We start from the raw sequence: 115,343 nt of genomic DNA on the forward strand, positions 1-115,343 counted from the left end.
GCAATCCCTCATTATCCGAAATGAAAAGCCGGCGACGCTCCAACCGTCTCCCTGGTGAAATTAGCGCTGTGGAACCACCCGATCCCATCCCGAACTCGGAAGTGAAACGCAGCTGCGCCGATGGTAGTGCCGCCTAAGCGGTGCGAGAGTAGGTCATCGCCAGGGTCTTTACCCCGAAAACCCCGCTGATAACTCAGCGGGGTTTTCTTTTTATGCAAGCCCCGCAATCGCTTTGATTGCAGTGGCATCCAGATTCGCTGTCCTGTGCGCCTTGCGCCGGCAGACACCGTTTTCTGGCGATCACAGCGTTGTGGAACCACCCGATCCCATCCCGAACTCGACAAGTGAAACGCAGCCGCGCCGATGGTAGTGCCGCCTAAGCGGTGCGAGAGTAGGTCATCGCCAGTTCCTCAATCAAAACCCCCGGCCAAGGCCGGGGGTTTTGTCTTGGGGGCTTCAAAACCTGCTGACAGTCCGGTCCACGGCCGAATTTTTCTTTGGCGCAGGGGGCATCGGTTGGCTGGACGTTACGGTCACATGGTTCGCCCCGCTCTGATGCGGCTTGGCTGTGTGCAGATCTGGCCGGTTGTGCTTCTTGCTCTGCCGGCTGGTTACAATCGCCAGTCGCGCCTTGCTGCTGAGTGGATACAGTGCCGCTGTCGTCAATGCCCAGGTTTTTCTCCACGCATCGTGCCAGCCTTGTGCTGGTAGTGCTGCTGATGTGGGCAGGCATTGGCAGTGCATGGGCACAGAATGCGGCCAATACCGAGCGTCGGTTACAGCAGACGCGCGAGCAACTGCGACAGACGGCGGCCGAACGGCGCGATGCGGAGCAAGCGTTGCAGGCAGCCAATGCCCAGCTGCGGCAAGCCGATGCCAACGTGGCGCGTTCCAGCCGTCAACTGGCCGAAGTTGAGCAGGCATTGAGCAAGCAGGAGGAGCAGTTGGCGCAGGCACGGCAGCAGGGCGCCAGCTTGCAGGCTGCCATTCAAGCCCAACGAGGCAAGTTGGCCAGCCTGCTGCGTGATAGCCAGCGCCAAGGCAACCATTCGGCATTGAAGCTGCTGCTGTCGCAGGATCAGCTGGCAGACAGCCAACGGGTTCTGGCCTATCAGCGCTATCTGCAGCAGCAGCGTATTGAATTGCTGGACAAGATCAATGCCGACCTGGCCCAGGTCAAGGCGCTTGAGCTGCAGGCCGGGCAGCTGCAGGCCCGTCTGCTTGAACAGCGGGAACAACACCGCCTGCTCACCAGCCAGCTTGCCAGGGAGCGTCAAAGCCAACGACAGGCCGTAGCACGCCTCAATGCGCAGCACGCGGAAAAGAAAAGCCGCGAGACCGCGCTGGCACGGGATGTGCGCTCGCTGGAAACGGTGCTTGCCAACCTGCGCAGCCAGGCTGCCCGTGCGGCATCGGCTCAACGGCAGCAGGCCAGCCGCAACAGTGCCAGTGCTGCTACCCGCAGCAGCGGCAGTCGAGCGCAGTCTGCACGCGCCTCCCAGCCCGCGGCCAGCAGCGTTCGTGTAGGCGGTGGTGCTTGGCCGTTGTCGGGCACCCTGGTGACCCGTTTTGGTGCACGCCAGTCTGATGGAAGGCCTGCCTCGGGCATCCTGATCGAGGCGGCAGCCGGGGCGCCGGTGACCGCTGTGGCTGCAGGCAAGGTGGTTTACTCAGACTGGATGACCGGCTACGGAATGATCCTGATCATCGACCATGGCGATGGCTACATGAGTCTGTACGCCCATAACGAAAGCCTGTTGCGTGATGTCGGCAGCCGCGTTGCGCGTGGTGAGCAGATTGCGCGCGTGGGCAACTCCGGTGGGCAAGGGCGCAATGCGCTGTATTTCGAGCTGCGGCGCAATGGACGACCGGTTGATCCGACGACGTGGCTGCGGCGCTGAGCCGCAGTGATGCCAGGCATGGCGCATAATCGTCGCTTGAGCTGATGTCGCCTGGTTGATCAAGGAGTGGTACATGCGTTTGGATCATCGAATCTTGGTGTCCTGTCTGTTGCTGGCTGGAATCAGCCCGGCATTTGCGCAACAGACGGCAGCTCCGGATCCGGTGGTGGTTTCACAGCAGGTACCGCTGGATGAAATCCGTCGTTATGTCACCGTGTTCAATGCAGTGCGCGCTGCCTATGTCGAGCCGGTGGCCGATGCGCAATTGATGCAGTCGGCCATCCGCGGCCTGCTGCTTGAGCTTGACCCGCACAGCAGTTACCTGGATGCCGAGCAGGCACAGCTGTTCGAGGAACAATCCCGCGGCGCCTATGAAGGTATTGGGGTGGAAGTGCAGACCCTGAAAGACAAGGTGCTGCGGGTGATCGCCCCGATTGATGGCAGCCCGGCGGCACTGGCAGGGATTCAGCCGGGCGATCTGATCATTGCCGTGGAAGGCAAGCCGATGGCAGCCATTACCGATCCCGAACCGCTGCGCGGCCCGGCGGGTTCCAGCGTCACCTTGAGTGTGCGTCGCGAGGGCCAGAGCAAGCCGTTGGAAATTGTCGTGCAGCGGCAGACCATCCGCCTCAGCAGTGTGCGCAGCCGGATGCTCGAACCCGGCTACGGCTATATCCGCATCAGCACCTTCCAGGCCGACACCGCCACCGATTTTGCCCAGCACGCCAGGGCGTTGGCCGCACAGGCGGAAAGCCAGCCGCTGCACGGCCTGGTGCTGGACCTGCGCAGCAATCCGGGCGGCCTGTTGACTGCCGCTGTCCAGGTGGCCGACGAGCTGCTTGAGCAGGGGACGATTGTCAGTACGCGCGGTCGCCTGAGCAGCAGCGATTCGCAGTTCCAGGCTACCCCGGGCCAGTTGCTGGAGAACACCGCAGTGATGGTTCTGGTCGATGCCGGTTCGGCCAGCGCCTCGGAGGTGTTGGCCGCCGCACTGGCCGATAACCAGCGCGCCAAGGTGATTGGCAGCCGTACCTTCGGCAAGGGCTCGGTGCAGAGTGTGCTGCCGCTGGACAATGGCGATTCGATCAAGCTGACCACTGCCCGTTACTACACCCCCAGTGGTCGTTCCATCCAGGCCGTGGGAATTGCGCCGGACATCGTGCTCAAGCCCGAAGGCGAGCCGATTGCTGCCGGCGAGTATCGCGAAGCGGGATTGGCGGGGCACCTGCTGGGCGAGGAAGAGCTGGCCCAGGTGCAGAGTGGTGACTTCCTGCCCGGTGATGAGCCTGTCCAGCAGGCGCTGGCGGCGCTCAAGTCGTCGGTTCCCGGCACGGATGGCGAGTGAATCCACCCGCCCTCGCTGGAATGACCCGGTGATCCCGTTCGCGGCGCGCCAGCGCTTGTGCGGGAGCGGGTTTTTAGCGTCCTGGCAATCGGTCCAAAGGCCTCTGGCCGCCCGGATGAGGCGTGTCTAAAATGTTGCAGTGCCGTTAGTGTCAAGTTAAACACTGTGGTTATACTGCATACGGCGTCGTATGTCCGGGAGGGGTCTCCGGCGCCTGTCAGGGTTACCTGGCAGGCAGACGCACCAACGCTATATCCACCGAATTTCCGGAGAACAACGCAAAATGTCCACTGCTTCTACTCTTGCTCGTTACACCGCACTGGCCGTTGGCATCGTCGGCGCACTGGCCGTTGGCCAGGCCCAGGCTGCAGCCTTCCAGCTCAAGGAAAACAGTGCCAAGGGCCTGGGCCGCGCTTTTGCCGGTTCCACCAGTGCCTGGGGTGATGCTTCGGTGGTCGGTACCAACCCGGCTTCGATGCGCCTGCTCGATGGCCGCCAGTTCCAGGCCGATCTGAGCGTGATCAGCTTCTCGGCTGATTTTGAAAAGTTCCGTGGCACCCAGCCGAGCGGTGCGCCGATCAGCGGCGGCAACGGTGGCGATGCGGGCATGATTGCGCCGGTTCCGGCTGCTTATTTCTACACCCCGATCAACGATGACATGCATTTCGGCATGTCGCTGTCGGTGCCGTTCGGCTTCAAGACCGAATACGAGCGTGACTGGGTCGGCCGCTACCACGGCGTGACCACCGACCTGAAGGCGATCGACCTCGGCGCTGCTTTCTCCTACGACGTCAACCCGTACGTGTCTTTCGGCGCCTCGGTGTTCGTCGAGCACCTGACCATCGAAATCAGCAACGCGGTTGATTTCGGCACCATCGCCTATGCTGCCAGCAATGGCGCCAGCGCCCAGCTGGGCCTGTTCCCGGGCAGCGCTGATGGTTTTGCCACCGTGGAAGGCGACAACAACGCTTTCGGTTACACCCTGGGCACCACCCTGAGCCCGAGCGAAGACACCAACATTGCCTTCAGCTACCGCTCCAAGGTCGAGCACAAGATCACCGGCGGCAAGGCCACCTTTGATGTCCCGGCACTGGCGGCTGCGGCGCTGCAGACCGATGCCCGTGGCATCTTTGTTGCTTCCAGTGGCAAGGCCACGGTGACCCTGCCGGCTTCGGCCACGGTCAGTGTCACCCACCGCGTCAACGACCGCTGGACGGTGATGGGTGACCTGAGCCGCACCGCATGGAAGAGCGCGTTCGACTCGGTCACCGTCGACTTCGCCTCCAACCAGCCGGACAACGTGCTGAACTTCAGCTACGACGACACTGTTTTTGGTTCGATCGGCGCTGAGTACAAGTACAGCGACAGCGTGACCCTGCGCGGTGGCGTTGCCTATGACGAAAGCCCGACCAGCTACGAGCACCGTGACGTGCGCGTGCCGGACGTGACCCGCAAGTGGCTGTCGCTGGGCGTGGGCTGGAAGCCGTCGGAGAACATGGAGTTCAACGTCGGCTACACCCACCTGTTCACCAACGAACCGGCAATCAACGTCACCGCTGCCACCGGCAACGTGCTGCAGGGCAAGTACGATGTCGGCGGCGACATCCTGGCTGCCTCGATCAACTACAAGTTCTGATCCCGCTTCGGGCTGATGCTTGTGACAAGGCCCCGCGATTGCGGGGCCTTGCTTTTGAGGATGGGCGGCATGCTCTCCAGCGCGTGCGTCGCTACGCTTGAACGGATCGTTTTGCACGGAGCCTGTGCCTGATGTCCCTTGCGTTTGTTGGCGAGATTTTCGACAACCCTGCCTTTCAGCTCGAGCTGGCAGCCAACCTCACCGTGGCCGCTTCCATCCTGTTGGCCGGGCGTAACAACATCCATACCTGGTGGCTGGGGATGGTGGGCTGCAGCCTGTTTGGCCTGCTGTTCCATCGCAACCAGTTGTATGCGGACGTGGTGCTGCAGCTGTTCTTCATCGTGATCAGTGGCTTTGGCTGGTGGCAGTGGCGGCGGGGGGATCACGGCGCGCCGTTGCCGATCACCCGGCTGGACCGTCGCCTGCTGTGGGCGCTGCCGCCGCTGGCGCTGCTGGGCAGCCTGGGCTACGGGGCGATGCTGCATCGGTTGACCGATGCCTGGCTGCCGTATGTCGATTCGGCGGTGCTCGTTTTCAGCGTCGTGGCACAGTTGTTGATGATGCGGCGCAAGCTGGAATCGTGGGCATTCTGGCTGTTGGTCAACACCATCGCGGTGCCGTTGTACGCCAGCCGCGGCCTGCACCTGACCGCCGTGCTGTATGCCATCTTCTGGATCAACGCCTGGGTGGCGCTGTGGCACTGGCGCCGCTTGATGCAGGCCGATGCCCGGCCGGCAGCGGCAGGTGGCGGAGGTGGATGACAGGCCGCGTTTCCGCCTGGGCCTGGTGGTTGGCAAGTTCAGCCCATTGCATCATGGCCATGAATATCTGATTGAACACGCCCGCCAGCAGTGCCGGCAGGTGCTGCTGCTGAGCTGGAGCGTTCCCGAACTTGCCGGCTGTTATGCCCGTCGCCGGCAGCGCTGGCTGCGCCAGCGTTTTCCCGGGTTGCTGAGCGTGGTGCTGGATGAGCGCCGGCTGGAACGGCTGTGCCGGCAGCGCGGGCAAGCGCCACGCCGGCTGCCCGCCAACACTGCCAGTGATCAGGAGCAACAGGCATTCACGGCCTGGCTGTGCGCGGACCTGCTCGGGCTTGCGCTGGATGCGGTGTTCTCCAGCGAAGCCTATGGCGCGCCGCTGGCCGCCCGCCTGGCGGCGCATACCGGCAAGGCCGTCACCGCGGTGGAGGTTGACCGTCAGCGACGGCGCTACCCGATCAGTGCCAGTGCCATCCGCGCCGACCCGACGCTGGCACCGCATTGGCTGGCGCCGGAGGTGCGGGCTGATCTTGTCTGCCGGGTCGCGGTCCTGGGCGGTGAGTCCAGCGGCAAGACCACGCTGGCGGCGGCCCTGGCCCAACGCCTGGGCTGCAGCTGGGTCCCCGAGTACGGACGGGAGCTCTGGGAGCAACGCGGTGGCCGCCTGGACATGGCCGATCTGCAGCAGATTGCCCGCGTACAGCAGCAGCGTGAGGACACCCTGGCCGCAGACGGTGGGCGCTGGCTGGTGTGCGACACCACGGCGCTGACCACCCTGGGGTATGCCGGCTGGCTGTTTGCGGCCAGCACATCGGGGCTGCGGCGGCGAGCGGCGCAGCGCCGCTATGCGCATCTGTTGCTGTGTGCGCCGGATTTTGTCTTCGTCCAGGACGGTACCCGGCAGGACGCGGGTTTCCGTGCCCGTCAGCACGCCTGGTACGTGCAGGAGCTGACCCGGCGGCGGTTGCCGTGGACCCTGCTGGAAGGCCCGCTGGCGCAACGGCTGGCCCGTGCCTGTAGCGTGCTGGGGGCTTGAGGGCAAAAAAGACGCCCCGCACAGGGCGGGGCGTTGGGCAAACGCATGGGCGGGGGAATCAGTCGCCCAGGGTCATCAGCGAGGCGTTGCCGCCGGCCGCGGTGGTGTTGACGGTGACGGTCTTCTCGGTGGCAAAGCGCAGCAGGTAGTGCGGGCCGCCGGCCTTGGGGCCGGTGCCGGACAGGCCCTGGCCACCGAATGGCTGCACGCCGACCACCGCACCGATCTGGTTGCGGTTGACGTAGACGTTACCGACGTTGATGCCGTTGGTGATCTGGGCAATGGTCGAATCCACGCGCGAATGCACGCCCAGGGTCAGGCCGTAGCCGGTGGCGTTGATCTGCTCGATCACGTCCTGCAGTTCGGATCCCTTGAAGCGGATCAGGTGCAGGACCGGGCCGAAGACCTCGCGCTGCAGCTGGTCCAGCGTCCGCAGCTCGTAGGCCCGCGGGGCGAAGAAGCAGCCGTTGGCGGCGGTGTCGGCATCCAGCGGCGCGGCGGCGATCAGCCGGGCCTCGGCATCCATGCGCTTGGCATGCGCCTCCAGCACGGCCAGTGCCTCGGCATCGATCACCGGGCCGACATCGGTGGACAGCAGGGCCGGATTGCCGACCTGCAGTTCGGCCATCGCACCGGCGAGCATGGTCATCACCTTGTCGGCGATGTCCTCCTGCACGAACAGCACGCGGGCGGCCGAGCAGCGCTGGCCGGCCGAGGTGAAGGCCGAACCGATGGCGTCCTTGACCAGCTGCTCCGGCAGCGCCGAGGAGTCGGCGATCAGCGCGTTCTGGCCACCGGTCTCGGCGATCAGCACGCCGATGGCGGCATCGCGCGCGGCCATGGCGCGGTTGATCGCCCGCGCGGTTTCGGTCGAGCCGGTGAAGGCCACCCCGGCCACGCGCGGATCGGCAGTGAGCGCGGCACCGACGGTGGCGCCGTCACCGGGCAGGTACTGCAGCACCGCAGCCGGGATGCCGGCCTCGTGCAGCAGCTTGACCGCTTCAAAGCCGATCAGGGTGGTCTGCTCGGCCGGCTTGGCGATCACGCTGTTGCCGGCCGCCAGCGCGGCAGCGACCTGGCCCAGGAAGATGGCCAGCGGGAAGTTCCACGGGCTGATGCAGACGAACACGCCGCGGCCGTGCAGCTGCAGCACGTTGGATTCACCGGTCGGGCCGGGCAGGGTGACATCGGCGAACTTCTCGCGTGCCTGCATCGCGTAATAGCGCAGGAAGTCCACCGCCTCGCGCACTTCGGCAATGCCGTCGGCCAGGCTCTTGCCGGCTTCGGCGGTGCACAGGGCCATGTACTTGGCGGTCTGCGCCTCCAGCAGCCCGGCGGCCTTTTCCAGGATCGCGGCGCGATCGGCGGCCGGGGTGGCATTCCAGCCCGGCTGGGCAGCGACGGCATTGGCCAGGGCGCGCTCGACGGTGGCCGCATCGGCCGGGGTCCAGCTGCCGACCTTCTGGCGACGGTCGGCCGGGTTGGTCACCGTCACCGCGGTGCCGGTGGGCTGTGCGCCCGGGACCAGCGCGGTGGCCTGCCACGGGCCGGTGTGCTGGTCCAGTTCGGCAGCCAGCGCCTTCAGTGCATTGTCATCGGCAAGGTTGATGCCCATCGAATTGGTCCTGTCATGGTTCTGGCTGCGCAGCAGCTCGCGCGGCAGCGGGATACGGGGATGGCGGATGCTGTCGAAGGACTCGACCGCAGCGACCGGGTCGCGGATCAGCTCGTCAATGGCCACCGACTCATCGGTGACGCGGTTGACGAAGCTGGAATTGGCGCCGTTCTCGAGCAGGCGGCGCACCAGGTAAGGCAGCAGGTCCTCGTGCGAGCCGACCGGGGCGTAGACGCGGCAGGGCACGTCCAGACGATCGGCCGGAATCACCTCGGCATACAGGTCATCGCCCATGCCGTGCAGCTTCTGGTGCTCGTAGGTACGCCCCTGCGCAATCACCTTGATCGCGGCGATGGTGTGCGCGTTGTGGGTGGCGAACATCGGGTAGATCGCGTCCGCATGGCCGAACAGGCGCCTGGCGCAGGCCAGGTAGGACACGTCGGTGTTCTGCTTGCGGGTGAATACCGGGTAGTCGGCCAGGCCTTCGACCTGGGCGCGTTTGATCTCCGCATCCCAGTAGGCGCCCTTGACCAGGCGCACCTGCAGCTTGTGGCCGATGCGGCGGGCCAGGTCGGCCAGGTAGTCGATCGTGTACGGGGTGCGCTTCTGGTAGGCCTGCACCACGATGCCGAAGCCTTCCCAGCCCGCCAGCGACGGATCGCTGACCACGGCCTCGATGATGTCCAGCGACAGCTCCAGGCGGTCGCATTCCTCGGCATCGACGGTGCAGCCGATGCCGTAGCTCCTGGCCAGCTGGGCCAGTTCCAGCACCGCCGGGACCAGGTCGCGCAGCACGCGCTCGCGCTTGGCGTGCTCATAGCGCGGGTACAGCGCCGAGAGCTTGATCGAGATGCCGTGGGCGGTGGTGACATCGCCGCCTTCGCCGCCGCCATGGGCCTGGTTGTCGCGGCCGATGGTGTGGATGGCGCGCTTGTAGTCTTCCAGGTAGCGCTGCGCATCACGCATGGTCAGCGCACCTTCGCCAAGCATGTCGAAGGAATAGCGGTAGTTGGCGTTGTCGCCCTTGTGCGAACGCGCCAGCGCCTCGTCAATGGTGCGCCCCATCACGAACTGGTGGCCCATGATCTTCATCGCCTGGCGGGTGGCCAGGCGGATCACCGGCTCGCCCATGCGCGCGACCAGGCGCTTGAACGCGCCCGGCGGGTCGGCACGGGTGGCATCGTTGATCGACACCAGCTTGCCGGTCAGCATCAGGCCCCAGGTGGAGGCATTGACCAGCAGCGAATCGCTGCCGCCGAGGTGGCGGGCCCAGTCGGCATCGCCGAGCTTGTCGCGGATCAGCTTGTCGGCGGTTTCCTGGTCGGGGATGCGCAGCAGGGCTTCGGCCACGCACATCAGCAGCACGCCCTCCTCGCTGCCGAGGTCGTACTGGCGCATGAAGGCCTCGATCGCGCCCTGGTCCTTGGCGCGCGCACGCACACGGCCGACGAGATCGGCAGCGATGAGCTGCACCTGTTGTTGCTGGTCATCGGGCAGGCGGGCCTGTCCGAGCAGGCTCTTGACGCAGCTGGTTTCGTCACGCAGCCAGCCATCGGTGATGGTCTGGCGCAGTGCCGGGCGGCTGCCGGGCAAGGGGGAAGTAAGCGTCGACTGGCTCATGCGTAGTCTCTGTGTTTTGTCTGTATGCCCTTGCCGCAGGCGCTATCGACGGCGCCAGACGGTGCCGGGGCATGCGTGCTGGCTGGCAAATATAGGCGTTGCCACAACGCTGGGAAGAGGGGGATTTGATTTGTGCTGATTCCGGCACGCAGCTGGCTGGAGCCGGCGCACTCCAGCGCCTTTCCTGCGGTGCGCTGCAACATCGAAAGTGCCGTTTGCGCGGTTGCCGCGCTGTGAGGGCGCAGCTACCATCGGGACGCTGTCCGCGGCATGAATGCGGCTGTAGCGTGATCGATGGCCCGGGTGATCCGGGCGCGGCGTGCGGCAGTTGCCATGCGGCGTCCCCCCCACGGACGCAGGCTGTTGCTGGATGCGTTGACGCTGCAAGTTCCACAGGTTGGCTCCGGCGGTTGCCGGACTGGCCTGCCGCAATGATTGTGTGGCAACCGGTAGTGGTGTCAGGTCGATGTCCTGGCCACCATCGCTTCCGGCGCTTGATCGCTTGCTCGCAGCCTGCGTTGGCTGCAACCGATGACGTCAAGGGTCCAGGCATGAAACCAAGCAGCAGGTGGGTGGCAGTACCGCGTTGGGGGAGTGGCGCAATGGCGCTGTTGGCAACGGCCGCGGCACAGGCGCAGTCGGCCGATCCGGTGCGTTGGCAGCTCAACATGGGCAAGGGCGTTACCCAGACCGCGCGGCTTGCGTGGGAGGCGCACATGGTGGCGCTGTGGGTGTGCGTGGTGATCGGCTTTTTGGTGTTTGCCGCGATGGCCTACGCGATCTTTGCCTTCCGCAAGTCCAAGGGTGCGGTCGCGGCGACGTTCAGCCACAACACCACGGCTGAAATCCTGTGGACCGTGATCCCGGTGATCATCCTGGTGGTGATGGCCATTCCGGCCACCAGCAAGCTGATTGCGATGTATGACACCCGCAATGCCGAGATGACGGTCAAGGTCACCGGTTACCAGTGGATGTGGGAATACGATTACCTGGGCCAGGACGTGCGTTTCTTCAGCCGTCTGGACCGCGAGTCGGACCGCCTGCGCCAGAGCGGCCAGCGCCCGGACCCGGCGACCCATCCGCACTACCTGCTGGAGGTGGACAACCGTCTGGTGCTGCCGGTGGATACCAAGGTCCGCTTTGTCATCACCTCCGATGATGTGATCCATTCCTGGTGGGTGCCGGCGCTGGGCTGGAAGCAGGATGCGATCCCGGGAATCATCAATGAAGGTTGGACCCTGATCGAAAAGCCCGGCATCTACCGCGGCCAGTGTGCCGAGCTGTGTGGCAAGGACCATGGCTTCATGCCGATCGTGGTCGAGGCATTGCCCAAGGCCGAGTTCGCCGCCTGGCTGGCGCAACGCAAGGCCGAGGCCAGCCCGCCGGCTGACGCTCCGGCGGCAGCTGAGCCGGTGCCGGCAGAGGCCGGGGCGCCGGTGGAAGCGCAGCCGGTAGCGCAGCAGCCGGGACAGGCAGCAAACGCACAGGTGTGATCCCTCGCGGCCGCACTGCGGCCGCCGACAACCGTTTGAATCGAGGTGCAGTTGCATGGCCCATTCGGCAGCCGGACACGCGGAACACCACCACCAGCCCGGTTTCATCGAGCGCTGGTTCTTTTCCACCAACCACAAGGACATCGGCACGCTCTACCTGCTGTTCTCCTTTGTGATGTTCATCATCGGCGCGGCAATGAGCGTGGTGATGCGGCTGGAGCTGATGCAGCCGGGGCTGCAGCATGTCAGCCCGGAATTCTTCAACCAGATGACCACCGTGCACGCGCTGGTGATGATCTTCGGCGGGGTGATGCCGGCCTTCGTCGGCCTGGCCAACTGGATGATCCCGCTGCAGATCGGCGCGCCGGACATGGCCCTGCCGCGGATGAACAACTGGTCGTTCTGGCTGCTGCCGGTGGCCTTTTCGATGCTGCTGCTGACCCTGTTCCTGCCCGGCGGTGCACCGGCCGGTGGCTGGACGCTGTACCCGCCGCTGTCGCTGCAGGGTGGCTACAACGTGGCCTTCACCATCTTCGCCATCCACGTGGCCGGCATCAGCTCGATCATGGGCGCGATCAACATCATCGCCACCGTGCTCAACATGCGCGCGCCGGGCATCGACCTGTTGAAGATGCCGATCTTCTGCTGGACCTGGCTGATCACCGCCTTCCTGCTGATCGCGGTGATGCCGGTGCTGGCCGGTGCGGTGACCATGCTGCTGACCGACAAGTTCTTCGGCACCGCCTTCTTCAACGCGGCCGGTGGCGGCGACCCGGTGATGTACCAGCACATCTTCTGGTTCTTCGGCCACCCGGAGGTGTACATCATGATCCTGCCGGCCTTCGGCGTGGTGTCGGAGATCATCCCCACCTTCAGCCGCAAACCGCTGTTCGGCTACCAGGCGATGGTCTACGCGACCGCGGCGATCGCCTTTCTGAGCTTCATCGTCTGGGCCCACCACATGTTCACCGTGGGCATGCCGCTGGGTGGCGAGATCTACTTCATGTTCGCCACCATGCTGATCTCCATCCCCACCGGGGTGAAGGTGTTCAACTGGGTGTCGACGATGTGGCGCGGTTCGCTGACCTTCGAAGCACCGATGCTGTGGTCGATCGCCTTCGTCATCCTGTTCACCATTGGTGGTTTCTCCGGCCTGATGCTGGCCATCGTGCCGGCCGACTTCCAGTACCACGACACCTATTTCGTTGTTGCGCACTTCCACTATGTGCTGGTCACCGGTGCGCTGTTCGCGCTGATCGGCGCGATCTATTACTGGTGGCCCAAGTTCACCGGCCGCATGTACCACGAGGGCTGGGCCAAGTTCCATTTCTGGTGGTCGGTGGTGTTCGTCAACCTGCTGTTCTTCCCGCAGCACTTCCTCGGCCTGGCCGGCATGCCGCGCCGCATCCCGGACTACAACGTGGTGTTTGCCGACTGGAACCTGATCAGCTCGATTGGCGCCTTCGGCATGTTCGCCACCCCGTTCCTGATGGCCGCGATCCTGCTGCATTCGCTGCGCTTTGGTGCCAAGGCCGAAGCACGCGCATGGGAAGGGGCCAAGGGACTGGAGTGGACGCTGCCCTCGCCGGCACCGGCACATACCTTCACCACACCCCCTGTGATCAAGCCGGGAGATCTGGCCCATGACGATGTCACCCATTGAATCTGGCTCCGCCGGCGCGCGCCAGCGGCGTGTCCGGCGTACCGCCTGGACGGTGGCCGCGATCGCGCTGCTGGTGTACCTGCTGTTCATCGGCTCGGGCGTGTTTGCCTGGCGGGGGCTGTGATGGAACGCCCTTCTGTGCCCCCGCAGGCCGATGCCGGGCAGGCCGGCAACGTGGCGCGCCCGGCGCCCACTGCCGGGCTGGGGCGCCTGGCGGCGGTAGCCATCGGCGTGTTCGTGCTGACCTTTTCGCTGGTCCCGGCCTACCGGATTGCCTGTGAAAAAATCTTCGGCATCCGTCTGGAACGCGGTGCAGCGGCCGCTACCACGCAGGCGGCTGCAGGCCAGCGCACGGTACGCATCGAGTTTGATGGCGGGGTCAATTCACGCCTGCCCTGGGTTTTCACCCCGGAACAGCTGACCATGGAGGTGGTACCCGGGCAGCTGTACGAGGCCAGTTACATGGCCATGAACACCAGTGACCGTACCGTGGTCGGCAGTGCGGTGCCCTCGGTGGCGCCAGCGCGGGCCTCGGGGTATTTCAGCAAGACCGAGTGCTTCTGCTTCACCGCCCAGACCCTGGAGCCGGGGCAGACCCGGCAGATGCCGGTGCGCTTCATTGTCGACCCGGACCTGCCTGCGGGCATCAACACCCTGACCCTGTCCTACACCTTCTTCCGCAATGATGCGTTGTCCGATCAGCTTGCTGCCGGCACGACCACCAACACGGCACATGCTGCCCCTTGAGCACGGCGAACAGGACTGCTGACCATGGCCAACACCACCCCTGATGCATCTGTGTACTACGTGCCGGCCAAGAGCCGCTGGCCGTTCTTTGGCTCCATCGCGATGTTTGTGCTGATGATCGGGGTGGCCAGCTGGCTCAACGGACTGTCCTGGGGGCAGCCGACCTTCTATGCCGGCATCGCCCTGTTGATCCTGGTGCTGTTCCTGTGGTTTTCCGATGTGGTGCGTGAATCCCAGGCCGGGCATTACAACCGCCAGGTGGATGGCTCGTTCCGGATGGGCATGGTCTGGTTCATCTTTTCCGAGGTGATGTTCTTTGCCGCCTTCTTCGGCGCCCTGTTCTACACCCGTTCGCTGAGCCTGCCCTGGCTGTCCGGTGCCGGCGACGGGGTGATGACCAACGAATTGCTGTGGCAGGGCTACTCGGCCGGCTGGCCGAGCAATGGCCCGGCCGCGCTGGGCGGGGAGTTCGGCACGATTCCGGCCTGGGGGCTGCCGCTGTTCAACACGCTGTTGCTGCTGGCCTCGGGGGTGACGCTGACCATCGCCCACCATGCGCTGAAGGCGGCCCGGCGTGGCCAACTGCTGTTCTGGCTCGGCGCCACCATCGTGCTGGGCAGCGTGTTTTTGTTCTTCCAGGCCGAGGAGTACGTCCACGCCTACCGCGACTTGAACCTGACCATGGGCTCGGGCATCTATGGCTCGACCTTCTTCATGCTGACCGGTTTCCATGGCGCGCATGTGCTGCTGGGCACGATCATGCTGATCGTGATGTGGCTGCGCGCCGCACGCGGCCACTTCACTGCCGATAATCATTTCGGCTTTGAAGCGGCCGCCTGGTACTGGCACTTCGTCGATGTGGTCTGGTTGATGCTGTTTTTGTTCGTCTACGTGCTCTGAGCGAGGCCGGGCCGGCTCAGCCACCCACACCATGGGGCTGGATCAGGCCGGTGGCGATGCCGACCATCAGCAGCGCCACCAGGGCCACCGACACGCCCACGCGCCAGCTCAACGCACGCACCGTGCGCTTGCTCTGGCCACGGTCCACCAACAGGTAATACAGGCCGGCTCCGAGATTGAAAACAATGACGGCCAGAAAGGCGATGACCAGCAGGGTCTTGAGCGATTCGTTCATTTCACGGGCCAGTTCGGGTGGGTGGCTGCCATCTGAGCGCGTTTTGTGCGCGCTGTCATGACGCGCCAGCACATCGGCCCGGTTGCCGGCTGGCTGCTGGCGCTGGTCGTGGCGGCGGCAATGACCGCGCTGGGCTTGTGGCAGCTGGAACGCCGCGTGCACAAACAGGCCCTGCTCGATGCCTACCAGCAGGCCATGCACGCCGATGCGCAACCGCTGGCAGCGGCGCTGGCCAGCGGCGCGGTGGCTGCCGCAGTCAGTGATTGTGGTCAGTGGCTGGCGCCGGTACTGGTGCTGGACAACCAGCAGCATGGCGGCCGCGCCGGCCATCGCAGTTTCCAGCCCTGGCGCAGCGACAGCGGGGCGGTGGTGCTGGTCGAACAGGGCTGGCGCAGCTGGAACGGCAACCGGCATTTGCCGCAGGCACACCCGCTTGCCGGCCAGCACTGCCTGCGCGGGGTGCTGCTGCCGGCGCCCCCGGCCGGCCTGCGCGCGGGCCAGTCCGCGGCGCAGCCGCTGCCCGGACAGGGCTGGTTGATCACGCGGCTGGAGGAGGCCAGCCTGCAGCCGCTGCTGCCATCGCTGCCGGCAGACCTGGGCCGGCAGATCCTGCGCCCGCATGCGGTGCTGGATCCGGGCTACCAGCTGCCCGAAGCCGTGCTGCCCAATACCCTGCCGCCGGACAAGCATCTGGGCTATGCGGTGCAGTGGTTCGCGCTGGCTGCCAGTGTGTTGCTGTTGGCACTGGTGCTGACGCTGCGTCGCCTTGCCGGCCGGGCGGGCCGGCGTTCCTTGTGGAGACCGTAGTCGATGGTTGCTGATGTCCGGTTGGATCGATCACGCCGGCGGGGCCGGCTGGCCTTGCTGCTGCTGTTCGGGCTGTTCTTTGGTTCGGCGGCACTGGCCCTGTTGTTGCGCAGTACTGGCTGGCAGCCGGCGGCCAGCCGCCAGCATGGCCAGCTGTACAGCCCGGCCATTGATGTCCGCGCCAAGCCCCCGCTGCACCGGGATGGACGCGCCTATGCCTGGGAGCCGGAACGCCGGCTGTGGCGGGTGGTGATCCCGGTACCGGCCGGGTGCGACCGCGCCTGCGTCGATTTGTCGCACAATCTGCACAAGGTCTGGCAGCTGCTGGGGCATACGGCCGATAATGTGCAGTTCCTATGGCTTGGAACCATGCCCGATACGTTGGCCGCCTCGGCAACGCATGTGGCGATGGGCCGCTCCGAAGGGCTGCGTTCGGCGTTGCCGGGCCTGCCTGACCCGGCCGGCATCCCGGTTTATGTAATTGATCCCAATGGCTTTGTCGTACTCCGGTATGCACCGGGGTTTGATCCGGCAGGGTTGCGTGCCGACCTTGCCAAGCTGTTGAAACTGAAGTGAGTCCGTTGCAATGACTGCCCTCGCACGCCCGGCGCTGCACCGCAATTTCCATCGTCTGGCGTGGTTTGCGCTGATCATGACCGCCTCGACCATCCTGTTCGGGGCCTTTGTCCGCCTGTCCGATGCCGGCCTGAGCTGCCCGGACTGGCCGACCTGCTATGGCAAGGTGACCTGGCCGCAGACCCATGCCGAGGCCGCCGAGCATCCGGCCATCGCGATCCGCCCGCTGGAAACGCACAAGGCCTGGCTGGAACAGGTACACCGTTTCCTGGCCGCGGCGCTGGGCATCGAGGTGCTGATCCTGGCGCTGCTGGCGGCCCGTCGGCGTGCCCGCGGCGCGGCGCAGATCCTCGGCGCATGTGCGCTGGTGGCGGTGGCCATCGGGCTGTACATGAGCGGCCAGCACGTGCTGGCCAGCGTGCTGGCGCTGGCCGGCGAGGCCATCCTGCTGCTGGCGGCCTGGCGCTGGTCCAACACCGACCTGGCGCGTGCCGCGGTACTGACCCTGGCGGTGATCGTGTTCCAGGCGGTGCTGGGCATGTGGACGGTGACCTGGCTGCTCAAGCCGATCGTGGTCATGGGCCACCTGCTGGGCGGGATGACCCTGTTCTCCTGCCTGTTGTGGATGGCCTGGAAATCACTGCACCTGCCCATCATCCTGGCCCAGGCCGCTGCGCTCAAGCGCTGGCTGGGGGTTGGCCTGGCGCTGCTGGTGGCGCAGATCGCACTGGGTGGCTGGGTCAGTGCCAACTACGCCGCGCTGGCCTGTGGCGGCAGTTCGATGAGCGTGGACAACTTCCCCAAGTGTGTCGGCCAGTGGTGGCCGATGCAGGACTATGCCGAAGGCTTCACCCTGTGGCGTGGCATCGGCGTGGATTACGAAGGCGGCATCCTCGATGGCGCCTCACGGATTGCGATCCAGATGGCCCATCGCATCGTGGCGGTGGTGCTGGCGGTCTACCTGTGGGTGCTGTCCTGGCGCCTGCTCCAGGTGCCGGGCCTGCGCGGCTGGGGCAGCGCACTGGCATTGCTGGTGGCCGTGCAGGTCACGCTGGGCATCCTCAACGTCAAGCTGGCCGTGCCGTTGGCCGTGGCCGTGGCCCATGTCGGTGGCGCGGTGGCGCTGCTGTTCGTGCTGCTCTCGCTGCTGGCGCGTCTGCGCCCGGCGGAGTAAGGCGATGGCTGCCGGAATCAAGGATTACTGGGACCTGACCAAGCCGCGGGTGGTCGCGCTGATCGTGTTCACCGCCTTTGTCGGCATGTTCCTGGCCATTCCCGGGCTGCCGAGCGCGGCCCAGTTGCTGACCGGCGTGGTGGCCTTTGTCGGCATCTGGCTGTCGGCGGCGGCGGCAGCGGCGATCAACCAGCTGCTCGATGCCCGCATCGATGCGCAGATGGCGCGCACCTCGTGGCGGCCGCTGGTGGTGGGCAAGGTCACCCCGCGCCAGGTGCTGGTGTTTGCCGGCATCCTCACCGCGGTCTCGATGCTGCTGCTGGTGGTCTGGGTCAATGTGATCACCGCCGTGCTCACGTTCGCCTCGTTGATCGGCTATGCGGTGATCTACACCGTGTACCTGAAGCGCGCGACCTCGCAGAACATCGTCATCGGTGGCCTGGCCGGGGCGACCCCGCCACTGCTGGGCTGGGCTGCGATCACCGGCATGACCGGGCCCGATGACTGGCTGCATGCCAGCCTGCTGGTGGCGATCATCTTCATCTGGACCCCGCCGCACTTCTGGGCGCTGGCGATCTTCCGCCGCGCCGACTATGCCAAGGCCGAAGTACCGATGCTGCCGGTGACCCATGGCGTGGTGCATACCCGCAAGCAGATTTTCATCTACACCGTGCTGCTGGTGATCGTGTCCACCCTGCCGGCGGTGGTGGGCATGAGCGGGCTGTTCTACCTGGGTGGCGCGATCGTGCTCAACAGCGTTTTCCTGTGGTACGCATGGAAGATGCTCAACCCGCCGGATGAGCAGTTCAACATGAAGACCTTCGGCTATTCGATCCTGTACCTGATGGCGCTGTTCGCCTTCCTGCTGGTCGACCACTGGCTGCTGCCCTGGCAGTAAGCCGGTACGCCGACGCGGATCTGACAACGGGACCGCCAGGTCCCGTTGTTGTTTGTTCCCATCGCCGAAACAGTTGAAAGCCGGCCGGACGGTGCCCAGATCAAGCGCATCAATTCCAGACAAGGACGTGGCATGAAGCGATTGGCACTGCTGTTGTTGCTGTTGCTGGTGGGGATGACGGGCCGGGCGCAGGGAGCCTCGGCATTGGCGGGCGTGGATGACCCGCAACTGGCCGTGGCTGCGGGGCAGATTGCGGCCCATGCCGGCCAGCAACGCCTGATCGTGCTCGGCGAACTGCATGGCACGCGCGAAATTCCGGCACTGACCGCCACGCTGCTGGAGCATTACGCAGGGCTGGGGCCAGTGACGCTGGCGCTGGAGGTGCCGCATACCGAACAGGCGGCGCTGGATGCCTATCTGGCTTCGGCAGGCACGCAGCAGGACTGGCAGGCATTGGCCGCTACGCCGTTCTGGCAGGTAAGCAATGACCAGCATGATGGCCGTCGCAGCGTGCAGATGCGCCAGTTGGTCGAGGCGGTGCGCGCGCTGCGCACCGAAGGTGCGACCGTGGCGGTGCTGGCCTATGACGTGGGCAAGGATGAATCCGATGCGCATGACCACCACTGGCGCGATGCACGCATGGCCGCCAACCTGCGTGCGGCGGCGGCACAGCGGCCCGGGGTGATGCTGGTGCTCACCGGCAATGTGCATGCCATGCGCACGCGCCCGTCCTGGGCACCGGCCGAGCTGCAGCTGGCACCAATGACCAGCTTGCTGCTGGATCTGGAGCCCTTTGCGGTAAACATCACTGCGGCCAGTGGCCAGTTCTGGGGCTGCATGCAAAGCCGCTGCCAGGCACTGCCGGCACGCACGCAGATGCCACAGCCGTTGATGCGTTCATCCGGGCCGGACCGGGTATATGACCTGGTGCTGCAATTGCCGCAGCTGAGCATTGCCACGCTCTACCAGACGCCTTGAGCACCGCGCCGTTGGTGGTCGTTGTCACTCCTGCAGGAGTCGTTGTGCATCTGCAAGAGCTTCTGCGCACGATCGTCGTGGCCGGGGACGCTCCTGCAAAGCCGGGCTCGTCCACCTGCAGGTGCCTCAAGGCGCGATGTACTGCCTGGATGTTGCGCCGGTTCAAGCGCTGGTGGTGGTCTTCCCCATCCGGGTGGCAACCACGGCGCAGACCATCAGCTGCAGCTGGTGGTACAGCATCACCGGCAGCACGATGGCGCCGAGCGGGCCGCCGGCAAACAGCACCTTGGCGATCGGCACGCCGGTGGCCAGGCTCTTCTTGGTACCGCAGAACAGCACCGCGATCTGGTCGGCGCGCGCAAACCCGCTGCGTCGGGCGATCAGCCAGACCAGCGGCATGGCGATGGCCAGCAGCAGCGCGCAGGCCGCGGCAGTAAGCAGCAGCGCCGGCAGTGGCGTGGCCGTCCACAGGCCTTCGAGTACGGCCGCACCGAAGGCGGCATAGACCACCAGCAGGATGGTGCTCTGGTCGGTGTAGCGCAGCAGCGGTTTGAGCGCATCCACGCGCGCGCCGATCCATGGCCGCAGCAGGTGACCGGCCACGAACGGCGCCAGCAACAGCAACATGATCTTGGCGATGGCAGACAGTGGATCGGCCATCGCGCCGCTGCTGCCGGCCAGCAGGGTCATCAGCCAAGGAGTGAGGAACACGCCCAGCAGCGAGGACAGCGAGGCGCTGCAGACGGCGGCGGCGACATTGCCGCCGGCCATCGAGGTGAAGGCGATCGAGGACTGCACGGTGGAGGGCAGGGCGCACAGGAACAGCAGGCCCAGTGCCAGCTCGGGCGTGAGCGCCGCGCTGGCCAGCGGGCGGGCGAGTACTCCCAGTAGCGGGTAGAGCACGAAGGTGCAGGCCAGGATCAGCAGGTGCAGCCGCCAGTGCAGCAGGCCGGCGACGATGGCCTGGCGTGGCAGGCGCGCGCCATGCAGGAAGAACAGCACGGCGATGGCGATGTCGGTACCGCTATCCAGCCATTGCGCGGCAATGCCGCGGGCCGGCAGCAGCGAGGCCAGCAACACGGTGCCGAGCAGGGCAAGGGTGAAGTTGTCCGGACGCAGCCGGGCCAGTGCGCTCATGGTGTGGGCGCGGTCCTGGCTTCGGCCGCGGGCAGGCCCAGCTGCTGCTGTACCCGCGGTGCCAGCGAACCCAGCCCGGCGGCCTTGCCTTGCGCCAGCGCCTCGGTTGCGGTGACACCTTCGTGGTTGGCTGCCGCCAGTGCCAGCAGGCCACCGGCGCGGTTGGCCGAGGCGCAGTGCAGCAGCACCGGGCCATCGCTTTGCTGCAGGATCCGGTGCAGGGCGCGGGCATTGTCGGCGTTCAGGGCCTGGCCGTCGGCGATCGGCAGGCGCACATAGCGCAGGCCCAGGCGCTCGGCCGTGGCCAGCTCATCAAAGCCGCGATCCTCACCGGCCGCACGCAGGTCGATCAGCGTGGTGATGCCGGCAGCGGCGGCCTGCTGCAGCTGCGCCGTGCTCGGTTGGCCATGGGTATACAGGCCGGCACGCGGTTGCTTGAAGGGCAGGCCGCTGGCACTGGCGTTGACCGCCTGGCCAAGCAGCAGGGCGCACAGCAGGGCTCGCAGGAGGGCGGCAGTCATCGGCAGTGTTCCTCAACGCAGGGTGGCGCGGACCTTGAGCAGCTCGCGCAATTCGTATTTGTCGGTGTCATCCAGGCCTTGTCCGCGCGCCTTGGCCTGCAGTTCCTCCAGACGCTGCAGCAGCAGCTGTTTTTCCAGCTGGGCGACGGCATCCTGCAGCTCCTGGCGCCAGCTGTCCACATCGCCGGGCAGGGTCTGGGTGGCCAGGGTGTTGAGCCATTGCTGTTCCTGGCGGCCTTCAAAGTGGGCAATCAGCGCGCCGGTGGAAATGTCCGGGCGGGCATCGATGATGCCCAGCATTTCGATCAGCAGTTCCACCCCGGGTTGGCGCAGGCCGGCAAAATGATGGCCATCCAGCGCCTGGGCCAGTGCCGGCTGCTGCAGCAGCAGCGCCACCGCCGCGCGCACCAGCGAGCGCTTCTGTGCACCGTCGCCCTGGGCGGGCGGGCGTGCCGGCGTGCGCGGCGGTGCCGGCACGAAGTTGGCGTTGGCACTGCTGGTGCCGCCCACCCCGGTGAGCTGGCCCAGCTGCTGGCGCATCAGATCACCAAAGGCGCCGTCCGGGATCTGCGCCAGCAGCGGTTTGGCGCGCTCGGCCAGGCGTGCGCGGCCATCGAGGGTGGCCAGGTTGATATCGCTGCTGAGCTGGTCAAAGAAGAATTGCGACAGCGGCGTGGCCTGGGCCAGCCGGGCATTGAAGGCATCGGCGCCTTCCTTGCGCACGATGGTGTCCGGGTCCTCGCCATCGGGGAGGAACAGGAAGAAGGCCTGGCGGCCGTCCTTCATCCGCGGGATCACCGATTCCAGCGCCTTCCAGGCGGCCTTGCGTCCGGCGGCGTCGCCGTCAAAGCAGAAATACACATCCGGCGCGTTGCGGAACAACAGCTCGGCATGGTCCGGGGTGGTGGCCGTGCCCAGCGTGGCCACCGCCTGCGGTACCCCGTACTGGAACAGGCTGAGCACATCCATATAGCCTTCCACCACCACCAGCCGCTCGATCTTCTGGTTGGCCTGGCGCACCTGCCACAGCCCGTACAGCTCGCGGCCCTTGTGGAACAGCGGCGTTTCCGGCGAGTTGAGGTACTTGGGGCCGTCGTCCTTGGCCATCACCCGGCCGCCGAAGGCAATCACCCGGCCGCGACGGTCGAAGATCGGAAACATCACCCGGTCGCGGAACTTGTCGTAGACGTGGCCGCGTTCATTCCTGGAGAACAGCCCGGCGCGTTCGAGCAGCTTCATCCGCCGCTCGTCCTTGCCCAGCGCATCCTTCAGTGCGCTGTAGCCATCGGGCGCATAGCCGATCTGGAACTGCGCCCGTACGCTGGCATCGACACCACGGCCGTCCAGATAGGTGCGGGCCTTGTCGCTGCCTTCCAGCTGCTTGATGAAGAAACGGTTGGCCGCTTCCACCGCGGCATACAGGTCACGGCTGTCATCGGCCTGCTGGGCACTGCGCGGGTTCGGGTCACGCGGCACCTCCATGCCGGCACGCTTGGCCAGTTCGTCCACCGCATCGAGGAACTCGAGGCGGTCGTAATTCATCAAGAAGCTGATCGCGGTGCCGTGGGCCCCGCAACCAAAACAGTGGTAGAACTGCTTGGTCGGGGAGACATAGAAGCTGGGCGAGCGTTCATCGTGGAACGGGCAACGCGCCTCGTATTCCTTGCCTTTGCGCTTGAGTGGCACGCGTGATCCAACCACCTCGACGATGTCCGAGCGGGCGAGCAGTTCGTCGATGAAGGCATCGGGGAGGCGGGCCATGGGCACTCGTCATCAGGCAGGCCGCCCAGTTTACTCCGGCAGGGCAGTCCCGGCCCGACGCGCACTGGCGCGTTCGTCGATCACCGCGGTGACCATGGCCCCGGCAAAGAACACCAGGCAGGCGTAGTAGATCCAGACCAGCAGCAAGACCAGGGCACCCATCGAGCCATAGGCGCTGCCGGGCGCGGCATTGGCCAGGTACAGGCCGATGGCATGGCGGCCGATGGTGAACAGGATGGCGGTGATCACCCCGCCCAGCCAGGCCTGCTTCCACGGCACCTGACGGTCGGGCACCCAGTGGTAGAGGCAGGCAAAGGCGGCCGCATACACGGCCAGGGTGGTCAGGCTGGCGATGGCCGGCAGCAGCGATGGCAGCTGGGCGAAGGCCACCTGCACCGCAGTGCTGGCCACCATCGCCACGATCAGCAAAAAGCCCAGGGCCAGCACCACCCCGGCAGAGAACATGCGCTGCTTGATCCAGCCCAGGGCGCCATCGAAACGGGCCTGCTCACTGTGGAAAATGCGGTTCAGTGCGCCCTGCAGCTGGGCAAACACCAGGGTGGCGCCAAACAGCAGGCCGCCGGTGCTGATCACCCCGGCCAGCGAGCCGATATCCGGCTGGGCTTGGGCATTAGCCAGCACGGTGCGGGCGACCTCGGCGGCGGCCGGGCCGGCCAGGTCGCCGATCTGTGCCACCAGGCTGGCCTGGGCGGGTGGGTACAGCGAAGCGGTCAGCCACAGCAGCAGTACCAGCAGCGGAGCCAGCGAGAGCAGGGTGTAGAAGGCCAGTGCAGCGGCCAGATCGGGCACCCCGGCCTGCAGGAAACGCTGGATGACGGCAGCGGGCAGGCTGTTGCGCAGGCGCTCCAGGAAGGGGGTAAATGGGGGCATGGCAGTCCTTGATGGATGACAGGCGGGCTGGCCACCGGGTCCACATTGCAGCAATTGGCGTGGCCATACACAGTGAAGCCGGCCCGCAGGCCGGCTTGCACGAGGGGGCGCTTGCGGGCTGGCGATCAGCCGTTCAGCGCGGCCTTGACCAGCCTGGAAACCAGGCCCATGTCGGCCTGGCCGGCCAGCATCGGCTTGAGCATGCCCATCAGCTTGCCGATATCGGCCGGGCTGGTGGCGCCGGTCTGGGCCTTGGCGGCCTCGATCGCGGCAACGATCGCTGCCTCGTCCATCTTGGCCGGCAGGTAGGTTTCGATCACCGCCATTTCGGCGCGCTCGATATCGGCCAGATCGCCGCGGTTGGCCGCGTCATACTGGGAGATCGAGTCCTTGCGCTGCTTGACCATCTTGTCCAGCACGGCGATCACGGCCGCATCGTCCAGCTCGATGCGTTCGTCCACTTCCTTCTGCTTGATCGCGGCATTGATCAGGCGGATCACGGCCAGGGTTTCTTTCTGGCCCGCCTTCATGGCGGCCTTCATGTCATCAATCAGCTTCTGCTTCAGGCTCATGCTGCACCTCGTTGCGTGCGGCCGTCAGCGACGGACCGCGGGTTCAGGTTGGAATTCGGCAAACGCAAAAAGCCGGCAACGCTTGCGCGCGGCCGGCTTTTACTCCCTTCCTGGCCCTGCGCAAGCGCGTGGCCCGGGGGGAGTTGCGTGACTCAGTACAGACGCTGACGCTTGGTGACGTCGCGGGAAGAGCGACGCATCTGACGCTTTACAGCGGCAGCGGCCTTGCGCTTACGTTCCTGGGTCGGCTTTTCATAGAATTCGCGCTTGCGGGTCTCGGCCAGCACGCCGGCCTTTTCGCAGGTGCGCTTGAAGCGGCGAAGAGCAAACTCAAAGGGTTCGTTCTCGCGGACTTTGACGCTGGGCATGGGATCGGGATCTCCGGGCTTAATTAGACCGGGCCAAACCCGGTGAGCCGCCCATTATAGGGGCCTTGGCCGCTCATGCAAGCCCGGCGATGTTTGGCTTGTCTGCCAAGGCGGTTCACAATGACGGGCATGAAAGTCCTAGGTATTGAATCGTCTTGCGACGAAACCGGTGTGGCGGTGTATGACACCGCCCTGAATGGCCCCGCTGCGCTGCGCGCGCATGCGGTCTACAGCCAGATTGCGCTGCATGCCCAGTACGGTGGTGTGGTGCCTGAACTGGCCAGCCGCGACCATGTGCGCAAGACCCTGCCGTTGATCCGGCAGACACTGGAAGAAGCCGGCATCGGCGTGGACCAGATCGACGCGGTGGCCTATACCGCCGGTCCCGGTCTGGTCGGTGCTTTGCTGGTCGGCGCCGGGGTGGCGCGTTCGCTGGCCTGGGCACTGGAGGTGCCGGCCATCGGTGTGCACCACATGGAAGGCCACCTGCTGGCGCCGTTGATGGATGCCGACCCGCCGCAGCCGCCGTTCGTGGCCTTGCTGGTCTCCGGCGGGCATACCCAGCTGGTGGCGGTGGAGCGCATCGGCCAGTACCGCCTGCTCGGCGAAACCCTGGATGACGCGGCCGGCGAGGCCTTTGACAAGACCGCCAAGCTGATGGGCCTGCCGTATCCGGGCGGGCCGCAGCTGGCCGCACTGGCCGAGGCGGGTACGCCGGGCACGTACCGGTTTGCCCGCCCGATGACCGACCGCCCGGGGCTGGATTTCAGCTTCTCCGGGCTGAAGACCCAGGTGCTGCTGGCCTGGCGCGACAGCGACCAGAGCGCACAGACCCGTGCCGACATCGCCCGTGGTTTTGAAGACGCGGTGGTCGATACCCTGGTCATCAAGTGCGCGCGCGCGCTGGACGCAGCCGGCTGCGACACCCTGATCGTTGCCGGCGGGGTCGGGGCCAACAAGCGTCTGCGTGAAAAATTGCAGGCCATGGCGCAACAACGCGGTGGCCGGGTCTGTTTTCCGCCGCCGGCGCTGTGCACCGACAACGGCGCGATGATCGCCTTCGCCGGCGCGCTGCGGCTGCAGGCCGGCCAGCACAATGCCGACGAAGCCATCGCGGTCACCCCGCGCTGGGACATGGGCACCCTGCCGGCGGTCTGAACCGCTCTTTGAACCAAGGATTTTCAAATGACCGCATTGGCTATGGACAAGGTATTCATCGAAGGGCTGGAAATCCCGGCGCTGATCGGCATCTACGACTGGGAACGGCGGATTCGCCAGACCCTGGTGTTCGATCTGGAAATGGGCTTTGACAACCGCCGTCCGGCGGCCAGCGACAACATCGAACACACCCTCAACTACAAGGCGGTCAGCAAGCGCCTGATCGAGTTTGTCGGCAGCAGCGATTTTGGCCTGGTGGAAACCCTGGCCGAGCGTTGCGCGGCGATCGTGCTGGACGAGTTCGGCGTGCAGTGGCTGCGCCTGAAACTGTCCAAGCCCGGCGCGGTGCGTGGCGCGCGCGCGGTCGGGGTGATCATCGAACGCAGCCGCCAGCCGGCCTGACCCGCATCAACGCAAGCAACAAGGAACACCATGACCACACCACCGCCCATGCTCAGCCTGCCTTGGCTTGATTCTCTCCAGCAGACCCTGCAGCCATGGCCGATGGCCTGGCCGGCCAGCGTGCTGCTGGCCCTGATTGCCGTGGCCTGGCTGGCCAATTTCATCACCAAGCGGATCCTGTTGCGTGGCTTGCGCAAGATGATCGAGCGTTTCTCCGGCCCTGGCCACAACGGCAAGCAGCCACTGCGGGTGATTGCACGGCTGGCCAACATCGTGCCGTCGGTGGTGATCGCCGCCGGGCTTGCGGTGGTGCCGGAGTTGCCGCCAGGCCTGGTCAAGGGGCTGCAGGCACTGTGCCATGCCTGGACCGTGCTGACCATCGCCCTGGCGGTGGCGCATGCGCTGGATGTGTTCAACACGTTCTACGAGCGGCGGCCGGATGCGCGCAACAAGCCGATCAAGGGTTACCTGCAGGTGGCCAAGATCGTGGTCTATGTACTGGCCGGGCTGTCGATTGTGGCCACCCTGGCCGGGGTCAAACTGCTGCACGTGCTCACCGGCCTGGGCGCGGCCACCGCCGTGTTCATGCTGATCTTCCAGGACACCATCCTGTCGCTGGTGGCCAGTGTGCAGATCAGTGGCGATGGCCGCGTGCGCATCGGTGACTGGATCGAGATGCCCAGCCAGAACGCCGATGGTGATGTGATCGACATCGCCCTGCATACGGTCACCGTGCAGAACTGGGACAAGACCGTCACCACGATCCCGACCAAAAAACTGGTCACCGATTCGTTCAAGAACTGGCGCGGCATGCAGGAGTCCGGTGGCCGCCGGATCAAGCGTTCGCTGTACCTGGACCAGCACAGCGTGCGTTTCCTGGATGATGAACTGCGCCCGCGCATCTACCAGTTCGCGTTGCTCGATGACTACCTGGCCAGCAAGCGCGAAGAGCTGACGCAGTGGAATACGCAGATGGCCCAGCAGCATCCGGAGCCGGTCAATGCCCGCCGGTTGACCAACCTGGGTACCTTCCGCGCCTATGTCGAGCGCTATCTGCGCAGCCATCCGCGGATCAACCAGGACATGACCCTGTTGGTGCGCCAGCTGGCACCGACCGAACATGGCCTGCCGCTGGAGATCTACTGCTTCACCGCCTCCACCGCCTGGGGCGAGTACGAGGCCACCCAGTCGGACATCTTCGACCACCTGCTGGCGATCCTGCCCGAGTTCGGCCTGCGCGTGTTCCAGCAATCCTCCGATGCGATGTTCATGCACGAGCGAGAAAAGAGGGGAGAGGAGTGAGCAGAGAGAGATGGCAAAGGCGGCGTCCTGTCGGCTGAGGCTTTTCACTTCTGGATAAACAACAGGCCGGGCAATGCCCGGCCTGTTGTGTTGTGGAAATCCGCTTAAGGCAAGACGGTCACGGCTAACCGCTTGCCCTCTCGTTCCTCACTCCTCTTCCCTCGTTTCTCGTTTCTCACTTGGGGCTGAGCTTGAGCAGGCGGCCGGCGTCGCCGTCCTGCAGCAGCCAGATCGCGCCGTCCGGGCCCTGTTCGACCTCGCGGATGCGCTCGCCCATCGCAAAGCGCTCGGCCTCGCGCGCGGTTTGGCCGTCAAAGGCCACCCGTACCAGTGACTTGGACGACAGCCCGCCGATGAAGCCCGAGCCCTGCCACTGCGGGAAGGCGCTGCCGTTGTAGATGATGAAGCCGGCCGGACTGATCACCGAACGCCAGGTCACGGTGGGGGCGATGAATTCCGGGCGGGTGTCGTGGTCGGGGATCACCCGGCCGTCGTAGTGGTCGCCGTTGGAGACCAGCGGATAGCCGTAGTTGCCGCCCTTGACGATGCGATTGAGCTCGTCGCCGCCCTTCGGGCCCATCTCGTGTTCCCACAGCTGGCCGTTGCCATCAAAGGCGATGCCCAGTACCGAACGGTGGCCCAGCGACCAGATCTGGTTGGTGGGGCTGGGCTGGTCGGCGAACGGGTTGTCGGCCGGCACCGAGCCGTCGTCATTGAGGCGGATGATCTTGCCCAGGTTGGAGGCCATGTCCTGGGCCGGGTCGAACTTCTGACGCTCGGAGGAGCTGATCCACAGTTTGCCGTCCGGACCGAAGGCCAGGCGGTGGCCGTAGTGGCCGCGGCCGGTGGTGTAGGGCACCTGACGCCAGATCACCTCCAGCCCTTCCAGTGCCGGGCCGTTGCCACCCTCGACCAGGCGTGCGCGGGCCACCGCCGCGCCGCGGGTGTCATCGGCCCCTTCCTCGGCATAGCTCAGGTAGACCAGCCGGTTGCCGGCAAAGTCCGGGTGGGTGATCACATCGCCCAGGCCGCCCTGGCCGCCAAAGGCCACCGCCGGCACGCCGGCCACATCAAGGGACTGCCCGCTGGCCACATCGGTGAGCTTGAGCACGCCGGCCTTTTCGGTGACCAGGGCACGGCCATCGGGCAGGAAGGTCATCGCCCAGGGGGCGGCAAAACGCGCCACCTCGGTGGCCGTGAACGGCCAGTTGTCGGCCTGCACCGCCGCGTCGGCGGCCGGATCCGGGGTTTGCGCGCAGGCGCCCAGCGGCAGCAGTGCCAGGGCGATGGAAAGGGCGAGGGTGCGGGTCATGACGTTTCCCTTCAGGCAATCGTAGTGGGGTTTTTTTACAGCATAAGCAGGCGGTTTCCCAAGCCGTGCAGGCTTGGGCGGCACTCGGGCGCGCAGGCGGTTGCCTGCGCCGCTGTGGCGCACCCACGCCTGGCGCCGCTGCGGCCAGCACGGCAGCGCTGGGTGGGGCGGGTCTCAGGCCGGGTTGTCGCTCTGCCCGTTGCCGCCTTCGTGGCGGGCGATGACGGCGGTGGCGGTCATGTGCCCGGTGACATTGCCCACGGTGCAGAACACATCCGGGATGGTGTCCATGGCCAGCAGTACGCCCAGCGGCTCCACCGGCAGGCCCAGGCTCTGGGTCACCGGCAGGTTGTTGGTCAGGAAGTTGGCCTGGCCGGGCAGGCCGGTGGAACCCATGCTGATCGCCGCGGCCAGCAGCACGGCCACCGCGTATTGCGAAAAGCCCAGGTCGATGCCGTACAGCCAGGCGATGAAGCTGGCCACGGCGATGTACTGCGCCGGGCTGGTGACCCGGAACAGCGATACCGCCATCGGCAGCATCAGCGAGGTCAGTGCTGCCGGGTAACCCAGGCGGTTGCGCGCGCTGTCGATCATCGACGGCAGCGAGGCCAGCGAGGACTGGGTGCTGCCGGCAATCAGCTGTACCGGCAACAGCGCACTGGCAAAACGGCGCAGGTTCTCGCGCGCCACCAGGCTGGCGACCAGGTACAGCAGCAGGGTCACCAGGATGTACACCGTGCACATCACCAGGATGTACCAGCCAAACACCCCCAGCACGCTGATGCCGACTTCGGCGCAGACCACCAGCACCAGCGCGAACACGCCCAGCGGGGCGGCCCACAACACCCAGCGGATGATGGTGATCATGGTGTCGGCGATGATGCTGATCAGGCCGAGCAGGCGCTCACGGCGCTCGGCCTCCTGGCGGCTCAGGGCAAAGCCGAAGAACAGCGCAAACACCACCAGCGGCAGCATCGCGCTGGAGGCGGCCGCGGCCAGCGCATTGCTCGGGATCACCGTGGCGATCCACTGGGTCGGGGTGGCGGCCACCGCGTTGCTGGCATGCCCGCCCAGCGCGCTGCGGAAGGTTTCCAGGGTCTGCTGGTCGTTGGGGATCAGTGACAGCAGCGCCGGAGTGGCCACGGCGGCAAAACTGGCCGCCGCCACCAGCAGCACGCCGAACACGATGATCGCATTGCGCGCCGCACGGCCGGAGGAGGCCGCATTGCTGGCGTTGTTCACGCCCATGATCACCAGTGCGGTGACCAGCGGCACCACGGTCATCTGCAGGGCATTGAGCCACAGCCGGCCGACCGGGCGGGCCCATTCGGCCACCTGCAGGGCCAGCGGCTGGTCCCAGGAGGACAGACTCAAGCCGACCAGCGCACCGAAGATCAAGCCAAGCAGGACCTTTACCGGGGCGGAAAGGCGGAAGCGGCGGGCGGTGCGGGCTGCGGGCATGGTGGGCGGTCGGGCTGGGCTACAGGGAGGAAAAGGGCGGTTGCCGGCGGTCCTGCTCAGGCATCGATCAGCTGCGCCACGCGCTCCAGGTTCACTGCCAACTGACGCTGGCGTTCGGGGTTGGTGTGACACAGCAGCACGAACAGGCTGTCCAGCAGGAACTGCAGCGATGAACGGTACAACAGTTGTGCCATGTGCGGGGCGTCGGCATTGGCACACACGGCCAGCGCGGTGGCGGTGCTGGCGCGCAGCGGGTTGGCGGTATGCCGGGTGATGGAAATGACCTGGCCGCCCAAGGCCTGGAATTGCCGGCTGATATGCACCAGCGGCTGCATCTTGCCGAATTCACTGAGCACGATCAGCACATCCCCGCTGCGCACGGTGGACAGGTCGGCCAGCATCAGGATTGCATCGGCATGGTGGATGGCCAGGATCCCCTGCAGCGACAGCCGCATGGCCAGGTCGCGGGCATAGATGCCGTCATCGCCCAGCCCGTGCACATAGACCCGCGGCGCCTGGTCGAGCAGGCGCACCACCTGCTGCAGGGTCGACAACGGGTTGGTCAGCTGGGTCTGCTGCTGTGCGGCCTGGCGCAGCTGGACCAGCTCCAGCAGTGCTGCCTGCGCGGCATCTGTGGGCGCGGCCATGGATGCGTCCTCATCCAGTGGCGGGCTGTCGCCACTGTGGCGGGCTACCGCCATGCCGATGGAAAACTTCAGGTCCGGATAGCCGCGATAGCCGAATTTCTGGCTGAACTTGACCACCGAGGACTGGCTGATGCCCAGTGCATTGGCCAGCTGCTGGGAGGAGTAGTCGCGCAGCAGGTGGGCGTTGTCGCAGATGAAGTCCGCGATCCGCCGTTCGATGGCGGACATGCGTTCGCGTTCGGCGGCAATGCGGGTCAGTGGGGCCATGCTGCAACTCCTTTCGCAGAACCAGAAACGGCGACCTTCAGGCCGCCGTTGGGAGGGGGTTTACGCAGACAGCATCTCCAGCGCATCCACCTGCACGATGCCCAGGCCCGGCGCATCGGAAATGGTGATTTCCGACTCGTTGAAGTTGACCCCGCCGGTGACCGGGTTGAAGGCGCACAGCGAGGGGCCGTCGAGGTCAACCTTGCTGATCACATCGCTCTTGGCCACCGCCAGGTGCACCGCGGCAGCCACCGAGATCGAGGACTCGAGCATGCAGCCGATCATGCACGGTACCCCGTGCAGCGCGGCGATGTCGGCCACCTTGATCGCGTTGGACAGGCCGCCGGTCTTCATCAGCTTGATGTTGATGATGTCGGCGGCGCGCTGCTGGATCAGGTCGATCGCCTGCAGCGGGCTGAAGGCGCTTTCATCGGCCATCACCGGGGTGTTGACGCGGTCGGTGACGTACTTCAGCCCGGCGATGTCATCGGCCTTGACCGGCTGTTCGAGCAGCTCCAGCTCGACCCCGGCATTTTCCAGCGCGGTCATCGCAAATACCGCCTGCTTGGCGGTCCAGCCCTGGTTGGCGTCCAGGCGCAGCAGGGCGCGGCCATCGACCGCAGCATGGATCGCCTTGACCCGCTCGATGTCCAGGCCGATGTCCTTGCCGACCTTGATCTTCAGCGATTCAAAGCCGCGCTCCAGCGCCGAGAGCGAATCGGCCACCATCTTGTCGATGTGGTCCACGCTGATGGTGATGTCGGAGGTGATCACCGGTTCGCCGCCGCCCAGCATCTGGTAGAGCGGGGCGTTGTGCAGCTGTGCCCACAGGTCATACAGAGCGATCTCCACCGCGGCCTTGGCACTGGTGTTGTGGATCATCGCGCCCTGCACCAGGGTGCAGTTGCGGTTGAGGTCGGCGACCTCGCGACCGATCAGGCGCGGGCCGATGCAGGTGGCGATGGCCTCGATGATCGAGCCATGGGTGTCACCGGTGATCACCGCGGTGGCCGGGGCCTCGCCCCAGCCGATGTGGCCGCTGTCGGTGTGGATCTGCACGACCACGTCGTGCACGGTGTCCACCGTGCGCAGGGCGGTCTTGAACGGGGTCTTCAGCGGCACGCGCAGCATGCCCAGGCGGATCTCGGTGATTTTCATTGTTTGCCGGTGTTGCGGATGCGTTGGATGTTGGTCATGCGGTCGACGTAGGTGGCGGTGTCGCTGGCCAGCATCGGCTCCAGCGGGGTCACCGAAACGCCATTGAGCTGGGCCGACACGCGCTTGCCGTCCAGGCCCAGGAAACTGCCGCCGTTGGTGTCGTGGATCATCCAGGTCAGGCCGTCGGCGGTGCCGATGGTCATCATCACGTGGCCCGGGATGTAGACCAGGTCGCCCGGCTGCAGGCCGGCGACGGCCGCCTGGCGCTGGGCGGTGGTGCTGCCGGCGTCAAAGGCAATCCGGTCCAGCGCCGGGCTGATGCCCTGGCTGGAGGTGTTGCGCGGCAGCACGATGCCGAAGCTGCGGTAGATCTCCGAGACAAAGCCCGAGCAGTCACGGGTGTCGTAGCTGTGGCCCCAGCCGTAGCGCTCGCCGAGGAACTTGAAGGCCTGGGTGAGCAGGTTGCGTCCGGTCAGTGGCAGGTAGTCGGCGGATGTATCGGCCGAACGCGGCAGCAGTGCCGGCACCAGCGCCAGCGAGCCATCGTCATTGCGTACCGGCAGCTGGATCACCCAGTGGGCATGGGACTGCTGGCCGTTGATGTTCTGCGCGGCCGGCCAGTTGGCCAGCACCGGCACCTTCACCCCCATGTCCAGTTGCAGGTTGGACACGCGCGGTTCTTCGGGGGTGTGCACGGTGCGGGCGGTGGCGCCGGTGACAACACGGTAATCATCGCCCTGGCCGTAGCCGAACACGGTAGCCGCATCGCCGATGCCGATGTGCTTTTTCTCCACCCAGGCCTGGTAGCGCTCGCTGGCCACGAAATACCACTGGCCATCGGCGCTCTCATGCAGCACCACCACCGCATCGCCGGGGAACAGTGCCGATTCCTGCCAGCGGTCAATATCGGTATCGCCGGCGCTGTTGAACACCCGCAGGGTGGTCGGGAAGGTGCGCAGGTCGGCGCGGTGCACGACCAGGCCATGACGGGCCGGGGCGCTGGCGGCAATGCCGTCCAGGTTACGGCTGGCCAGGGTGGAGGCGATCACCCCGGCGCTGACCGGCTGGCCGTCCTGCCCGTACAGGGTGCGGGTCGGCGCGCCGGCCAGGCCCTCGATCTGCTGGCGCACCCAGTCGCGCTTGAGGGTGGCCGGGATCGCGCGCAGGTCATGGATGGACGGGTCCAGCGCACGCATCTTCGCGTTCTGCGCGGCGATCTCGGCGCGGTCCAGGATCAGCGCATCCGGCTGCGCCAGGCGATCGATCCAGTAGCTGGCCGCCAGGTAGTCCTCGCGCAGCCCGACCACGGCGGCATGGTCCTGCGCGGCCAGCGCGCGCGGGGCGCTGACGGCGGGCAGGCTGCTGCCCAGCAGCAGCGCGGTTGCCAGCAGCAGCGGCAGCCGGCGCAGGGCGGCGGCAGGCAAAACGGGGAGGCGGACGGACATCAGGAATCCTCGGCAATACGACGGGCTGGCTTGGAATAGTTATTCCTTTGGCCCAGAAGTGCAAGAATAAATTATTGACCTGGTCCGGGGCGCGTGGTACATAGCGACTGCTGGTCATTATGAATGTTTCATGACGGGCCAGCGGCGGAACACCATGGTCATGCCACCGGCAGCCAGTGCGACAACCGCGCGCTGCCGAGGCCAACGGTGTCCTGCATTGGCCCAGGGACGGGTTGGGCAATGACAGCAACACCCACCACCGGCAAGGGGCGCGGCGCGGCATGCTCGCTCATTCCAGCTGATCGGTGGCGATGCGTGGACATCGCCTACTGGGCAGATCACCAATCGTGACAAATCACTGCAGGAGAGAGCAGGGAATGAACCGCAAGATTTTCAAGCGCGCCGCGTTGTGCGTGGCACTGGGCGCCTGTCTGGGCTCGATGGCACCGACCGCCTTTGCCCAGAGCGCCACCGGCGCGGTGGCAGGCCGTGCCAATGCCGGTGACCAGATCACCATCATCAACACCGCCACTGGCCTGACTCGTACCGTTACCGCGGGTGCCGATGGCAGCTACCGCCTGGCCCAGCTGCCGGTCGGTGAGTACAGCGTCAAGCTGGCCAACGAGGAAATGGCCCGTGTCTCGGTGCCGCTCGGTGGTACCACCACCGTCAACCTGGTCAACAGCGCCGACAGCAGCGCGCAGACCCTGGATGCGGTGCAGGTCACCGGCGCCCGCGTGATCAACCGCGTCGACGTCTACTCCACCGAGTCCTCCTTCAACGTCAACCGTGAAGAACTGGCCCGCATGCCGGTGGCCCAGGACATGTCTTCGGTGGCCCTGCTGGCGCCGGGCGTGGTGTCGGGCAATGCCTCCTTCGGTGGCATTTCCTTCGGCGGTTCGTCGGTGGCCGAGAACTCGGTCTTCATCAACGGCCTGAACGTCACCGACTTCTACAAGCGCCAGAGCTTCTCGGCTGCGCCGTTTGCCTTCTTCAAGGAATTCCAGGTCAAGACCGGTGGTTACTCCTCCGAGTTCGGCCGTTCCACCGGCGGTGTGATCAACGCGGTCAGCCGTTCGGGCACCAACGAACTGGAAGGCGGCGTTGAAGTCACCTTCACCCCGGAGGCCGGCCGCGCCAGCGCCGAGGATCATTACTACGCTGATGGCCGCGTCAACGTGCGCAGCAGCCAGAACCGCAGCTCGGCACTGAAGACCAACGTCTGGGCAGCCGGCCCGCTGGTCAAGGACAAGCTGTTCCTGTTCGCCATGTACGAGCAGCGTGACAACAACGGCGGCTCCACCAACAATGCCGGTGACCGCTGGACCGGCAGTGGTTCGGACAACGGCTTCTGGGGCGCCAAGCTGGACTGGAACATCAACAACAACCACATGCTGGAGTTGATGGCCTTCTCTGACGAAGGTGAGACCGATTACGAGACCTACACCTACGACTTTGCCGAGCGCAAGCGTGGCAAGGACCTGCTGAGCACCTCCACCGCCTCCAGCGGCGGCACCAGCGGCTCGCTGACCTACACCGCCCACCTGACCGACACCTTCTCGGCCAAGGCGATGTACGGCATCAACCGTTCCAGCAGCTACAACAGCTCGCCGCAGGACGCGCTGTGTGACTATGTCACCTACAACAACGCCAGCTGGGGCAACACCTACCGCGCCATGGGCAGCCCGACCCTGGGTTGCCACCCGGGCGGCACCGTGGTCGCCCACGAGGACGAGCGCGTTGCCAAGCGCCTGGACTTCGAGTGGGTGCTGGGTGACCACCAGCTGCGTTTCGGCTGGGACCACGAGCTGATGACCACCGACCGCACCACCTTCTATCCGGGTGCCAGCCGCAAGTACCACACCATCTACGGTGTGACCCCGGGCGACCTGCTGGACAACGGCAGCGTGGTGCCGGCCGGTGTGACCGAAATGGTCTACCTGCGCGAGCGTGCCGACGGCGGCAAGTTCGACATCAAGGCCAGCGCCTGGTACCTGGAAGACAACTGGAGCGTCACCCCGAACCTCATGCTCAACCTGGGCGTCCGCATGGACACCTTCGAGAACATGACCACCGTGGGCACCACCTTCACCAAGCAGGACAACCTGTTCTCGCCGCGTCTGGGCTTCTCCTGGGACATGAAGGGCGACGGCACCACCAAGCTGTTCGGCAACCTCGGTCGTTACTACATGCCGATCCCGAGCATCCTGAGCTACAACTTTGCCGGCGGCCTGAAGGACGAGCGCAGCTACTACGCCCTCAATGGCTGGACCCCGCAGACCAACCCGGTGACCGGTGCGGCCTACCTGGCGCCGGTGCTGGGCGACCAGCTCGGCCCGGTGGACACCTCCTACAACATCTCCGTGGCCGACCTGCGCCAGAGCATCGACCGCGACCTGGATGCGGTGTACCAGGATGAAGCGATCCTGGGCTTCCAGGCGATGATCAACGAGGCCTGGTCGTGGGGTGTCACGGCGACCTACCGCGAGATGGAAAACGCCCTGGATGACATGCGCATCAACGCCCTGTGTGGTGTGCGCCATGGCAACCTTTGGCCGATCGCCAACCCGGGTGACAAGCTGACCCTGTGGGGCACCCAGGCCATGGGCTGCGCCCAGGATGGCTGGGTGACGATTGATACCTCCAAGGAGGGTTACATCACCACCGGCAGCGAGCGCAACATCGGCTACTTCAAGCCCAAGCGCACCTACAAGGCGCTGGAGTTCCAGATCGACCGCGCATGGGATGACAAGTGGGCCTTCAACGCCTCCTACATCTGGTCCAAGAACGAAGGCAACCACGAAGGCCCGGTCAACTCCGACACCAACTACGCTGACACCGGCATGGTCCAGCACTGGGATCACCCGGCCAACAACCAGCGTTACGGTTCGCTGTTCAACGATCGCGAGCACCAGATCAAGCTGCGCGCCAGCTACAAGTTCAACGAGATGTGGAGCGTTGGCGGCACCCTGACCGCCATGTCCGGTGGCCCGATCACCGCCTTCGGTGTGACCTGGCCGGACGAGAACCTGGCTGTGGCCAGCTACACCAGCACCGGCAGCGGCGGTGGTACCGGCTGGCTGTGCGTGGCCAACTGCGCCGGCCCGTGGCAGAACCGTGAGTACGAGTACTCCGCACGTGGTGCCTTCGGCAACCTGCCGTGGACCTACAACCTGGGTGCCACCATCACCTGGACCCTGCCGGTGGAGCACATCGACCTGAAGGCCCGCCTGTCGGTCTACAACCTGCTCAACGACCAGGAAGTGACCAACATCGCGGCGCGTTATGAAGGCCAGCCGGGCGTCATGCGTGACACCTTCGGCACCGCCACCAACTGGCAGGCCCCGCGCTACACCCAGCTGGTGGTGACCTGGAACTTCTGATCACCCCGCTGTGACCTCAACGGCCCGCACCTGCGGGCCGTTGTCTTTTGTGGAATCGTGAAAGGATGAAAAAGCACATGCAGCGCACGCTCCTTGGCCTGGCCTTGCTGGCCTGTATCCCGGCGGCCTTTGCCACTCCCGCGCCGGGCGATGACATCGACCGTCTGGTCGACCAGGCCATGGCCCGCTATGACCTGCCGGGCATGGCTGTCGGCGTGATCCAGGATGGCCGGGTGGTGCACATCGCCACCCGCGGTCAGCTGGCGGTGGATGCGCCGGACACGGTCGATGCCGACACGCTGTTCAAGATCGCCTCCAACACCAAGGCAATGACCGCCGCGGTGCTGGCGCGGCTGGTGCAGGCCGGCAAGCTGCGCTGGGATGACCCGGTGATCAAGCACCTGCCGCAATTTGCCATGCACGATCCCTGGGTCACGCAGAACATGCAGGTGCGTGACCTGCTGATCCACAACTCCGGTCTGGGCCTGGGCGCCGGCGACCTGATGCTGTGGCCCGAGCCCAATCAGTTTGACCGCGCCGACATCATTGCCGGCCTGGCGCATCTGAAGCCGGTGACCAGCTTCCGCGCCGGTTATGCCTACGACAACCTGCTCTATGTGGTGGCCGGTGAAGTGGCCGCCGCGGCGGCTGGCAAGCCCTTCAACCAGCTGCTGCGGCAGGAGGTCTTCGCCCCGCTGGGCATGGACGGCTGCCAGGCCGGTGACTGGTCGCCGACGCAGGTGGGCAATGTGGCCCAGCCGCATTACCGCACGGCGCGTGGCAATGTGCTGGGGCGCGTGGATGGCGAGTGGGAGGCCGATTTTCCCTCCATGGCCGCCGGCGGCGTGCGTTGCAGCGTCAATGACATGCTGCGCTGGAGCCAGGCTTTGCTGGATGCCGGCAACGCGCCGGGCTGGCTGGACGCCCGCCAGCGCCGTGCGCTGTGGACCGCGCACATGCCGATGCCGATCAGTCAGCGTCTGCGTGACTGGGACAACACCCATTTCCTGGCCTATGGCTATGGCTGGCGGCTGTCGGACATGGACGGGCAGTGGAAGGTGGCCCACACCGGCACGCTGTCGGGCATGTATTCGTCGCTGGCGCTGCTGCCGGACCGCCGCAACGGCGCGGTGATCCTGATCAATGGCGAGGGCGAGGCCGCGCGCACCACCCTGATGCAGGCCCTGCTCAAGCGCTGGACCGCACCGGCCGCCGGGCTGGACGTGAACCATTACGCCGACCGCCTCGATGCCGAGCGCGGGGCGCAGGTTGCGGCCGGGCGGGTGCGCCCGGATACCTCGGCCGCACGCCCGGTCCCGCCGGCGCAGGTCGCCGCGCAGGGCCTGTACCGCGACCCGTGGTTCGGCCAGGTGAGCCTGTGCCCGGCCGGCGACACCCTGCAGTGGGCCGCGGCCAGGTCGCCGCGGATGCTGGCCACGGTCAAGCAGCTGGGTGGGCGCCTGCTGCTGGACTGGCACCACCTCGGAGAGGATGCCGATGCCTGGCTGCAGCTGGACGGGCAGGGCGGGGCCGCGACGATGCAGCTGTCGGCGATCGATCCGGACATCGACTTCAGTTACGACTATCCGGACCTGCGCTTTGAACGGGTGGCCGACTGCCCGTCCGTGCGCTGAGCCGCCCGTGCCGACGCCGCGGATCACTGCCACGGCGTTGGCTGTCAGGTGTCAAGCCAAAGTCACTGCGTTGACGATTTTGTGAACTGCGTGTTAAACATTGGTTCATCTTCTGTGGCTGCAGGCGCCAGCGGGCCGACGCAAAGGCTCGCCGGCCGTGGTGGGGCAGGAGTGCAGTGCCAGGGGGTAGGTAGTTTGCAAGTCCAGACAATGGGGGGCGCTGCATAGCCGGGCCGGTCATCGTGACTGCCGCTGTGCCGGTGGCCCTGGTGCCGATCAGGAGAGAACGATGACGTTGAACAAGCTGGGCATGGCCATCGCGGTGGCCTGCATGATGACCCCGACGCTCGCCTTGGCCCAGGCGGGGGGCGAGCCGCAGACGCTGGACAAGGTGCGGGTGACCGGCAGCGCGATCAAGCGGACCGATGTCGAGGCCGCCTTGCCGATCACGGTGATCCAGAAAGCCCAGATCGAGGCCCAGGGCATCAACTCGGCCGAGCAGCTGATGATGTACCTGAACATCGCCGGCAACGGCTCGGACAACCTGGCTTCCAACGGCGGCATCGTCTCCGAAGAGCAGCGCGGCAACAACGGTGTCTCCGGTGCCAACCTGCGTGGCCAGGGCGCCGACGCCACCCTGGTGCTGCTCAATGGCCGGCGCGTGGCCACCCATGGCCTGAAGGGCCGCGCGGTGGACCTCAATTCCATTCCGTTTGCCGCGATCGAGCGGGTCGAAGTGCTGCGTGACGGCGCCTCGGCGATGTACGGCACCGATGCCATCGGCGGCGTGATCAACTTCATCACCCGCAGTGACTACCGCGGTGCCCAGCTCAGCCTGCACACCGACACCACCGAGGCCGGTGGCGGCAACATCTACTCCACCAACCTGCTGGCCGGTACCGGCGACCTGGCCAGCGATGGCTGGAACGTGTTCGGCTCGCTGACCTGGAAGTCCAACGAGATCCTGCGCGGCACCGACCGCGATTTCTCCAACACCTTCCAGCCCGCGCGCGGCCTCTCGCCCGATACCCGCGGCACCCCGTTTGCCACCGTGTTCAACCAGGCCGGTGGCCTGATCGGTGCCGGCCTGATCGATCCGCTGGACGGCTCGCGGCAGACCGCGATCAACCCGCTGGACCTGCCCGGCGCGGCCGGCTGCGAAAGCGGCGGCGAGCTGATGGGCCCGTATGACCACCAGCTCTGGGGTTCGGCCGCCTCGCGCTACGCCTGTGCCTGGGATTACCCGGCCGCGGCGATCATCCAGCAGCCGCAGAAGAACCTGGACTTCATCGGCCGCGCCAGTTTTGCCTTTGCCGACAACCACACCGCCTTTGTCGAGTTCACCGGTTCCAAGGTGGAGGTGCGCAAGTCCTTCGAGCCCAACCAGATCTCCTCGTCCACCTCGACCGCGGCCACCGCGTTCGGCCGCGACAGCTGGTACCCGGCTACCGGCGCCAGCTATGACGCGGTCTACAACGCGCTGGCCGGTTACTTCGGCACCAGCGGGCTGAGCTACGGTGCGCCGATTGCCTACCGCTGGCGCTGTATGGAATGCGGCCCGCGCAGCATCCAGACCGAGACCGACGCCTACCGCGTGCTGGCCGGGCTGGAAGGCCAGATCGGCCGTTGGGACTACACCGCCGGCGTCTCGCGCGCCTCCAGCGAGTCCTCCTCGACCCTGGTCAGTGGCTACCACTACATGGACCAGCTGCGTGCCGTGCTCGGCAGTGGCCTGATCAACCCGTTCCTGCTGCCGGGCGAGGCCCAGGACCCGGCCGGCCTGGCGGCACTGGAGGCGGCCTCGGCCGCCGGGGTGACGCTGTACGGCGGTGAGTCGATCCTGACCCAGATCGATGCCACCTTCTCCGGCGAACTGGGCCTGAACCTGCCCGGTGGTGCGGTGATGATGGCCACCGGCATCGACCTGCGCCGCGAGGAATACCGCTTCAATGGCGATTCGCGTGAAACCGCGCGGCTGATCTTCAACGCACCGTTTGACGATGCCAACGCGCTGGACAAGGTCAAGCGCGACGTCAAGGCGATATTCGCCGAGTTCTACCTGCCGCTGCACGAGCGCCTGGACGTGACCCTGGCCGGCCGCTATGACGAATACGACGGCTTTGGCAGCACCACCAACCCGAAGGTCTCCTTCAAGTGGCAGCCGATCGATTCGCTGGCCTTCCGCGGTGCCTACAGCACCGGCTTCAAGGTGCCCAGCTTCAACCAGCTGTTCAACGGTGTCACCGAAAGCCAGTATGCCGGCCTGGACCTGGCCGACCCGGCTTCCTGTCCGGGCGGCCGTGCCAACGAGACCGTGGCCGGCTGCGAGGTGATCCGTCCGGTGGAAATCTTCGGCGGCAAGGCCGACCTGAAGCCGGAAGAGTCCAAGCAGCGCAGCTTCGGTGCGGTGTGGGCGCCGAATGACCGCTTCCACCTGTCGCTGGACTGGTGGGAGATCGAGCGGCTGGAAACCATCCGCGCCGCCGCGCGTGATGTGCTGATCGACAACTACGACCAGTTCACCGCCAACTGGATCCGGGATGCGTCCGGCCAGGTGGTCGCCATCGACCGCCGCTACATCAACTCCGGCGGCACCCTGACCAGCGGCATCGAGCTGGACAGCAGCCTGCGCGGCGAGCTGGCCGGTGGCCAGTGGCAGCTGGCCTTCAACGGCAGCTACATCGACACCTTCAAGACCCGTGGGCTGTCGACCCTGCCGTGGAGCGACAACCTGGTCGGCGACTATGTGCGCTACTACAACCTGCCGATCAAGTGGAAGCACACCCTGGGCCTGAGCTGGAGCCGTGGCGACTGGTCGCACACCCTGACCCAGGTCTACCGCCACAGCTACAAGGACGAGCAGCCGATCAGCGTGCGCAACGGCACCTACATCCCCAGCGGCTGGAACCCGGAAGTGGATAGCTACACCGTCTACAACTACTCGGTCAGCTGGACCGGCATCGACCAGTTCAAGGTCACCGCCGGTGTGCGCAACCTGCTCGATACCGATCCGCCGTTCACCGCCCACCAGAACGACTACGCCGCCGGTGCGGCCTGGGAAACCCGCATCGCCGACCCGCGCGGTCGCTCGTGGCTGCTGGCATTGCAGTATGATTTCTGAGTAGGTTTTGCTTGTGGCCACCATTGCGCCGCCGCCCCCGTGATTGCGGGGGCGTTTTTTATTGTGCCGAGGGAGGGGATATGCGTCTGGAAATCCGCTGTGCGTTGCTGCTGGCCGTCAGCCTGTTGCCGGTGTCCGTCCTGGCCGGGCCGGGATCCGTGCCGACCACCGCGGCCGAGGCCGGGCTGGTCGATGTGGCCGGGCTGGCGCCGGATATCACGGTCGACATGCGTTACCTGGGCAGCAACAACTTCACCGGCGCGCCGGTGCCCGGTTACCAGGCCAACCGCTGTTACCTGCGTGCCCCGGCGGCGCAGGCACTGGCCCGGGTGCAGCAGGCCGTGGCGCAGCAGGGCTACCGCCTGCAGGTATTTGACTGCTACCGCCCGGTGCGCGCGGTGCAGGCCTTTGTGCGCTGGGCCCATGCCCCGGCCGATCCGGCTGCCAAGGCCGCCTACTTTCCGCAGATCGACAAGCCGGACCTGCTCAACGGCTACATCTCGGCCACCTCCGGGCACAGCCTGGGGCATACCGTGGACCTGACCCTGCTCGATTGCCGCAGCGGTGCCTGCCAGCCACTGGACATGGGCACCCCGTTTGATTTCTTCGACCCGCGCGCCAACCTCGGCCACCCGGCGGTCACCCCGGCGCAGGTCGCCAACCGGAACCTGTTGCAGCAGGCGATGCAGGCGCAGGGGTTTGAGCCGTATGCGATGGAGTGGTGGCATTTCAGCCACCCCGAGCAGCGTTCGGAGGCCACCCGGCTGGATGTGCCGGTGCGCTGAGCGGTAGCGGCATGGAAAAACCGCTGCGGTCAGTGGCCTGTTCATTTCCCAGCAGGGCAGGCAGGCATGGCCGCAAGCGGCGCAAAACGTGCACCCGGCCACGGATTGCTGAGGATTGAATCGTTGTCTAACCCGGCCTTCATCTGCGGCTAACGCCGGGCTAGCCCAGGCCCGGCAGCAAGGGGTTAAATGCCCGTTTGCGGCAAAAATCCAAGGGGGAATCGGTTCATTACGGCGCTGGCAGGGTGGTTTCCGCCGCCAGGACAAGCGTTGTCCCGGCGCAGACAACCCCCAAGAACCAGGAGCTGAAACCATGTCCCGATTCAATGCCCTTCCGCTGTGCGCCCTGCTGGTTGCCGCTGCCGCCGCTCCGGCCATGGCCCAGGACAGCACCACCGCTGCCGGTTCCGGCCACAGCTGGGCCAGCCTGGATACCAATGGCGATGGCAACCTGAGCAAGCAGGAAGCGGCCGCCCACAGCACCCTGGCCGGGGTGTTCGATCAGGCCGACAGCAATGCCGACGGCGAGCTTTCCGGCCAGGAATACAGTGCCTACCTGGCTGCCACTGCCACCCCGGAAACCGCAACCAGCGCCGATGCGGCCGAGCCGCTGAGCGAGCCGGAAGAAGACCCGGCCAACTGAGGCCGCTGACCCCCACAACGCGGCAATCGTCGCAAGGGCAGCCCGGATACGGGCTGCCTTTTTTGTGCGCGGAAGCGCGCACCGGCGCTGCTATCCTTGGCCAATGAGCCGCATCACTACCCCCTCCCGCTCGCTTTCCCTGGTCGGCTTCGATGCCGACGACACGCTGTGGAAGAGCGAAGACTATTACCGTGCCGCCGAGAAGCAGTTCCAGGCCATCGTCGGCGAGTACATAGACATCACCGACCCGCAGCTGGTCGGCCACCTGCTGGCGGTGGAACGGCGCAACCTGGGCATCTTTGGTTACGGCGCCAAGGGCATGACCCTGTCCATGCTCGAAGCGGCGATTGAGATGACCGCCGGGCGGATCAGCACCTCCGATATCCGCCGCATCCTGCAGCTGGGCCATGACACCCTGCGCCACCCGGTGCAGCTGCTGGACGGGGTGCGCGAGGCGGTGGCTGCCATCGCCGCCGACTACCCGGTGGTGCTGATCACCAAGGGCGACCTGTTCCACCAGGAATCCAAGATCGAACGCGCCGGCCTGCACGATGTGCTGCCGCGCATCGAAGTGGTCTCGGAGAAGGACCCAGCCACCTATGCGCGGGTGCTGGCCGAGTTCGGTGTGGCGGCGGAAAACTTCGTGATGATCGGCAACTCGTTGCGCTCCGATGCCGAGCCGGTGCTGGAACTGGGCGGCTGGGCGGTGCATATGCCGTATGCGCTGACCTGGGCACACGAGCAGGAGCATGGCGTGGATGCCGCCCACCCGCGTCTGCGCCATGTCAGCCAAGCCGCGCAATGGCCGCAGGTGGTGGCCGCGATCGCCGCCGATATCGCCGCCGGGGCGCACGGATGACAGGCCGTCGCCTGCTTGTGCTGCTGATGCTGCTCTGGCCGGGGGTGCTGCTGGCCGAGCAGACCGCGCAGATGAGTGCGGCCTACCAGCCTGACACCGGGCGCAAGGATATCGATGCCGGCCTGGTGGATATCAATTACTACGTCGAACGCCACCCGGATGCGTTTGTCGATGCGCTGCACCACCAGAGCGGGGTCGCCCGGCCACAGCTGCAGCAATGGCTGCAGCAGCCGGGGCGACAGGCGGCGGACCTGTACCTTGCCTGCCAGCTGGCGGTCATCGTCGAGCAACCGTGCCAGCAGCTGCTGCAGGCACGCGATGCCGCTGGTGATGATGGCTGGCAGGCGGCGCTGCAGGCGCAGCAGATCCGCCTGGACAGCCGCCAGTGGCGCGCACTGCGCCAGGCCATCGTCCGCAGCTACCAGGTCTGGGCGCGGCCGTTGCCGCAACGCCTGCGCGGCGGTTGATCCAGATCAAACCGATGCTGCTGTGCAGATCGCCAAACCGGGTGGTTGCGGTAACAATGACGCCCCACTTCCACCGCCGCGCGCCTGCCCGATGACCGCTGAAAACCTGGTGTCACCCGATCACATTCGCAGCCTGTTTGCCCAGGCGATGTCCCAGATGTATCGCGCCGAGGTGCCGCTGTACGGTGACCTGGTGGAGCTGGTCGCTGCGATCAATGCCCGCGTGCTGGCACAGGACCCGGCGCTGGCGCAGTCGCTGGCGCGCACCGATGACCTGGAGCGGATTGACCTGGAACGGCATGGCGCGATCCGCGTCGGCACCCCGGCCGAGCTGGCGATGCTGCGCCGGGTGTTTGCGGTGATGGGCATGTTCCCGGTGGGTTATTACGACCTGGCCGTGGCCGGGGTGCCGGTGCATTCCACCGCGTTCCGTCCGGTCGATGCCGCCGCGCTGTCGCGCAACCCGTTCCGGGTGTTCTGCTCGCTGCTGCGGCTGGAGCTGATCGAGGATGCGGCGCTGCGCGAGCAGGCCGCTGACATCCTGGCCCGGCGCAACATCTTCACTGACGCGGCGGTTGAACTGGTGGCCAAGGCCGAAGCCCAAGGCGGCCTGGATGAGGCCGATGCGCAGCGCTTCGTTGCCCAGGCACTGGAAACCTTCCGCTGGCACAGCGATGCCACCGTCTCGCTGGCCACCTACCAGCAGCTGCATGATGCGCACCGGCTGATTGCCGACGTGGTCAGCTTCCGCGGCCCGCACATCAACCACCTGACCCCGCGCACGCTGGACATTGACGCCGCCCAGGACGGGATGATCGCCGCCGGCATCGACGCCAAGGCGGTGATCGAAGGCCCGCCGCGCCGTGCCTGTCCGATCCTGCTGCGCCAGACCAGCTTCAAGGCGCTCAACGAACCGGTGCGCTTTGCCGGCGATGGCGGTGTCGGTTCGCATACCGCGCGCTTTGGCGAAATCGAGCAGCGTGGGCTGGCCCTGACCCCGAAGGGGCGTGCGCTGTATGACCAGGCGCTGGAGCAGGCACGCGCTGCCGAAGGCAGTACCGGCAACGATTATTACGCCCGCCTGGAAGCGGCCTTTGCCGGCTTCCCGGACGACTGGGACACCCTGCGCCGCGAGGGCCTGGGTTACTTCCGTTACCAGCTCACCGACGCCGGCCGCGCGCTGCCGGCCGCCGAGCGTGCGCTGCCGGCCGAGGTGCTGATCGAACGCGGCCTGGCCAGTGCCGATCCGGTCATCTACGAGGATTTCCTGCCCGTCAGCGCGGCGGGCATCTTCCAGTCCAACCTCGGCGGCACCGAGCAGCGTGCCTATGCCGAACAGGCCAACCAGGCCGCGTTCGAGGCTGCCCTCGGCGCATCGGTTGGCGATGCCTTCGCGCTGTATGCCGGCATCGAGCAGGCCTCGCTGGATGCGCTTGCCGCCTGATCGGTGAACGCGCCGGGTGGTGGCCTTCCGCTGCCACCCGTGCCCGGGCTACTGTCGGCACATTCCACAAGGAGCTGTGCCGATGACCGCCGTATCCCGTGCCGTACTCGCTTCTGCTGTTCTGCTGGCCCTGGCCGGTTGTGCCAAACAGGTGGTGCAGCAGGCACCACCGCAGCCGCGCGCCAGCGATATCGTCGCCCCGCCCAGCCCTCCCAGTCCGCCGGCACCGGTCAGCAGCGCCGCTGTCCTGCACCGTGTCCAGGTCAGTGGCAGCCGCATGGCCGCACCAAGGCCTTCAGCCATCCCGCCGCCGCCGATGGCGCCGGGCATTGGCGTGCAGCCGGAAGTCAACCGCGAGAACTACCAGCGCCCGGACGACAACCCGGTCAAGGCCACCGCCGATGAGCCGGTCTCGACCTTCTCGGTGGATGTGGACACCGGCAGCTGGAGCAATGTGCGCCGGATGCTCGAGGCCGGCCAGCGCCCGCCGGCCGACGCGGTACGCAGCGAGGAGTTCATCAACAGCTTCCGCTACGGCCACCCGGCACCGACGGACAAGAGCGTGCCGTTCGCCTTCCATACCGAGCTGGCCCCGGCACCGTGGGATACGCGCCGCCAGTTGCTGATGATCGGCATCAAGGGCTACGAGCTGCCGCGCGATGCCCTGCCGCCGATGAACCTGGTGTTCCTGATCGACACCTCCGGCTCGATGTATTCGCCCGACAAGCTGCCGCTGCTCAAGAAGGCCTTCGCCCAGCTGGTGCCGCAGCTGCGTGCCCAGGACAAGGTGGCCATCGTCAGCTACGCCGGCCGCGCCGGTGAGGTATTGCCGCCGACACCGGGCGACCAGCACGCACGCATCCTGGCCGCGCTGGAAAAACTCGAAGCCGGTGGCAGCACCAATGGTGGTGCCGGCATCCAGCTGGCCTACACCCTGGCCCGGCAGTCGTTCGTGCGCGGCGGTGCCAACCGGGTGATCCTGGCCACCGATGGCGATTTCAATGTCGGCACCGTCGACCAGGGCGCACTGGAAACCCTGGTGGCCGACCAGCGCGCCAGCGGCATCGCGCTGACCACGCTGGGCTTTGGCACCGGCAACTACAACGATGCGCTGGCCGAGAAGCTGGCCAACATCGGCAACGGCAACCATGCCTATGTCGATTCGGTCAGCCAGGCGCGCAAGGTGCTGGTCGAACAGATGGGCGGCACGCTGTACACCATCGCCAACGACGTCAAGATCCAGGTCGAGTTCAACCCGGCGCAAATCGCCGAATACCGCTTGATCGGCTACGAGAACCGTGTGCTGGCCAATGCCGACTTTGCCAACGACAAGGTCGACGCCGGTGATATCGGCCCCGGCCATGAAGTGACCGCACTGTATGAGCTGACCCCGGTGGGCAGCGGTGCCGAACAACTGCCGACGCGCCGCTATGCCGACAACACGCCCGCGGTACCGGCAGCGGTGGCCGGCGAGGTGGCCGAACTGCGCCTGCGCTACAAGCTGCCGGGGCAGGACGAAAGCAAGCTGCTCACCCGTCCGGTGCTGGCCGCCGCTGCGCGGCGCACGCCGAGCCAGTCGCTGCAGTGGGCCGCAGCCATTGCCGGCTTTGCCGACCAGCTGCGTGGCGGGCAGCGCATGCCGGCCTGGAACTGGGACAAGGTGATCCAGACCGCCCAGGGCGCCCGCGGTACCGACGCCAACGGCGAACGCGCCGCGGCCGTGCAGCTGATGCAGCTGGCCCGGGGCCTGGTCGAAACCTCCCCGCCTGCCGACGCCGACTGACCCACGCCCAGCGTGGTGCAACGGTAGCAGCGGGCTTTCCCGCAATCATCGCGACCAAGGTCGCTCCCACAGCCAGCAGCTACTGCGCCTGTGGGAGCGCCCGCGCGCGATATCCGCAGCATGCCTCGCTGCCACCGCGCGGTGCCGCACCTGCCCTTGTAGGGGCGCGCCTGTGCGCGATCAATAGGTCACTCGAGTCTTGAATGAGCCTTGGCTGCTGATGAGGGGGCGGGCTTGCCCGCACTCATCGCAACCAGGATCCCACAGCGAGCAGCGTCTGTTTCTATCGCAGTCAACGATCTTGAACAGGCGGCCATGGACGTGGCTTTTGTGGGAGCGACCTTGGTCGCGATGCTTTACGCCTTGCCGGCCATCCTGCTTCGCGCACAAGTGCGTTTCCACAAGGGCCGCCACTTGCCCTTGTAGCGGTGCCCGCCGCGACCAGAGCCATCATGGCATCCCACCAGCGCGAGCAAGCTTGCTTCCCACACAGGCAACGGCATCGCGGTCATGGGGTGGTTGCAACACCCTCGGTCGCGGGTGTTGTGAGAGCGCGCTTGCGCGCGAACAAGCCCGCTTCCACCGGGTTGCCAGATCAACCGGGTCCCGTTGATTGCGACGCTGATTTGCCCGGGCAGGGCGGGCACAATCGATCCGGCCTGCCGTCACGCGGGCAGCGGTGTCGTGCTCAGCGCATCTTCGAGCGCAGCTGGATGCTCGGCCCGGCGACCATGAACCTGCCGTAGCCACGGTGGTGCAGTGTCGGCGGATCCTTGTTGCTGATGTCCACCCAGGCGGCCACCACTTCCAGCACGAACTGCTCGTAGCGGCGGACCATCCGGGTGTCGACCACCCGGCATTCCAGGCTGGCATAGCAGGCATCCAGCAGTGGTGCGCCGACCTGGCTGGCCGCGCTGTGGGCCAGCTTGAACCGGCTGAACTTGTCGGTGTCGGCACCGCTGCAGTTGCCGCAGCCCACCACCTGGCGCGCCAGCTCGGCCGTGGGGATGTTGAGCACGCACTGGCGCGAGGCACGCAGCAGCGACTGCGAGTGGTTGGCCGCACTGACCACGCAGGCCAGCAGTGGCGGCTCGAAATCCAGCAGGCTGTACCAGCTCATCGGCATCACGTTGCAGGCATCGCGGTGGGCGGTGGTCAGCAACACCACCGGCCCGGGTTCGAGCAGGGTGTAGGCCCTGGACAGGGCAAAGCGTTGTTTGCGCATGGCGGTTCCCTTCAACCCGTTCAGGGCAACGGCCGCGGCGTTGTTGTTGCTGCGTTGTCGATCCCGGCCGGGCAAGGAGTATTGCGCGCTGGCCGGCAGCAGGCTGCGAAGAAGCGGCAGCCTTGCGCGTCTGCTTTTTCGCCAATGGGCTACGGCGGTTGCCGGCCTTGCGCACAGGCAACAGGCTCCTGCGGCTGGAGCGTGGAACCGTTGCTGTCGTTTTGTTGCTCACGCTGGCGACGACGCGCCTCCTGCTTCAATTGCACCGTATCGATCACGGCCAGGCGGCAATCGTCGCGTTCTTCCTTCAATACCACCGCCGTGCCAAGCAGTTCGATATAGGTCGGACGGGTAGGCCTGCGCGCGCTCTTGCTGAAGTAATCGGCTCGGTGCGAGCGCAGCACCACCGCATTGCCACCTTTCTGTTCTGCTGCCTCACGCAGCCGATTGAATACCCGTTGATAACTCACTCCCACCGGCACCATGCCGGTATGGGTGTTCGGGTCGCGCTCGCCCAGCCTGGCCGAGACGGGCCCCAGCCGGCTTTCCATGCAACGGGAAAAATCAGACAGCACGATCATCTGGCCTGGTTGTTCGGCAGCCTGGGCAGGCAAAACCGACAGTGCGGCAGCGATGCAGGGCTAAAGGCCGGGTTTTTTCATGGTCATCTTCCCTGGGTTTTTCTGGTGGCAAGCAGCCCACCCGGAGCGTATTCGTATTCCTTTCGCTGAAGCAGGAACCGCATCACTTTCTGCTTGCGTCGGCCAGGGGGGGCAGCATCCGCGGGTTGACCCGTAGTGCACCTGCGGGTGATCGGCGAGCAACCACGGCGGGCAGGCGTGCCGGTGGCTGGCACGAACCGCCAGACGGCGCACAGAATGGACACCCGGTGTTTTACCCCGTCGTTGTCATTGCCTACAGTGGCTGCTGTTTTCATCCAAGGGTGCTGCCATGTCGAAGTTGTGTGCGTCCGGCCGGGTTGCCGGTGCGGTGCTGCTGGCCGGTCTGCTGGCGGGCAATGGCTGCGCCAGCACGAGCCAGGGCACGGCCGGCAGCCCGCCAGAGAAAAGGAATCCCGTCATGACTTCCCCGATGTACTCCGCCGTTGCCGAGCTGGCAGCGCTGGATCTGGATCAGATTCAACCGTTGCAGGCCCTGTTGGGCACCACCCTGCAGGCACAGGACAGTGGCCAGGGCTGGCAGCAGCGGCAGGCGGCCGGTGGCCAGCTTGGGGAGGTTGCCCTGGCCCGGGTCGAGCTGCGTTCGCCGCCGGCAGGGCAGGCCGGCTCGCCGGTGCTGTTGCTGCAGCTGGCCCAGCCGCAGCCGTTTGACCCGCTGCAGTGGCCCGGCGCACAGCCCTCGCCGCCGCGTCCGGATGCCCCTGATGCTCCGGCCTGGTGGGAATTGCGGTTGCAGCGCAGCGCCGTCGTGCTCGGGCTGGATGCCCGCCAGCAGGCGATTGTCTCCATCAGCGTGCGTCAGCAGCGATGACCGGGGCACAGACCGCGCCGGCGGCCCCGGCCCTGCCAGCCTCGCCACTGCACGACCCGGCATTCACCGCGTTGTTGCCGCACTCGGCCAGCCTGCGCAGTGACCTGGCACAGATCCAGGCCGATGGCCTGGCGGTGGAATGGGGGCGTGCCGGCGGTGGCACCTACTATGACCGCGCCAACGCCCGCATCGTGCTGGACGAGCGTTCGCAGGGCGATGGTGCCGCCATTGCACGTTCGGTGTCCCACGAAATGGGCCACCACCGCTTTACCGAAACGCCGGATTACAGCTCGCGCCAGAGCTATGTCGAGCACCAGTTGCGCAACGAGGGCGCGGCCACCCTGGCCAACGCCAGCGTGCGCCAGGAAATCATCGACAGTGGCGGCCCGGACATCCGCGTCAGTGGTGCCGGCCAAGCCAACTACATCCGCATTGCCGGCGACCATCTGGCCGGAAATATCACCCGCGACCAGGCAATCGGGCAGATCGGCGCGGTGTTTGGCAGCGAGCGGCCATCGGTGGCCGCCCATGGCACTTATGTCGATTATTACGGCAACCATTACGACACCGCCCTGGTGCCGTGGCTGCGTGCAACCAAACAGCTGCCCGAACCGGCCGAGCCGTCACTGACGCCGGCCGTTGCCGCGGCGGACCGCCCGATGTTCGAACACCTGCGTGGCCAGCTGCCGTCCGCTACCGGCCATGAGCAACTGCTGGACCTGTCGGTGCGTGCGCGCGAGCTGGGCCTGGCCCCGGACAACAGCCAGGTGCTGCAGCAGGGCGAGCGCGTGTGGGTGGCCTCGACCCAAACCCCCGGCATCCGGGTGATGGCTGACCTGCAGGCACCTGCGCCCAGCGTGGAGCAGTCGCTGCAGCGCAGCCAGGCCATTGAGCAGACGGCCACGCAGGACCTGCCCGAACCCCGCCGGGCGATGATGCCCTGACCCATAACGCGCGCTGGGCGCTGCATGCGCCCACCGCCGCTGCCGGCATGGCGTGTGCCAGCGGGGAGCCTGCTCGCACACGTCTGTTTTCAGGGCCATAAGTCAACCTGACCCCGTTGATTCGTCGCAAGCCAAACTGGCCAATCCGCAGACCGCGACAGCCGAGCAGATCTGGATCAAGTCGCTGGCCAGCCGGTTGCCCTTTGGCAAAGTGCTGGTCGCCATCGCCAACAAACATGCGCGCCAGCTGTGGGCGATGTTGCGACGAGGCGAGGACTACGACAGTGAGGCCTGGCTGCAGCATCCGATGGTGCAGCGGTCACGCAAAAAAGCTTTTGCAGCCTGAGTTTCAAACCGTTTCATCGCAGTGGATTCAACGCCGGCAGCGACACAGGTAACAAGCGGTCAGACCGCCCCGAAGAGAGCCTGACTAACAAGTTGGCGCCATGACATGCGAAGGCTGATCCCCCTTGCATGGGCGAAACCGTTGGATGAGCGAGGCCTTCGGGCGCGGTTTTTACCCTGGTCCGGTTTGGAAGCATCAAACCCACAAGACCGATTATGACCAAAGGAAATCCCCGTGGGACGGAAATGCAGTCTGGCAATGCTTGAAACCCGTCGAGTCGATTGAATCAACTGCAGCAAAAACCCGGCAGATGCAAAGCCTGAAAGCGAAAGGCAAGGTCAGCGTGCTGCCGGAGTTGACGGGAAGCTCCTTACGGCATTGTTAGGCGCCGGGGTATCGCGAAGGCGCGGCTCTAATCTAGTTGCAGATAGTTGTGTTACCAATGATCTGACAACTCGTACCATCCGACCTGATGATGGAGTTACCAACCCTCTGAGATGAGGATCCATCAGAATTGATCCGAGTGTTACCAATCTGCTGCGACGAGGATCCATCTGAGTTGATACGAGTGTTGCCGACTCGTTGGGAGCTGCTGCCGTCGGACCCGATGATTGTGTCACCTACTTTCTGGTAGGAAGTTCCATTGTCACAGATCACAGAGTTCCCGACTTGCTGGCAGCTCTGTCCGAACGCCACGGCCGGCCCGAGTGCTACAAGCATGACGGACAGAGATACGCAGTATTTGGTTGCAAGGTTCATTACATTTCCCCCCATATCTGGCAGAAGAGGCGCTGCCAGTCCGCCTAACACTTGAATTAAGCCGCGCCGCGAAGCGGCGTCGGCTTGAATGAATTGTTAGCTGGCGCCCGCCTCACAAGACCGCTCCTTGAGTCGCGCCATGCCTTGTGCGCTGGTCGTATTCGCGTTCGAGCCGGACCTGCTTTTCGATGATTTCTCTACCTTGAGTGTTCAATTGCTCAACGAGCTGTGAGCAGCCCGCATTCCCGCGCAGGTTCCCAAGTTCCCTTTTTATCTCATCTGCAGAATTCAATGCGAACTCGTGATGCCCCTGCTCATGCGCTTCCAACGCGCTGCGGTACGCGTTCCAGCGTTCAACAAGTTCGGCCGATACATTTGGCGACGGATTCCATGTCGGCATAGAAATATTCGATTCGATCGACGTGCTTAGATCAAGAATCTCACAGGTTGTACCTACACTCCTTGTTTTGAACCGCCAGCTAACATTCCATGTTGTGTAGCCTTGGTGCCGCACCCCATCCTTTCCAACCGGCCCCTTCGCAGCTAATTCCAGCCTCAGATCGGCAAGAGAGTTACCCTCAATTTCGTAGAGGTCAATGACGGGGCTGTCGGCAGCCGCAGGATGAGATAGAGACAACACGAAAACAAGAATGGGAACACGTAGATTCAACGCAAGCACTCCTGTCAAAGCCAGCTAACTACTATTGGACCGCTGAAGTGCGGCGTTGCCGCCGAGTATGCCTTGAATCTGAATGCGTTTGGTAGTGGCTTGGAATGCCGGGCTATCAATCACTTGCAAGAACAGTAGCGTCATCGGCCATGACGCATGGAAGTTGTTACACCCCTCAAATCATCGGTCTGTTGTTACACCCCTCAATCATCCGGTGTAACCACCCTGGCAACCGCGCCCAGCAAAAAGCCCGGCATCGCTGCCGGGCTTTTGCTTTCCCTCTCAAACCCCGGGCACCATCACCGCGCAGCCAGCTTCCTCTCCCGCTTTGCCTGCTTCTTCGCCAGCTTGGCCTCCCGCTTGGCCAGCTTCTTTGCCCGGCGCCGCGCCGGCCAGCCACGTACCCATTCGCGGGAAACGCGCCAGGTATCGCCCCACCAGCGGCGGCGCCAGGGTTTGAAGCGCTTCAGATGCCCCTTGAGGCAGTTGAACACCACGTACAGCGCCGGGGTGGAGAGCAGGGTCAGGGCCTGGGAGAACACCAGGCCGCCGATCAGCGCAATGCCCAGCGGGCGGCGCAGTTCGGAGCCTTCGCCGATGCCCACGGCCAGCGGTACCGCGGCCAGGATGGCCACCATCGTGGTCATCATGATGGGGCGGAAACGCACGATCGAGGCTTCGCGTGCGGCCTCGTGCGGGGTCAGGCCGTGCTCGCGCTCGGCCACCAGCGCGAAGTCGATCATCATGATCGCGTTCTTCTTGACGATGCCGATCAGCAGGATCAGCGCGATCATCGAGATCACGCTCAGCTCGGTGCCGGTGACAAACAGCGCCACCAGCGCACCGACGCCGGCCGCCGGCAGCGTGGAGAGGATGGTCACCGGGTGCAGCAGGCTTTCGTACAACATGCCCAGCACCACGTAGACGGTGACAATCGCCGCCAGCAGCAGGATCAGCATGTCCATTGGGTCGCCGTCAAAGCCGAACCCGCCGCCTTCGGCAATGCGGATGTCACCGGGCAGGCGCAGGCCGGCCAGGGTTTCGGCGACGATCTTCTTGCCTTCGCCGGCGCTCACGTCCGGGGCCAGGTTGTAGCTGACCTCCATCGACGGCAGCTGCTTGTCGTGGCTGATCTGTGCCGGTGCCAGACCGTCCTCCTGGCGGGCAAAGGCGGCCAGCGGCACCATCGTGCCGTCGCGCGCCGGCACATGGATCGCGTCGATCGCCGCCGGGGTGGCGGTCTGCTCGGGCAGGGCGCTGATGACGACCTTGTACTCGTGGATGCCGGCGTGGATGGTGGAGACCTCGCGCTGGCCGAAGGCGCCGAACAGCGCGCCGTCGATGTCGCCCACGCTCACGCCCAGGCGGGCGGCGCGTTCGCGGTCGATCACGATGTTCTGGCGCAGCCCGGCGCTATCGATATCGCTGCCGACGTCGGTGAGCTTGGGGTTCTTCTTCAGCGCCTCCACCAGCTGCGGCAGGTAGCGCTGCAGGCTGGCCACGTCGTTGCCCTGCAGGGCAACGCGGTACTGGGCGCCGCGGCTGCTGCCGCCGCCGTCCTCGCTGGGCAGGTCCTGGATCGCCCGCAGGCGCAGCTCCAGGTCCGGGTACAGCGCAGCCTGCTTGGTCAGCCGTGCCAGCACCTCGTTGGTGGTGGCCTGGCGGCCGGCCTTGCGCTCGCGCAGCTGGATGATGAACTGCGCGCTGCCGCCCTGGCGGCCCGAGCCCAGGCGCACCGAGACCAGGTCCACGTCGGGGTCGGCGCTGAGCATGTCGGCCACGCGCTGCTGGCGGCCGATCATCTGCTCAAAGCTCACCGTGGTGCTGGAGCTGGCACGGCCCCAGATCAGGCCGGTGTCCTGGGCCGGGAAGGCGCCCTTCTTGACCGCGCCCATCAGCATCACCGTGGCCACCATCAGCACCAGCGGGGTCAGCGCCAGCAGCCAGGCCCGGCGCAGCGAGAAGTCCAGCAGGCGGGTGTAGACGCGCAGCATCCAGGCGTGGCCGGCCTCGATGAGCTTGCCGGTGCGCGTGGTCGGCAGGTCGTCGCCGTGGGGCGAGAGGAAGCGGCTGCACAGCGCCGGGGTCAGGGTCAGCGAGACCACCATCGACACCGCGATCGAGGCGACCAGGGTGACGGTGAACTCCATGAAGAAGGCGCCCATCATTCCCGGTGCAAACAGGATCGGGATGAATACCGCGATCAGCGACAGCGTGATCGAGACGATGGTGAAGGCGATTTCCCTGGCACCCAGCAGCGCGGCATCGAGCCGGTTCATGCCGGCATCCAGGTGGCGCATGATGTTCTCGATCACCACGATGGCGTCATCGACGACGAAACCAATGGCGATCACCAGCGCCAGCAGGCTGAGGTTGTTGAGGGTGTAGCCGAGCAGGTACATCACCACCGCCGCACCGGCCAGCGCCAGCGGCACGGTGACCGCGGCAATCACGGTGGGCGCGAGCCGGCGCATGAACAGCGCCATGGTCATGATCACCAGGGCCAGCGCGATCAGCAGGGTGATCTGCACCTCGTGCAGCGACGAACGCACGGTCGGAGTGCGGTCGAAGAACGGCTCGATCTGCGTACCCGGCTCCAGGTAGGTGGCCAGGCTGGGCAGTTCCTGCTTGATCTGGTCGACGGTGGCGACCATGTTGGCGTCACTGCGGGTGTTGATGAACATCAGCACCGACTGGCGGCCGTTGATCCAGGCGGCCTGGTAGTTGTCCTGCTGGCCTTCGTAGACGTGGGCCACGTCCTGCAGGCGCACCACCCGGCCATCGGCGCGGCTGGCGATGACCAGCTCGGCGAAGTCGCGCCAGTTGCGCAGCTGGTCGTTGATGGTGATGGCCATCTGGGTCTGGCCATCGGAGAGGAAACCGGTGGGGATGGCCACGTTGGCCGCCCGCACCGCGTTGGACACGTTGTCGGTGGTCAGGCCCAGGGCGTAGAGCTTGGTCAGGTCCAGGTCCACGCGCACGGCCGGGGTGGAGGCACCGGCGATGTCCACCGTGGCCACGCCCGGGATGCGGCGCAGGCGCTGGGCCAGCAGCGAGTCGGCCAGGTCGTAGAGCTCTTCGGTGGACTGGGTGGTGGAGGTCAGCGCCAGCGCGAACACCGGGTCGTCGTTGGGGTCGGCCTTGAACGCCATCGGCGTCATCATCCCGGCCGGCAGGTCGGCCTGGGAGGCCGACAGCGCGGTCTGCACGTCCAGGTAGGCCGAGTCCACGTCACGGCCGGCCTCGAAGATCATGAAGATGATCGAGTTGCCCTCGCTGCTGCCCGAACGCAGCATCGAGATGCCCGGCACCTGGCCGAGCCGGCGTTCCAGCGGCGCGGTCACGGTGGAGGCCATCGTGGTGGCATCGGCGCCGGTCTGCGGCGCGATGACGTAGATCACAGGGATCTCCATCTGCGGCAGGGCCGACACGCCCAGCCGCAGGTAGCAGATCAGGCCCATCACGAACAGGCCGATGGCCAGCAGGGCCACGCCGATCGGGCGGCGGATGAACAGGCCGGTCATGCCCATCTCAGGCCACCTGCCCGTCAACACCCGCCACGGCCGGCTTGCCGAAGCGCTGCTGGTACCAGGCGGTCAGGCGCTCCATGTACAGGTAGATCACCGGGGTGGTGTACAGGGTCACCAGCTGGCTCAGCAGCAGGCCGCCGACGATGGCGATGCCCAGTGGCTGGCGCAGCTCCGAGCCGATGCCGGTGCCCAGGGCCAGCGGCAGCGCGCCGAGCAGGGCGCAGGCGGTGGTCATCATGATCGGGCGGAAGCGCAGCAGGCAGGCGCGGCGGATCGCATCATGCGCACTGGCACCGGCGCGGCGGGCCTCGATGGCGAAGTCCACCATCATGATGCCGTTCTTCTTGACGATGCCCAGCAGCAGGATGATGCCGACGATGCCGTCCACCGACAGGCTCTTGCCGAACAGCATCAGCGCCAGCAGCGCGCCGACACCGGCCGGGGGCAGGGTGGAGATGATGGTGATCGGGTGGATCCAGCTTTCATACAGCACGCCGAGCACGATGTAGATCACCACCAGCGATGCCAGCAGCAGCCAGACCACGTTGGAGCGGCTGGACGCGTACTCGGCGGCCTTGCCGGTGAAGGTGGCCTGCACGGTATCGGCCAGCTGCAGGCGCGCCACTTCCTCCTCGATCGCGGCCACGCCTTCGGACAGCGAATGGCCGTCGGCCAGGTTGAAGCCGATCGAGATCGCCGGCAGCTGCTGCTGGTGGCTGATCAGCAGCGGCGCGGTGGTGACCTCGGCAGTGGCAATGGCCGACAGCGGGATCGCACCGCCGCCGCCGACATTCAGGCCGGTGTTGCGCTCGCCCACGCCGGTGGCGGTGGAGGAGTTGGCACTGGTCACCATGCCGAAGCTGGTGGCGTTGGAGCCGGTCAGCGCGCCGGCGCCATTGGAGGCAATGGCCAGCTGTTCCATCAGCGCGGTGCGGGTGCGGAACTCCGGCGCCACTTCCAGCACCACGCGGTACTGGTTGAGGCTGGTGAAGATGGTCGAGATCTGGCGCTGGCCGTAGGCGTCGTACAGGGTGTCATCGATGGTCTGCATCGGCACGCCGAGCATCGCCGCCTTGTCACGGTCCACATTCACCGCCAGGGCGCGGCCGATCTGCCCCAGGTTGCTGTCCACATCGCGCAGTTCCGGACGCTGGCGCAGGGCCTCGATCAGGCGCAGGGCCTCGGTCTCGGCGCGCTTGCCGTCCACGTCCGACAGCACGAACTGGTACTCGGTCGGCGCCACCCGGGTATCCAGGGTGACGTCCTGCACCGGCTTCAGTGCCAGGTTGACCCCGGCAATGCCGGCGGCGGCTGCCTGCAGCCGCGGCAGGATCCTGGCCACGTTCTCGCGCTCGGAACGGTCAGCCAGCACGATCGACAGCTGGGCCTGGTTGAGCGTCGGGTTGAGCGTGCCGGCACCGATGAAGGCGGCCACGCCGGTCACCGCCGGGTCCTGGCGCAGGGCCTGCGCCACGGCCAGGGTGCGCTGCTGCATCTGCTCGAACGAGACGGTGTGGTCGGCCTGGACCACGGCGGTCACCAGGCCGGTGTCCTGGTCAGGCAGCAGGCCCTTGGGAATGGCCACATACAGCAGCACGGTCAGGCCGACCGCTGCGCCGGCCACGCCCAGGGTGATGCGCGGGTGGGCCAGCACCACATCCAGGCTGCGCTCGTACAGGCCGACCAGGCGGCCCCACCAGGTGACCTTGCCGGCGGCGTGCGCGCGCTCGTGCGCGTCCTCGCCCTCGGGCAGGGCGTCGGGCTTGAGCAGGTAGGCGCACATCATCGGTGTCAGCGTTAGCGAGATGAACATCGAGATGACCACCGCGATGCTCAGCACCCAGGCGAACTGGTGGAACAGCCGGCCGGTGACGCCGGGCATCAGCATCAGCGGCAGGAACACCGCCACCAGCGAGATGGTCAGCGACAGCACGGTGAAGCCGATCTGGCGTGCGCCGACCTCGGCCGCTTCCTTGCCGCTCTTGCCCTGTTCCAGGTAGCGGACGATGTTTTCGATCATCACGATCGCATCGTCGACGACGAAGCCGGTGGCCACCACCAGCGCCATCAGCGACAGGTTGTCCAGCGACATGCCGGTGGCGGCCATCACCGCGAAGGTGCCGGCCAGCGACAGCGGAATGGCCAGCGCCGGGATCACCGTGGCCCAGAACCGGCGCAGGAACACGAAGATCACTGCCACCACCAGGCCGATGGTCAGCCACAGCGTCAGCTGCACCTCGTGCACCGAGGCACGGATGGTCTGGGTGCGGTCGGAGAACACCTCCATCTGTACGTCGGCCGGCAGCACGCCCTGCAGCGTCGGGATCAGCTTGGTGACCTGCTCGACGGTGGCGACGATGTTCGCGCCGGGCTGGCGACGGATCTCCAGCAGCACCGCCGGCAGGCCGTCGGCCCAGGCGGCAACCTGGTCGTTCTCCACCCCGTCGAGCACGGTGGCGACGTCGCGCAGCCGCACCGGGCGGCCGTTGTTGTAGCGGATCACCGTTTCGGCGTACTCGGCCGCGCTGGTGAGCTGGTCGTTGGTGCCGATGGTGTAGGTCTGGGTGGCGCCGTTGAGCGTGCCCTTGGGCGCGGCCACGTTGGCGCGGGTCAGCGCGCCGCGCAGGTCCTCCAGGGTCATGCCCATGTTGGAGAGCTGGTCCGGGTTGACCTGGATGCGCACGGCCGGGCGCACATTGCCGGCGATGGTGACCAGGCCCACGCCCTGCACCTGGGCCAGGCGCTGGGCCAGGATCGAGTCGGCCAGGCCGTTGATCTCGCGCAGCGGCACCGTGGCCGAGGACAGCTTGAGCGTCATGATCGGCGCGTCGGCCGGGTTCACGCGGTTGTAGGTGGGGGCGTAGGGCAGCGAGCCGGGCAGCGTGGCCTGGCGCAGCGCCTGCTGCACGTCCTGGGCGGCCAGGTCGATGTCGCGGTTCATCGCAAACTGCAGCACGATGGTCGACAGCCCGGCCGAGGAGTCCGAACTCATCAGCTCCAGCCCGGCGATCTGGCCCAGGCGCCGCTCCAGCGGCGTGGTCACCAGGGTGGCCATGGTCTCGGCACTGGCACCGGGGTACTGGGTGGAGACCACCAGCGAGGGCGCGTCAATCTCCGGCAGCGCGGCCACCGGCAACTTGCGGTAGCCCATCAGGCCGAGCAGCAGCAGGCCGGCCATCAGCAACGAAGTGGCGACGGGACGGCGGATGAAAATCGTCGAAAAACCCACGGGTGACTCCTGCGGGGAGGCGCCACGGCCGCAGCCGGGGCGCGGGATCCATGCAACGGTGGGGCAGCCCGGCCGGCAGCGACCGGGTGCCGGACAGCCTTACTCGGTGGTGACCCGCGGGCCGCCCTCGTCCTTCTTTTCTTTGTCCTCGCTGGCCGCAGGGGCCGGCGGCGCCTGGCCCGGGGCCAGCGCAATCACCTTGCTGCCGGGCTTGAGCCGGAACTGGCCCTCGGTGACCACGCGGTCGCCGGCCTTCAGGCCGTCGCTGACCTGCACGTGCCTGTCGTCGACCTCGATGCCGACGGTGACCTTCTGCTGGCGTACCGCATCGTCCTGGACCACGTAGACGAAATCGCCGTCCGGGCCGCGCTGGACCGCCGGGGCCGGGATCACCACCGCGTTGTCGATGCTGCCCAGGCGCAGGCGCACGTTGACGAACTGGCCCGGCCACAACGCATCGTTGTCATTGGCAAACACCGCACGGGCGCGGAAGGTGCCGCTGTCGGCGCTGATCTGGTTGTCGATCACGTCCAGGCTGCCGTCGCTGGCCAGCACCTTGGCGGCGCCGCGCTCGGCAACTTCCACCGGCACGCTGCCGGCCGCACGCGCCTGGCGCAGCGCACCGAGCTGGCGCTCGGGCAGGTTGAACACCACCTGGATCGGCTGGGTCTGGGTGATGGTGACCAGGCCGGTACCGGCGGCCACCACATTGCCGGCATCGACATTGCGGATGCCGGCGATGCCGTTGATCGGCGAGGTGACCGTGGTGTACTGCAGCTGCACCCGGGCGCCGCCCAGCGATGCCTGCGCGGCGGCCACGGCCGCTTCCAGGCGGGTCACCTCGTTGCGTTGGGTGTCCAGGTCGGTTTTCGACACGTACTGGCGGTAGGCCGGCGAATTGGCGCGCTCGTAGTTGGCGCGCGCGGTGGCCAGCGCGGCCTGGGTCTGGCGCAGCGCCGCCTCGGCCTCGGCCACGCTGGCCTGGTTGCTGCGCGCATCGATGCGCGCCAGCACCTGGCCCTTGGTGACCTTGCCGCCTTCGGTGAAGTGCAGGCTCATCAGCTGGCCACCGACCTGCGGCGACACGGTGACCGTGTTCTGCGCGGCGACCGTGCCCAGCGCGGTGGCAACCACGTCGACGGTCCGCTGCTCGGCGGCGACCACGGTGACCGGCACCGGGGCGTCCTCCTTCTTGTTCTTGTCGTCCTTGCCAGCGCCGGGCGGGCCGCCGCAGGCGCTGGCCAATACGGCCAGCAGGCCAGCGACAACGGCATTGCGCTTCCATGGCAACAGCTTGCGTGCACGCGACATTTCCGGACTCTCCGCAGGGATATTTTCCAGGCCGATGGCCTGTGGCGGCGCCAGCATACCGGTATAGCGGGGTAACACACCCGTGACGGATGTCATCCCGACGCTGGTCATGGTGCCGCATCCTCCGTAAAGTCTGAATTTCCGTTCATGTTCGAGGGGCGTATGCGCCGACACCTGGCTTCATCGTTGCTGTGTGGCTGGCTGTGCGCCGCTCCGCTGGCATCGGCGGCGCCGTCGCTGCGCGCCGAGGTGGCCGCCGATGCGGCCGCGCTGCAGGCGCAGGTGGTGGCCTGGCGACGGGATTTCCACCAGCACCCGGAGCTGTCCAACCGCGAAGTGCGCACCGGCCAGAAAATCGCCGAGGCGCTGCGCGCGATGGGGCTGGAGCCGACCACCGGAGTCGCCGGCCATGGCGTGACTGCGATCATCGAAGGCGGCCTGCCGGGCCCGAAGATTGCCCTGCGCGCCGACATGGACGCGCTGCCGGTAAGCGAACAGACCGGCCTGCCCTTTGCTTCCACCGCGGTGGGCGAATACCGCGGCCAGCAGGTCGGGGTGATGCATGCCTGCGGCCATGATGCGCATATGGCGATCCTGCTCGGTACCGCCCAGGCCCTGGTGCAGCGGCGTGCCCAGCTGCCCGGCCAGGTGCTGCTGATCTTCCAGCCGGCCGAGGAGGGCGCGCCACCGCCGGAGCAGGGCGGGGCCGAGCTGATGCTCAAACAGGGCCTGTTTGCTGACTTCAAACCGGAGGCGGTCTTCGGCCTGCATGTGTTTTCCAACATCGCCGCCGGCCGGATCGGCGTGCGTTCCGGCCCGGCGATGGCCGCCTCGGACCGCTTTTCGATGACCATCAACGGCCGCCAGACCCACGGTTCGGCACCGTGGAACGGGGTTGACCCGATCGTCGCCGCGGCCGATGTCATCGGCACCGCGCAGAGCATCGTCAGCCGCCGTGCCAACCTGGCCAAACAGCCGGCGGTGCTGACCTTCGGTGCGATCAATGGCGGCATCCGCTACAACATCATTCCCGACCAGGTGGAGATGGTCGGCACCATCCGCACCTTCGATGCGGACATGCGCCAGCAGGTGTTCGCCGACCTGCGCAACGTGGCCGAGCATGTCAGCGCCGCGCACGGGGCCAGCGCGGTCACCCAGATCTACGAGCACGAGGGCAACCCGGCCACGGTCAACGACCCGGCACTGACCGCACGCATGCTGCCCAGCCTGCAGGCGGCCGTCGGCGCGGACAAGGTGTTCGAACCGCCGCTGCAGATGGGCTCGGAGGACTTCTCGCTGTATGCGCAAGCCGTGCCGTCGCTGTTCTTCTTTGTCGGCGCCACCGGCGCAGGGATCGACCCGGCCACCGCGCCGAGCAACCACTCGCCGAAGTTCCTGCTCGACGAGCAGGCCCTGGACGTGGGCCTGCGCGCGCTGCTGCAGCTGAGCTGGGATTATCTGCACGGCGCCGGACCCGCCCCCTGAGCCTGCCCTGCGCGCTGGCTCAGCGGCAGGCCGGGAGCAGCCGTTTACAATGGCGGCATGAATACCCCGAGTGATTCCAGCCTGGGCCGCGAGGTCCGCTACCCTGACCAGTACGATCCCGGTCTGCTGTTCGCGATCCCGCGCCGTGCCGCGCGCGAGCAGATCGGCATCGACGAGGCCGCGCTGCCGTTTGCCGGCCACGACCGCTGGCATGCCTACGAACTGAGCTGGCTTGATGCCGGTGGCCTGCCGCAGGTCGCGGTGGCCACCTTCTGCGTACCGTGTACGTCGCCTAACCTGATCGAGTCCAAGTCGTTCAAGCTGTACCTGAACTCGCTCAATGGCCGCCGCTTCGATACGGCCGAGCAACTGCGCGCCTGCCTGGTGCAGGATCTGAGTGCCTGCGCCGGTGCCACCGTCAGCGTGGATTTCGAGCTGCCGCCGATGGTGGCGGCCAGTGCCGCGCAGTCGATCGACCAGCAGTCGCTGGTCATCGACTGCTATGGCCCGCCGCAGTCCGGCTACCTGCGCGCCGATACCGCCACGGTGGTCGAGGAGGTTTTGACCAGTGCGCTGCTCAAATCCAACTGCCCGGTCACCGGCCAGCCGGACTGGGCCAGTGTGGACATCGCCTACCGAGGGCCGGCGATCGACCGTGCCGGCCTGCTGCGTTACCTGGTCAGTTTCCGCAACCATGCCGAGTTCCACGAGCAGTGCGTGGAGCGCATCTTTGCCGACATCCAGGCCCGTTGCCTGCCCGAATGGTTGAGCGTGCACGCACGCTATACCCGCCGTGGTGGCCTGGACATCAACCCGGTGCGCGTGAGCGCCGGGGCACCGCTGCCTGCCCCCAGCCGCGATCTGCGCCAGTAGGCAGCCAGGCGTCGCGGCGGCGGTTCACGCCACCGCGATGCTGCTTTAACCTGCCCCGTGCCACTGTCCGTGCCTGTGTCCAACAGTGGAAAAGGTATGAACAACAAGCCCGATTTTTCCGGTGTAAGCAGCCGTGTGGACACCACCGCACAGGTGGTCAGCCAGACCAGCCCGCCGGCGCCGGCACAGACCCATACCGTTGCCAAGGGCGACACCCTGTCGGCCATTGCCAGGCATTACCTGGGCAAGGCCACTGACTGGCCGAAAATCTTCGAGGCCAACCGCGACCAGCTCAACGACCCGGACAGGATCCAGATCGGCCAGGTGTTGAAGATTCCCTCCAAGCACGACTGAACGCCGTTACCCCAGGAGAATGTCCAATGAAGCACGCTAGGTTGAACGTCGCCGCCCTGTCCCTGGCCGCCGCCCTGTCCCTGGCCGGTTGCAAGAAGAACGAACCGGCCACCCCGCCGGCCATGCCCGAACCGACAGCGCCTGCGCCGGCACCGGCCGCCGCCCCGATGACCGAAGCGGTCAGCGTGCAGGGCGTCAGCGTCGGCACGGTGGCAGCGGCGGATAAAAGCGTGGCCACGCAGGCGGTGATCGGAGCACGTGACCCGATCATTGTTTCGGTGCGTACCTTCGGCACCGCCAGCAATGTGCCGGTGGTGGCCACGCTGACCTACCAGGATGGCCAGGTGGCCGGCGAGCAGCATGTCAGCCTCAATACCTCCGGCCCGGATACCACCAACATCACCTTCAGCAACAGCAATGCGTGGCCGGCGGGCACCTATACCGCACAGGTGACGGTCAACGGGATGCCGGCAGGAACCGCACAGCAGTTTGAAGTGCGCTGATTTTCCGGCGTGTTCGACCCCCCCGGGGCGTGGCCAGGCAGGCCGCGCCCTTTTTGTTCCTGCCTGCGGCTGCAGATGCTTGCATCGGCAAGCATCCAACATACGCACAGGTGTGTAGCAGACGGTTTTCCCCACGGGGAAAAATCGCCGACAATGGCCCGATCACCGCTACGCCGCTTCCGGCGCCTGCGGCCCTACCAAGGGGTGCAGTGGATCGCACCGTGTGCCGTCGGGGCCCTGTCCCCGCTGGCATTCCTTGTCCGTTACCGACAGAGAAATCCTGCAGACATGTCCAATACGCCGAAGATCATCTACACCCTCACCGATGAAGCGCCTTTCCTGGCTACCGCCTCGCTGCTGCCGGTGGTCGAGGCGTTTGCCGCTACCGCAGGCATCGCGGTGGAAACCCGCGATATCTCGCTGGCTGGCCGCATCCTGTCGCTGTTCCCGGAATATCTGAAGGACGAGCAGCGCATCGGCGACCACCTGGCCGAACTGGGCCAGCTGGCGACCACGCCGGAAGCCAACATCATCAAGCTGCCCAACATCTCCGCCTCGGTGCCGCAGCTCAAGGCCGCCATCGCCGAGCTGCAGTCCCAGGGCTACGCCCTGCCGGATTACCCGGAAAACCCGGCCGATGACGCCCAGCGCGAGATCAAGGCGCGCTACGACAAGGTCAAGGGCTCGGCGGTGAACCCGGTGCTGCGCGAGGGCAACTCCGACCGCCGTGCACCGCTGTCGGTGAAGAACTACGCGCGCAAGCACCCGCACCGCATGGGCAAGTGGAGCAGCGAATCGAAGTCGCATGTGGCGCACATGGACGCCGGTGATTTCTACGGCTCGGAAAAGTCGGCCACGATGGCCAACGCCGGTGCGCTGAAGATTGCCCTGCACACCGCCGATGGCCAGGTGCAGGTGCTCAAGGAAAAGACCGCCGTGCTGGCCGGCGAGATCGTCGACGCCGCGGTGATGTCGAAGAAGGCGCTGGCCGGCTTCATTGCCGCGCAGATCGAAGACGCCAAGGCGCAGGGCGTGCTGTTCTCGTTGCACCTGAAGGCGACCATGATGAAGGTCTCCGACCCGATCATGTTCGGCGTGGCCGTGCGCCAGTTCTATGGCCCGGTGCTGGACAAGCACGCCGCAGCGCTGGCGCAGATCGGCTTTGATGCCAACAACGGCATCGGCGACCTGTATGCACGCCTGGGCGCACTGGATGCCGCCACCCAGGAAACCATCCAGGCCGACATTGCCGCCCTGTACGCTCAGCGTCCGGCGGTGGCGATGGTCAACTCCGACAAGGGCATCACCAACCTGCACGTGCCGTCGGACGTGATCGTCGACGCCTCGATGCCGGCGATGATCCGTGACAGCGGTGGCATGTGGAATGCCGACGGCAAGCTGCAGGACGCCAAGGCGGTGATTCCGGACCGTTGCTACGCCGGCGTTTACCAGGCGGTGATCGACGACTGCAAGGCCAATGGCGCGTTTGACCCGGCCACGATGGGCTCGGTGCCCAACGTCGGCCTGATGGCGCAGAAGGCCGAGGAATACGGCAGCCACGACAAGACCTTCCAGATCGCCGCAGATGGCGTGGTCAAGGTCACCGACGCCGATGGCAACGTGGTGTTCGAGCACGCGGTGGAAGCCGGTGACATCTGGCGCATGTGCCAGGCCAAGGATGCCCCGATCCAGGACTGGGTCAAGCTGGCGGTCAACCGCGCCCGGCTGAGCAACACCCCGGCGGTGTTCTGGCTGGACGCCAACCGCGCCCACGATGCCCAGGTCATCGCCAAGGTCGAGAAGTATCTGAAGGATCATGACACCGCCGGCCTGGACATCCGCATCCTGGCCCCGGTGGAGGCCACCCAGTTCTCGCTGGCACGCATCCGCCAGGGCCTGGACACCATCTCGGTGACCGGCAACGTGCTGCGTGACTACCTGACCGACCTGTTCCCGATCATGGAGCTGGGCACCAGCGCCAAGATGCTCTCGATCGTGCCGCTGATGGCCGGTGGTGGCCTGTTCGAGACCGGTGCCGGCGGTTCGGCGCCCAAGCACGTGCAGCAGTTCGTCGAGGAGGATTACCTGCGCTGGGATTCGCTGGGCGAGTTCCTGGCCCTGGCCGCCTCGCTGGAGCACCTGGCCCAGCGTTATGACAACGCCAAGGCCGCAGTGCTGGCCAAGGCCCTGGACGAAGCCAACGGCCAGTTCCTGGACAACGACCGTTCGCCGGGCCGCAAGCTGGGCACCATCGACAACCGCGGCAGCCACTTCTACCTGACCCTGTACTGGGCCCAGGCGCTGGCTGCGCAGGACCAGGACGCCGAACTGAAGGCGCGTTTTGCCCCGCTGGCGCAGGCACTGGCTGCCAATGAGCAGGCCATTGTCGATGAGCTGATCGCGGTGCAGGGCAAGGCCGTGGACATCGGTGGCTACTACCACGCCGACCTGGCCAAGGTCGCCGCGGCCATGCGCCCGAGTGCCACCCTGAACGCGGCGCTGGGGCAGCTGGCGCCGTAATCCTGCGCCCTTGCGCGCTGAAAAGCCCGGCCATTGGCCGGGCTTTTTCTTTGCTTCGTTGCCGCCACCCGGCAACGGCCATCGCCGCTGCACCATCCCTGCGGCAGCGCAGCGGGACGTTCTTTCACCCCGGCCACTGCCGTAAGCTGGGGCTGGGCTCGGGGTGCTGACGATGGCAGAACAGATGCAAGGGTTGGGTGGATCGGTGGCGTGGCAATACGCGAGCCTGGTGCGGGAGGCGTTTGAGCACTATCACCAGCAGTTTTCCGCGTTGACAGCGCGGGCAAGGCTGCATTTCGAAGCCACTGCGTGGTCCGCGGCGCGTGACGATGCGGTGGCACGCATCGGCCTGTATGACCAGTGCATTGCCCAGACCTTGTCCCGGCTGCCCGACCGCCAGGGCATCGATCGTTGCAGCTGGTCCCGGGTACGCGACTGCTATGCGCAGCTGATCCAGGAGCTGCTGGACCAGGAGTTGTACAAGACCTGGTTCAACACCCTGACCCGGCGCCTGCTGGCCATTGAGGAAGTCGATGCCAGTGTCGAGTTCATGGCCATGGACATCGAGCCCTCCGATGCGATCACCCATCCGGTGGCGCGGCATATCTACACCGTCAACGAGGCGCGCCCGGTGGATGCCTTCGTGCGCCTGCTTAGCGATGTGCGCTTTTCCATCCCCTATGCGCACCCGCTGCGCTGTGCGGCGGCCATTGCCATCCGCCTGCAGGATGACCTGGCCCACTGGGGCAGCCACCCGGTGCGCTCGATCGAATTGCTGCAGACGGTCTTTTACCGCGAGCGGCGTGCCTACCTGGTCGGCCGGGTCCTGGGCGAACACCGCTTCAGCCCCTGCGTGATTGCGCTGGTCAACGAGGGCGGGGCGATCAAGGTCGAGGCGGTGCTGAGCCGGCGGCGCGATGTGGCCCATCTGTTCGGGGTGTCACGCAGCTATTTCATGGCCGACCTGGCCACGGTCGGCGATGCGGTGGTGTTCCTGCGCAGCCTGTTGCCGGGCAAGCCGGTGGATGAAATCTACACCGTGCTCGGCCGCGCCAAGCAGGGCAAGACCGAGCGTTACCGCGCGTTTTTCAGCCACCTGCAGCAGCATCCCAGCGAGCAGCTGGTGCATGCCGAAGGCACCCCGGGCATGGTGATGGCGGTATTCACCCTGCCCAGTTACCCGCTGGTGTTCAAGGTCATCCGCGACCGCTTCGGTTGGCAGAAGGCGATGAGCCGGCAGGACGTGCAGGACAAGTACGCACTGGTGTTCCAGATGGACCGCATCGGTCGTCTGCTCGATGCGCAGACCTACCGCGAACTGCGCATTCCGCGCCAGCGCTTTACCCCGGCGCTGCTGCAGGAGCTGCTGGAGGGCTGCAGCCAGAGCGTGCACGCCGATGGCGAGGAGGTGATCATCCGCCTGTGCTATGTGCAGCGGCGTTTCCGGCCGTTGAACCTGTACCTGCGCGAGCAGCCGGTACAGGCGCAGCGGGCGGCGGTACTGGATTACGGCCAGGCCATCCGTGACCTGGCCTGCAACAACATCTTCCCCGGCGATATGCTGCTGAAGAACTTCGGTGTTTCCCGCCACGGCCGGGTGGTCTTCTACGATTACGACGAGATCTGCCGGGTCAGCGACTGCCATTTCCGCCCCTGGCCGGTCGCGGCCAACGAGCAGGACGCGATGGCCGACGAGCCGTGGTTCCACGTCGAGGCCGGCGATGTGTTTCCCGAGCGTTTTGCCCAGTTCATGGGCTTGCCGGCAGCGCTGCTGGCATTGCTGCGCGAGCACCACGGCGAGCTGTTCGATCCGGCCTGGTGGCAGGGGCTGCAGCAGCACTTTGCCGCCGGGAAGTACCCGGACATCCCGCCGTATCCGCGCCAGTTGCGTCTGGCCTGAGCGGTTTCACGCACTGACAGGCGGGCGCCGGCTGTGCCACCATCGGGCCCTCTCATCAGAGTAAGGAAGCATGATGAATTACAAAGCCTGGGCTGCGGCTCTGTTGGTGGTCCTGCTGTGCTCTGCAGGTGTTGCATCCGAGGCCGATGCCCGGGTACCTGCGGCGGTGATCGCGCAGGCGCAGATGAGCATGATGCTCGACGGCACGATCGACGTGGAGGCCGATGGCCGGGTGTCAGCCCTGCGCATCGACGGCGAGGCCGATTACCCTGGCGGAGTGGTGGCCCATGTCCACCAGGTGGTGCAGGGTTGGGAGTTCGAACCGGTCCTGCGCGACGGCCAGCCGGTGGCCTTCACCACGCCGATGACCATCCGCCTGGTGGCCAGCCAGATCGGTGATGGCGGGTATGAGATCCGCATCGCCTCCACCCGCTTCGGCGAGCATGACCCGGAGGATCGCAGCCGGGTGCGCACGCTGGCGATGACGCCGCCGCGCTACCCCGAACAGGCCTACCGCGCCGGGGTGACCGGAACGGTCTACCTGGCCGTGCAGGTCGGCCGCGATGGTCAGGTGCTGGACGTGGCGGCCGAGCAGGTCGACCTGACCTCCGCCGGTACCGAGCGGGTCATGGCCCAGGCACGCGAACTGCTGGCGCGCACCTCGACCCAGGCCGCGCGGCGCTGGCGCTTCCTGGCCCCGGAGCAGGGTGAGGCAGCACAGGCGCAGAGCTGGAACCTGCGCGTGCCGGTGAGCTTCCAGCTCTCCGGCTTTGGTCGCAGCGAGCCGAGCCGTGGTCGCTGGCAGCCCTACATTCCCGGCCCGCGCCTGTTCGTGCCGTTCCTGCGCAAGGACGATGACGGCTTCAGCACGGCGCTGCAGGAAGGGCAGATCGAGATGATCGGCCGCCCCGGGCCGCGGCTGAAAACCCCGCTGGCCAGCTGAGCCGGCAACAACAAAAAGCCCCGCTTGCGCGGGGCTTTTTGTTGGCTGAAACGCTGGAATCAGCGCTTCATCGAAGAGAAGAACTCGTCGTTGGACTTGGTGTTCTTCATCTTGTCGAGCATGAACTCCATCGCGCTGATCTCGTCCATCGGGTGCAGCAGCTTGCGCAGGATCCAGATCTTCTGCAGCAGCTCGGCATCGATCAGCAGATCCTCGCGGCGGGTACCGGAACGGTTGATGTCGATGGCCGGGTAGACGCGCTTTTCGGCAATGCGGCGGTTCAGGTGCACTTCGCTGTTGCCGGTGCCCTTGAACTCCTCATAGATCACCTCGTCCATCTTCGAGCCGGTGTCCACCAGCGCGGTGGCGATGATGGTCAGCGAACCACCTTCCTCCACGTTGCGCGCGGCACCGAAGAAGCGCTTGGGGCGGTGCAGTGCGTTGGCATCGACACCACCGGTGAGCACCTTGCCCGAGGACGGCACCACGTTGTTGTAGGCGCGGGCCAGGCGGGTGATCGAGTCGAGCAGGATCACCACGTCCTTCTTGTGCTCGACCAGGCGCTTGGCGCGTTCGATCACCATTTCGGCGACCTGCACGTGGCGGGCAGCCGGTTCGTCGAAGGTCGAGGAGACCACTTCGCCGCGCACGGTGCGCTGCATTTCGGTCACTTCTTCCGGACGCTCGTCCACCAGCAGCACGATCAGGTGCACGTCCGGGTGGTTGTAGGTGATCGCGCTGGCGACCTGCTGCATCAGCATGGTCTTGCCGGCCTTGGGCGGGGACACGATCAGCGCACGCTGACCCTTGCCCTGCGGGGCCATCAGGTCGAGGATGCGGCCGGTGATGTCCTCGGTCGAACCGTCGCCGCGTTCCAGCTTGAAGCGCTTGCGCGGGAACAGCGGGGTGAGGTTCTCGAACAGGACCTTGTTCTTGGACGCTTCGATCGGCTCGCCGTTGATGGTGTCGACGATGTTCAGCGCGAAGTAGCGCTCGCCGTCCTTCGGGAAGCGGATGCGGCCGGAAATGTGGTCACCGGTGCGCAGGTTGAAGCGGCGGATCTGGCTGGGCGAGATGTAGGTGTCGTCCGGGCCGGCCAGGTAGCTGGCCTCGGCCGCACGCAGGAAGCCGAAGCCGTCGGGCAGGATTTCCAGCACGCCGTCGGCGGCGACGCCTTCACCATGGCGGGTGAGCACCTTGAGCAGGGCGAAGATCACGTCCTGCTTGCGCGCACGCGCCACACCTTCCTGGATCTGCAGCTGCTCGGCAATCTCCAGCAGCTTGTGTGCCGGCATGCGCTTGAGATCAGACAGCGAGTAGGTCGGGAAACCTTCCGGCACGTTGGGGTGGGGACGCGGTACGAAGGTCTCGTTGCCGCCGTCGTTGCCCATGCTGTCGTCGCGGCCGCGGCTGCGGTCACGGTCGCGGCGGTTGCGGAAACGGTCGCGGCGGTTGCCTTGACCCTGACCTTGACCTTGACCCTGCTGGCCACTGAAGCCTGCATACGGGGCGTTCTGGCGCTGGTCCTGGCCGGCGTCATCGCCGCCGTTGTTGCTGGTCGGGGCCGGACTGCCCTCGGTCATGGACGCCGTGCTGGCGGTGTTTTCATTGCCTGCCGGCGACTGGCTGGCAGCCGGTGGCGTTGCAGCAGCCGGGGCCTGGCTACGCGCAGTGCTTTCTGGAGTGGGCGGGGGCAGCGGCAGAGTGGCCTGCGGCCCAGCGGCAGGGCTGTCGGACACTGCGGCGGCTTTGGACGCACGCGGCTTGCGCACGCGCTTCTCGACGGGTGCGTCGGCGCTTCCGGTTTCGGAAGGAGTGTTCTCGGACAAGTGCTTGATTCCTCTCGCTATGGCGTGCGAGCGCCCCGGTCGGGCGGCGAACTGGTTGGAGTTGAAAGAAGGGAAAGCGCCTGCGCCTGATCGGCGGGGCGTACACGGCAACGCGAATGCGGCCGGCGTTTCGACACTAACACCGCCGCCCGGCGGCGCGCAAGTGAGTGAAAACACAAACTGCGCGCCGGTACCACAGCAGGTCCGGCGCGCGGATCAATGGTTCAGGCCAGAGCCTTGTCGATCATCTGTACCAGCTGGCTCTTGCCGACAGCCCCGACCTGGGTGGCCTGGATCTGGCCATCCTTGAACAGCAGCAGCATCGGGATCGAACGCACGTGGTAGCGCACGGCGGTAGCGCGCGACTCGTCGACGTTGACCTTGGCCACGGTCAGCTTGCCATCGTAGGCGGCGGCGATTTCATCCAGAACCGGCGAAATCATCTTGCACGGACCACACCACTCGGCCCAGAAGTCGACCAGCACCGGCTGGCCGGACTGCAGTACTGCAGTATCGAAATCGGCGTCGCCGACGTGAATAACCTTGTCGCTCACTTAAGAGTCTCCTGGGGGAATGCGAACCGTCATGCCGGGTTGACGGATGCATTGCGTTAAACTTATGACGTTAGACTGAGCGCGCTGCCGAGATCAAAGCCCGACTGGCACGCTACCCGGCGGAAGGGACGCAGTGTGCGACTCTGCCGTAACCGATGCAAGCCGACCGGCATTCCTGGCGGGCTGGCACTCATAAAAGAACAAGACTGGATTCATGAGCGACAAACCGCTGACCGATGTCACCTTTTCTGCTTTCGAGCTGCATCCTGCCCTGCAGGCCGGCCTGGAAAGTGCGGGTTTTACCCGCTGCACCCCGATCCAGGCACTGACCTTGCCGGTCGCCCTGTCCGGTGGGGATGTCGCCGGGCAGGCACAGACCGGTACCGGCAAGACGCTGGCCTTCCTGGTGGCCACGATCAACCGCCTGCTGACCCGCCCGGCCCTGGCCGAGCGCAAGCCGGAAGATCCGCGTGCGCTGATCCTGGCCCCGACCCGCGAACTGGCGATCCAGATCCACAAGGATGCGGTCAAGTTCGGTTCCGACCTTGGCCTGCGTTTTGCGCTGGTCTACGGCGGGGTGGATTACGACAAGCAGCGTGAGCTGCTGCAGCAGGGCGTGGATGTGATCATCGCCACCCCGGGCCGGCTGATCGACTATGTCAAGCAGCACAAGGTCGTCTCGCTGCACGCCTGCGAGGTCTGCGTGCTGGACGAGGCCGACCGCATGTTCGACCTGGGCTTCATCAAGGACATCCGCTTCCTGCTGCGCCGGATGCCCGAGCGCACCACCCGCCAGACCCTGCTGTTCAGCGCCACCCTGAGCCATCGCGTGCTCGAGCTGGCCTATGAACACATGAACGAGCCGCAGAAGCTGGTGGTGGAGACCGAGCACATCACCGCGGCCCGCGTCCGCCAGCGCATCTATTTCCCGGCCGATGAAGAAAAGCTGCCGCTGCTGCTGGGCCTGCTCTCGCGCAGCGAGGGCGCGCGCACCATGGTGTTCGTCAACACCAAGGTGTTTGTCGAGCGGGTGGCGCGGGCGCTGGAAAAGGCCGGCTACCGTGTCGGTGTGCTCTCCGGTGACGTACCGCAGAAGAAGCGCGAGAGCCTGCTCAAGCGCTTCCAGGCCGGCCAGCTGGAAGTACTGGTGGCCACCGATGTCGCCGCCCGTGGCCTGCATATCGACGGCATCAAGTACGTCTACAACTACGACCTGCCGTTTGACGCGGAGGACTATGTCCACCGTATCGGCCGTACCGCACGCCTGGGCGAAGAGGGCGATGCGATCAGCTTTGCCTGCGAACGCTATGCGATGAGCCTGCCCGATATCGAGGCCTACATCGAACAGAAGATCCCGGTCGAGGCGGTGACGGCCGAATTGCTGACCCCGCTGCCGCGCAAGCCGCGTGAGCCGTTGGCCGAAGGCGAAGTCGACGATACCGAAAGCGTCGGCGCGATCTTCCGCGAAGCACGTGAAGCCAAGGCCGCCGAGGAAGAGCGCCGTGGCGGCGGTCGCCGCAGTGGTGGCCCTGGCGGGCGCCGGGACGGCGAGCGTGGTCCGCGTGGCCCGCGCGCCGAGGGTGAGCGTGGCCAGCGTCCGCGCCGCAAGCCGCGGGTCGAAGGCGAGGGCGAGGCCGTTGTCGCCGAGGCCGCGCTCAATCCGGTGGTGGCCGAAGCCGCTGCCGCCGCGCCGCAGGCTGGCGAGGGCGACAAGGCACCGCGCAAGCGTCGTCGCCGTCGTCGCGGCCGTCCGCTGGAAGGGGCAGAAGCAGGCGTCGATGCTGCCATCCAGGCTGCCGGTCCGGTGCAGGTGCCGGCAACCCCGGTGCGCAAGGCCGAGCCCAAGGCCGACCCATCCGAGTCGTTCCTGACCCGTATGGGGCGCAAGATCCGCCGCATGCTCGGCGGTAATTGATCCTGCGCCTGCCGGGGACGTGACGCGCGGCGGTGACATCCCGCCGCGCTCCGGCATAATCAACGCATGAGCGTTCTGCGTTTTGATGCGGTCACCAAAACTTACCCCGGTGGGCGAACCGCCTTGTCCGAACTCAGTTTTTCGCTGGGCGAAGGCGAGATGGCGTTTGCCACCGGGCACTCCGGTGCGGGCAAGAGCACCATCCTGAAGCTGGCCCACCTGGCCGAGCGGCCGACCCGTGGCGAAGTGATCTTTGCCGGGCGCAATCTGGGCAGGGTGCGTGCCGGCCAGGTTGCCCAGCATCGGCGCGAGGTCGGGGTGGTCTTCCAGGATCATCGCCTGCTGGCCGAATACAGCGTTGCCGACAACGTCGGCCTGCCGCTGCTGGTACGTGGACTGGCTGCCGCGCAGATCCGTCTGCGGGTGCGCGAGGTGCTTGCGCGGATGGGCCTGGCCGATCGCTTGAACGCCAGGCCGGCCGAGCTGTCGGCCGGGGAGCAGCAACGGGTGGGGATTGCGCGGGCCATCGTGGCCCGGCCGCGGCTGCTGCTGGCCGATGAGCCCACCGGCAACCTGGACCCGACCCTGGCCGCGGAAATCATGGCGCTGCTGGCCGAGCTGCCCGCCGCTGGCACCAGCGTGCTGGTGGTCAGCCATGACCTGGGATTGATCAAACAGATGCGCCAGCGCGTGCTGGTGCTGGACAAGGGGCAATTAGTGGACGACATCGGCCCGCAGGACCTGGCGCCATGAGTACGCGCACGCTGGCCACAGCGCCTGCTCCCTCCGCAACGCGTGCCTGGCTGGGGCATCACCGGCAGGCGGCCGTCAGCAGCCTGCTGCGCTGCCTGCGCCGGCCCTGGGCAACCCTGCTCACGGTCAGTGTGATGGCGTTGGCGCTGGCCCTGCCGATGGGCCTGTCCATCGCGCTGGACAACCTCAAGCATTTTGCCGGCAGCGTGCAGCAATCGCGCCAGATCAGCCTGTTCCTGCACCCGGATTTCAGCGTGGATCAGGCCAGGAAACTGGTCACCGAGCTGGAGCAGCGTGCCGATGTGCAGGGCATCGAGTTGCGCACCCCCGAGCAGGGGTTGCAGGAGTTGCGCAGCGTCGCCGGGATGGGCGAGGCCATTGACGTGCTGGATGAAAATCCGTTGCCCAGCGTGTTGCTGGTAACCCCGGCTGCCGGCAGCGATGAGCAGGCCCTGGGTGAGGCGCTGGCCGCACTGCCGCAGGCCGACCTGGTACAGCACGATGCCCTGTGGCGGCAGCGCCTGGATGGCTGGCTGGCGCTGGGGACGCGTCTGGTCAACCTGTTGTCCAGCGTGCTGGGCATCGGCGCGTTGCTGGTGGTGGGCAATACCGTGCGCCTGGATATTCTTGCCCGCCGCGAGGAGATCGATGTGCTGCAGCTGCTGGGCGCCGGCAACGGTTTCATCCGGCGCCCGTTCCTGTATCTGGGGGCGTGGTATGGCCTGGGGGCAGGCGTTGTCGCGCTGGGGCTGTGGGCCGCCTGCGTGGCCGCGATCCGGCCACCGTTGGCCGCGTTGACCCAGAGCTATGCCAGCCCGTTCGTGTTCAAGACGCTCGATGCGCTGCACTCGGGTTTTGTCCTGCTTGGAACCACTGTTATCGGTGTCACCGGCGCTTGGCTGGTGGCATCTCATGTGCTGCGCCAGAACCGTCTGGTCAAAGGTTGAACATGCAAGCCCAAATCCTCAAACACCTGATCAGTGAAACGCCGCGCGTACTCGTCGTGGACGGTTCGCGTCTGGTGCGTAAATTGATTGCCGACGTACTCAAGCGCCAGCTGCCGCAGGTGCAGGTGCTGTCCTGCGCCAGCATTGCCGAAGCGCAGGCGGTGCTGGAGCAGGGCGATGTCGATCTGGTGACCACCTCGCTGGCCCTGCCCGATGGCGATGGCCTGGCCCTGGCCAGGCTGGTGCGCCAGCAGGCCGGACGCCGCTATGTGCCGGTGATCGTGGTTTCCGGCGATGCCCAGGAGCACCTTGAGCAGCGTCGTTTCAGCGACGATGTCACCGACTATTTTGACAAGGCACTGGGCCACGAAGCCCTGGCCGCCTTCATTACCGGCTATGTCCAGCCGCAGACCATTGCCGGTGCCCGGGTGCTGTATATCGAAGACAGCCGGGTGGTGGCCGAGGCGACCAAGCGCATGCTCGAACGCCAGCAGCTCAAGGTGCTGCATGTGCTCACTGCCGAGGAAGCCTTTGCGCTGCTCACCGCCGACTCGCTGGGAACCAGTGCCGAGCGCATCGATCTGGTGCTGACCGATGTCACCCTGAAGGGTGAACTCAACGGCCGTGATGTGGTCGAGCGGGTGCGGGTGGACTTTGGCTACAGCAAGCGTGAGCTGCCGGTGCTGGTCATGACCGGCGATACCAATGCCTACAACCAGGCCACCTTGCTGCAGGCCGGCGCCAATGACCTGGTGATCAAGCCGATCGAGGAACGCCTGCTGATCACCAAGGTGCTGTTCCAGTTGCGCCTGTCACGGCTGGCGGTGCCGGCCGCGATATTGTGAGCGGGGCTTCGCTGGAGCAGGTGGCGCTGGAGCCGGCCTGGAAGCAGCGCATTGGCCCCTGGCTGCTGCGCCAGGACATGCAGGCGTTGGCGGCTTTCCTGCGCCAGCGCCGGGCTTCCGGGGCGACGGTGTTCCCGCCGCCGCGGCAGATGTTTGCCGCCTTTGATGCCACGCCGTTTGACCAGGTGCGGGTGGTCATCCTTGGCCAGGATCCGTATCACGGCCCCGGGCAGGCCCATGGCCTGAGCTTTTCGGTGCTGCCCGGTGTCCCGGTGCCTCCGTCGCTGCTGAATATCTACAAAGAGCTGGAGTCCGATCTGGGCCTGCCGCGGCCGGATCATGGCTGTCTGCTGCCGTGGGCACAGCGCGGGGTGCTGCTGCTCAATGCCGTGCTCAGCGTCGAGCAGGGCCAGCCGGGAAGTCATCAGGGGCGCGGCTGGGAAGGCTTTACCGACCATGTCGTGGATGTACTCAACCGCCAGCGCGAAGGCTTGGTATTCATGCTGTGGGGCAGCTACGCGCAGAAGAAGGGGGCAATGATCGATGCCTCCCGCCATCGCGTGCTGCGCGCCCCGCACCCCTCGCCGCTCTCGGCGCACCGGGGTTTTCTGGGCTGCCGGCATTTTTCCCAGGCCAATGACTACCTGTGCCGTGGTGGCGGCCGGCCGCTGGATTGGTCGCTGCCCGCAGCTGCCGCGTTGACGCGGGGTAGGGCATCGGCTGATGCGGGCTGAATGATCGATACGCGGTTGGATCCACGTCACGGCATCGCCATCCGGGCGTGCTAATGTGTCTGGCGCTGGGATGCGTTCCATTTCAGGCTCCCGTTAAGATTTGCCGTATTCATTGTTTCGCTGATGGAATTCTGAAACTATTTCTGTACCGGCAGGTCCAATAGCAAGACTGCTAAGATGAGGTCCCATGAACCAGACCGTTTCCAACGCCCTTGTGGCCAACAATCTTCCGATTCCCAGCGCCCTGGGTTCGCTGGATGCCTACATCGGTGCCGTGCACCAGATTCCGGTGCTGACGGTCGATGAGGAACAGGACCTGGCACGTCGCCTGCGTGATGACAATGACCTGGATGCCGCCCGCGAGCTGGTGCATTCGCATCTGCGCTTCGTGGTCCATGTGGCCCGTGGCTACAACGGCTATGGCCTGCCGCTGGGTGACCTGATCCAGGAAGGCAACATCGGCCTGATGAAGGCCGTCAAGCGCTTCGACCCGGATATGGGTGTGCGCCTGGTGTCCTTTGCCGTGCACTGGATCCGTGCCGAGATGCACGAGTTCATCCTGAAGAACTGGCGCATCGTCAAGGTCGCCACCACCAAGGCCCAGCGCAAGCTGTTCTTCAACCTGCGCCGGTCCAAGACCCGCCTGGGCTGGATGAACGCGGCCGAGGTCAGTGCGGTGGCCAAGGACCTGAACGTTTCCGAGCGCGAAGTGCTGGAAATGGAAGCCCGCCTGTCCGGCCGCGATGTCGGCTTTGACGCTTCTGCCGACGAGGACGACGAGCGGGCTCCGCCGGCGCCGGCCGCTTACCTGGTGGCACAGGACGAAGACCCGTCGCAGGCCTATGAGCGTGCCGACAGTGAAGACAACCAGCTGCAGCTGCTGCGCGAAGGCCTGGCGGGCCTGGACCAGCGCTCGCGTGACATCATCGCCCGCCGCTGGCTCGATGCCGACAGCAAGGTGACGCTGCAGGAGCTGGCCGACGAGTACGGTGTGTCGGCCGAGCGCATCCGCCAGATCGAGGCCAATGCGCTGAAGAAAATGAAGGCACTGTTCGCCGCCTGACCGGCTGGCTGACGGTATTGCCCCAGACAAGGCCCGGAAATGTTCCGGGCCTTGTCTTTTGTGCCCGCTGCCTGGGCCCGGGCCGGGCGCCGCACTGCAACGGCAACTGCTGTGTCGCCCGTTGCGCAGGCCGCCGCCAGCGTCAGGGATCGTCCAGTCAGCGCGGGGCGGGAAAAGCGTGCGGGTGGCAGCGATGGGCCATGGCGCCGTCGTGCCGGCCAGGCCATTGTGTGGTGCGAGCCGCCCAGGACGAGTACCCACGGTGTCAGCCGGATCCACCACACGTCCACGGTCGGCACGATGGTCTCGGGGTTGCGGCACGGGAAGGGCAGCGGATCTGCCGCGCTGCGCACGGATGCTTGCCGGGCGATCAGCGCCCGTGCCACCGTGATCGCCTGTCGGCAGCCGCGGGTGGCTGCCTGCCTTGTTGATGGAGGAACTGCCTGTGTCCGAACCGGAAAAGCGCATCGCGGTATTGATCGATGCCGACAATGCGCCTGCTGCCAAGATTGACGAGGTGCTGGCCGAGGTTGCCCGCCATGGGGTGGCCAACGTGCGGCGCGCGTATGGCAACTGGAAAAGCCCGAACCTGAAACAGTGGGAAGCGGTGCTGCACGAGTTTGCGATCCGGCCGATGCAGCAGTTCGCCTATTCCAAGGGCAAGAACGCCTCGGACATGGCGATGGTGGTCGATGCGATGGACCTGCTGTATGGCGGTCGCCTGGATGGCTTTGCGCTGGTTTCTTCCGATGCCGACTTCACCCCGTTGGTGATGCGCCTGCTCAATGACGGCGTCAAGGTCTATGGCTTTGGCGAGCGCAAGACACCGCTGCCCTTCGTCAATGCCTGCTCGCAGTTCACCTATGTCGAAGCACTGGGTGAGCAGGAAGCGGCCGAAAGCCCGCGCCCTGTGCCCACGCCGGGTGAAACGGCCAGTCCCGGTGGTGGGGCCGCTGGCGGGGCGATCAGCGGCGCGGCGCTGCGCGGCGATACCAAACTGGTCAACCTGCTGCGCAGCACGGTGGAGGCGGTGGCCGATGACCGCGGCTGGGCCTCGCTGGCGGCGGTGGGCAAACAGATCGCCAACCGTGCCTCGCTGGACCCACGCAACTATGGTTACCGCAAACTGGTCGACCTGGTCGGCGCGATCGACCTGTTCGAGATCCGGCGCCAGGAACTGGCGGTCTATGTGCGTGACCGCCGCCATCCCGACGCACGCGCCGCCGCTGCGGCCGGGCGCAGCGGTCAATAAAGGTCGATCGGGTCCACATCCAGCGACCAGCGCACCCGGCGTGCTTCGGGCAGCGCATGGATCGCCGGTACGATGCTGGCCAGCAGCCGCTGCAGCGGCGCGCGCTGGCTGCAGCTCAACAGCAGCTGGGTGCGCTGGTAGCCGGCGCGGCGCGGCATCGGTGCCGGCATCGGTCCGTAATGCTCTACCGCCTGCTGCGCCGGCAGCAGTGCCCGCACCGCTTCCAGGAACGCATTGGCCAGTGCTGCCTGTTGCGCCTCGGCGCGCAGCAGCGCCAGGTGGGCAAAAGGCGGAAAGCCGGCTGCCTGGCGTTGTTCGATCTCGCTGTGGGCAAAGGCGTGATAACCGCCGTTGACCAGGGTCTGCAGCAGCGGGTGCTGCGGATGATGGGTCTGCAGCCAGACCTCGCCGGGGCGCTGGGCGCGTCCGGCGCGTCCTGCCACCTGGATCAACTGCTGGGCGAGCTTTTCGCTGGCGCGGAAATCGGCCGAGAACAGCCCCTCGTCGATGCCGACCACGACCACCAGGCTCAGGTTGGGCAGGTCATGCCCCTTGGCCAGGATCTGGGTGCCGACCAGGATCCCGGGCTGTTGCCCCAGTTCGCCCAGTGCCTGCTCCAGCGCGTCGCGGCGGCTGGTGGTGCCGCGGTCGATGCGCACCACCGGCACGTCGGCGAAGTGGCTCTGCAGCCGCTCTTCCAGCCGTTCGGTACCCACGCCCTGCGGCTGCAGGGCCAGTCCGGCGCATTGCGGGCAGGCCAGCGGTGCCGCCTGACGGGCGCCGCAGTGGTGGCATTGCAGGCGCCGGCCGGCGCCATGCACGGTCAGTGGGGTATCGCAGCGCAGGCACGGGGCGGTCCAGCCGCAGTCGTGGCAGAGCAGGGCCGGGGCGTAACCGCGCCGGTTCTTGAACACCAGCACCTGGCCACCGGCGGCCAGGTGTTCAGCGATGCCGGCCAGCGCCTGGTCGGACAGGCCATCGTGCAGCCGGCGCTTGCGCATATCCATGATCCGCACCCGTGGCGGAGCGGCTGCCGCCGCGCGCTGGCTCAGCCGCAGGTGGGCATAGCGGCCTGCCAGGGCATTGTTGAGCGTCTCCAACGCCGGGGTGGCACTGCCCAGCACGATCGGCACGTCCAGGGCCTTGGCACGCACCAGGGCAAAGTCGCGGGCATGATAACGGAAGCCGTCCTGTTGCTTGTAGCTGGCGTCATGCTCCTCATCGATGATGATCAAACCGGCGTTGGGCAACGGAGTGAACACCGCCGAGCGGGTGCCGACAATGACCCGTGCCTGCCCGCGCAGCGCCGCCAGCCAGCTGCGCGCACGCGCACCATCGGCCATGCCCGAATGCAGGGCGTGCACCGGCACCCCAAGGCGTTGGCGAAAACGCCCCAGGGTCTGCGGGGTCAGGCCGATTTCCGGAACCAGGATCAAGGCCTGCCGGCCGCTGGCCAGACAGTGCTGGATGGCCTGCAGGTAGACCTCGGTCTTGCCACTGCCGGTAATGCCATCGAGCAGGAACGGGGAAAACCCCTGCGCTGCCTGGATGGCCTCAACGGCAACGCGCTGCTGCTCATTCAGCGCCGGCCCCGGGCCGCTGTCGAGCGGCAGCGCCGGCTCGGTCAATGGCAGCCGCTGGGCCAGCCCGCGCCGGGCCAGGTCGCGGACACTGGCACGCCACTCGGGCAGCCGGGCATCCAGCACGTCTTCGGCCAGCAGGCCGCCGGCCAGCAGCTCGGCCAGGCGGCGCGGACGCCCGCCGGCGCGCAGGTGCGACAGGCCGGCGTGGCCGCTGCCGGTCAGCTGCCAGCCCCACGCGGTGGTATCGGGCTGTGGCTGGTCCTGGCGCAGCAGGGCCGGCAGGGCGGTACTGAGCACCTCACCGACCGGTGCATGGGTGTAGCGGCTTAGCCAGTACAGGCTGTCAAGCAATTCGCCACCCAACACCGGGCTGCTGTCCAGCCATTGCAGGATGGGCTTGAGTGCGCCCTGGTTGTCGCCCGGTGCAGGGTCGACGGCCACCACGATACCGGTCAGCTGGCGGTGTCCGAAGGGCACCCGGACGCGGCAGCCCAACGCTTGGGCGGGCTGGTTTTCAGGCGTATTCAGGTAGTCGAACAGGCGGGGGAGCGGTACCGGAACCGCAACCCGCAGGCGAGTGATCGGCAGGGGCATGATGTGCCCAGTGTAGTGCCTGCGGCAGGGTCAGACATCGCGTCTTTTACATGAATGCTTTGTAAATACTGGCTGCAGTTGATATTTTTTGGTTATCCACATCCTCTGTGGATAAGTCTGTGGGTCAGTGCGAGGCTCCACGCCGGAAGAGCGATGGCTGGAGGCTTTGAGTTGGATTGGTCAAAAAATAGCCAACTTATAAATATGATTTAAATCAATAGGTTGTGCGTGGAACATTGCTGCCTGGTACGACGATCCAGCAGATTCAGCAAGATTGTGCCGAGGCGGGTCTGCTTGTGTACAACCTTGACGGGCACCCCGGCTTCGGGCTAGCCAGAGCCGGCCCATGGTCTGTGTACGGCATGTGTTGGGGCACCGCCGGTATGATGGTCGCCTGTCTGCAAGCAAGCCCTGCCGTGACTGCCTCAACTCCCCTGACATCTCCGGCGCTGGCCGCCTTCATCCGTGGCATCGAGCGCCGCGCCCTGGTGGTTGCTGAATACCAGACCGGCGAGGTGCTGGTCGCCGAACGTGCGGTCGCCGTGGCCATGCGTGCCTTCGTCCCGGCCGCCGTCGATCAACCGATGAGCGAGTGGCCGCTGCAGTTCTGGCGCCTGCTCAGCAGCACCCCGCAACTGCGCCAGCCGGCCGATGAAGGCCAGTGGCCGCAAGATCTGCTGCATCTGCCCGGCCTGACCGATGGCCAGCGGCTGGCGCTGCTGCTGCGTATCGGCGCCGGACTGGATGAAGCCCTGGCCGCGCAGGTGCTGGGCACCGAGGTTGAGGCCTATTGCCAGTGGTTGGCACAGGCCTGTCCGCGCGATCACCAGGGCCAGCCCGATGCCCAGGCCTGGCGTGGACTGGCCGAGGCTGTACAGGCGCGCGTACGGGAGCTGTCACCGGAGCGCCAGGCTCAGCTGGAGCGGCTGCGCGAGAGCCTGGTCAGCACCGGCCCGCAGGCACCGCAGCGTGAACCCGCGGTGCCGGTGATGCAGGCCGAGCGGCGCGAGCGCAAGCCGCCGGCGACCCGTTCCCCGCTTGGCCAGTGGCTGTGGCTGCTCACTGGCGCCGCGCTGCTGGCAGGGGTGGCATGGGCGTGGTTGTCCTCCTCCCGGGAGTCGACATCAGCCGCCGGCACGGAGCAGCCGGCGCCGGCCGGGCTGGAAGTGGAAAACCCGGTCCGCAGTGAAAACCTGCAGCAGCTGGAGCTGCCGCCACCGGCAGCGCCGGCCAGTGTCGAGCCGGTGGTGGATCCGGCCCAGGCGGCGTTGCTGGAGCAGGCCGATTTCCTGGCCTGGGTGGCTGCCGGTGGGCCGCTGCCGGTGGATGAGTCCAACGAGCAGCCGCGCAATCCTGCCCCCCAGGCGGTGGCGCTGGCGGCCGGGGTGGCACAGGCCAATTGACCGATGGTGCGATCCCTGCGCGCGCGCTGGACCGGGCTGATGGTGGCCATGCTGGCGCTGATCCCCGCCGTCGTGTCGGCCAGCACGGCCGCCAGCAAGCAGCAGCTGCAGGCCTGGCAGCAGCAGTACCAGCAGCTGCCCGCGGCCGAGCGGCAGCGTATCCAGGCGGCCTGGCGGCAATACCAGCAACTGCCGTTGCCGCAACAGCAGCAGCTGCAGCGCAGTTTCAGTGGCCTGGACCAGCTCCATCGCACGGGCTGGCGGCTGGGTCCGCGGCTGGGCCGGCACTGGCCCGGGCTGCAGCCGTTGTTTGCCTATGTCGACCCGGTCCAGCGCGAGGCGCTGCTGCAGCTGCTGCATGGGCTGGATGAGCCGTCACTGCAGCGGCTGATCCGCCTGGCCCAGCGCACCGCACCGGAGCAGCGCCAGGTCCTGCGCGATACGTTGCTGCAGCAACCGGCTGCACACCGGGCGGCCTGGCTGCGGCAACAGGCCGGCTCCTGACCGGGCAGGGAAGCGGCCCGGTCATCAACGCCCGGTTACCATAGGCACCTGCTGAGACCCGGAAGCTGCGCATTGTGGCGTGGCCCGTAGTCTGCTTCTGGCTTTACATGTCACACGCAAGTGCTGCACCGCGCTTTTCCTCGGAAGTGCGCGCCACCGGCCTGTTGGCCTTGCCGCTGGTCCTGGGGCATATCTCGACCGGCTTGATTTCCTTTCTCGACAACGTCATCGCTGGCCACCACAGCACCGCCACCCTGGGCGCAGTTACCGTGGGTACCGCGTTGTTGTGGCTGCCGATGCTGGTGCCGATCGGCACGCTGATTTCATTGACCGCCTCGGTCTCGCAGCTGCACGGGGCCGGCGCGACGGACCGGATCGCGCCGTTGTTCCGCCAGGCCCTGTGGTTGTCGCTGCTGCTGTCGGCACTGATGTTTGCCTTCCTCAGCCTGGCTCCGCCGCTGCTGCCGATGATGGGGATCGCCGCGGAGATCATCCCCGGCACGACCGGTTTCCTGCATGCCGTGCGCTGGGGGGTGCCGGCGCTGACCCTGTTCTTCTGCATGCGCTACCTCACCGAGGGCATGCACTGGACCTTGCCGACGATGGTGCTGGGTTTTGGCGGCCTGTTCGTGCTCGGGCCGCTGGGCTGGGCGCTGGCCAACGGACGTGGCGGCTTTCCCGAGCTGGGAGCCACCGGCCTGGGCATCGCCTCGGCGGTGACGATGTGGGTGCAGGCCTGCGGTTTTGCCCTGTACCTGTGGCGGACCCGCAGGTTTGCCCATCTGGGCCTGTTCCGCCGGTTCGAGTGGGCAGATCCGCGCGCCATCGGCGACCTGCTGCGCACCGGCCTGCCGATCGGGATCACCGTGCTGATGGAAGGTGGCCTGTTCATCGTCACCGCGCTGCTGATCGGCCGCATCGGTGCGGTGGAAGCCAGCGCGCACCAGATCGCCATCAATGTGGCCCAGCTGTGCTTCATGATCCCGATGGGGGTGGCCGAGGCCACCACCGTGCGCGTCGGCAGTGCGGTCGGGCGCGGCGACCCGCTGGGTGTGCGGCGCGCGGTCTGGGCCGGTATCGTCATCGTGATGGCCACCCAGACACTGTCGGCACTGGTGCTGTTGTTCGGTCATGATGCGGTGGTCGGGCTGTATACCGATGACCTGGCCGTGGCCGCACTGGCTTCGACCCTGCTGCTGTTTGCCGCCACCTTCCAGTTTCCCGATGGCCTGCAGGTGCTCAGTGCCGGCGCCCTGCGCGGCATGAAGGATACCCAGGTGCCGATGTTCATCGCGATGGCTGCCTACTGGGGTATCGGCATGCCACTGGGTGCCGGTCTGGGCCTGGGCCTGGGCTGGGGGCCGCAGGGCATGTGGATCGGCCTGATCGCCGGGTTGACCGCCGCGGCGGTCCTGATGGGCCTGCGCCTGCGCTGGCAGAACCGGCAGTTGACCGCGCAGGCACCTGTGCTGCCACCCGTACGCCAAGCAGCACCCTGACCTTCGGCGCTTGGACTGGTCAAACCAGCCGCCTACCCTGATCCTGTGCACCTACCGTTCTGGAGATGTTGATGAATCCTCCACCGCTGCGCTCACCGATTGCCAACTTCTTTGTCGGCCTGTGGGACCTGATGAATTTTACCCGCCGCCTGATTTTCAATCTGGTGTTCTTCGGCGGCCTGCTGCTGTTGGCGGTGTTGTTCCTGGCCGGTTCGCTGCTGGGCTCGCGCAATGGCCCCAAGCCACTGGGCGAGAACACCACCCTGGTGATCGCGCCGGAAGGCCGGTTGGTGGAGCAGTACGCCAGTGATCCGCTGACCCGCGCGCTGTCCAAGGCGATGGGTGACGGCGGCAACAGCGAAGTGCAGCTGCGCGACCTGATGAGCGTGATCCGTGCCGCCGGCAAGGATGACAAGATCAGCCGCGTGGTGCTGGAGCTGGACAAGTTCAGCCCGTCCGGGTTTGCCTCGCTGCGCGAGCTGGGCCGGGCGATCGACGAGCTGCGTGCGCAGGGCAAGCAGGTGGTGGCCTACAGCCAGTCGATGAGCCAGGGACAGTACCTGCTGGCCGCCCATGCCGACGAGATCTACCTGGATCCGATGGGCGGGCTGATGCTCGAGGGCCTGTCCGGCTACCGGCAGTACTACCGCACCCTGATCAGCGACAAGCTGGGCGTGGACGTGCAGCTGTTCAAGGTCGGCGAATACAAGTCGGCCGCCGAGCCGTATGTGCTGGATGCGGCCTCGGCCGAATCCAAGGAAGCGGACCTGTTCTGGATGGGCGACATCTGGCAGCGCTACATCGCCGATGTGGCCGCCGCACGCAAGCTGGACCCGGCCGCGCTGAACGCCGGCATCGACACCCTGCCGGAAGGCGTGATGGCCGCCGGTGGTGACCTGGCCCGGCATGCGCTGCAGCTGAAGCTGGTGGACGGGCTCAAGACCCGGGCCGAATTCGATGCGCTGATTGCCGAGCGCGGCCATGCCGACAAGGACGAAGAGCGTGGTTACCGCTGGGTCGGCATCGAAGGCTACCAGGCCCACCTGGCGCGCAGCCGCAACCCGCTGGACAACCGCCCGCAGGTGGCCATCGTGGTGGCCGAAGGGGCGATCAGCGGCGGCAAGCAGCCGGCCGGCAGTGTCGGCGGCGATTCGACCTCGGCCCTGCTGCGCGCGGCGCTGGACGATGACAAGGTCAAGGCGGTGGTGCTGCGGGTGGATTCGCCCGGCGGCGAGGTGTTCGCCTCCGAACAGATCCGCCGCGAAGTGGTCGCCCTGAAGGCCGCAGGCAAGCCGGTGGTGGCCTCGATGGGCGATGTCGCCGCTTCCGGTGGCTACTGGATCAGCATGGATACCGATGCGATCTGGGCCGATGAGTCGACCATCACCGGCTCGATCGGCATCTTCGGCATGATTCCCAACCTGACCCGTTCGCTGGACAAGATCGGCGTGCATACCGACGGCGTGGCAACCACCCGTTTTGCCGGTGCGTTCGACCCGACCCGGCCGATGGACCCGGGCGTGGCCCAGGTCATCCAGGCGGTGATCGAGAAGGGCTACAACGACTTCATCGGCGGTGTCGCCGCCGGTCGTGGCAAGGCGGTGGAAGAGGTTGACCAGGTGGCCCGTGGCCGGGTCTGGAGCGGTCTGCAGGCCAGGGAGCGCGGCCTGGTCGACGGCTTTGGCGGGCTGCGTGAAGCGGTGGCCGATGCCGCACAGCGGGCCGGCCTGGAGGGCGCTGACAGCTGGCGCATCCGTTACATCGAAAAGGAAGGCACGCCGTTGGAGCAGTTCCTGGCGCAGATGGGCAGCAGCCCGGTCGGCGCGATGGTGCTGGGCCGCACGGGCCTGGCCGAGCTGCTCTTGCTGGAGCAGGCACTGCCGCAAGCCGATGCCGACCTGCGCTTTGTCCAGCAGCAGCTGCAGCAGGCCCGTCCGGGCCAGCCGCCCAAGGCACTGGCGCACTGCTTCTGCGCGCTGTAAGCGCACAGGTCTTTCCCGCAGCATCGACAACGCCGGCCCCGTGCCGGCGTTGTCGTTCGTGCCCGCGCTATGCTGGGCACCGTTTTGGTTTGATGCCGCTGACGGCGGCCACAAGGAGCAGGCATGAGTGCCAGACGTTGGCGTCTTGATGGGCAAACGGCATTGATCACCGGTGCCAGTGCCGGGATCGGCCTGGCGATCAGTCGCGAGCTGCTCAGCCTCGGCGCGGACGTGCTGCTGGTCGCGCGCGATGCCGACCTGCTGGAAAGCGTGCGCGACGAGCTGGCCGAGCAGTACCCCGGGCAGTCGGTGCAGGCGATGGCTGCCGACGTCTCGCTGGATTCGGAGCGCCAGGAAATCATGGACTGGGTCGAGGACAGCAGCCAGGCGCTGCACCTGCTGGTCAACAACGCCGGCGGCAACATCAGCCTGCCGGCGCTGGAGTATGACGAGGCGCAGTGGCGGCAGATCTTCGAGACCAACCTGTTCTCGGCCTTCGAGTTGTGCCGCTACGCCCACCCGCTGCTGGCCCGGCATGGCGCTGCATCCATCGTCAATGTCGGCAGTGTGTCCGGGCTGACCCATGTGCGCAGCGGGGTGGTCTACGGCATGACCAAGGCCGGCATGCACCAGATGACCCGCAACCTGGCCTGCGAATGGGCCGGCGATGGCATCCGGGTCAATGCGGTGGCGCCGTGGTACATCCGCACCCGGCGCACCTCCGGTCCGTTGTCCGACCCGGATTACTACGACGAGGTCATCGCGCGCACCCCGATGGGCCGCATCGGTGAACCGGAGGAGGTGGCCGCCGCGGTGGCCTTCCTGTGCCTGCCGGCGTCCAGTTATGTCACTGGCGAATGCATCGCCGTGGACGGCGGCTTCCTGCGTTACGGCTTCTGATCCAGCGCCTGGCTGCAGTGGCTGCCAGCCAGCAGCGCGGCAATCTGCGCCGACTGGGTATCGGCCTGGCTGCTGGAGCGGCTGGGAGCGCTGGCAAAGCGTTGCTGGCTCTGTTTCAGGTATAGCCCCCACGCATGGCAGGCGTCGGCCTCTGGCACGCTCTGGCAGCGGTCGCGCTGCACTTCGCAGGCCTGGCCAGCAGCGGTGGCCGGGTTGCCGTCCAGCCCGGTGACCCGCATCGGTACGCAGCGGACGGTTTCCTCCAGCCGGTCGGTGTAATACGCGGTGCCGCTGCGCGGCTGGCAGTGGTGCAGGGCGGGCAGGGGCAGCGGTTTGGCGCGCCCGCTTGCGGTGCTGCTGGCTGCCGGGGTCTCCGGCGCCGAGGCTGTGGGGGGCGTGGTGGCAGGCTGGGTCGGGGCCGCAGGCGGCAAGGACAGGGCCGGTGGGGCGTAATCGGCACTGAGCCGGCGCACCTGGCTGTGGCTGCTGGCCGGGCAGGGCATGGACTGCAGCGCGATGGATCCATCGGCAGCGGTGCAGCGGTAGATCACCGTTTCGCCGGCACCTGCGCTGCCGGTCCACAGCAGGCCGGCCAGGGCAAGGCTCACGGCCCGCATGGTTGCCGTGCCATCCGTTCTTCGACCCGCCGCTGCTGGCGCACCAGTTGCTCGCGCTCGCTGCTCAGCGCGCTGTTGTAGCGGCCGATCAGTTCCCAGCGTTGTTCGCCCAGCGCCTGGCAGGCCTCCTGGCGGGTCAGCTGCTGGCAGCTGTCGCGCACCCATTGCCCGCCTGCGGCCAGCACCGCAGTTGCCACGCCGTGGCCGCCGGGATGGGCGTGTAGCGGCCGCTGTGGGGCGTCAGGTGCTGATGGTGGACGGTGCGGGCGCTGCGGCCGGCCATGGCCGCCGCCGGAGCCGATGAACACCGGTACCAGCGGGCCGGGAACCCAGCGTGGATTACCCTGGCCATCATCGGCGGTATAGCGCTCGCCTTCGGGGGTGATGCATTCAAACAGCGGCTGGCTGTTGACCACGATCACCCGGGTCGGTGCGGTTGGCGGTGGCGCTGCGGCTGCCGGTGCTGGCACCGCATCGGGCAGGCGGGGCGGACGGGTGGCTGGCGGTGGATCCTGCGGCCGTTGCCGCTCCAGTATCTGCTGCTGCCCCTGCCGGCACGGATGATCCTGCAGGGCGACCGCCCCCCGGCTGCTGACGCAGCGGTAGATGCGTACCTGGCCGGGGTTGGCGGCAGCAGCCGGGGGCGGCGCTGCCGCTGGCGGGCTGGCCAGGGCCAGCAGGCTGCTGAGGACGGTGACGGAAAGGATCGGCATGGCGGTGATCATGCCGCAGTTTGGCGCTGCGTGCGGTCAGTGGTTCAGGCGCGCAGGGTGGCGCCGGTCAAGCCGTCACGGATGGTCGTGGGCTGGGCCTGTTCGCCCACAGCGCCATCGATGATGCCATCGAGCCGGGCGAGCAGGCGTGGGTCCAGCTGCTGGCGGCTGCGCGCCGGTTCTTCCCCGGCCAGGTTGGCGCTGGTCGAAACCAGCGGCCCGCCCCAGGCCTGGCACAGTGCCTGCACCAGCGGGTGGGCCGACACGCGCACGGCCAGGCCGTCATGCTCGCCGGTCACCCAGCGCGCCGCCCTGGGCCCGGCCGGCAGGATCCAGGTATTGGGACCGGGCCAGCTGGCCAGAACGGCCGCCTGGCGCTCGACCGGCAGGGCGGCCAGGTCCACCCAGCCGTCCAGCTGGGCAGCACTGGCAGCGACCAGGATCATGCCCTTCTCGACCGGGCGCTGTTTCAGTGCCAGCACCTTGTGCACCGCCGATTCATTGGCCGGGTCGCAGCCCAGGCCCCAGACGGCCTCGGTCGGGTAGGTGATCACGCCACCGGCCTTGAGCAGGCCGGCCACGCTGTCCAGGGTCAGTTCGCGCATTGCAGAGGGGTCCAGGGGAGGTGGGGGAACGCAACAGGCCCCGCAAGCGGGGCCTGTGTTGCTGCGGCATTATCCGCCTGTCGGCAGGAACGGGACAGGTTCAGAACGGCGGCGCGTCATCGGCCGCCGCCTTGTTTGCCGTGGCCTTGGTGGCCGCCTTCTTCACTGCTTTTTTGGCGGCCTTCTTGGTGGCTTTTTTCGCCGCCTTCTTGGCCGCCTTTTTCACCACGGCCGTCTTCTCGGCCGGCTCCTTGGCAACCTTCCTGGCGGCGACCTTCTTGGTCGCCTTCTTGGCACCAAAGCCCTTGCGCACCGGCTTGCCGGTTTCCTGCAGCCACAGCACGGCCTCGGCCTCGGTCACCGAGGCCGGCTCGCGGTCCTTGGGGATCTTGCCGTTGAGCTTGCCATCACTCAGGTACGGACCAAAACGGCCGTTGAGCACCTGGATGCCGCTGTCGGCGAATTCCTTGATGATCCGGTTGCGCGCGATCTCTTCCTTTTCCTCGATCAGGAACAGGGCCCGGGCCAGGTCGATGGTGTAGGGGTCATCTTCTTTTTTCAGCGAGGCATAGGTGCTGCCGCGCTTGGCAAACGGGCCAAAGCGGCCGATGCCGACGCTGACCGGGGTGCCATCGGCATCCTCGCCCAGGGCACGCGGCATCAGGAACAGCTCCAGTGCCTGCTCCAGGGTGATGGTGTGCATCGACTGGCCGGGACGCAGCGAGGCGAACTTCGGCTTCTCCTCGGCATCCTCGGCGGTGGAACCAATGGCCGCATACGGCCCGAAGCGGCCCAGGCGCACGCTGACCGGTTTGCCGCTGGCCGGGTCGATACCCAGTTCACGCGCGCCGGTGGCTTCGGAGCGGTCCACCGACTCATTCTTCTGCTCGACCAGTTCCTTGAACGGGCCCCAGAACTTCTGCATCAGCGGGATCCATTCCTCCTCGCCACGGGAGACGGCATCGAGCTCGTCTTCCAGCTTGGCGGTGAAGTCATAGTCCACATAGCGGGTGAAGTGGCTGGACAAAAAGTGCGATACCGCCCGGCCGACGTCGGTCGGCTTGAAGCTGCGGCCTTCCATTTCCACATACTTGCGGAACAGCAGGGTCTGGATGATCGAGGCGTAGGTCGACGGGCGGCCGATGCCGAACTCTTCCAGCGCCTTGACCAGCGCCGCTTCGGTGAAGCGCGGCGGCGGCTGGGTGAAGTGCTGCTCGGCCAGGATGCCCTCCAGCGGCACGCGGTCGCCGGTCTGCATCGCCGGCAGCTTGCGGCCCTCGTCGTCATCGTCGGCGCCCTTGGTGTCCTTGCCTTCCTCATACACCGACAGGAAGCCCGGCACGACCACGGTGGTACCGCTGGCGCGGAACACATGCTCGCTGCCGGCGGCCAGGTCCACCGAGACGGTGTTCAGCGTGGCCGGGATCATCTGGCTGGCCACGGCGCGCTTCCAGATCAGTTCGTACAGCTTGCGCTCGTCTTCACTGAGGTACCTGGCGACCTGGGCCGGGGTGCGCAGGGCCGAGGTCGGACGCACCGCCTCGTGCGCCTCCTGGGCATTCTTGCTCTTGGTGTTGTAGACCACCGGCTTGTCCGGCACCGAAGCGGTGCCGTAATCGCGGGCAATCACATCGCGGATCTCGGCCAGCGCATCCACCGACAGGTGCACCGAGTCGGTACGCATGTAGGAGATCAGGCCGACGGTGCCTTCCTCGCCAATGGCCACACCCTCGTACAGCTTCTGCGCCACCTGCATGGTCTTGCGGGTGGTGAAGCCGAGCTTGCGCGAGGCTTCCTGCTGCAGGGTGGAGGTGGTGAACGGCGCCGAAGGGCGGCGCTTGCGCTCCTTGCTGACCACGTCGGTGACGTGCAGGGCGCCACCGGCGGCCTGCAGGATGCGCGCACGCGCGGCCTCTGCGGTGTCGCCATCGGTGATGGTGAACTGCTCGAACTTCTGTCCGTCCAGCTTGATCAGCTTGGCCGCGAACGGCTGCCGCGGGTGCGCGCACTCGGCGCCGATGGACCAGTATTCGCGCGAAATGAACGCTTCGATTTCTTCCTCGCGCTCGACGATCATGCGCAGCGCCGGGCTCTGCACACGGCCGGCCGAGAGCCCGCGCTGGACCTTGCGCCAGAGCACCGGCGACAGGTTGAAGCCAACCAGGTAGTCCAGTGCGCGGCGGGCCTGCTGGGCGTCGACCAGATCGGCGGCAATCGCGCGTGGCTGGGTCATGGCTTCAGTGATTGCGCGCGGGGTGATCTCGGTGAACACCACCCGCTCCATCGGCTTGTCATCGACCAGCTTGCGCTCGCGCAGGATCTCGGCGATGTGCCAGCTGATGGCCTCGCCCTCGCGGTCCGGGTCGGTGGCCAGATAGATATGGTCAGCGCTCCTGGCGGCCTTGGCGATGGCGTCGACGTGCTTTTCGTTCTTGTCGATCAGGTCATAGCGCATCGCAAACCCGTTGTCCGGGTCGACGGCGCCTTCCTTGGGGATCAGATCGCGGACATGACCGTAGGAGGCCAGGACGGTGAAGTCCTTGCCGAGGTATTTGTTGATCGTCTTGGCCTTGGCGGGCGATTCGACGATGAGCAGGTTTTTGGCCATGGTGGGTGTGTCTGCCTGCAGGGGCTCAAGCGCGTATCAGCGTCGCCAGCGTCCTGCGATAACGGGGTGAACAGCGGGAGGGAATCCGGATTTACAGATAGCGCGACGCCCGGGGGAGACCCGGGCGTCGGCTGTTGTTTGGCTGACAGTGAACCCACGCAGGGTGGGCGCTGTCAAGCGTTGGCTGAAAATCAGTTGGCCAGCGAGGCAATCGCCGCACCGGCGACGATGGCCAGCACGATACCGCCGATCAGCAACAGGCCGAACAGCGCCAGCACCACGATGGTGATGGTGTCCAGGCCTTCCTTCTGCAGTTCCGGCTGGTCGGTGAAGGCCCAGCGATCCACCACGATGGTGTCGCAGATCATGTCGTGCAGGGCCTGCTTGCGCTGGCTGAAGGCCACCATCAGGCCGGAGATCAGCACGCCCAGGCCGCAGGTGAACAGGGCAAACAGGGTATAGGCGAAGTAGCGGCCGATGGCGCGGGCGAAGCTCATGGCCTGGCCATCGGTACGGCAGACCTTGATGCCCACGGCCATCTTGCCCAGCGAGGCCATCGACGAGGAGGAGTGCATCCAGCCGAAATAGGCCGCCGGGATGCCGATGCCAAGCGCGTACTGGGCCAGCATGAAGACAATGCTGCCGGCCGAGCTTTCGCTGCCGAGGATTTCGCCCATGCCGATGCCCAGCACCAGGGCCAGCGGGATCAGCACGATGTAGCTGGCGATCGAGGTGACCAGGCTGTCGATGATCGAAGCGGCAAACCGGCGCCACAGGCCGGCATGGACGATCGGACCATCGCTGTTGACCGGGCCGTTGCCGCTGCCCATTGCCGTTTGCGATGCGGCATACGGGGAATGGGTGCCACCACCGGTGCCCGGCAGCGGCGCGGTGCCATTGGCGATTGCGGCCAGGTCGGCGCGCAGGTCGATGCCGCCGGTGGCCGCCGGCGCGATGGTATGCAGGGCCAGCTCTTCGCTCAGGCTTTCCAGTGATGCCCACTCGGACAGGCCTTCGCGCCACACCAGGGTCTGGGCATTGAGCTCGCCGCGCTGGTAGAGCGCGCGGATGTCGCGGTCTTCGACCGGCCCGTGACGCTGACGCTGTGCATCGGCGTAGTACCACTGAATCATCTGTATTTCCTTCACAAAAGGGGTGAATGGCGGCGCTGGCGCCGGCACGGAGCATCCATGCCCGGCAAACAATGCCATTGGTTCAGGTTTTGTCAATATTTGTTGAAGGGCTGGACCCTCACTGCTGGCAGCGCGCCGGCAACTGCTGGTTACGCAGGGTGCTGCGGCAGATCCAGTGGTCGGTGCTGCGCTCGTGTTCCAGCCAGAGCCAGGCCGGGCGTTTTTCGGCATCGCGGTGCAGGCCCTGCAGGCTGGCGGCCAGTCCGCAGTTGCCATTGACCGCCGTCACCACGGCCACTTGCGCAATATGGGCTGCGGCATCGGCATAGGCCGTAGCGGCGACAAACCCCGGGCTGTCGTTGCCGGGACAGTGACCATGGGCCTGCCGATAGGCGCTGACCTGCTGCTGCAGCGGAGCGAGCGCAGTGAGTACGGGCGTGGTCCTGGCGCGTTCGCTGTAGCTTTGATAAGCCGGTAGCGCGATGGCCGCCACAATGCCGATCATCGGCACCATCGCCACCAGCATGCCAAGCCCGACCAGCCCCAGGATCAAACCGGTCCGACGCGGTGCCGGTGCCGGCCTGGGGGATGCCACAGGGCTTGCTGGCGCCGTATGGGCGGCCAGGGATACCGGTACCGGTGGTGGCTCCAGGACTGCCGTTCCGGCCAGTTCTTCGCCCAGTTCCCCCGGGCTGTACCAGCGATCCAGGCCTTCCCGCCAGAGCAGGGCCTGTGGCGGCAGCTGGCCGCTGTTGATCAACCGCTGCAGCGTGGTGCTGTCGACCGGGCCGTTGGGCTGGCGACGGTCAGTGGAGTAATACCAGTCGGACATGCCTCCCCCTCAAGGCGTCGGAATGGGTTGGTTGCGGCTGCCTAGTGCAGCGACTCCGGTTCGTCGCTGAACATCTGGGTTTCCATCCAGGCGTAGGCCGCTTCGGCACCCGGGCGGTTGAACAGCACCATCAGGACCACCCACTTAAGGTCATCCAGATCCAGTTCTTCCTGGTCCAGCGCCATGGCCCGCTCAATCACCAGTTCGCGCTGGTCCGGGTCAAGCACGCCGTGTTGTTCCAGGAAAAGCAGGAAACCGCGGCAATCCACATCCAGCCGGTCCAGTTCCGGGCCATGAAACTGGCGCACCGGCAGGTTGAGCCGGGGCAGGTGAACGGACGGCCGCTCGGCTTCCAGCCCGTCAAGCCAGTCGAAGGCCTTGTTGATTTCGGTGGGGCTGAAGCCGGCCTGGATCAGGCCACTCTGCAAGGAGTCGCGGTCACGCGCCAGGCTGCCCTCTTCGCTGAAATAGTGTTCAAACAGATAAAGCAGGACGTCCAGAATGCTTTCTTTCATTACCCTCAGCCTGCGTCAAACGACGCGGTGGTGGAAGGCGGCTTTGGCGAGCGCTGCCACCGGCCATGCGTCTGCAGGGCCCAGCCGGCCAATTCCAAGTCCAGCAGGATGGCCGATAGCCGGGCTACCGTCAAACCGGTGCGATGCGCCAGTTCATCCAGATCAACGGCAATATCATCCAGCGCCTGCCAGAGGCGGCGTTGATCCTGCACTTGCGGCGCATGGCCGGCCAGGGGGAAAGGCGGTGGTTGTGCTGTTCCCGGCAATTGCCGCGGCCGGCTCTCTGCCAGCAGCCGGGCCAATGCCGGCAGCGCGGGGAGCAGGTCGTCGATGGATTCCAGCAGCCCGGCGCCATCACGCAGCAGGCGGTTGCAGCCACGGCTGAGCGGGTTCAACGGGCTGCCAGGAACGGCGAAGACCTCACGCCCGGCTTCGGCCCCCAGGCGCGCGGTAATCATCGCACCCGAGCGCAGGGCCGCCTCGACCACGACTACCGCCAGGCTCAGGCCCGCCAGGATCCGGTTGCGGGCCGGGAAATGTCCGGCCCGTGGTGGCGTGCCCGGCGGATACTCACTGACCACCGCGCCGGACTGCGCCAGTTCTGCCTGCAGGCCGACATGGCCGGCCGGGTAGCTTTGATCCGGCCCGGTGCCGATGACGGCCACGCCCGGACTGCCGGCCAGCAGGCTGGCACGGTGGGCGGCGGCATCGATGCCGGCGGCCAGGCCGCTGGCCACGCACAGCTGGCAGGCGGCCAGCTCGCCGGCCAGCCGCCCGGCCAGCGCCTGTCCGGACGGGCTGGCATTGCGGCTGCCAACCACCGCCACCATCGGTTGCCAGAGCAGCGCCGGGTCGCCATCGATGAACAGCGCCAGCGGTGGTTCGGGTGCATGCGCCAGCAAGGCGGGGTAGGCCGGATCGTCCAGGCCCAGCAGGTGGTGGTTGCCGCTGCCGGCCAGCCAGGACTGTGCCCTGGCCAGCGCGGCCGGGTCGGGGTTGAGCAGTTGCTGGCATTGCCTGCGGTCCAGGCCAGCCGCGCGCCACTGCGCAGGACCGGCAATGAGCGCTGCCTGGGCACTGCCGGACTGCAGCAGCAGCTGGCGGCGTGGCGCCAGGCGGCCGCCGGCCAGGACCAGGGTGAGCAGGGCGGTGGTCGGATCAGTGGCGTGGATGGGCAGGTTCATGCCCCGAGGGTGGCGCGCAAACAACGACGGCGCCCTAGGGCGCCGTCGTGCAAGCGGGTAGGGATGCGCTTACTGCGCGTCCGGATGCTTGAGGCTGTAGCCGACGCGGGTCGGCTTGCTGCCTTCCATCACCAGCGCGTAGCTGACCTTGTCATAGGTGCGGAACACCATCGCATGCGAGGCGTACTCATCGGGCAGGGTGACCCGGCCGGCACCGTTGCGCAGCGAGTCGTCCATCCGCGAAGAACCCGGGTGGTCGTGGCGGTTGCTGACATGCGAGCCGTCACGCCAGATCGAGAACACGGTGCCGTTGTCCACGCCGTCGCGGGCGCCGGCGGAAATGGCAATCACGTCGCGGCTGCCGCCGCTGGTGAACATGTCGGTCACGGCCAGTACCCGCAGGTCGGTGCCGAGCGTCTGCGCGGCCGGCGGATGCGGGATGAACTGCAGGTCATACGGCTGGGCCTGCACCGGGACCAGGCGATCGCCGGCGCGAACCTCGCGGCCACTGTCTTCCAGTGCCAGCGTGGCCACTTCGACCTGGCCGTCCGGCAGTGCGGTGATCGTGCCGACATTGACCTTGACCAGCTCAAAGCCCAGCGCCTCGTTGCGGCTGGAGGTGGGGACGTAATTGGCCCACAGGCTGCCGGCACCGGCAACATGCTTGCCACGTGCGTCCAGGTCCACCGTGGTTTCGGGCAGCGCATAACGAACGCTGGGGCGCACCACGGCATAGCGCTGGCCCACCTGGGCGCCGTCCAGGCCGAGCACATAGGCCTTCTGCCCGGCGCTGGCGCGCAGACGGTTGTCTTCCAGGCCCGCCACCCGCGGCAGGTGCTCGAAGCTGTCCACCACCTGCAGGTCCTTCAGGAACGGTTCTACCTGGGACAGCGGGATGGCATTGATCGGCGCTTCCTGGCGCGGGCCGGGCTGGGCCACCACGCGGTCCAGATAGGCCAGCGACAGGACGTCACCCGGATAGATCAGGTGTGGATTCTGGACCTGTGGATTGGCCTGCCAGATTTCCGGCCACAGCCACGGTTTTTTCAGAAAACGCGCGGAAATATCCCACAGCGTGTCGCCCTTCTGGACGACATACGTGGTGGGATGCCCCTCATTCACCTGTGCTGCGGCAGCATAGGCGGCAACGGTCAGCATCGCAGCTGCGGCGACCGTACGAAATTGACTCAGCATGTTTGCGCTCTGCCTGATTCCCCAACAGGTTGTCCCACTATAGTCCAGATATCGGGGCGCAACGCAAGCCGAGGCGTTAGAATTAGCCAATGCAGATCACAACTTACTGCCCGAATTATCAAGGTTGATGGCCATGGCCCTGTTGCCCATTCTCGAGTTCCCCGACCCGCGCCTGCGCACCAAAGGTGCGCTGGTCGATCCGGCCGAAGTCACCACTCCGGCGTTCCAGACGCTGCTTGATGACATGTTTGAAACCATGTACGCAGCCCCAGGGATTGGCCTGGCCGCGGCCCAGGTCGATGTCCACAAGCGCTTCATGGTCATTGATCTGACCGAGGATCACAGCGCGCCGATGGTGTTCATCAACCCGCAGATCGTCGACAAGCAGGGCGGGCAGGTGTACCAGGAAGGCTGCCTGTCGGTGCCGGGGATCTTTGCCGACGTCACCCGCGCCGACACCATCACCGTGCAGTACCTGGACCGCAGCGGGCAGGCGCAGGAGCTGACCACCGATGGCCTGCTGGCCGTATGCATCCAGCATGAGATCGACCACCTGGAAGGCAAGCTGTTCGTGGACTACCTCTCGCCGCTCAAGCGCGAGATGGTGCGCAAGAAGCTGGCCAAGGCGCGCAAGCACGTCGCCTGATGGATTCATCCGTGCGTCCATCGCGCTGCGATGGCGTTGTTTTGACTCCCGCGGCGCCTGTACTGGCGCCGCAGGTGTTTGGGGAGCTTGATCGATGAGAATCGTCTTTGCCGGCACGCCGGATTTCGCCGTGCCCTGTCTGCAGGCGGCAGCCCGCCACAATGAAGTGGTGGCGGTCTACACCCAGCCGGACCGGCCGGCCGGCCGCGGCCGCGGCCTGACGGCCTCGCCGGTCAAGCAGGCCGCACTGGAGCGCGGGTTGCCGGTCTACCAGCCACTGTCGCTGCGCGACCCGGCTGCCCAGGCTGAAGTGGCAGCCCTGCAGCCGGATCTGCTGGTCGTGGTCGCCTATGGCCTGATCCTGCCGCAGGCGGTGCTGGATATCCCGACCCATGGCTGCTGGAACGTGCATGCCTCGCTGTTGCCGCGTTGGCGCGGTGCTGCGCCGATCCAGCGCGCGATCCAGGCCGGCGACAGCCACAGTGGCGTGTGCCTGATGCAGATGGAGGCCGGGCTGGATACCGGTCCGGTGCTGCTGGAGCAGTCGCTGGAACTGGCCGCCGATGAAACCGGTGGCAGCCTGCATGACAAGCTCGCTGCGCTCGGTGCCCAGGTGCTGGCCGATGGGCTGGGCCTGCTGCGCGCTGGCCTGCGTCCGGTGGCACGGCCGCAGCCGGCCGAGGGCGTGGAATACGCGCACAAGCTGGACAAGGCCGAAGCGCGCCTGCAGTGGTCCGAGGATGCGCAGGTGCTCGAGCGTCAGGTCCGTGCCTTCAACCCGTGGCCGGTGGCCGAGGCCCAACTGCAGGGGGAGCGCGTGCGCATCCATGCCGCGCAGGCGATCCCGGGCGTGTCGGGGATGCCGGTCGGCAGCGTGCTGGCGGCTACCAAGGCCGGGATCGACATTGCCTGCGGCACGGGTGCGCTGCGCCTGCTGGTGGTGCAGCGCGAGGGTGGCAAGCCGGTTGCAGCGGCCGATTACCTCAATGCCCGCCGTGACCTGCAGGTGGGGGCATGAGCCTGTACAAAGGGCCCGGCAACGCCGGTGGCCGGGCGCCCGGCCAGGCGCCACACCGGGTTGGTCCGGGGCGGCCGGCACAGCCGCCGGTGCCGGGCGCCGAAGTGCGGGTCCTGGCAGCCGGCGTGCTGCAGGATGTCTGCGCCAATGGCCGCTCGCTGAAGGCAGTACTGGGCCCGGCCCAGCAGCAGCTCGACGACAGCCGTGACCGTGCCTTGCTGGAGGCGATCTGCCTGGCGGCGTTGCGCCAGCGTGGCCGCTACCGTCGGGCCCTGAACCAGTGGATGCCGCGGCCGCTGGGCGCGCGCGATGCTGACCTGGAAGCCCTGCTGCTTGCCGGGTTTGCGCAGCTCGACGCGCTGGGCCTGCCCGACCATGCCGCGGTTTCGGCCACGGTCCAGGCCGCCCATCAGATGGGCCGCTCCCACCAGGCTGGCATGGTCAATGCACTGCTGCGCCGGGTGCAGCGCGAAGGCGTGCCACCGGCCTCGCCGTTGAATGCCTTCCCACACTGGCTGGCCGATGCCATTGCCACCGACTGGCCGCGGCTGGCCGACTCGATCTTTGCCGCCAGTCTTGCCGAGCCACCGTTGTGGCTGCGCGTGCATGCGGGCAAAAGCACCCCGGAGGCTTATCTGCAGCAGCTGCAGCAGGCCGGGATTGTTGCCGAGCGGGTGGCCGAACTGCGCGATGCGATTTGCCTGCCGGCGGCAGTGCCGGTGACCCAGTTGCCTGGTTTTGCCGAGGGGGTGGTGTCGGTACAGGACGGCTCGGCCCAGCAGCTGGCCGACCTGCTTACCGACCTGCCCGCCGGTGCGCGCGTGCTCGATGCCTGTGCCGCGCCCGGTGGCAAGGCGGCGCACCTGCTCGAACGCCAGCCGCAGCTGGCGGTGCTGGCGCTGGATATCGACCAGCGGCGTGCCCGCCGGATGCAGGAGACCTTTGCCCGTACCGGAGTCCAAGCCACGGTGCTGGCCGCCGACGCCTGCCAGCCGCAGGCGTGGTGGGATGGGCAGTTGTTTGATGCGGTGGTGCTGGATGCGCCGTGCTCGGCGACCGGCATCATCCGCCGCCAGCCGGATGTGCTGCTGCATCGGCGCGAGCAGGACATGGCTGCGCTGATCGACCTGCAGGAGCGTCTGCTGGAGGCAACCTGGACCCTGCTGCGCCCGGGCGGGCGGCTGATCTACGCCACCTGCTCGATCCTGCGCAGTGAAAACACCGGGCAGGTCAGCGCGTTTCTTCAGCGCCATGCCGACGCGCGCTTTGTCGACCCGGGTGAAGCCTTCGGTCATGCCTGTCCGGCCGGGCGGCAGTGGTTGCCCGGTGAGGATGGGCGTGATGGTTTCTTCTACGCACAGATAAACAAAATCAACTCTTGACCCTACGGATGTCGTGCATGCGCGGACATGGCTCGCGGTTATGGTTGTTCTGGGTGATGGCACTGCTGATTCTCGGCGTCGGCCTGGGCCTGCGTGATCCCTGGCCGTCCGATGAGCCACGCTTTGCGCTGGTGGCCAAGCAGATGGTGGAAAGCGGCAACTGGTGGTTCCCGCACCGGGGCAGCGAGCTGTATTCGGACAAGCCACCGATGCTGATGTGGTGGCAGGCCACGCTGTACACCCTGCTGGGCAATTGGCGCCTGGCCTTCCTGCTGCCCTCGCTGCTTGCCGCGCTGGTGACCCTGGGCTGTGTGTATGACCTGGGGCGCCGGCTGTGGAACCGCCGCATCGGCCTGTATGCCGCCTGGGCCCTGCTGCTGGCGGTGCAGTTCGTGTTCCAGTCCAAGAAGGCGCAGATCGACCCACTGGTGATGATGTTCATCACCCTGGCCAATTACGGGCTGCTGCGCCACCTGCTGCTGGGGCCGGCCTGGCGCTGGTGGTGGCTGGGCTGGTTTGCCGCCGGGCTGGGGGTGATCACCAAGGGCGTGGGCGTGCTGGCGCTGCTGATGCTGGTGCCGGCGCTGATCGCCGCACGCGGGCGCTGGCGCGGCCTGCGCCTGCATGCGCGCGACGGGCGTTTCTGGCTGGGGCCTGTGTTCTTCCTGCTGGCCATTGCACTGTGGCTGGTGCCGGTGATGGTACAGGCGCTGGCCACCGGCCTGCCCGAATACCGGGCCTACCTGGATGACATCCTGCTGCGGCAGACCGCCAAGCGCTATTCGCAGTCCTGGGACCACCACCAGCCGTGGTGGTACTTCCTCGGCACGATGGCCACGATGTGGCTGCCGACCCTGCTGCTGCTGCCGTGGGCGCTGCCGGCCTGGCGCCGACGCCTGCGCCGGCGCGATCCGCGCTATCTGCTGCCGTTGCTGTGGTGGGTGCTGCTGCTGGTGTTTTTCTCCATTCCCAATGGCAAGCGCGATGTCTACATCCTGCCGGCCCTGCCGATGGTCTGCCTGGCGCTGGCACCGCTGATTCCGGGCCTGCTGCGCCGGCGCGACGTGCAGGCCCTGCTGGCGGCGGTATGCGCGCTGCTGTGTGTGGCGCTGGTGACTGCCGGGTTGTCGATCCTGCTCGGGGAGCCGCGCTTTGAGGCACGCCTGATGGCGCAGCGCGGCGTTGGCAGTGGCGAGGTGGAGGCCCTGGCCTGGAGCGTGCTGGCGATGGGCAGCAGCGGCCTGGTCGGGCTGCTGTGGCTGGGCTGGCGTGCCGCGCACAAGGCCTGGGTGCTGCTGCTGACGGTGATCTGGGTGCTGTATGGCCTGCTGGGCTACCCGCTGCTCAACGACTCCAGCTCCGCGCGCGGGGTGATGACCCGCGCCGGCCAGCTGGTCGGGCCCGACGCCGAGCTGGCGCTGGTGGGCTGGAAGGAGCAGAACATGCTGATGGCCGACCGGCCGGTACGTGATTTCGGTTTCAAGCGCGACTGGCTGCTGCAGCTGGACGATGCCCTGCAGTGGCAACAGCAAAAGCCCGGGCAACGCTGGTTGCTGGTCCAGCAGCCGCTGCTGCTGTCGTGCATCGACCGTGACCGGGCGGTGCCGGTGGGCACCGCCAACCGGCGCGGCTGGTGGCTGGTACCGGCCGCGGCGGTGCGGCAACAGCCCTGCCCGGTCACGGCCGCCGACCAGCAGCAGGTACGCCAGGCGCAGGGGCCGGCCGATGATGAATCTTGAAGTGCCGGGAAATAGCCGTGGGTAACGCAACAAGGATGGGCTTGGAGATGCGCGCAGCCAGGCAGGGCTGGGCAGCGGCATCGTTGGCGCAACGGCTGGCAATGCTGGCGTTGTTTGCATTGCCTGCGCTGGTGGTGACCACGCCGGTGAACCTGCTGCCGTTTGGCGTGCTGCTGCTGCTCTCCAGCGTGCTGGGAATCGGTGCGCTGAAGCAAAGGCGGCTGCCTGCGGCGGTTCTGGTAGCGCTGGTCGTGTTGGCCCTGCTGCCTATCGGGCTGGGCGCCCTGTCGCTGTGGCAGGCACAGCTGGGGTTGCGTGAGCTGGACAACCTGATCCGGTTGCTGGTGGTGCCATGGACTGCCTGCTGGGTCTATGCACTGGGCCTGCCGCAGCGGCTGCTGTGGTCCGGGGCGGTCGTCGGCCTGCTGGTGGCGTTGCTGTTGGCCGCTGTGCAGGTACTGGCCGGGGCCGAGCGTGCCGATGGCTGGACCAACGCCATCGTGCTGGCCGACGTGGCCGTGGTGCTGCTGGTGCTGGTGATCCATTGCCGGCCACCGCAGCGCCTGCCAACGGTGCTGCTGGCAACGCTGGCCACCTGCCTGCTGGTGGTGCTGACCGGCAGCCGCGGAGTCTGGCCGGCACTGGGCCTGGTACTGCTGTTTGCGGTGTTCAGTGGCGACCGCCAGGCGTGGTCCAGGCGCCTGCGCTGGCTGGCCGTGGCCGCCAGCCTGGCCGCGGCAGCGCTGGTGTTCAGCCCGACGCTGCGCGAGCAGGTGCGTTTGAATGAGCTCGGCCGCGATCTGGCCCGGCTGCAGCATGGCGATGTCGACAGTTCGGCCGGTGCGCGCTATGAGCGCCTTCAGGTGGCCTGGCAGGCGTTTGTCGACAGCCCGTGGCAGGGTGTGGGTATCGGTCAGTTTGACCGCGCGATGCACCGTTTGCCGGTGTGCCAGGCAGCGGCCTCCAGTCCGGAGCGCTGCCACCTCGGGCATGCACACAATGACCTTGCCGAATGGGCCGCCACCCGCGGGATCCCCGGCATCATCGCGCTGGTCGCCGCCTATGGCATTCCGCTATGGCTGTTCCTGCAGCTGTGGTGGCGTGCCGGCAGACAGCAATCGGGTCCGGCGGTGGCGGGGATGTCCGTGGTGCTGGTGTACCTGGTCTGTGGCCTGACCCAGTCGATGTTTGCCCATCAGATCACTGCCGGGCTGTATGCCTGCCTGGTCGGCATCCTGGCCGGGCTGAGCCTGCTGCAGCGCCGCCAGGATGACCGCGGCGCCGGGCCGGGGCTCAGCGCGGCGGCTTGACCGGGTCGCTGACCGCCGCACCGTTGTGCAGCATCCACAGCATGATGGTCTTCTGGCGCACGTAGTTGGCGCGCACATAGGCATACACCAGCCCATGCCAGCCATCACGCCAGCCGCCACGCAGCAGCAGCCCGCGCCAGAAGCGCCAGGCCGGGGCCAGCACCAGCTTGGCCAGGGTGGCGCGCTTGCCGCGGGCGTACTCATGCTCGGCCATCATCTGCGCATAGCGCTGGGTCTTGGCCAGCTGCTGCATCAGCGAGCGGTAGGGGTAGTGGATCAGGTCGCCATGCAGGGTGCCGACAGCACCATCGACGCTGGCCGCCTCGTGGATCTCGCGCGCGCCGCGCCAGCCGCCCCGGCGGCGGTCGAACAGGCGCATGACCCGGTCCGGGTAGGCGTTGCCGTGGCGCAGGAACTTGCCGAAATATTCCGATAGACGCGCAAAGCGGTAACCGGCATGCCCGGCAAAGCCGGCATCACGCGCGGCCAGGATCGCCTGGCACAGCGCCGGGCTGATGCGCTCGTCGGCATCCAGGCACAGCACCCAGTCATGCCGGGCCTGGCCCACGGCAAAGTCCTTCTGGTTGCGGAAGCCGGTGAAGGCGCGCTGCAGCACGCGGGCCCCGGCGGCCTGCGCGATGGCCACGGTGTCATCGCTGGAGAACGAATCGACCACGATCAATTCATCGCAGAAGTGCAGCGAGGCGAGGCAATCGGCAATGCGGTCGGCCTCGTTGAACGTGATAATGCAGGCCGAAATACGAGGCCGTTCGATGGGAGCGGTCGAGGAGGACATGGGATGGCCGATTACCTGTTGTTTGCCACGGAGCGTTATGCGCTGCCTATTCTCGCCCCGTTGGCCGCCGCGCTGCACGCGCAGGGTCATCGCGTTTTCAGCTGGTTCGAAGATGGCGCTGCCGGCGGTCAGCTCGACGGGGTGACCGGCATCGGGCTGCAGCAGGCCCTGGCGCTGCGTCCACGTGCGGTATTTTCCGCCGCCAACTGGGTGCCCCCGTTCATCGCCGGGGCCAAGGTCCAGGTCTTCCATGGCTTCAATGTGCGCAAGCGCGAGGACAACCGTGGCCATTTCCGCGTGCGCGGCCTGTTCGACCTGTACTGCACGCAAGGGCCGGCCACGACCGCGCCGTTTGCGGCGCTGGCGCGCGAGCAGGGCCACTTCAAGGTGGTGGAAACCGGCTGGCCCAAGCTGGACCCGCTGTTCCAGGACGACGGCGGCCAGGCCGCCGCCCTGCGCCTGCCGGCGGCCGGGCGGCCGGTGGTGCTGTTCGGCTCCACCTTTACCGAACGCCTGAGCGCGGCGCCGCACCTGTACCCGGCCATTGCTGCCGACATTGCGGCCGGCCAGCGCTACTGGCTGCTGACCCTGCATCCGAAGTGCAGCGAGGAGCTGTTCGCGCGTTACCGCGCGCTGGCCGGCGCCAACGCCTGCTTCATCGAGCCGGAGCAGGTGGTGGCCGCACAGCGCGCCGCCGATGTGCTGGTCTCCGATACGTCCTCGATCGTTTCCGAGTTCCTGGTCCAGCACAAACCGGTGGTGACCTTCCGCAACCGGGTGCCGGAGGACTACATGCTTGACTTCAACGACCCGGCGCAGTTGCCGCGGCTGCTCGGGCGCGCGCTGGCTCGCGAGCCGGAACACATGGCGCGCATCACTGCCTATGCCGACAGCATCCACCCCTGGCGCGATGGCCGCTCCTCGCAGCGGGTGATTGCCGCTGCCGACGCGCTGCTGGCCGGCGAGCTGGGCCCGCTGGCGCGCAAGCCGCTGTCGGCCTGCTTACGTCGACTGCAGATCCGCAAGGACCTGGGTTACTGGGGCCGCAGCATCGGCTGAGCTTGCCACCCTGGGGCGGCTGATCCGGGCCGACAGCTGCTCCAGCAGCTGTTGCGCCTGTGCCACAGGCAACAGCGCCAGTTGCAGACGGGGCCCGCCCATGCTGCTGCCGGCGGTATCCAGCAGCAGGCTGGCGGTGCCGCACAGGCGGTCCAGCGGTGAACGACGCAGGCGCAGCCCCTGTACCTTCGCCGTCTGCGCCATCCGCCACCAACGCTGCCACCAGCCGCCACGCACCATCACCGCATGGGCATCGACGTGATAGCCCATGAAGCCGACGCTGCGCCAGGCCCGCCACACCGTCACCGGCAGCAGGCACAGGCACAGCAGTGCCGAGCTGCCGGCCAGCTGCCACAGCGCAGTGATCAGCAGCGGTTGCCACAGCAGCAGCGCCGGCAGGCACAGCCGCCAGGCTTGCCGCGGCGCCACCGGCTGCCACTGCGACGGAGGCCAGGCCAGGTCCGGGGCCAGGGTCTGGATCAACTGCGTACATTGCTGCTGGCGGGCGATCGGGGCCAGCTCGCGCAGGCTGCGGTTGTTGTTGTCCTCGGCATTGCCGGCCGCGATGTCGATCTTGAGCTGCTGCACCCTGAGCCAGCGCTGCAGCAGGCCCTGGTGCAGGCTCCAGGCCTGGATCCGGCGCTGGCCCACGCTGGAGCGCGAGCGCGAGAACAGGCCGCGCTCGACGGTCAGGCGGCCATCGGCGCGGCTGAGCACGAAGCGGTGGTACTGCACAAAGGCCAGGGCGACGGACAGCAGCCGGGTCATCAGCAGCACCAGCACCAGCGACAGCACCGCCAGCAGGATCGCGCTGGTGGTCGACAGCGCCGCGCCGTTGGCCATCCCCATCGCCTGGCGGGCATGGGCCTTGATCAGATCGCCGACCACCTCACGCGGCACCAGCTGGAATACCGCGCCGATGGCCGCCGCCACCACCACCATGCCGCGGTTGGAGACCAGCCCCAGCCGGACCAGGTCCAGCGCACGCAGGGCCAGCAGCAGCTGGCTGCCCGCTGTAGCGCTGGCCGGGCCGTCGTTGCCGCCGCTGTCAGCCGGATCGGCCTGTGGCGGGCTCGGGCTGCGGCCGTGCTGACGCACCAGCTGTTCCAGCGCCAGCGCCTGGTCCAGCCGCAGCACCCGCATCTCGGCTTCCGGATGTTTGCTGCCGGCCGATTCCAGCCGGATCTCGGCCACCCCGAACAGGCGGTGCAGCAGGTTCTGCTGCACGGCCACGTTGTGGATGCGCGCGAAGGGAATTTCGCGCCGGTTACGTGCCAGCAGGCCCGAGCGCACACTGACCCGGTCTGCGCCGATGGCATAGCGGTAGGTGAAATAACGCAGCAGCGCCGAGGCCACCAGCACCGCGGCGACGATGACCATCGTCACCATCTGGTAGCTGTCCTCGCGGCCGGCGCTGCGCTGGCCAAAGATCACCAGGGCTACCAGCGGGAACAGGAACTGGCGCAGCTGGGCCAGCAGCACAAACAGCCAGGACCACGGATGCAGCAGTTGCTCTTTTTCTGCCAGCGGCGGCAGCGGCGGTGGCGTGTTCACAGGCCGTCGTGGTCGTCAGGGCGTGCGAGCAGCTCACGCAGGGCCTCGGCATCGGCCAGCTCGAGCCCGGACAGCGACACCGCATCCAGTCGGCTGCCGGCGGTGTGCACGACCAGGGTCGCCAGGCCAATGCTGCGCTGGAGCGGGCCACGGCGTACATCCAGGTGTTGCACGCGCGCGCGCGGCACGCGGGTGTCGTTGTACCAGAGGTATTGATGACGCACGGCCAGCGCATGTGCATCCAGGCGCCAGCTGGTGCGTCGATGGCGGCGCCAGGACAGCACGGCGCCGAGCACCGCCCCCAGGCCCAGGGCCAGCGGCAGTTTCCACAGCCAGCCCTGCCAGTGGTTCAGCAGCAGGCTCAGCGGCAGGCTGATCACGGCCAGGGTCACCGCCATGCCGATGGCTCCGGCCACTGCGGCGATGCGTGCGCCGCGGACCGGCAGCTGCTGCCATTGCGAAGTATCCGGGGTGTCGGCAAGCACCGGTGCAGGCGTTGCCGATGAGGCCGGCAACGGGGCTGCAGGGGCGATGACGGCTTCGGGCAAAGGCGGGATATGGCTCACGTGAAGGCTCCAACAGTGCGCGGCGAGCCTAGCAGAGGGCCAGCGCCTGCGTCAGCGTTGGGCCGCGGCGATCAGTGAGTCCACATCCAGGTGATGGCCGGCACGCGCCGCCTTGGTGCGCAGGTAGTGCTCGTTTTCGCAGGTGACCTGGCCGGTGACTGCCGTGCACTGGACCACTTCAATCCCGGCGGCGGACAGGCGCGCGGCCTTGCTTGGGTTGTTGCTGAGCAGCTCGATGCGTTCGATGCCCAGGCCCTTGAGCATGGCCACGGCGGCGTCATAGCGGCGGCCATCGGCACCAAAACCGAGCTGTGCATCGGCATCGATGGTGTCCAGGCCTTCGTGCTGGTAGCCATAGGCGCGCATCTTGGCGGCAATCCCGGTGCCGCGGCCTTCCTGGTCCAGGTACAGCAGCACGCCGCCGCCCTTGGCCTTTATCGCGGCCAGGCCCTGGCGCAGCTGGTCGCCGCAATCGCATTTGAGCGAACCGAACAGATCGCCGGTCAGGCAGGACGAGTGCACGCGCACCGGAACCACGTCGGCCATATCCGGGTTGCCCACCACGATGGCCACCTGGTCACGTTGGGCGATGCCGCCGCGGAAGACCACGAATTCGCTCCAGCCGATCTCGCGCAACGGCACCGGGGTGCGTGCGACCAGTTCGTAGTGGTCGCCGGCCGGGGCCTGCAGCAACCGTTCGATTGGCAGCAGGTAGGCATCGCGCCAGCCGGGCAGGTCCTGCTCCAGCGGCAGGACCACCAGCGCCGGCAACAACAGCGCCAGCCAGGCCAGTTCAACGGCGGCCTCGTCCAGGTCCGGTTGGCCGGCCTGGGCCTGTGCCAGCAGCGCGTCCGGGGCCGTGCCCGGGCGCAACCAGGCCAGGGCCGGCAGCGCGTCATGCGCAATCCCGGCCAGCGGCAGGCGCAGGCTGTGGCCACGTCGATCGCCCAGGACGGCGGCACGCTCGGCGGTGATCAGCAGCTGATGCTGCTGCCCGGCGCTGGCAGCAAAGGCGGCATAGCTGGCCGGGGTGGCGCAGTCCAGGGCAAGCACCACCAGCTGGCGGCCATCGCTGGCGCCCAGCCGTACCGGCCGCCCGGCGCGTAATTCGGCCACTGCGCGCTCGCAGGCCACGGCCGCAGGGTTGCCAAAGAGGGGGGAGGTCAGGGCGCTGGAGGTGGGAGAGGTCATGGCAGCTTTATCGGGGTGTGCGGACGCGGCAACAAGCCGGCAGGGGTGTGACACAGTGTTGCGCCGTGGCCCTCAGCGGCGGCGCAGGTCGGCATAGGGGTTGGCCTGGCCGCTACCGGCCGGGCGCAGGGTGTAGCGCTTGTAGGTCCATTGGTACTGCGTCGGGTTGCGACGCACGATCGCCTCGATATCGGCATTCAGGCGCGCGGTGGCCGCCAGGGTGTCGGCGCTGGCCAGTTCCGCCGGGGCCGGTTCCACATGCAGGCTGAACTGCAATCCATCACCCTGGCGCTCGCACCAGGCATACAGCAGGTCGGCGCCGGTGCGTGCGGCCAGCCGGTTGACCAGGGTCATGGTCAGTGCATCGATGCCAAAGAACGGTACGAACACGCCATCGCCCTGCTTGGGCTGCTGGTCGGGCAGGATGCCGACGGTGCCGCCGGCCTTCAGTGTCTTGAGCATCTGGCGCACGGCCGGGCCTTCGGCCGGGATCTGGGTGATGTTCTCGCCACCGCGTGCGCGTTGCAGGAAGGCATCGCCGACTGCTGAATCCGGTGGTGCATACACGATCGAGACCGGCCCGCGCGAGGCCAGCCATTGGTTGAGCATTTCCCAGTTGCCGTGGTGCGGGGCGATCACGATCAGGCCGCGGCCGCTGGCGTGGGCCGCGTCATACAGCGCCTGGCCGTGGCGCTGGCGCAGGCAGCGGTGCAGGTTGTCGGCCGGACGGTGGGTCCACAGGTACAGGGTTTCCAGTGTTTGGCGGGCGGTGGCGCGCATGGTCTGGCGCAGCATCTGCTCGCGTGCAGCGGCATCCAGCTCCGGGAACACCAGTTCCAGGTTGCGCCGGGCCACCCGGCTTTCGCGGGCATTCAAGCGTTGCCACAGGCCCGCCAGGCCGTCGGCCAGCAGACGCAGGACCGGCCAGGGCAGGCGGGTGAAAACGCTGGTGAGCCGGAAGATCAGTCCGGCCTTGGTAGAAGCATCCATCGCACAAGTTTAGCCGCTGCAGCCACGTGATATCGTCGCCGCCCCTGTTGCGTGGAGTTGTCATGCTCGCTTTGATCCAGCGCGTAAGCCAGGCGCAAGTGACGGTGGATGATCAGGTCGTCGGCGCCATCGGCCCGGGTCTGCTGGCCCTGGTGGCCGTGGAGCCGGGCGATGACAGTGGCCAGATCCGCCGTCTGGCACAGCGCCTGCTGGGCTATCGGGTGTTCTCCGATGCGGCCGGAAGGATGAACCGTTCCCTTGCCGATACCGGCGGTGGCTTGCTGCTGGTCAGCCAGTTCACGCTTGCCGCGGACACCCGCTCCGGCACCCGTCCGGGGTTTTCCACCGCCGCACCACCGGAGGAGGCTGAACGTGCTTTCAACGAACTGGTGGCGATCTGCCGTGAAAACCACCCGCCAGGGGTGGAAACCGGGCGTTTTGGCGCCCATATGGTAGTGAGCCTGGTCAATGATGGCCCGGTCACCTTCCTGCTTCGTCCCTGACTGCCCGAACCACCGCCGGGCAGGCGCGGCGCATGCTGGTATAATGCTAGGTCCTTTTTACCCACAGCCGGTGGCGCGAGCATTACATGGCCAACGAACGTCCTGCCCAGCATTCCGACATCAAGAAACTGATCAGCAAGGGCCTGGAACAGGGCTACCTGACCTATGCCGAAGTCAACGATCACCTGCCCGACGACATGGTCGATCCGGAGCAGATCGAGGACATCATTGGTCTGATCACCGGCATGGGCATCGATGTCCATGAAGTCGCCCCCGACGCCGATACCCTGCTGCTCAACGACGGCAGCACCGGCAACCGCGAAGTCGACGATACCGCCGCCGAAGAAGCGGCTGCCGCGCTGACCGCGCTGGATACCGAAGGTGGCCGTACCACCGACCCGGTGCGCATGTACATGCGCGAGATGGGTACGGTGGAACTGCTGACCCGCGAGGGCGAAATCGCCATCGCCAAGCGCATCGAGGAAGGCCTGGGCCAGGTGCAGGCGGCACTGGGCACCTTCCCGATCACCGTCGAGGCGCTGCTGGCCGATTACGAAGCGCACAAGGAAGGCAACAAGCGCCTGGCCGAGGTCATCGTTGGTTTCAATGACCTCAGTGCCGACGAGCCGGCACCGCCGGCCGCGGTGGTCAGCGATGACAGCAGTGACGCCGATGCCGACGCCGAGGACGAGGCTGACGACGATGTCGCCGATGCCGAGGAAGAAGCCGGTCCGACCGGTCCGGATCCGGCCGAAGTGGCTGCGCGCATGGAAGAACTGGCCGCGGCCCATGGCCGCTTCCTGAAGGCACAGGCCAAGGGTGAGACGCCGGCCGTACTGGCCAAACTGCGCGAGGAAACCTCGGCGATTTTCGTCACCCTGAAGTTGCCGCTGCCGCTGACCGACGTGCTGGTCGGCATGCTGCGCAACACGATGACCGCAGTGAAGACCCAGGAGCGCCGTGTGCTGCACCTGGCCACGGTCACTGCACGCATGCCGCGCAAGGACTTCATCCGCTCCTGGGAAGGCAACCAGACCAACCTGGAGTGGGTCGAGGATGCACTCAAGCGCAAGCAGAAGTGGTCTTCGGCACTGCGTGAGGTCAAGGACCAGATCATTGCCGAGCAGCTGGCTACCCAGCAGGTGGAAAAAGACACCCGCCTGACCCTGGACGAGCTGAAGGAAATCTCCAAGGTGATGGCCTATGGCGAAGCCAAGGCGCGCAAGGCCAAGAAGGAAATGGTCGAGGCCAACCTGCGCCTGGTGATCTCCATCGCCAAGAAGTACACCAACCGCGGCCTGCAGTTCCTGGACCTGATCCAGGAAGGCAACATCGGCCTGATGAAGGCGGTGGACAAGTTCGAATACCGCCGCGGCTACAAGTTCTCGACCTATGCCACCTGGTGGATCCGCCAGGCGATCACCCGCTCGATCGCCGACCAGGCGCGCACCATCCGCATCCCGGTGCACATGATCGAGACGATCAACAAGCTCAACCGCATTTCCCGCCAGATGCTCCAGCAGTACGGCCGCGAGGCCACCCCGGAGGAGCTGGCCAAGGAAATGGACATGCCCGAGGACAAGATCCGCAAGGTGATGAAGATCGCCAAGGAGCCGATCTCGATGGAAACCCCGATCGGCGACGACGAGGATTCGCATCTGGGCGACTTCATCGAGGACACCAACGTGATGTCCCCGGTCGATGCCACCACCGACATCAACCTGCAGGAAACCGTGCGCGACGTGCTCGCCGGGCTGACCCCGAGGGAGGCCAAGGTGCTGCGCATGCGCTTCGGCATCGACATGAACACCGACCACACCCTCGAGGAAGTGGGCAAGCAGTTCGATGTCACCCGCGAGCGCATCCGCCAGATCGAAGCCAAGGCCCTGCGCAAGCTGCGCCACCCGACCCGTTCGGAGCAGCTGCGTTCGTTCCTGGATATCGACTGAGTACCCGCAGCGGTATGAGTGAAACAAAAGCCCCGCGATGCGGGGCTTTTGTCTGTTGTCGCGATGAACCGGCTTGCCGCCGCTGTGTGGGTGGTTCACCAAAAGCTGCCCGGGCACTACACTGTGCAGCTGGCCGGGCCTATAGCTCAACGGTTAGAGCAGAGGACTCATAATCCTTTGGTTGCAGGTTCGAATCCTGCTGGGCCCACCAATCAGTTCAAAGACTTAGGCTGCCTTCGGGCGTCCTTCGTTCGTTCTGGCCTCTCCAGGGTTCTACCCCGAAATCACGGACTGTTTGGAAAGGGCTGAAAACTTTTGGTCCTGCTTGACCCGGCGCCGTCGCATCCTGGGGTTGTGGCGGCGCTCGATGTATTCGAACACATCGGACCTGGCGGCATCGAGTGTTGGATACGTTGTGCGATAGATCCGTTCGCGTTTGAGCAGACCAAAGAACCCCTCGCAGGCGGCATTGTCGCCACAATGCCCCACCGCACTCATCGAGCAGAGCAGGCCGTTGGCGGCCAGGTAGTCCTGGTAATCACCGCTACGAAATTGGCTGCCTCGATCGGAATGCAGGATCAGCGGATGCTGCTCCTGACGCTGCCAAACCGCCATCTGCACGGCCCTGATCACCATCTGCCGGTCCTGGCGGTCATGCATGGACCAACCCAAAATGCGCTGGTCAAACAGGTCCAGCACGACGCACAGATACAGCTTGGCCTGCTGGGTCTTGATCTCGGTGATGTCGGTCACCCACTTGGTTTCCGGCTCCAGGGCGCTGAAATCACGCGCCAACAGGTTGCGCACGCCCGGCGGCGTCAGGGCCGGTTGGGCGCGCTGGCCACGCCGTTTCGGGCGCGGCCAGCCTTGCAGGCCGGCTGCCGCCATCAATCGGGCAACCCGGTTCCGACTGGCCGTCAACCCTTCCTCGACCAGATCTTCCTGCATGCGGCCGGCCCCCAATGTGCCCCGACTGTCCTGGTGCAGCGCATGGATACGGCCCAGCAGGCGCTCGTTGTCGCGCTGGCGGGCACTGGGCAGGCGCTTGCTCCAGTCGTAGTAGCCACTGGTCGAAACCCGCAGGCAGCGGCACATCAGGCGAATCGGAAACTCATCGCGGCAACGCTCGATCACCTGATACCTCAGGATGATCCCTTGGCAAAGAACGTCGCCGCTTCGCGCAAAAAATCCCGTTCCTTGGTGATCCGGGCCAACTCGCGCTTGAGCCGGGCAACTTCCTCGTCACGCGGGCTCCCGGTGCCAACAAAGGCGGCTTTCCCCGCCGTTTGTGCCTCCCGCTTCCAGCGGGTCAGCAGGCTGTCACGAATGCCCAGCTCACGGGCTACCTGGGCGCAGCTGACACCTGGCCGACTTGCTTGTTCCACTGCACCACGCTTGAACTCGGCACTGAACTTGCGACGCTTTGACATGAACACTCCTCATGGCCTGTATCGGCCTTCTTGTAAGTGTCCGTGAAATCGGGGGTGAACCCCCATTTCAAGAACAGCCAGCGCCGCGCATGTTTTTATCCCTGTCTGACTCGACCGGCGGGCGTACAAGCGTGCCCTGATGGGGCGGGCCCACGTGCCTGGACGGGCCCAGAAAGCAGCCAGTCGTTGATCCCGGGTTTCACTCCAGCCTGCTGCGCACCATTGCCTTGCTCCGGCTGGATCAGGACAAGGTGCCATTGACGGGGTTGCTGGCAGCCTGTCCCCGCCTGTAGTCAGGTATCGTTGCAGAACAACGACCCGAACCTCCGCTCACAGCCCAGGCAGAACCGGTGGCCAGCCATTCCAAGGTAGATCCCGTTGCGTTGATCGCGATGCCGTGGCTGATCGCGCTGCTGTGTGCCGGCGGGGTGGTGCTGGTGTTTTTTCTGGCCATCGAGCGCCAGGCCATCGAGGCCCGGGAGCGGCAACATCTGCAGCAGCAGGTGCGGGTCATCAACGACAATCTCAGCCAGCAGCTTGAGGCGATGAATCGCGCGCTGGAAGCGGTGATCGATGACGCCGGGCCATTGCCTGTATCGGCGGAGCATGTGCAGCGCACCCAGCGCCGACTGAAGGCCTTTTCCCGCGCAATGATCGGTGTGCGGACGATGGCCATGGTGGATGCCCGCGGTAACGTCATCGCCGCCAGCCGTGACGGGCTGCTGGGGCGCAATTTTTCCGAGCGCGACTATTTCCGCGCGGCACGCAGCGCCACTTCGCCCAATACGCTGATCATCAGCCCGCCCTACACCACTGCGTTGAATGTCTGGGCCATCACCCTGGCCCGCGTGATGGTGGATGCCCAGGGCAATTTCGCTGGCATTGTCACCGCCACCCTGGATCCTGAGGCATTCACCACGCTGCTGGAGTCGGTTCGCTACACATCCGATGTTTCGGTGACACTGGCACACGGCGACGGTCTGCGCTTTTTGATGGTCGGGCAGGCCGCTGGCCTGGCCGATCCGGACATGGCCCGGCCCGGTTCGCCGCTCAGCAGCCGCCTGCAAAGCGGTGAGGCGGCCACTGTGTTCAGTGGTGCGCTGGTCGAAGGGGGGCCGGTGCAGTTGATGACCATCCACACCGTGCAGCCGGCTGCGCTGCAGATGGACAAGCCATTGCTGGTGGCCGTGGCGCGCAGCCGCGCTGCGGTTTTTGCCGACTGGCAATACAAAGCCGTGGCGCTGGCGGTGGCTTATCTGGTGTTGGCTCTGCTCGCGGCCGGCTGGCTGCGTTCGCGCCATCAGCGTCGCCTGCAGCGGTTGCAGCAGGAGCGGGCACTGGCGGCGATGAACGCCGGCTTTGAAGCGCGCTGGCGTGCGGTGCTGGAAGCCACCAATCAAGGGGTATGGGACTGGGATACGGTGACCGACAAGGTGTTCTTCTCCCCGGTGTGGAAGGCGATGCTG

General features: G+C 66.5%; 94 protein-coding genes, 1 tRNA gene, 2 rRNA genes and 1 pseudogene (1 of these 98 running past the window's edge). 61 read left to right on the plus strand and 37 right to left on the minus strand.

Features of this window, described 5'->3' with window-relative positions; translation table 11 throughout:
* The first annotated feature begins 50 nt into the window (after window positions 1-50).
* The 7 genes from rrf (ABB25_RS01560) to ABB25_RS01590 all read left to right on the plus strand — a co-directional run bounded on the left by rrf (ABB25_RS01560) (window position 51) and on the right by ABB25_RS01590 (window position 6,676).
* Window positions 51-165: ribosomal RNA gene (gene rrf, locus ABB25_RS01560) — 5S ribosomal RNA — on the plus strand.
* Window positions 166-292: 127 nt separating this feature from the next.
* A 5S ribosomal RNA gene (gene rrf / locus ABB25_RS01565) occupies window positions 293-408 on the plus strand.
* Window positions 409-719: 311 nt separating this feature from the next.
* Window positions 720-1,901, plus strand: a complete 1,182-nt coding sequence (locus ABB25_RS01570) for a murein hydrolase activator EnvC family protein (RefSeq protein ID WP_160319395.1) — start codon at window positions 720-722, stop codon at window positions 1,899-1,901.
* Window positions 1,902-1,974: 73 nt separating this feature from the next.
* A complete protein-coding gene (locus ABB25_RS01575) occupies window positions 1,975-3,246 on the plus strand; it encodes a S41 family peptidase (protein WP_083488060.1) in 1,272 nt (423 codons plus the stop codon).
* A 283-nt stretch (window positions 3,247-3,529) separates the two neighbouring features.
* Entirely contained in the window at window positions 3,530-4,882 is a 1,353-nt protein-coding gene (locus ABB25_RS01580; protein ID WP_057662778.1) for an outer membrane protein transport protein, read from the plus strand.
* A 131-nt stretch (window positions 4,883-5,013) separates the two neighbouring features.
* Window positions 5,014-5,643, plus strand: coding sequence for a nicotinamide riboside transporter PnuC (pnuC, locus tag ABB25_RS01585; RefSeq protein ID WP_057662781.1), 630 nt, complete (start codon window positions 5,014-5,016; stop codon window positions 5,641-5,643).
* Window positions 5,636-6,676 carry an AAA family ATPase gene (locus tag ABB25_RS01590; protein WP_244477730.1) on the plus strand — a complete coding sequence of 347 codons (1,041 nt, stop codon included), beginning with the start codon at window positions 5,636-5,638 and terminating at the stop codon, window positions 6,674-6,676. The genes pnuC and ABB25_RS01590 overlap by 8 nt, the downstream gene beginning before the upstream one ends.
* A 58-nt stretch (window positions 6,677-6,734) precedes the next feature.
* On the opposite strand, the gene putA is transcribed toward ABB25_RS01590, so the two are convergent.
* Window positions 6,735-9,911 (minus strand): bifunctional proline dehydrogenase/L-glutamate gamma-semialdehyde dehydrogenase PutA, encoded by a 3,177-nt coding sequence (gene putA / locus ABB25_RS01595; RefSeq protein WP_057662785.1) that lies wholly within the window; start codon window positions 9,909-9,911, stop codon window positions 6,735-6,737.
* A 551-nt stretch (window positions 9,912-10,462) separates the two neighbouring features.
* Here putA and coxB point away from each other — a divergent pair.
* From coxB to ABB25_RS01615, 5 genes are read left to right on the plus strand one after another with little or no spacing between them, the layout of a single operon-like run.
* Window positions 10,463-11,404 carry a cytochrome c oxidase subunit II gene (coxB, locus tag ABB25_RS01600; RefSeq protein ID WP_057662786.1) on the plus strand — a complete coding sequence of 314 codons (942 nt, stop codon included), beginning with the start codon at window positions 10,463-10,465 and terminating at the stop codon, window positions 11,402-11,404.
* Window positions 11,405-11,459: 55 nt separating this feature from the next.
* Window positions 11,460-13,067, plus strand: a complete 1,608-nt coding sequence (ctaD, locus tag ABB25_RS01605) for a cytochrome c oxidase subunit I (protein ID WP_057662788.1) — start codon at window positions 11,460-11,462, stop codon at window positions 13,065-13,067.
* Window positions 13,048-13,191, plus strand: coding sequence for a hypothetical protein (locus ABB25_RS14730; protein ID WP_160319396.1), 144 nt, complete (start codon window positions 13,048-13,050; stop codon window positions 13,189-13,191). The genes ctaD and ABB25_RS14730 overlap by 20 nt, the downstream gene beginning before the upstream one ends.
* A complete protein-coding gene (locus ABB25_RS01610) occupies window positions 13,191-13,814 on the plus strand; it encodes a cytochrome c oxidase assembly protein (RefSeq protein WP_057662790.1) in 624 nt (207 codons plus the stop codon). Before ABB25_RS14730 ends, ABB25_RS01610 begins: the two co-directional genes overlap by 1 nt.
* 24 nt (window positions 13,815-13,838) lie before the next feature.
* On the plus strand, window positions 13,839-14,714 hold the full coding sequence (locus tag ABB25_RS01615) for a cytochrome c oxidase subunit 3 (protein ID WP_057662792.1): 876 nt from the start codon (window positions 13,839-13,841) through the stop codon (window positions 14,712-14,714).
* A gap of 16 nt (window positions 14,715-14,730) precedes the next feature.
* On the opposite strand, the gene ABB25_RS01620 is transcribed toward ABB25_RS01615, so the two are convergent.
* Complete coding sequence (locus ABB25_RS01620) at window positions 14,731-14,949, minus strand: twin transmembrane helix small protein (RefSeq protein WP_057662796.1); 219 nt, start codon at window positions 14,947-14,949, stop codon at window positions 14,731-14,733.
* A gap of 57 nt (window positions 14,950-15,006) precedes the next feature.
* On the opposite strand from ABB25_RS01620, the gene ABB25_RS01625 reads away from it, so the two are divergent.
* The 5 genes from ABB25_RS01625 (at window position 15,007) to ABB25_RS01645 (ending at window position 19,382) form a co-directional block, all read left to right on the plus strand.
* Complete coding sequence (locus ABB25_RS01625) at window positions 15,007-15,756, plus strand: SURF1 family protein (RefSeq protein ID WP_057662798.1); 750 nt, start codon at window positions 15,007-15,009, stop codon at window positions 15,754-15,756.
* Between the two features lie 3 nt (window positions 15,757-15,759).
* Window positions 15,760-16,332, plus strand: coding sequence for a hypothetical protein (locus ABB25_RS01630; RefSeq protein WP_057662802.1), 573 nt, complete (start codon window positions 15,760-15,762; stop codon window positions 16,330-16,332).
* Between the two features lie 10 nt (window positions 16,333-16,342).
* Window positions 16,343-17,506 (plus strand): COX15/CtaA family protein, encoded by a 1,164-nt coding sequence (locus ABB25_RS01635; protein ID WP_057662805.1) that lies wholly within the window; start codon window positions 16,343-16,345, stop codon window positions 17,504-17,506.
* A gap of 4 nt (window positions 17,507-17,510) precedes the next feature.
* Entirely contained in the window at window positions 17,511-18,404 is an 894-nt protein-coding gene (cyoE, locus tag ABB25_RS01640; protein WP_057662807.1) for a heme o synthase, read from the plus strand.
* 132 nt (window positions 18,405-18,536) lie between these two features.
* Window positions 18,537-19,382 (plus strand): hypothetical protein, encoded by an 846-nt coding sequence (locus tag ABB25_RS01645; RefSeq protein WP_057662810.1) that lies wholly within the window; start codon window positions 18,537-18,539, stop codon window positions 19,380-19,382.
* 162 nt (window positions 19,383-19,544) lie between these two features.
* On the opposite strand, the gene ABB25_RS01650 is transcribed toward ABB25_RS01645, so the two are convergent.
* From ABB25_RS01650 to rpsU, 6 genes are all read right to left on the minus strand, one after another.
* On the minus strand, window positions 19,545-20,519 hold the full coding sequence (locus ABB25_RS01650; protein ID WP_057662814.1) for a bile acid:sodium symporter family protein: 975 nt from the start codon (window positions 20,517-20,519) through the stop codon (window positions 19,545-19,547).
* A complete protein-coding gene (locus tag ABB25_RS01655) occupies window positions 20,516-21,040 on the minus strand; it encodes a protein tyrosine phosphatase family protein (RefSeq protein ID WP_057662828.1) in 525 nt (174 codons plus the stop codon). Before ABB25_RS01655 ends, ABB25_RS01650 begins: the two co-directional genes overlap by 4 nt.
* Before the next feature lie 12 nt (window positions 21,041-21,052).
* Window positions 21,053-22,801, minus strand: coding sequence for a DNA primase (gene dnaG / locus ABB25_RS01660; protein WP_057662831.1), 1,749 nt, complete (start codon window positions 22,799-22,801; stop codon window positions 21,053-21,055).
* A 30-nt stretch (window positions 22,802-22,831) separates the two neighbouring features.
* Window positions 22,832-23,692, minus strand: coding sequence for a YihY/virulence factor BrkB family protein (locus ABB25_RS01665; protein WP_057662835.1), 861 nt, complete (start codon window positions 23,690-23,692; stop codon window positions 22,832-22,834).
* A gap of 125 nt (window positions 23,693-23,817) precedes the next feature.
* Window positions 23,818-24,264 carry a GatB/YqeY domain-containing protein gene (locus ABB25_RS01670; RefSeq protein ID WP_057662838.1) on the minus strand — a complete coding sequence of 149 codons (447 nt, stop codon included), beginning with the start codon at window positions 24,262-24,264 and terminating at the stop codon, window positions 23,818-23,820.
* Between the two features lie 152 nt (window positions 24,265-24,416).
* The gene (gene rpsU, locus ABB25_RS01675) at window positions 24,417-24,632 is read right to left on the minus strand and encodes a 30S ribosomal protein S21 (RefSeq protein WP_057637008.1); all 216 of its coding nucleotides are present in this window, start codon (window positions 24,630-24,632) and stop codon (window positions 24,417-24,419) included.
* A 129-nt stretch (window positions 24,633-24,761) separates the two neighbouring features.
* On the opposite strand from rpsU, the gene tsaD reads away from it, so the two are divergent.
* The 3 genes from tsaD to ABB25_RS01690 are packed head-to-tail and all read left to right on the plus strand — an operon-like array spanning window position 24,762 to window position 27,494.
* Complete coding sequence (gene tsaD, locus ABB25_RS01680; RefSeq protein ID WP_057662841.1) at window positions 24,762-25,790, plus strand: tRNA (adenosine(37)-N6)-threonylcarbamoyltransferase complex transferase subunit TsaD; 1,029 nt, start codon at window positions 24,762-24,764, stop codon at window positions 25,788-25,790.
* Window positions 25,791-25,832: 42 nt separating this feature from the next.
* Window positions 25,833-26,192: a dihydroneopterin aldolase gene (gene folB / locus ABB25_RS01685; RefSeq protein ID WP_057662843.1), complete on the plus strand. Its 360-nt coding sequence runs from the start codon at window positions 25,833-25,835 to the stop codon at window positions 26,190-26,192.
* 30 nt (window positions 26,193-26,222) lie between these two features.
* A complete protein-coding gene (locus ABB25_RS01690) occupies window positions 26,223-27,494 on the plus strand; it encodes a mechanosensitive ion channel family protein (RefSeq protein WP_057662845.1) in 1,272 nt (423 codons plus the stop codon).
* 175 nt (window positions 27,495-27,669) lie between these two features.
* Here the strand turns inward: ABB25_RS01690 and ABB25_RS01695 are convergent, their stop codons facing one another.
* From ABB25_RS01695 to ABB25_RS01715, 5 genes are all read right to left on the minus strand, one after another.
* Window positions 27,670-28,806 carry a PQQ-dependent sugar dehydrogenase gene (locus tag ABB25_RS01695; RefSeq protein WP_057662848.1) on the minus strand — a complete coding sequence of 379 codons (1,137 nt, stop codon included), beginning with the start codon at window positions 28,804-28,806 and terminating at the stop codon, window positions 27,670-27,672.
* A 174-nt stretch (window positions 28,807-28,980) separates the two neighbouring features.
* Window positions 28,981-30,267 (minus strand): dicarboxylate/amino acid:cation symporter, encoded by a 1,287-nt coding sequence (locus tag ABB25_RS01700; protein WP_057662852.1) that lies wholly within the window; start codon window positions 30,265-30,267, stop codon window positions 28,981-28,983.
* Between the two features lie 56 nt (window positions 30,268-30,323).
* Window positions 30,324-31,181, minus strand: a complete 858-nt coding sequence (locus tag ABB25_RS01705; protein ID WP_057662857.1) for a MurR/RpiR family transcriptional regulator — start codon at window positions 31,179-31,181, stop codon at window positions 30,324-30,326.
* A gap of 60 nt (window positions 31,182-31,241) precedes the next feature.
* Window positions 31,242-32,339: a dipeptide epimerase gene (locus ABB25_RS01710; protein ID WP_057662860.1), complete on the minus strand. Its 1,098-nt coding sequence runs from the start codon at window positions 32,337-32,339 to the stop codon at window positions 31,242-31,244.
* Window positions 32,336-33,784, minus strand: coding sequence for a C40 family peptidase (locus ABB25_RS01715; protein ID WP_083488052.1), 1,449 nt, complete (start codon window positions 33,782-33,784; stop codon window positions 32,336-32,338). Before ABB25_RS01715 ends, ABB25_RS01710 begins: the two co-directional genes overlap by 4 nt.
* Window positions 33,785-34,161: 377 nt before the next feature.
* Between ABB25_RS01715 and ABB25_RS01720 the strand changes: the two genes are divergently transcribed.
* The 9 genes from ABB25_RS01720 (at window position 34,162) to ABB25_RS01760 (ending at window position 47,903) form a co-directional block, all read left to right on the plus strand.
* Window positions 34,162-37,167, plus strand: a complete 3,006-nt coding sequence (locus ABB25_RS01720) for a TonB-dependent receptor (protein WP_057662863.1) — start codon at window positions 34,162-34,164, stop codon at window positions 37,165-37,167.
* Between the two features lie 77 nt (window positions 37,168-37,244).
* Window positions 37,245-38,801 carry a serine hydrolase domain-containing protein gene (locus ABB25_RS01725; protein WP_057663235.1) on the plus strand — a complete coding sequence of 519 codons (1,557 nt, stop codon included), beginning with the start codon at window positions 37,245-37,247 and terminating at the stop codon, window positions 38,799-38,801.
* Between the two features lie 289 nt (window positions 38,802-39,090).
* Window positions 39,091-41,922, plus strand: coding sequence for a TonB-dependent receptor domain-containing protein (locus tag ABB25_RS01730; RefSeq protein ID WP_057662866.1), 2,832 nt, complete (start codon window positions 39,091-39,093; stop codon window positions 41,920-41,922).
* Between the two features lie 80 nt (window positions 41,923-42,002).
* Window positions 42,003-42,707, plus strand: a complete 705-nt coding sequence (locus ABB25_RS01735) for a M15 family metallopeptidase (RefSeq protein ID WP_057662870.1) — start codon at window positions 42,003-42,005, stop codon at window positions 42,705-42,707.
* A 313-nt stretch (window positions 42,708-43,020) separates the two neighbouring features.
* The gene (locus ABB25_RS01740) at window positions 43,021-43,350 is read left to right on the plus strand and encodes a hypothetical protein (protein WP_057662872.1); all 330 of its coding nucleotides are present in this window, start codon (window positions 43,021-43,023) and stop codon (window positions 43,348-43,350) included.
* Window positions 43,351-43,453: 103 nt separating this feature from the next.
* Window positions 43,454-44,209 carry an HAD family hydrolase gene (locus ABB25_RS01745; RefSeq protein WP_057662874.1) on the plus strand — a complete coding sequence of 252 codons (756 nt, stop codon included), beginning with the start codon at window positions 43,454-43,456 and terminating at the stop codon, window positions 44,207-44,209.
* A complete protein-coding gene (locus ABB25_RS01750; RefSeq protein WP_152980914.1) occupies window positions 44,206-44,676 on the plus strand; it encodes a hypothetical protein in 471 nt (156 codons plus the stop codon). Before ABB25_RS01745 ends, ABB25_RS01750 begins: the two co-directional genes overlap by 4 nt.
* Window positions 44,677-44,767: 91 nt before the next feature.
* Window positions 44,768-46,120 (plus strand): 2-oxoadipate dioxygenase/decarboxylase HglS, encoded by a 1,353-nt coding sequence (hglS, locus tag ABB25_RS01755; RefSeq protein ID WP_057662878.1) that lies wholly within the window; start codon window positions 44,768-44,770, stop codon window positions 46,118-46,120.
* A gap of 82 nt (window positions 46,121-46,202) precedes the next feature.
* Window positions 46,203-47,903 carry a vWA domain-containing protein gene (locus ABB25_RS01760; RefSeq protein WP_083488053.1) on the plus strand — a complete coding sequence of 567 codons (1,701 nt, stop codon included), beginning with the start codon at window positions 46,203-46,205 and terminating at the stop codon, window positions 47,901-47,903.
* A 688-nt stretch (window positions 47,904-48,591) separates the two neighbouring features.
* Here ABB25_RS01760 and ABB25_RS01765 read toward each other — a convergent pair.
* Window positions 48,592-49,128, minus strand: coding sequence for a flavin reductase family protein (locus ABB25_RS01765; protein ID WP_057662883.1), 537 nt, complete (start codon window positions 49,126-49,128; stop codon window positions 48,592-48,594).
* Between the two features lie 149 nt (window positions 49,129-49,277).
* A complete protein-coding gene (locus ABB25_RS01770) occupies window positions 49,278-49,709 on the minus strand; it encodes a hypothetical protein (RefSeq protein WP_057662886.1) in 432 nt (143 codons plus the stop codon).
* A gap of 499 nt (window positions 49,710-50,208) precedes the next feature.
* Here ABB25_RS01770 and ABB25_RS01775 point away from each other — a divergent pair, with 499 nt between their 5' ends.
* The 3 genes and pseudogenes from ABB25_RS01775 to ABB25_RS14155 all read left to right on the plus strand — a co-directional run.
* Window positions 50,209-50,619 (plus strand): hypothetical protein, encoded by a 411-nt coding sequence (locus tag ABB25_RS01775; protein WP_152980916.1) that lies wholly within the window; start codon window positions 50,209-50,211, stop codon window positions 50,617-50,619.
* Window positions 50,616-51,563, plus strand: a complete 948-nt coding sequence (locus ABB25_RS01780; RefSeq protein ID WP_057662892.1) for a hypothetical protein — start codon at window positions 50,616-50,618, stop codon at window positions 51,561-51,563. Before ABB25_RS01775 ends, ABB25_RS01780 begins: the two co-directional genes overlap by 4 nt.
* 145 nt (window positions 51,564-51,708) lie before the next feature.
* Window positions 51,709-51,909 (plus strand): annotated as a pseudogene (locus ABB25_RS14155) (hypothetical protein); the annotation flags it as partial.
* An 871-nt stretch (window positions 51,910-52,780) separates the two neighbouring features.
* On the opposite strand, the gene ABB25_RS14165 reads toward ABB25_RS14155, so the two are convergent.
* The 4 genes from ABB25_RS14165 to ABB25_RS01795 all read right to left on the minus strand — a co-directional run bounded on the left by ABB25_RS14165 (window position 52,781) and on the right by ABB25_RS01795 (window position 61,408).
* A complete protein-coding gene (locus ABB25_RS14165; protein ID WP_160319397.1) occupies window positions 52,781-53,338 on the minus strand; it encodes a DUF922 domain-containing protein in 558 nt (185 codons plus the stop codon).
* Between the two features lie 299 nt (window positions 53,339-53,637).
* Window positions 53,638-56,868: an efflux RND transporter permease subunit gene (locus tag ABB25_RS01785; RefSeq protein WP_057662895.1), complete on the minus strand. Its 3,231-nt coding sequence runs from the start codon at window positions 56,866-56,868 to the stop codon at window positions 53,638-53,640.
* A gap of 1 nt (window position 56,869) precedes the next feature.
* Window positions 56,870-60,097, minus strand: a complete 3,228-nt coding sequence (locus ABB25_RS01790) for an efflux RND transporter permease subunit (RefSeq protein ID WP_057662899.1) — start codon at window positions 60,095-60,097, stop codon at window positions 56,870-56,872.
* 99 nt (window positions 60,098-60,196) lie between these two features.
* Window positions 60,197-61,408 (minus strand): efflux RND transporter periplasmic adaptor subunit, encoded by a 1,212-nt coding sequence (locus tag ABB25_RS01795; protein WP_057663238.1) that lies wholly within the window; start codon window positions 61,406-61,408, stop codon window positions 60,197-60,199.
* Window positions 61,409-61,570: 162 nt separating this feature from the next.
* Here ABB25_RS01795 and ABB25_RS01800 point away from each other — a divergent pair, with 162 nt between their 5' ends.
* The 7 genes from ABB25_RS01800 (at window position 61,571) to ABB25_RS01830 (ending at window position 69,986) form a co-directional block, all read left to right on the plus strand.
* Window positions 61,571-62,893 (plus strand): amidohydrolase, encoded by a 1,323-nt coding sequence (locus ABB25_RS01800; protein ID WP_057662901.1) that lies wholly within the window; start codon window positions 61,571-61,573, stop codon window positions 62,891-62,893.
* A gap of 57 nt (window positions 62,894-62,950) precedes the next feature.
* Window positions 62,951-63,766 (plus strand): NADPH-dependent 7-cyano-7-deazaguanine reductase QueF, encoded by an 816-nt coding sequence (gene queF / locus ABB25_RS01805; protein WP_057662904.1) that lies wholly within the window; start codon window positions 62,951-62,953, stop codon window positions 63,764-63,766.
* Window positions 63,767-63,862: 96 nt separating this feature from the next.
* Window positions 63,863-64,120: a LysM peptidoglycan-binding domain-containing protein gene (locus ABB25_RS01810; RefSeq protein WP_083488055.1), complete on the plus strand. Its 258-nt coding sequence runs from the start codon at window positions 63,863-63,865 to the stop codon at window positions 64,118-64,120.
* 26 nt (window positions 64,121-64,146) lie between these two features.
* Window positions 64,147-64,623 carry a hypothetical protein gene (locus tag ABB25_RS01815; protein ID WP_057662909.1) on the plus strand — a complete coding sequence of 159 codons (477 nt, stop codon included), beginning with the start codon at window positions 64,147-64,149 and terminating at the stop codon, window positions 64,621-64,623.
* 288 nt (window positions 64,624-64,911) lie between these two features.
* Window positions 64,912-67,143, plus strand: a complete 2,232-nt coding sequence (locus tag ABB25_RS01820) for an NADP-dependent isocitrate dehydrogenase (RefSeq protein ID WP_057662911.1) — start codon at window positions 64,912-64,914, stop codon at window positions 67,141-67,143.
* A gap of 172 nt (window positions 67,144-67,315) precedes the next feature.
* Window positions 67,316-69,043: a bifunctional isocitrate dehydrogenase kinase/phosphatase gene (gene aceK / locus ABB25_RS01825; RefSeq protein ID WP_057662913.1), complete on the plus strand. Its 1,728-nt coding sequence runs from the start codon at window positions 67,316-67,318 to the stop codon at window positions 69,041-69,043.
* A gap of 73 nt (window positions 69,044-69,116) precedes the next feature.
* Entirely contained in the window at window positions 69,117-69,986 is an 870-nt protein-coding gene (locus ABB25_RS01830; RefSeq protein ID WP_160319398.1) for an energy transducer TonB, read from the plus strand.
* Window positions 69,987-70,045: 59 nt separating this feature from the next.
* Here the strand turns inward: ABB25_RS01830 and rho are convergent, their stop codons facing one another.
* The gene (rho, locus tag ABB25_RS01835; protein WP_057662919.1) at window positions 70,046-71,815 is read right to left on the minus strand and encodes a transcription termination factor Rho; all 1,770 of its coding nucleotides are present in this window, start codon (window positions 71,813-71,815) and stop codon (window positions 70,046-70,048) included.
* Window positions 71,816-72,039: 224 nt separating this feature from the next.
* Window positions 72,040-72,369: a thioredoxin TrxA gene (trxA, locus tag ABB25_RS01840; protein ID WP_057662921.1), complete on the minus strand. Its 330-nt coding sequence runs from the start codon at window positions 72,367-72,369 to the stop codon at window positions 72,040-72,042.
* A 214-nt stretch (window positions 72,370-72,583) separates the two neighbouring features.
* Here trxA and rhlB point away from each other — a divergent pair, with 214 nt between their 5' ends.
* From rhlB to ABB25_RS01875, 7 genes are all read left to right on the plus strand, one after another.
* Window positions 72,584-74,284, plus strand: a complete 1,701-nt coding sequence (rhlB, locus tag ABB25_RS01845) for an ATP-dependent RNA helicase RhlB (RefSeq protein WP_057662923.1) — start codon at window positions 72,584-72,586, stop codon at window positions 74,282-74,284.
* A 66-nt stretch (window positions 74,285-74,350) separates the two neighbouring features.
* Window positions 74,351-75,037: a cell division ATP-binding protein FtsE gene (locus ABB25_RS01850; protein ID WP_057662926.1), complete on the plus strand. Its 687-nt coding sequence runs from the start codon at window positions 74,351-74,353 to the stop codon at window positions 75,035-75,037.
* Window positions 75,034-75,984, plus strand: coding sequence for a permease-like cell division protein FtsX (gene ftsX, locus ABB25_RS01855; protein ID WP_057662930.1), 951 nt, complete (start codon window positions 75,034-75,036; stop codon window positions 75,982-75,984). The genes ABB25_RS01850 and ftsX overlap by 4 nt, the downstream gene beginning before the upstream one ends.
* A 2-nt stretch (window positions 75,985-75,986) precedes the next feature.
* The gene (locus ABB25_RS01860; RefSeq protein ID WP_057662933.1) at window positions 75,987-76,829 is read left to right on the plus strand and encodes a response regulator; all 843 of its coding nucleotides are present in this window, start codon (window positions 75,987-75,989) and stop codon (window positions 76,827-76,829) included.
* Window positions 76,826-77,563, plus strand: coding sequence for a uracil-DNA glycosylase (ung, locus tag ABB25_RS01865; RefSeq protein ID WP_057662937.1), 738 nt, complete (start codon window positions 76,826-76,828; stop codon window positions 77,561-77,563). Before ABB25_RS01860 ends, ung begins: the two co-directional genes overlap by 4 nt.
* A 187-nt stretch (window positions 77,564-77,750) precedes the next feature.
* Window positions 77,751-78,626, plus strand: coding sequence for an RNA polymerase sigma factor RpoH (rpoH, locus tag ABB25_RS01870; protein WP_057662941.1), 876 nt, complete (start codon window positions 77,751-77,753; stop codon window positions 78,624-78,626).
* Between the two features lie 430 nt (window positions 78,627-79,056).
* Window positions 79,057-79,878 carry an NYN domain-containing protein gene (locus tag ABB25_RS01875; protein ID WP_057662942.1) on the plus strand — a complete coding sequence of 274 codons (822 nt, stop codon included), beginning with the start codon at window positions 79,057-79,059 and terminating at the stop codon, window positions 79,876-79,878.
* Here ABB25_RS01875 and ABB25_RS01880 read toward each other — a convergent pair.
* The gene (locus ABB25_RS01880; protein WP_057662945.1) at window positions 79,872-82,055 is read right to left on the minus strand and encodes a primosomal protein N'; all 2,184 of its coding nucleotides are present in this window, start codon (window positions 82,053-82,055) and stop codon (window positions 79,872-79,874) included. The genes ABB25_RS01875 and ABB25_RS01880 overlap by 7 nt on opposite strands.
* 416 nt (window positions 82,056-82,471) lie before the next feature.
* On the opposite strand from ABB25_RS01880, the gene ABB25_RS01885 reads away from it, so the two are divergent.
* From ABB25_RS01885 to ABB25_RS01905, 5 genes are all read left to right on the plus strand, one after another.
* The gene (locus ABB25_RS01885) at window positions 82,472-83,458 is read left to right on the plus strand and encodes a hypothetical protein (RefSeq protein ID WP_152980918.1); all 987 of its coding nucleotides are present in this window, start codon (window positions 82,472-82,474) and stop codon (window positions 83,456-83,458) included.
* 3 nt (window positions 83,459-83,461) lie between these two features.
* Window positions 83,462-83,962 (plus strand): DUF3106 domain-containing protein, encoded by a 501-nt coding sequence (locus ABB25_RS01890; protein WP_057662951.1) that lies wholly within the window; start codon window positions 83,462-83,464, stop codon window positions 83,960-83,962.
* Between the two features lie 107 nt (window positions 83,963-84,069).
* On the plus strand, window positions 84,070-85,461 hold the full coding sequence (locus ABB25_RS01895) for an MATE family efflux transporter (RefSeq protein WP_057662955.1): 1,392 nt from the start codon (window positions 84,070-84,072) through the stop codon (window positions 85,459-85,461).
* 71 nt (window positions 85,462-85,532) lie between these two features.
* Window positions 85,533-87,443, plus strand: a complete 1,911-nt coding sequence (gene sppA / locus ABB25_RS01900) for a signal peptide peptidase SppA (protein ID WP_057662957.1) — start codon at window positions 85,533-85,535, stop codon at window positions 87,441-87,443.
* A gap of 123 nt (window positions 87,444-87,566) precedes the next feature.
* Window positions 87,567-88,343 carry an SDR family oxidoreductase gene (locus ABB25_RS01905; protein WP_057662959.1) on the plus strand — a complete coding sequence of 259 codons (777 nt, stop codon included), beginning with the start codon at window positions 87,567-87,569 and terminating at the stop codon, window positions 88,341-88,343.
* Here ABB25_RS01905 and ABB25_RS01910 read toward each other — a convergent pair.
* The 9 genes from ABB25_RS01910 to ABB25_RS01950 all read right to left on the minus strand — a co-directional run bounded on the left by ABB25_RS01910 (window position 88,331) and on the right by ABB25_RS01950 (window position 97,744).
* Complete coding sequence (locus ABB25_RS01910; protein WP_152980920.1) at window positions 88,331-88,951, minus strand: hypothetical protein; 621 nt, start codon at window positions 88,949-88,951, stop codon at window positions 88,331-88,333. The genes ABB25_RS01905 and ABB25_RS01910 overlap by 13 nt on opposite strands.
* Window positions 88,948-89,673, minus strand: a complete 726-nt coding sequence (locus ABB25_RS01915) for a hypothetical protein (RefSeq protein WP_083488062.1) — start codon at window positions 89,671-89,673, stop codon at window positions 88,948-88,950. Before ABB25_RS01915 ends, ABB25_RS01910 begins: the two co-directional genes overlap by 4 nt.
* Window positions 89,674-89,717: 44 nt before the next feature.
* Window positions 89,718-90,278, minus strand: coding sequence for an L-threonylcarbamoyladenylate synthase type 1 TsaC (tsaC, locus tag ABB25_RS01920; protein WP_057662966.1), 561 nt, complete (start codon window positions 90,276-90,278; stop codon window positions 89,718-89,720).
* Between the two features lie 100 nt (window positions 90,279-90,378).
* Window positions 90,379-92,886: a DNA topoisomerase I gene (locus tag ABB25_RS01925; RefSeq protein ID WP_057662969.1), complete on the minus strand. Its 2,508-nt coding sequence runs from the start codon at window positions 92,884-92,886 to the stop codon at window positions 90,379-90,381.
* Window positions 92,887-93,077: 191 nt separating this feature from the next.
* Window positions 93,078-94,019: an RDD family protein gene (locus ABB25_RS01930; RefSeq protein ID WP_057662970.1), complete on the minus strand. Its 942-nt coding sequence runs from the start codon at window positions 94,017-94,019 to the stop codon at window positions 93,078-93,080.
* A 118-nt stretch (window positions 94,020-94,137) separates the two neighbouring features.
* Window positions 94,138-94,851, minus strand: a complete 714-nt coding sequence (locus ABB25_RS01935) for a GYF domain-containing protein (RefSeq protein WP_057662974.1) — start codon at window positions 94,849-94,851, stop codon at window positions 94,138-94,140.
* Window positions 94,852-94,892: 41 nt separating this feature from the next.
* Complete coding sequence (locus tag ABB25_RS01940) at window positions 94,893-95,366, minus strand: DUF494 family protein (RefSeq protein WP_057662977.1); 474 nt, start codon at window positions 95,364-95,366, stop codon at window positions 94,893-94,895.
* A 5-nt stretch (window positions 95,367-95,371) separates the two neighbouring features.
* Complete coding sequence (gene dprA, locus ABB25_RS01945; RefSeq protein ID WP_057662980.1) at window positions 95,372-96,550, minus strand: DNA-processing protein DprA; 1,179 nt, start codon at window positions 96,548-96,550, stop codon at window positions 95,372-95,374.
* 69 nt (window positions 96,551-96,619) lie between these two features.
* A complete protein-coding gene (locus ABB25_RS01950; RefSeq protein WP_057662983.1) occupies window positions 96,620-97,744 on the minus strand; it encodes a LysM peptidoglycan-binding domain-containing protein in 1,125 nt (374 codons plus the stop codon).
* 133 nt (window positions 97,745-97,877) lie between these two features.
* Between ABB25_RS01950 and def the strand changes: the two genes are divergently transcribed.
* The 5 genes from def (at window position 97,878) to ABB25_RS01975 (ending at window position 103,839) form a co-directional block, all read left to right on the plus strand.
* On the plus strand, window positions 97,878-98,390 hold the full coding sequence (def, locus tag ABB25_RS01955; protein ID WP_057663241.1) for a peptide deformylase: 513 nt from the start codon (window positions 97,878-97,880) through the stop codon (window positions 98,388-98,390).
* 94 nt (window positions 98,391-98,484) lie between these two features.
* Window positions 98,485-99,408 carry a methionyl-tRNA formyltransferase gene (gene fmt / locus ABB25_RS01960; RefSeq protein WP_057662985.1) on the plus strand — a complete coding sequence of 308 codons (924 nt, stop codon included), beginning with the start codon at window positions 98,485-98,487 and terminating at the stop codon, window positions 99,406-99,408.
* Window positions 99,405-100,790 (plus strand): 16S rRNA (cytosine(967)-C(5))-methyltransferase RsmB, encoded by a 1,386-nt coding sequence (gene rsmB, locus ABB25_RS01965; protein ID WP_083488056.1) that lies wholly within the window; start codon window positions 99,405-99,407, stop codon window positions 100,788-100,790. The genes fmt and rsmB overlap by 4 nt, the downstream gene beginning before the upstream one ends.
* 17 nt (window positions 100,791-100,807) lie before the next feature.
* The gene (locus ABB25_RS01970) at window positions 100,808-102,529 is read left to right on the plus strand and encodes an ArnT family glycosyltransferase (RefSeq protein ID WP_057662988.1); all 1,722 of its coding nucleotides are present in this window, start codon (window positions 100,808-100,810) and stop codon (window positions 102,527-102,529) included.
* A 47-nt stretch (window positions 102,530-102,576) separates the two neighbouring features.
* Entirely contained in the window at window positions 102,577-103,839 is a 1,263-nt protein-coding gene (locus ABB25_RS01975; RefSeq protein WP_152980922.1) for an O-antigen ligase family protein, read from the plus strand.
* Here the strand turns inward: ABB25_RS01975 and ABB25_RS01980 are convergent.
* Window positions 103,823-104,635, minus strand: coding sequence for a glycosyltransferase family 2 protein (locus tag ABB25_RS01980; protein ID WP_057662993.1), 813 nt, complete (start codon window positions 104,633-104,635; stop codon window positions 103,823-103,825). The two genes, ABB25_RS01975 and ABB25_RS01980, sit on opposite strands and share 17 nt — an antisense overlap.
* 3 nt (window positions 104,636-104,638) lie before the next feature.
* Here ABB25_RS01980 and ABB25_RS01985 point away from each other — a divergent pair, with 3 nt between their 5' ends.
* Window positions 104,639-105,694 carry a CDP-glycerol glycerophosphotransferase family protein gene (locus tag ABB25_RS01985; protein WP_057662995.1) on the plus strand — a complete coding sequence of 352 codons (1,056 nt, stop codon included), beginning with the start codon at window positions 104,639-104,641 and terminating at the stop codon, window positions 105,692-105,694.
* Here the strand turns inward: ABB25_RS01985 and ABB25_RS01990 are convergent.
* The 4 genes from ABB25_RS01990 to ABB25_RS02005 all read right to left on the minus strand — a co-directional run bounded on the left by ABB25_RS01990 (window position 105,638) and on the right by ABB25_RS02005 (window position 109,995).
* On the minus strand, window positions 105,638-107,248 hold the full coding sequence (locus ABB25_RS01990; RefSeq protein ID WP_083488057.1) for a PH domain-containing protein: 1,611 nt from the start codon (window positions 107,246-107,248) through the stop codon (window positions 105,638-105,640). The two genes, ABB25_RS01985 and ABB25_RS01990, sit on opposite strands and share 57 nt — an antisense overlap.
* Window positions 107,245-107,733, minus strand: coding sequence for a PH domain-containing protein (locus ABB25_RS01995; protein ID WP_338062027.1), 489 nt, complete (start codon window positions 107,731-107,733; stop codon window positions 107,245-107,247). The genes ABB25_RS01990 and ABB25_RS01995 overlap by 4 nt, the downstream gene beginning before the upstream one ends.
* A 132-nt stretch (window positions 107,734-107,865) precedes the next feature.
* The gene (gene ribA / locus ABB25_RS02000; RefSeq protein WP_057662996.1) at window positions 107,866-109,005 is read right to left on the minus strand and encodes a GTP cyclohydrolase II RibA; all 1,140 of its coding nucleotides are present in this window, start codon (window positions 109,003-109,005) and stop codon (window positions 107,866-107,868) included.
* Between the two features lie 72 nt (window positions 109,006-109,077).
* Window positions 109,078-109,995, minus strand: a complete 918-nt coding sequence (locus tag ABB25_RS02005) for a lauroyl acyltransferase (RefSeq protein WP_057662999.1) — start codon at window positions 109,993-109,995, stop codon at window positions 109,078-109,080.
* Window positions 109,996-110,057: 62 nt separating this feature from the next.
* Here ABB25_RS02005 and dtd point away from each other — a divergent pair, with 62 nt between their 5' ends.
* The 3 genes from dtd (at window position 110,058) to ABB25_RS02020 (ending at window position 112,658) form a co-directional block, all read left to right on the plus strand.
* Window positions 110,058-110,498, plus strand: a complete 441-nt coding sequence (gene dtd / locus ABB25_RS02010; protein ID WP_057663001.1) for a D-aminoacyl-tRNA deacylase — start codon at window positions 110,058-110,060, stop codon at window positions 110,496-110,498.
* Between the two features lie 86 nt (window positions 110,499-110,584).
* Window positions 110,585-112,447 (plus strand): RNA polymerase sigma factor RpoD, encoded by a 1,863-nt coding sequence (gene rpoD, locus ABB25_RS02015; protein WP_057663004.1) that lies wholly within the window; start codon window positions 110,585-110,587, stop codon window positions 112,445-112,447.
* Window positions 112,448-112,582: 135 nt separating this feature from the next.
* Window positions 112,583-112,658: transfer RNA gene (locus tag ABB25_RS02020), tRNA-Ile, on the plus strand.
* A 62-nt stretch (window positions 112,659-112,720) separates the two neighbouring features.
* On the opposite strand, the gene ABB25_RS02025 is transcribed toward ABB25_RS02020, so the two are convergent.
* Window positions 112,721-113,877, minus strand: a protein-coding gene (locus ABB25_RS02025) for an IS3 family transposase (protein WP_152980924.1) whose coding sequence is annotated in 2 segments (ribosomal slippage) — window positions 112,721-113,637 and window positions 113,637-113,877 — 1,158 coding nt in all. Because the reading frame shifts where the segments join, the coding sequence is not laid out codon by codon here.
* A gap of 350 nt (window positions 113,878-114,227) precedes the next feature.
* Here ABB25_RS02025 and ABB25_RS02035 point away from each other — a divergent pair.
* Window positions 114,228-115,343 carry the 5' portion of a diguanylate cyclase domain-containing protein gene (locus ABB25_RS02035; RefSeq protein WP_211259277.1) on the plus strand. It continues 1,548 nt past the right edge of the window, so only the first 1,116 of its 2,664 coding nucleotides appear in the window; the start codon lies at window positions 114,228-114,230; its stop codon lies off the right edge, out of view.

Source organism: Stenotrophomonas koreensis, assembly GCF_001431525.1.
Classification (GTDB): Bacteria; Pseudomonadota; Gammaproteobacteria; order Xanthomonadales; family Xanthomonadaceae; genus Stenotrophomonas; species Stenotrophomonas koreensis.

Coding starts and splice junctions, on each gene's coding strand:
- coxB (WP_057662786.1), top strand. CDS start 10,463: ATGAAACCAAGCAGCAGGTGGGTGGCAGTACCGCGTTGGGGGAGTGGC.
- ABB25_RS01690 (WP_057662845.1), top strand. CDS start 26,223: ATGACCACACCACCGCCCATGCTCAGCCTGCCTTGGCTTGATTCTCTC.
- ABB25_RS01815 (WP_057662909.1), top strand. CDS start 64,147: ATGAAGCACGCTAGGTTGAACGTCGCCGCCCTGTCCCTGGCCGCCGCC.
- ABB25_RS01780 (WP_057662892.1), top strand. CDS start 50,616: ATGACCGGGGCACAGACCGCGCCGGCGGCCCCGGCCCTGCCAGCCTCG.
- ABB25_RS01740 (WP_057662872.1), top strand. CDS start 43,021: ATGTCCCGATTCAATGCCCTTCCGCTGTGCGCCCTGCTGGTTGCCGCT.
- dtd (WP_057663001.1), top strand. CDS start 110,058: ATGCTCGCTTTGATCCAGCGCGTAAGCCAGGCGCAAGTGACGGTGGAT.
- ABB25_RS01735 (WP_057662870.1), top strand. CDS start 42,003: ATGCGTCTGGAAATCCGCTGTGCGTTGCTGCTGGCCGTCAGCCTGTTG.
- ABB25_RS01695 (WP_057662848.1), bottom strand. CDS start 28,806: ATGACCCGCACCCTCGCCCTTTCCATCGCCCTGGCACTGCTGCCGCTG.
- ABB25_RS01875 (WP_057662942.1), top strand. CDS start 79,057: ATGGAGGAACTGCCTGTGTCCGAACCGGAAAAGCGCATCGCGGTATTG.
- ABB25_RS01655 (WP_057662828.1), bottom strand. CDS start 21,040: ATGACTGCCGCCCTCCTGCGAGCCCTGCTGTGCGCCCTGCTGCTTGGC.
- ABB25_RS01930 (WP_057662970.1), bottom strand. CDS start 94,019: ATGATTCAGTGGTACTACGCCGATGCACAGCGTCAGCGTCACGGGCCG.
- ABB25_RS01980 (WP_057662993.1), bottom strand. CDS start 104,635: ATGTCCTCCTCGACCGCTCCCATCGAACGGCCTCGTATTTCGGCCTGC.
- ABB25_RS01860 (WP_057662933.1), top strand. CDS start 75,987: ATGCAAGCCCAAATCCTCAAACACCTGATCAGTGAAACGCCGCGCGTA.
- ABB25_RS01925 (WP_057662969.1), bottom strand. CDS start 92,886: ATGGCCAAAAACCTGCTCATCGTCGAATCGCCCGCCAAGGCCAAGACG.
- ABB25_RS01620 (WP_057662796.1), bottom strand. CDS start 14,949: ATGAACGAATCGCTCAAGACCCTGCTGGTCATCGCCTTTCTGGCCGTC.
- ABB25_RS01770 (WP_057662886.1), bottom strand. CDS start 49,709: ATGATCGTGCTGTCTGATTTTTCCCGTTGCATGGAAAGCCGGCTGGGG.
- ABB25_RS01730 (WP_057662866.1), top strand. CDS start 39,091: ATGACGTTGAACAAGCTGGGCATGGCCATCGCGGTGGCCTGCATGATG.
- ABB25_RS01820 (WP_057662911.1), top strand. CDS start 64,912: ATGTCCAATACGCCGAAGATCATCTACACCCTCACCGATGAAGCGCCT.
- ABB25_RS01915 (WP_083488062.1), bottom strand. CDS start 89,673: ATGCCGATCCTTTCCGTCACCGTCCTCAGCAGCCTGCTGGCCCTGGCC.
- ABB25_RS01570 (WP_160319395.1), top strand. CDS start 720: ATGTGGGCAGGCATTGGCAGTGCATGGGCACAGAATGCGGCCAATACC.
- ABB25_RS01750 (WP_152980914.1), top strand. CDS start 44,206: ATGACAGGCCGTCGCCTGCTTGTGCTGCTGATGCTGCTCTGGCCGGGG.
- ABB25_RS01810 (WP_083488055.1), top strand. CDS start 63,863: ATGAACAACAAGCCCGATTTTTCCGGTGTAAGCAGCCGTGTGGACACC.
- ABB25_RS01635 (WP_057662805.1), top strand. CDS start 16,343: ATGACTGCCCTCGCACGCCCGGCGCTGCACCGCAATTTCCATCGTCTG.
- ABB25_RS01905 (WP_057662959.1), top strand. CDS start 87,567: ATGAGTGCCAGACGTTGGCGTCTTGATGGGCAAACGGCATTGATCACC.
- ABB25_RS01630 (WP_057662802.1), top strand. CDS start 15,760: ATGGTTGCTGATGTCCGGTTGGATCGATCACGCCGGCGGGGCCGGCTG.
- ABB25_RS01765 (WP_057662883.1), bottom strand. CDS start 49,128: ATGCGCAAACAACGCTTTGCCCTGTCCAGGGCCTACACCCTGCTCGAA.
- ABB25_RS01935 (WP_057662974.1), bottom strand. CDS start 94,851: ATGTCCGACTGGTATTACTCCACTGACCGTCGCCAGCCCAACGGCCCG.
- ABB25_RS01705 (WP_057662857.1), bottom strand. CDS start 31,181: ATGGCCCCACTGACCCGCATTGCCGCCGAACGCGAACGCATGTCCGCC.
- fmt (WP_057662985.1), top strand. CDS start 98,485: ATGAGAATCGTCTTTGCCGGCACGCCGGATTTCGCCGTGCCCTGTCTG.
- ABB25_RS02005 (WP_057662999.1), bottom strand. CDS start 109,995: ATGGATGCTTCTACCAAGGCCGGACTGATCTTCCGGCTCACCAGCGTT.
- ABB25_RS14730 (WP_160319396.1), top strand. CDS start 13,048: ATGACGATGTCACCCATTGAATCTGGCTCCGCCGGCGCGCGCCAGCGG.
- sppA (WP_057662957.1), top strand. CDS start 85,533: ATGAATCCTCCACCGCTGCGCTCACCGATTGCCAACTTCTTTGTCGGC.
- ribA (WP_057662996.1), bottom strand. CDS start 109,005: ATGACCTCTCCCACCTCCAGCGCCCTGACCTCCCCCCTCTTTGGCAAC.
- tsaD (WP_057662841.1), top strand. CDS start 24,762: ATGAAAGTCCTAGGTATTGAATCGTCTTGCGACGAAACCGGTGTGGCG.
- pnuC (WP_057662781.1), top strand. CDS start 5,014: ATGTCCCTTGCGTTTGTTGGCGAGATTTTCGACAACCCTGCCTTTCAG.
- ABB25_RS01830 (WP_160319398.1), top strand. CDS start 69,117: ATGAATTACAAAGCCTGGGCTGCGGCTCTGTTGGTGGTCCTGCTGTGC.
- ABB25_RS01615 (WP_057662792.1), top strand. CDS start 13,839: ATGGCCAACACCACCCCTGATGCATCTGTGTACTACGTGCCGGCCAAG.
- rsmB (WP_083488056.1), top strand. CDS start 99,405: ATGAGCCTGTACAAAGGGCCCGGCAACGCCGGTGGCCGGGCGCCCGGC.
- folB (WP_057662843.1), top strand. CDS start 25,833: ATGGACAAGGTATTCATCGAAGGGCTGGAAATCCCGGCGCTGATCGGC.
- rhlB (WP_057662923.1), top strand. CDS start 72,584: ATGAGCGACAAACCGCTGACCGATGTCACCTTTTCTGCTTTCGAGCTG.
- ABB25_RS01645 (WP_057662810.1), top strand. CDS start 18,537: ATGAAGCGATTGGCACTGCTGTTGTTGCTGTTGCTGGTGGGGATGACG.
- tsaC (WP_057662966.1), bottom strand. CDS start 90,278: ATGCGCGAACTGACCCTGGACAGCGTGGCCGGCCTGCTCAAGGCCGGT.
- ABB25_RS01610 (WP_057662790.1), top strand. CDS start 13,191: ATGGAACGCCCTTCTGTGCCCCCGCAGGCCGATGCCGGGCAGGCCGGC.
- ABB25_RS01895 (WP_057662955.1), top strand. CDS start 84,070: ATGTCACACGCAAGTGCTGCACCGCGCTTTTCCTCGGAAGTGCGCGCC.
- ABB25_RS01775 (WP_152980916.1), top strand. CDS start 50,209: ATGACTTCCCCGATGTACTCCGCCGTTGCCGAGCTGGCAGCGCTGGAT.
- ABB25_RS01970 (WP_057662988.1), top strand. CDS start 100,808: ATGCGCGGACATGGCTCGCGGTTATGGTTGTTCTGGGTGATGGCACTG.
- ABB25_RS01580 (WP_057662778.1), top strand. CDS start 3,530: ATGTCCACTGCTTCTACTCTTGCTCGTTACACCGCACTGGCCGTTGGC.
- ABB25_RS01625 (WP_057662798.1), top strand. CDS start 15,007: ATGACGCGCCAGCACATCGGCCCGGTTGCCGGCTGGCTGCTGGCGCTG.
- ABB25_RS01795 (WP_057663238.1), bottom strand. CDS start 61,408: ATGTCGCGTGCACGCAAGCTGTTGCCATGGAAGCGCAATGCCGTTGTC.
- ABB25_RS01950 (WP_057662983.1), bottom strand. CDS start 97,744: ATGCTGAGTCAATTTCGTACGGTCGCCGCAGCTGCGATGCTGACCGTT.
- rpoH (WP_057662941.1), top strand. CDS start 77,751: ATGAACCAGACCGTTTCCAACGCCCTTGTGGCCAACAATCTTCCGATT.
- queF (WP_057662904.1), top strand. CDS start 62,951: ATGAATACCCCGAGTGATTCCAGCCTGGGCCGCGAGGTCCGCTACCCT.
- ctaD (WP_057662788.1), top strand. CDS start 11,460: ATGGCCCATTCGGCAGCCGGACACGCGGAACACCACCACCAGCCCGGT.
- ABB25_RS01715 (WP_083488052.1), bottom strand. CDS start 33,784: ATGTCCGTCCGCCTCCCCGTTTTGCCTGCCGCCGCCCTGCGCCGGCTG.
- ABB25_RS01800 (WP_057662901.1), top strand. CDS start 61,571: ATGCGCCGACACCTGGCTTCATCGTTGCTGTGTGGCTGGCTGTGCGCC.
- ABB25_RS01670 (WP_057662838.1), bottom strand. CDS start 24,264: ATGAGCCTGAAGCAGAAGCTGATTGATGACATGAAGGCCGCCATGAAG.
- ABB25_RS01575 (WP_083488060.1), top strand. CDS start 1,975: ATGCGTTTGGATCATCGAATCTTGGTGTCCTGTCTGTTGCTGGCTGGA.
- ABB25_RS01850 (WP_057662926.1), top strand. CDS start 74,351: ATGAGCGTTCTGCGTTTTGATGCGGTCACCAAAACTTACCCCGGTGGG.
- ABB25_RS01725 (WP_057663235.1), top strand. CDS start 37,245: ATGCAGCGCACGCTCCTTGGCCTGGCCTTGCTGGCCTGTATCCCGGCG.
- putA (WP_057662785.1), bottom strand. CDS start 9,911: ATGAGCCAGTCGACGCTTACTTCCCCCTTGCCCGGCAGCCGCCCGGCA.
- ABB25_RS01940 (WP_057662977.1), bottom strand. CDS start 95,366: ATGAAAGAAAGCATTCTGGACGTCCTGCTTTATCTGTTTGAACACTAT.
- ABB25_RS01880 (WP_057662945.1), bottom strand. CDS start 82,055: ATGCCCCTGCCGATCACTCGCCTGCGGGTTGCGGTTCCGGTACCGCTC.
- ABB25_RS01975 (WP_152980922.1), top strand. CDS start 102,577: ATGCGCGCAGCCAGGCAGGGCTGGGCAGCGGCATCGTTGGCGCAACGG.
- ABB25_RS01710 (WP_057662860.1), bottom strand. CDS start 32,339: ATGAAAATCACCGAGATCCGCCTGGGCATGCTGCGCGTGCCGCTGAAG.
- rpoD (WP_057663004.1), top strand. CDS start 110,585: ATGGCCAACGAACGTCCTGCCCAGCATTCCGACATCAAGAAACTGATC.
- ABB25_RS01650 (WP_057662814.1), bottom strand. CDS start 20,519: ATGAGCGCACTGGCCCGGCTGCGTCCGGACAACTTCACCCTTGCCCTG.
- ftsX (WP_057662930.1), top strand. CDS start 75,034: ATGAGTACGCGCACGCTGGCCACAGCGCCTGCTCCCTCCGCAACGCGT.
- dprA (WP_057662980.1), bottom strand. CDS start 96,550: ATGAACCTGCCCATCCACGCCACTGATCCGACCACCGCCCTGCTCACC.
- def (WP_057663241.1), top strand. CDS start 97,878: ATGGCCCTGTTGCCCATTCTCGAGTTCCCCGACCCGCGCCTGCGCACC.
- cyoE (WP_057662807.1), top strand. CDS start 17,511: ATGGCTGCCGGAATCAAGGATTACTGGGACCTGACCAAGCCGCGGGTG.
- ABB25_RS01985 (WP_057662995.1), top strand. CDS start 104,639: ATGGCCGATTACCTGTTGTTTGCCACGGAGCGTTATGCGCTGCCTATT.
- ABB25_RS01890 (WP_057662951.1), top strand. CDS start 83,462: ATGGTGCGATCCCTGCGCGCGCGCTGGACCGGGCTGATGGTGGCCATG.
- ABB25_RS01745 (WP_057662874.1), top strand. CDS start 43,454: ATGAGCCGCATCACTACCCCCTCCCGCTCGCTTTCCCTGGTCGGCTTC.
- rpsU (WP_057637008.1), bottom strand. CDS start 24,632: ATGCCCAGCGTCAAAGTCCGCGAGAACGAACCCTTTGAGTTTGCTCTT.
- ABB25_RS01760 (WP_083488053.1), top strand. CDS start 46,203: ATGACCGCCGTATCCCGTGCCGTACTCGCTTCTGCTGTTCTGCTGGCC.
- ABB25_RS01785 (WP_057662895.1), bottom strand. CDS start 56,868: ATGGGCATGACCGGCCTGTTCATCCGCCGCCCGATCGGCGTGGCCCTG.
- hglS (WP_057662878.1), top strand. CDS start 44,768: ATGACCGCTGAAAACCTGGTGTCACCCGATCACATTCGCAGCCTGTTT.
- aceK (WP_057662913.1), top strand. CDS start 67,316: ATGGCAGAACAGATGCAAGGGTTGGGTGGATCGGTGGCGTGGCAATAC.
- dnaG (WP_057662831.1), bottom strand. CDS start 22,801: ATGGCCCGCCTCCCCGATGCCTTCATCGACGAACTGCTCGCCCGCTCG.
- ABB25_RS01665 (WP_057662835.1), bottom strand. CDS start 23,692: ATGCCCCCATTTACCCCCTTCCTGGAGCGCCTGCGCAACAGCCTGCCC.
- ABB25_RS01700 (WP_057662852.1), bottom strand. CDS start 30,267: ATGCCCGCAGCCCGCACCGCCCGCCGCTTCCGCCTTTCCGCCCCGGTA.
- ABB25_RS01720 (WP_057662863.1), top strand. CDS start 34,162: ATGAACCGCAAGATTTTCAAGCGCGCCGCGTTGTGCGTGGCACTGGGC.